The following is a 112,834-nucleotide window of genomic DNA, read 5'->3' on the forward strand; positions in this document are numbered from 1 at the left end:
TTTCTGGGTCAACTTCAGTTATGGAGCCGAGTATTGAGTACCGGCGCGCGCATCACCAACGCTTAATTACTGCGCTATTTGGTTCGGCCCATAGCCTGCATTCGAGCAATCTTCCGGTTCGCGGAATTCCGGATAGAGCGTTTGCCATATCGCTGCGGCATCGAGGACCGATGGGACCACCCCATGGCCGCCTTTTGGTCCCGGAGGTCCTCTTCGGGCTTTGCCGAATTTTCGTTGGCTTCGTTCCAGCGGTCGTTCCAGTCGTGCCGGAAAATGTGGGGGTGCAGTGGCGCTAGTTCGGGATACCGCTGCTCGAGCGTCGATATGATATCTCTCAGGCCACGGTCGGTCAGCTCTTCACCCTTGTAGTTCACGAACACGTACGGATGCTTTCGCGCGTGCGGGAACTTGCTGCGGTCTGAACGCTGATAGGTTATCCACTCGTCCAGCAGGTCCCGCAAATCATCGTCAAGCGACAGGATGCGCGCATTCGTTTTTGTCGTCGCCGGGTTCTCCCGGTAGTCGTCAGGGTCGTCGTGCCGGCGATGAATCGTGAAGTTGGCCGGCTGGACACTGAAGTCGAAGTCGGCGCATTTCAGACCCAGTAACTCACCTGCACGAGGGCCCAGTTCATAGGCCAGCTTGAGCAGCGCACAATTACGGACCTGAAGCTTGAGGCTGTAAGGATTGCCCGGGTCACCGGGCTGAATTACCCGTAGGAACAACTCCCTTTGTGCAGGGGTCATTCCGAGTCGCTCTTTCGGGCTCCCGTCATCGTTCGTCGAATGAGAATCCGATTTCGGAGCGAAGCGCTTGACGCGCCTTTTGAATCTCTCCAATGCGGCATTGGCAGCATCGTGCTGGACGGCGTCCGCGATACGCGCGATGACCGGTTCAGCGACGAACTCGATATAGTCCGCGCACGTGAGATAGCGGGTCTTGGCGTAGTGCGGGTCGACCAGGCGGGAACCGAACTCAGGTTCGGAAATGCGGCAACGCTCGGCGAGAGCAATAAGCTCGTCGCTCGACAAGAAGCGCCTCTGCGCCACGCGCTGAATGAGGTCAATTCCAAGGTCCGCAAACACGTCAAGGCCGAGCGCAACTGCGCTCAATGCCTTGCGCATCGTCGCGGGTGCGGCACTGCGTGCCCTCAACCGGAGAGCATAGGGCACTACGGGTATCACAGGGAGCCCTCGGGAACCGTGCACCAGTAGGGCCATCCGCTCACCCGAATTCATCCGGAAGGTCCGAACTCTCAAAGGCGACATGGCATCAGCCTCCATCAGTTGAAGTTGAGGCCAATTTACATGCTTTGGCTGCTTCCGTTTATCGAAACCAATCGTCCAAAGGAAAGGGCCGGCAAAACCCTACGTAACCGATTGATTACATGAGATTTTCCGGCCCAAATCTAACAAAACGGACTGTGGTTCCGCCTAGAACGGAATATCGTCATCCATCTCATCAAAACCGCCGCCAGCCGGCGCGCTCGGACGGCTCGAAGCACCACCGCCGCTGCCACCACGCGAACCGCCACCCGACATCGCGCGGCCACCGCCACCTCCACCGCTACGCTCCGACGGCTCACCGCGGCTATAACCGCCCTCATCACCACCGCCGCCGCCCATCGAACCACCACGCCCGCCCAGCATTTGCATCTGCTCGGCGACGATTTCCGTCGAGTAGCGATCGGTACCGTCCTGCGCCTGCCACTTGCGGGTGCGGATACGCCCTTCCAGGTACACCGACGAGCCCTTCTTCAGATATTCCGAAACGATTTCCGCGAGGCGGCCGAAGAACGACACGCGATGCCACTCGGTGGTTTCCTTCATCTCGCCGGACGCCTTGTCCTTATACCGGTCCGTCGTCGCAAGGCGGATGTTCGCCACTGCGTCGCCGCTCGGAAGATAGCGAACTTCCGGATCGGCGCCGAGATTGCCGACGAGAATGACCTTGTTCACGGATGCCATGAGTTTCTCCTGTTGATTCCGTTGCGGGCGGCGCGGCAATACGCGGTTCGCGTCTCATGGCCGGCAGGCCCGAGACCAGAACAGCGCCTCTGCCCGCCGCCGGATGAGTTCTGGGTGAGTTCGGGGTATGCCCCCGAGTGCACCGCGAGTGTTCCCTATTACGCTTTGCGCGGCGGCTGTTTCATCTTTGCGGCGATTATAAGCCAGCAAAAGACAAGCCCCGAACAAGCGAAGAATACGGCGCTCTGACCATCCACTTTGAGCAGCCAGCCACCGATCATCCCGCCCAGCGCAAGACCGATCGACTGGGTGGTGTTGTACACGCCGGCAGCCGCGCCCTTGCGGGTTCCCGGCGCCAGTTTCGACACCAGCGATGGCTGCGATGCCTCAAGAATATTGAAGCCGAGAAAGTACACGAAAAGGATCGCCGCCACACTCAGGATCGTATGCGCAGCGACGCCCAATAACAACTGTCCGATCAGGATAAGACCGATCGCGGACAGCAGCACGATTTTCATCTTGCCGCGCTTTTCGGCGGCGATGATCGCCGGCACCATCATCACGAAAGACAGGCCCATCACCGGCAGGTACACCTTCCAGTGCGACGCGACCGGCAAGCCGCCCGCTTCGAGAATGCGCGGCACGACGAGGAACAGCGCGGTTTGCGTCGCGTGCAGCACGAGCACACCGAAATTCAGGCGCAGCAGTTCGACGTTGTGCAGCACTTCGGCGAACGGCGCGCGCACATGCACCGGCTTTGGCGCATCGGGCACCACCCACAGTACGAGGCCGATCGCAAGGATCGAGAAAATGCCGACCAGCATGAACAGACCGCTCATGCCGACCCAGTGGAACACGATCGGCGCGCCGACGATCGCCACCGCAAACGACACGCCGATACTGCCGCCGACCATCGCCATCGCCTTGGTGCGATGTTCTTCGGCGGTAAGGTCGGCGATGAACGCGATCACCGCGGACGACACCGCGCCCATCCCCTGAACCACCCGTCCGACGATGATCCACGTCATGTCATGCGCGCCCGCCGCGATGAAGCTGCCGAGTGCGAAGATCAGCAGGCCCGTGGCAATGACCGGCTTGCGGCCGACCTTGTCGGAGATCCAGCCGTAAAAGATGTAGAGCATGGACTGCGTCACGCCGTACGCGCCGAGCGCGATGCCCACCAGCAGCACGTTGTCGCCGCCCGGAATGGTCTTCGCGTAGATCGAGAACACCGGCATGATCATGAAGAGACCGAGCATGCGCAACGCAAAGATAGCGGCAAGCGACACGGTCGCGCGCAGTTCAGGCGCGCTCATGCGTGTTGAAGTAGCGGACGGATTGGACATCGGGAGCGTTCTTTGAATGAGCTGGACGGCACACCGCAGACAGTCAGCCGGTTGATACGGCAACAACCCGGCCACAACCAGGCGGCTTAGCACGGAATGTCGGGGTGCCTGTCGCGCGGCGTTCGCGTCGGCGACCTTCGCACCTCCGCTAGCGCCTCGCGGTGCCTTGTACTTGCGGAAAACGGCCCCAGTTAGACCTTTTTCCCGCGGCGCTGAACCGCTGCCTTACAGCTTGCCTTGCGCCTTGTTCCAACTGTCAGGAAGCCGTAACGGCGGCCTTGAAAAGTCGTTATAGTAGCAGGTTTAGCCTCTTTCTCTTTCCGCCAGTTCATGGAATAAATCCGTGGAACAAATCCGTATTCGTGGGGCTCGCACCCACAACCTGAAGAACGTCAACCTCGACCTACCCCGTCACAAGCTCGTCGTCATCACGGGCCTTTCCGGCTCGGGCAAATCGTCGCTGGCGTTCGACACGCTCTATGCGGAAGGACAGCGGCGCTACGTCGAAAGTCTCTCCGCCTACGCGCGCCAGTTCCTCCAGTTGATGGAGAAACCGGACGTCGATCTGATCGAAGGCCTGTCGCCGGCGATCTCGATCGAACAGAAAGCGACCTCGCACAACCCGCGCTCCACGGTCGGCACCGTCACCGAAATTCACGACTATTTGCGGCTGCTGTTCGCGCGGGTCGGCACGCCCTATTGTCCCGATCACGAAATTCCGCTCGAAGCGCAAAGCGTGTCGCAGATGGTCGACGCGGCGCTCGCGTTGCCGGAAGAGACCAGGCTGATGATCCTCGCGCCCGTGGTGACGGACCGCAAAGGCGAGCACGTCGAGCTGTTCGAGGACATGCAGGCGCAAGGCTTCATCCGTTTCCGCGTGCGCTCGGGCGGCGGCACCGCCAATGAAGGCGCCGCGAAGATCCATGAAGTCGATGCACTACCCAAGCTGAAGAAGAACGACAAGCACACGATCGACGTCGTCGTCGACCGTCTGAAAGTGCGCCCGGACATGAAGCAGCGCCTCGCAGAGTCGTTCGAAACGGCGCTGCGGCTCGCCGACGGCCGCGCAATCGCGCTCGAAATGGACACGGACAACGAGCATCTGTTCAGCTCGAAGTTCGCCTGCCCGATCTGCTCGTATTCGCTGCAGGAACTTGAGCCGCGCCTGTTCTCGTTTAACAATCCGATGGGCGCCTGCCCGGAATGCGACGGCCTCGGCCAGATCACCTTCTTCGATCCGAAGCGGGTGGTCGCGCATCCGTCGCTGTCGCTCGCGGCGGGCGCAGTGAAGGGCTGGGACCGGCGCAACCAGTTCTACTTCCAGATGCTGCAAAGTCTCGCGGCGTTCTACGACTTCGACATCGATACAGCGGTCGAAGACCTGCCCGAGAAAGTCCGCAAGATCCTGCTGTTCGGTTCGGGCAAGCAGGAGATTCCGTTCTCGTACATCAACGAGCGCGGCCGCACTTCCGTGCGCGAGCACGTGTTCGAAGGGATCATTCCCAATCTCGAACGGCGTTACCGCGAGACCGATTCGGCCGCGGTGCGCGAAGAGCTCGCCAAGTATCAGAACAACCAGCCCTGCCCGGCCTGCGCCGGCACGCGGCTGCGGCGCGAAGCGCGCTTCGTGCGGGTCGGCGCGGACGGCGACGCGCGTGGCATCTTCGAAATCAGCGGCTGGCCGTTGCGCGATGCGCTCGGCTATTTCCAGACGCTGCGGCTGGAAGGCTCGAAGCGCGAAATCGCCGACAAGGTCGTGAAGGAAATCGTCGCGCGCCTGATGTTCCTGAATAACGTCGGGCTGGATTATCTGTCACTCGAACGCAGCGCGGAAACGCTGTCGGGCGGCGAGGCGCAACGGATCCGCCTCGCATCGCAAATCGGCTCGGGGCTGACCGGCGTGATGTACGTGCTCGACGAACCGTCGATCGGCCTGCACCAGCGCGACAACGACCGGCTGATCTCCACGCTCAAGCATCTGCGCGATCTGGGCAACTCGGTGATCGTCGTCGAGCACGACGAAGACATGATCCGCATGGCCGACTACGTGGTCGACATGGGCCCCGGCGCGGGCGAGCACGGCGGCATGGTGATCGCCGAGGGCACGCCCAAACAGGTGCAGGCGAACGCGGCGTCGATGACCGGCCAGTACATGTCCGGCGCGCGCACCATCGAATTCCCGGACCAGCGCAAGGACCCCGACGAGCGCCGGCTGCGCATCGTCGAGGCGTTCGGCAACAATCTGCGGCACGTGTCGCTGGATCTGCCGGTCGGTCTGCTCACGTGCGTGACCGGCGTGTCCGGTTCGGGCAAATCGACGCTGATCAACGACACGCTGTATCACGCGGTGGCGCGGCACCTGTACGGCTCGGCCACCGAGCCGGCGCCCTATGAATCGATCGAGGGCCTCGAGCATTTCGACAAGGTCATCAACGTCGACCAGTCGCCGATCGGCCGCACGCCGCGCTCGAACCCGGCCACCTACACGGGTCTGTTCACGCCGATCCGCGAACTGTTCGCGGGCGTGCCCGCGGCCAAGGAACGCGGCTATGACCCGGGCCGTTTCTCGTTCAACGTGAAGGGCGGCCGCTGCGAATCCTGCCAGGGCGACGGCGTGCTCAAGGTGGAAATGCACTTTTTGCCGGACGTGTACGTGCCGTGCGACGTCTGTCACGGCAAGCGCTACAACCGCGAAACGCTCGACGTTCAGTACAAGGGCAAGAACATCAGCGAAGTGCTCGACATGACGGTGGAGGCCGCGTATGAGTTCTTCAAGCCGGTTCCGGTCGTCGCGCGCAAGCTGAAAACCTTGCTGGACGTGGGTCTGGGCTATATCCGGCTGGGTCAGTCGGCCACCACGCTGTCGGGCGGCGAGGCGCAGCGCGTCAAGCTATCTCTGGAACTGAGCAAGCGCGACACCGGTCGCACGCTATACATTCTCGACGAGCCGACCACCGGCCTGCACTTCCACGACATCGCGCTGTTGCTGGAAGTGATCCATCGATTGCGCGACCAGGGTAATACCGTCGTGATCATCGAGCATAATCTCGATGTAATCAAAACAGCCGACTGGGTCATCGATCTCGGTCCTGAAGGCGGTGCGGGTGGCGGGCAGATCATCGCTCAAGGCACGCCCGAGCAGATTGCGAAGTCGAAAGCAAGTTTTACCGGCAAGTATCTGGCGCCGCTGCTCAAGCGCGCCGCCAGCAATAAGTAACGCTGCACAACACGGGTTGGAGACGGGATAAGCCATGGCCAAGCGGAATCAGGCGCGCGACGAAGGGCAGGGGCAGGTGCAGGACCTGCGCCCGCGCCCGGTCAGGCTGACTAGCGACATGAGCCTGCCGAAGCTGTCGGCAGTCGAAATCGGCAGTTACGTCCTGATGTTGTTCGGTATGTGGGCGGTCATCGAACTGAAGCTGCTCGGCGCATTGCTCGCCGGGCTGCTGGTGTTTCAGCTGGTCCACACCATCGCGCCGCGCATCGAACGCCATATGTCGAGCATGCGGGCGCGCTGGCTCGCGGTGGTGATCCTGTCCACGCTGATCGTCGGCGCGCTCACGGGGCTCACACTTGGCATCATCGAGCATTTCGAGAACGACGTGCCGAGCGTGCAAAAGCTGCTCGACCAGGCCATGCAACTGATCGATCAGGCGCGCGGCCGGATTCCGCAATTCATCGCCAACTATCTGCCAGTCGACACCGAACAGATGAAGGCCAAGGCGGAAGAGCTGATGCACACGCACGCCAACATGCTGCAACAAGGCGGCACGACCGCGGCGCGCGCCTTCACGCACATCCTGATCGGCATGATCATTGGCGCGATCATCGCGGTCGGCGCGCAGAAGCATATGCAGCGGCTGCCACTGTCCACGGCGTTCGTCACGCGCGTGACCCGTTTCGCCGACGCATTCCGCCGCATCGTGTTCGCCCAGGTGAAGATCTCAGCGATCAACGCTGCCTTCACCGCCATCTTCCTGCTGGTGATCCTGCCGATCTTTCACGACCAGTTGCCGCTGTCGAAAACACTGGTGCTGGTGACGTTCATCGTCGGCTTGCTTCCGGTGATCGGCAATCTGATCTCGAATACGATCATCGTCGCGGTGGCGCTCTCGGTGAGCTTTCCGGCGGCGGTCATGTCGCTGGTGTTTCTGATCCTGATTCACAAACTCGAGTACTTCCTGAATGCGCGAATCGTCGGTGGACAGATCGAGGCGCGCGCTTGGGAATTGCTGATCGCGATGCTCGTGATGGAAGCCGCGTTCGGCATGCCCGGCGTCATCGCGGCGCCAATCTTCTACGCGTATATCAAGCGGGAACTGATCTACCTGCGGCTGGTGTGAACCGGGCGCCTGAACGGGCAAAGCGGGGCGGCACTGCAGTGCCGCTTTTTTTTGCCCTTCGCTTGCGCCCAGGCAAAGCGCAAGCGACAGGTCGCATCGACGGGAAACTTGCGGTAGATCGCGTCAGCCCCTAAGATGCGAATAATTCCCATTTACAGAATACCTACCTCGTGACACCCCGTCAGAATTCCTGCTCGGCCCGGCCGGCTCGCGCATGAGAAGCCAACTCGTCCGTCTGCACCGCTGGTTTGGCGTCGCCACCGCGCTGTTTCTGTTCATTGCCGGCCTCACCGGCGCGATCATCGCGTGGGACCACGAGCTCGATGCGGCGCTGAACCCGTCGTTCTTCAAAGCGCGCACGGCCGGCCCAGCGCTGTCCGGCCTGGAACTGGCACGCCGTGTGGAAGCCGCCGATCCGCGTCTGCAGGTGACCTATCTGCCGCTCGCCACCGAACCCGGCCACACGCTGCAGATGATGGTGCTGCCGCGCACTGACCCCGCGACGAAACAGCCCTACCCGCTCGACTTCAATCAGATCGCCGTCGATCCGGCCACCGGCCGCATTCAGGGGCGCCGCGAATGGGGCGCCGTATCGCTCGCGCGGCTCAACCTGATTCCGTTCATTTATAAGCTGCACTACACGCTGCACCTGCCGTTCACCGGCGGCATCGATACCGGCACGTGGCTGATGGGGATCGTCGGCATCATGTGGCTGTTCGACAGCATGATCGCGCTCTGGCTGTCGTTTCCGAGCTTCAAGGCGTGGCGCAAGTCGTTCGCGTTCCGCCTCGGGCGCGGCGGCTATGCGCTCACCTTCGACCTGCATCGCTCCGGCGGCGTCTGGATCTGGGGCTTGCTGATGATCGTCGCGCTGACCTCGGTGTCGATGAATCTATCGGCACCGGTGGTGCGGCCAGTCGTCTCGACGCTGTCGACGCTCACGCCGGACCCGACCAACAACCCCGAGATCCTGCGCGCTCCGCAGCCCGGCGATCAGGTGTTGAGCCGCGAGCGGATCGCGCAATTGGCCGAGCAGGCCGGCCGCGCGATGAATCTCGCCGTGCCGCCGGGCGGCATCTATTACGCGCAATTGCTGCACGTGTATGGCGTGGGCTTCTACGCGCCCGGCAACGATCACGGCGACATCGGCCTCGGCAACCCGTGGATGTATTGGGACGCCATCACCGGCAAACCACTCGGCGCGCAGATTCCCGGCAAGGGCACAGCGGGCGACATCTTCATGCAGGTGCAATTCCCGCTGCACTCGGGACGCATCCTTGGTCTCGGCGGACGGATTCTGGTCAGCGCGGTCGGCCTCGCGGTCGCGGTGCTGAGCGCAACAGGACTGCTGATCTGGCTGAAGAAGCTGAACGCGCGCCGCCGTTCGGCACAAAACGCCGCTCTAGCGCGGCACACGGGCGGGTCGGCGGCACGGTCGTAGGGTGAGGTTGCACCGGCATCGTTCCAGGACCCCGCCTCTGGCGGACGGTATGGGGGGACGCCGCCGCTTGCTAAGCGCGCATCGAGCACATCGAGCACATCAGCCGCGCCTACCGGAACACGACCGTCTTGCTGCCGTTCAACACGACGCGATGCTCCACATGCCACCGCACCGCACGCGCGAGCGTCACGCATTCAACGTCGCGGCCGATCGCCGTCAATTGCTCCGGCGTCATGCTGTGATCGACGCGCTCCACTTCCTGCTCGATGATCGGACCTTCGTCGAGATCCGTCGTCACGTAATGGGCAGTCGCGCCGATCAGCTTCACACCGCGGTCGAACGCCTGGTAATACGGCTTCGCGCCCTTGAAGCTCGGCAGGAACGAGTGGTGAATGTTGATCGCGCGGCCGGCGAGCGCTTCGCACAGCTTCGGCGACAGAATCTGCATGTAGCGCGCAAGCACCACCAGATCCACCTGATGTTCGTCGATCACTTCCAGCACGCGCGCTTCCTGCGCGGCCTTCGCGTCGGGCGTGCCGCCCAGCAACGGAAAATGATGGAACGGAATGTCGTAGCTGGCGGCGAGCTGATAGAACTCCTTGTGGTTCGAGATGATCGCCGGAATCTCGATACCCAGTTGACCGGTGCGGTAGCGGAACAGCAGATCGTTCAGGCAGTGACCGATCTTCGACACCATAATCACCACGCGCGGCTTCACCGACGCATCATGCAGTTCCCAGCTCATGCCGAACTGTTCGGCGAGCGTCGCGAACGACTTGCGCAACGCCTCCAGGCCCGGATCGCCGCCCACCTGCTGAAAATGCACGCGCATGAAGAACTCGCCCGTGCGGATATCACCGAACTGCGCGGAGTCGAGAATATTGCTGCCACGCTCGAACAGAAAACCTGACACTGCGTGAACGATGCCGGGCCGGTCGGCGCACGACAGTTTGAGGATAAAGCTGTGATCGGTCGACATGACCTGGGTGACTCCCTTCTTCAATGCGTGGTTTGTTCAGTCTGTACTGCGTGAAGGCGATGAAGGCGAGCGCCTGAGCGAACACCTAAGCGAACGCCGGCGGCGCGAACAACGCTTCGATGCCCGCGCACGCATCTTCATCGATCCAGCGGCGGCGCAACAGGCAATCCAGCGTGGCGAGACTCGCATCCACCGTCAGCGCGCCCTCTTCGATCCAGCGCGCCACTTCATCGATTCGCGCAAGCTGGTGTTCGCCCACTTCGCCGTCCTGATTGCGCGGCGCGAAATCGGCCGGCAGCGTGAGGTCGTAGATGAAGATCTGTTCGGCCTGCGTGCCTTCCGGCAGCGATTGCAGCACGTGCGCGGTGCGGCCCGCCACGGCGCGCGCCGCAATGTGCTCGGGAATGCCGGCTTCTTCCCAGCACTCCTTGATGATCGTCGCCTCGATGCCGAAGCCCCAGCCGATCCCGCCCGCAACGACATTGTCGAGCATGCCCGGGTCGGTCGCCTTGGTGTCGCTGCGGCGCGCGATCCACAATTGCGGCGCTCGATCCGCGTATTCTACGACGCCGTTCAGATGCACCGCGTAGGTCTGCGTGCCGAAGAAGCGCGACGCCGCGCGTTCGATATACGCGAGCGGCGGCGCATCGAACGCATTGCGGATCGCGTAAGTCTCGTCGCGCCAGCCGGGAATGCGGCCTTCAGCAGCGAGCGCACCGATCACGGAGCCGAGCGCTGCGCTACGCAGATCGACGGTATCGAACGCACTGGCGAGCGTGACATGGCCGCCGTCGGTCTCGAACACATCGGGCCAGCGCGCGAGCAACGGCACATCGCTCGCGCGAATCCAGCCGACCTGTTCGGCGCCGATCCGGAACGGCCGATGCGCGTCGGCATCGAAGCGGCGCGCGGCGGTGATGCAAGGCAAAGTCATTCAAAGCTCCAGCTGGTTCAGGTACGCACCCCGCAGACGGCGATCGCCCGCTCGCCCAGGTCAGTCACGCAACGCGACGCGAACCCCGATCGCGATGAACGTCGCGCCGGCCAGACGATCGAGCCACATGCCCACGCGCGGCCGCCGCTTGAGCCAGCCGCCGATGATCCCCGCGCACACGCCGAACAGCGAAAACACCACCACCGTCTGCAACATGAACAGCACGCCGAGTTCGAGCATCTGCAGCGTGACGCTTTGCGTGCCGTGCGGCTGCACGAACTGCGGCAGGAACACGACGAAGAACAGCGTCACCTTCGGGTTGAGCAGATTGCCGAGCACGCTCTGGCGAAACACCGTGGTCAACGGCTGCGGCGCGCGCTGATGTGCGGTCGCGAGGCCCTGGCTGCGCAGCGCCTTGATGCCGATCCAGACCAGATATGCGGCGCCGGCCAGCTTGATCGCTTCGAACGCGAGCGGCGACGAGCGCAGCAGCGCGGCCACGCCGAGCGCGGCCAGCGTCGTGTGAACCGTGATGCCGGCCGCGAAGCCGAGCGCGGCAACCAGTCCCGCCGCGCGGCCCTGCGAGATGCCGCGCGCCAGTACTTGCAGATTGTCCGGACCGGGCGCCACGGTAATCGCGATCGACGTGGCGAGAAACAGCAGGAAGTTGGGCATCGTCGTTACCTTCTAGATGTGCAGCGGAACGCGCTTCGCGGCGCTCGCTCAATGACCGTCGAAACTGATCGCCGTATAGAGCGCGAGGCCGCCGTCGCGCAGCAGCTGCGAGCCGCCGAGCTCGGGCAGATCGATGATCGCCGCGCCTTCGACGACGACCGCGCCGAGCCGCTCGAGCAGCAGCTTGCCGGCCATCATCGTGCCGCCGGTCGCGATCAGGTCGTCGATGATAACGATCCGGTCGCCGGCCTTGCAGGCGTCCTCGTGAATCTCGACGGTCGCGGTGCCGTATTCGAGTTCGTACGATTGCGACAGCCGCTTGTACGGCAGTTTGCCGGCCTTGCGGATCGGAATGAAGCCGAGGTTCAACTCATGCGCGAGAATCGGCCCGATGATGAACCCGCGCGCATCCAGCCCGGCGATGTAGTCGAGCTTCGCGTCGATATAGCGCTGTACGAACAGGTCGACCAGCACGCGCAACGACTTCGGCTCCTGCAGCAGCGGTGTGATGTCGCGAAACTGCACGCCCGGCTGCGGCCAGTCGGGCACCGTGCGAATGTGGCTTCTGATGTATTCGGCCGCATCGAGCGGCGCGCTCTCGAGCGCGTTGGACATGATGTCTCCAGATGGACCTCGATGGGTCCGATGAAAAGCCAGTAGAGGGCCGCGGGGCGCGAGCCGCGCCACTTCGGGCGCCTGCGTCAGGCCGCGGCGGCGCCCGCGCGGCGGTGCTTCGAGAGCCGTTCCTCGGCTTGCGCCAGTTGTTCGGGCAGGCCGCGCAACACCACGATGTCGCTCGCGCGCAGCTTGGTGGACGGGTCCGGCTCGACGCCGCGAATGCCGTGCCGCCGGATCGCGGTCACTTCCACACCCAGCTCGAACAGGCCGAGATCCGCCAGTGTGCGGCCCACCGCGTCCGCGTTGGCGTCGATCGGCACCGATTGTAGCCGCACCTGTTCGTGACCGTCGTCGTCTTCCATGTCGTCGGCGCCGTGGAAGTAGCCGCGCAGCAGCGCATAGCGTTCGTCACGCATTTCCTCGACGCGCCGCACCACGCGCCGCATCGGCACGCCCATCACGACCAACGTGTGCGAGGCCAGCATCAGACTGCCCTCGACGATTTCCGGAATCACTTCGGTCGCGCCGGCGGCCAGCAGCTTTTCCAGGTCGGCGTCGTCCACCGTGCGCACGATCACCGGCAGGGTCGGCTCCAGCTCGTGGATGTTGTGCAGAACACGCAATGCGGACGGGGTGTTCGCGTAGGTGATGGCGATCGCGGCCGCACGATGGATACCGGCGGCGAGCAGCGACTCGCGCCGCCCCGCATCGCCGAACACGACCGATTCGCCGGCCGCGGCAGCCGCTGCGACGCGATCGGGGTCGAGGTCGAGCGCGACATACGACAAACCTTCGTGCTCGAGCATGCGCGCCAGATTCTGCCCGGCCCGGCCGTAGCCGCAAATGATGACGTGGCCGCTCTGCTTGAGGCTTTGCGTCGCGATGCGCGTCATCTGCAACGACTGCATCATCCATTCAGTCGACGACAGCCGCAGCACGATCCGGTCGGCGTTCTGGATCAGGAACGGCGCGGCCAGCATCGACAGCAGCATCGCCGCGAGAATCGCCTGCAGCAAAGTGGCGTCGACCAGATGCCGGTCGAGAATCAGATTGAGCAGCACGAAGCCGAATTCGCCCGCTTGCGCGAGGCCGATACCGGTGCGCATCGCGACGCCCGGCGTCGCGCCGAACACGCGCGACAGCCCCGTGATCATCACCGCCTTCAGCAGGGTCGGGCCGATCAGGAAGCCGAGCACGACCAGCGGATGCTCCCAGATCACGCGTGGATTCAGCAGCATGCCGGTGGTGACGAAGAAAAGGCCGAGCAGCACGTCGCGAAACGGCTTGATGTCCTCCTCCACCTGATGCCGATACGGCGTCTCGGCGATCAACATGCCGGCGATGAACGCGCCGAGCGCGAGCGACAGCCCGAACTTGTCCGTGATGAACGCCGCGCCGAGCGTCACCAGCAGCAGATTGAGAACGAACAGTTCCTGCGAGCGGCGCCGCGCGACCACGTTGAACCAGCGCGTCATGAAGCGCTGCCCGACGATCAGCAGCAGCGCCAACGCCACGACGATCTTGATGGCCGCGACCCCGAGCGCGCTGACCAGGTTTTCCGATCTGCCGCCCAGCGCCGCGATGATGATCAGGAGCGGCACCACCGCCAGATCCTGAAACAGCAGCACGCCGAAGATATTGCGGCCATGCTCGGTTTCGATCTCGAGCCGCTCGGCCAGCATCTTGCTGACGATCGCCGTCGACGACATGGCGAGCGCGCCGCCCAGCGCCACGCTCGCCTGCCACGTGATATGCACCCAGCGCTCCAGCACGAAGCCGAGCGACACCGCCACCCCGATCGTGCCGAGCACCTGCAACAGACCGAGACCGAACACGGCCCGGCGCATCGTGCGCAGCTTGGACAGCGAAAACTCCAGCCCGATCGAAAACATCAGGAACACCACGCCGAATTCGGCGAGGTTCTGCGCGCCTGCCGAGTCGGGAATCAGACCGAGTGCGTGCGGCCCGACGACGATGCCGACCGTCAGATAGCCGAGCATCGGCGGAAGATTCAGAAAGCGAAAAATCACCACGCCCGCTACCGATGCCAGCAGCAGGAAGAGCGTCATCTCGAGCGGGGAAATCATCGGCAAAAACGCATCGGTAAAGCGTCCTCGTTCGTCAGCGGAACCGCGTACGCGCAACACCGCGCGACAAGGTTGAGGGGCCGGTAAAGGCAGCGGCTTGGCACAGCAGGCCCGGCGCGGCGAACAAGCGCCTTTGCTATACTCCGCGCATGATAGCGAAAATCAATGGCGACCGGGCACTCATGCTCGCTCGTGACGTGCTCGACATCGAAGCGGACGCCGTACGCGCCCTTCGCGACCAACTCGACGATGATTTCGTAGGGGCGGTCGATTTCATCCTGGGTTGCCGTGGGCGCGTGGTCGTCTCCGGCATCGGCAAATCCGGTCATGTGGCCCGCAAGCTCGCGGCCACGCTGGCCAGCACCGGGACACCCGCGTTCTTCGTGCATCCCGCGGAAGCCAGTCACGGCGACCTCGGCATGGTCACCGAGGACGACGTGTTCCTCGCGCTGTCCAATTCCGGTGAAACCGAGGAACTGGTGGCCATCCTGCCGCTCATCAAGCGGATTGGCGCGAAGCTGATTGCGATGACGGGACGTCCGTCATCGAGTCTCGCACAACTGGCCGACGTGCACCTGAATTCCGGCGTGGCGAAAGAAGCCTGCCCGATGAATCTCGCGCCGACCGCCAGCACCACCGCCGCGCTCGCGCTCGGCGACGCGCTCGCGGTCGCGGTGCTCGACGCACGCGGCTTCGGCCGCGACGATTTCGCGCGCTCGCATCCGGGCGGCGCGCTCGGCCGGCGCCTGCTCACTTATGTACGCGACGTGATGCGCACCGGCGACCAGTTGCCACAGGTCGCGCCCGACGCCACCGTGCGCGACGCGCTGTTCCAGTTGACCGCCAAGCGCATGGGCATGACCGCGATCGTCGACCAGGACGGCCGTGTGACGGGCATCTTCACCGATGGAGACCTGCGCCGCGTGCTCGAACGCGACGGCGATTTCCGTCAATTGTCGATCGCTTCGGTGATGACCGCCGGCCCGCGCACCATCGGTCCGGACCATCTCGCGGTCGAAGCCGTGGAACTGATGGAGCGCTATCGCATCAATCAGATGTTGGTCGTCGACGAAGCAGGCAAGCTGATTGGCGCACTCAATATGCACGACCTGTTTTCGAAGAAGGTGATCTGATGGCCATCGCTCCTCCTACCGCTACTGAACGCGCCAGCCGCGTGAAGCTGATGATTTTTGACGTCGACGGCGTGCTGACCGACGGCGGTCTGCTGTTCACGGCGGAAGGCGACACGATGAAGGGCTTCAACTCGATGGACGGCCACGGCATGAAGCTGTTGCGCCAGGCCGGCATCGAGACCGCGCTCATCACGGGGCGCAAGTCGGGCATCGTGGCGGCACGCGCGAAGGAAATGAACATCACGCACGTCTATCAGGGCGTGCAGGACAAACTTCAGGCGTTCTCGGACCTTTTGCAGCAAACCGGCATGAGCGCGCAGGAATGCGGCTACATGGGCGACGATTGGGTCGATCTGGCCGTGATGCTGAAGGTCGGCTTCGCGGCGGCGCCGGCCAATTCGCATCCCGAAGTGATCGCGCGGGCTCATTGGGTCAGCGAGGCACGCGGCGGCTACGGCGCGGCGCGCGAAGTCTGCGACACGCTGCTGCGCGCGCAGCACAAATATGAAGCACTGCTCGCGGCAGCCTGTAGCGGCGAACAGCGAGGCCTCGTCGGATGAACCAGTTTCGCCTGACCTCGCTGATTCCGCTGGTCGCGATGGCCGCGCTCGCCGGTATCACATGGTGGTTGCTGCAAGCCACACAGCCGCGCCAGAACGAAGGCGCCGCGCGTCCGAAGGAGCACACCCCGGACTACTTCGCGGACAATTTCTCGGTTTCCGAACTCGATCAGTCGGGCGCCACGCAATACCGCCTGACCGCCCAGTCGCTGATCCATTACGAGGACGACGAACTGAGCGACCTCGTCAAACCGGCCATGCGCGCCTTCCAGCCCGGCAAGCCGATCGTCACCGCGACCGGCGACACCGGCACGGTGAATGCCGATGCATCGATCGTCGATCTGTACGGCAACGCGCGCATCCTGCGGGCGCCCGGCAGCGGCGATCCGCAGATGCAGGCGGATTCGGAGCATTTCAGGGTGTTGGTCAACGACGATGTGATCGAGACTGAAAAGCCGGTTAAACTTCAGCGCGGCATTTCGGTGATGACTGCCAGCGGCATGAACTACAACAATGTCACCCGGTTGATGCAGCTGTTCGGCAACGTCAGAGGCGCGATCGCCCCGTCCGACACCGGCGGTAATTCGCCCAAGCAACCCGGGTAATCCATTCCAGGCGTGACTGCATGAACGATTCGTTCCCCCGTTTTGATACCGGCCGCTCGCGCGCCGTGTCCGCGTGCCGCGCCGGACTCGCTGCGCTGCTCGTCGCGTTGCCGCTCGCCGGCTTCGCGCCGCTTGCGCACGCGGACCGCGCCGACAAGGACAAGCCGCTGAACATCGAAGCGGACAACATGACTTACGACGATCTCAAGCAGATCACCATCTTTACCGGCCACGTGGTCGCCACCAAAGGCACCATCGTGATCAAGGCCGATCGCGTCGAAGTGAGGCAGGACCCGCAGGGTTATCAGTACGCCACCGGTACCTCGAGCGGCGGCAATCTGTCGTATTTCCGCCAGAAACGTGAAGGTCTTGACGAATACATCGAAGGCACGGCCATCCGTATCGACTACGACGGCAGGCAGGATCTGACCACGCTCACGACGAACGCAACGGTCCGGCGCCTGCAGGGCCTGTCGACCTTGCTCGACCAGGTGCACGGCAGCGTGATCACGTATGACGGCCAGACCGACTTCTACACTGCGAAGGCGGGCAAGGACGTTGCCGGCCCGGGCAACCCGACCGGCCGCGTGCGGGCGATGCTGTCGCCGCGCAACGCCGGCGCCACCCCGCCGAGCGGCGGTGGGGCCACGCTCGCGCCGTCCACCACGATCCAGGGAGCGCCGAACCAGTGAGCACCGAATCTGTGAGCGCCGTCGCGTCGCTCCCCAATCGCAAGCCGGCCGGCACCAGCAGTTCGCTGGTCGTGCGCAATCTGAAGAAACGCTACGGCTCGCGCACGGTCGTCAAAGACGTTTCGCTCGACGTAAAAAGCGGCGAAGTAGTGGGTCTGCTCGGCCCCAACGGCGCCGGCAAGACGACCTCGTTCTATATGATCGTCGGCCTCGTGCCGCTCGATGCGGGCGAAATCGATCTGGACGGCAAGTCGATCAGCCTGCTGCCGATCCACAAGCGGGCTTCGCTGGGCCTGTCGTACCTGCCTCAGGAAGCCTCGGTGTTCCGCAAGCTCACCGTCGAAGAAAATATTCGCGCGGTGCTGGAGTTGCAGCACGAAGACAACGGCAAGCGGCTCAGCAAGGACTCCATCACGACCCGCACCGAAGCCTTGCTCGACGAGTTGCAAATCGCGCACCTGCGCGAGAATCCAGCGCTGTCGCTATCGGGCGGCGAGCGCCGCCGGGTCGAAATCGCCCGGGCACTGGCCACCAATCCGAGCTTCATCCTGCTCGACGAGCCGTTCGCGGGCGTCGATCCGATCGCGGTTCTGGAAATCCAGAAAATCGTCAAATTTTTGAAGCAGCGCAATATTGGCGTGCTGATCACCGACCATAACGTGCGTGAGACGCTCGGCATCTGCGACCACGCGTACATCATCAGCGACGGCAGCGTGCTGGCCGCCGGCGCGCCGAGCGAAATCATCGAAAACGAAAGCGTGCGGCGCGTGTACCTGGGCGAGCATTTCCGCATGTAAGCGCACACGGGATTGCCGGCGGCGCCAGCGCGCGTCCGTCGGCTCCCCTGCGGCGGGCGCACATCCGCATTTTTGACCGGGCCGTCTCGCGGCCGGCATCCGTCGAAAACGGGTGTATACGTCATTGCGAATGTCGCACGGTATATCGCGGTCGTGGCAAACTCTCTACAATGAATCTCAACTTGCCATGAAAGCCAGCCTCCAACTCCGCCTATCGCAGCATCTTGCGCTGACGCCACAACTGCAGCAGTCCATTCGGCTGCTTCAGCTGTCCACGCTCGAACTGCAGCAGGAAGTCGCAACGGCGATCTCGCAGAATCCGCTCCTCGAGAGTGAGGACGACTGGATCGCGAGCCCCTTGCGCGTGGCGGCTGACGGTTCGCTGATCGCCCAGGCACCCAATTCCGCCCCGCCGCCCGACCAGATGGGCGGCAACGGATCGTCATCCAGCACCAGCGGCAGCGAGCGCGCCGAAAGCGGCGAACCGCAGGGTGTCGACGAATATAACGGCTTGTCGGGCGACAGCAACGGCGACGCCTCGCAATGGAATCTCGACGACTACGGCCGCTCCGGCACCGCGTCGGACGACGACGATCTGCCGCCGCTGCAAATCCATGAATCGAGCACCTCGCTGCGCGACCACCTGATGGCGCAATTGCGCGTCACCCAGGCGGGTCAACGCGACCGGGCGCTGATCACGTTCCTGATCGAATCACTGGACGACGACGGCTACCTCGCCGCCACATTCGACGAAGTGCTTGCGGATCTGCCTGAAGAGCTCGAAGTCGACCTGGACGAATTGAATGCCGCGCTCGCGCTGCTGCATAGCTTCGATCCGGCGGGCGTCGGCGCACGCTCTGCGTCGGAATGTCTCAAGCTGCAACTGTTGCGGCTCGATCCATCTCCTACAAGAACACTGGCGCTCGACATCGTCGCCCACTACCTGGAACTGCTTGCGGCACGCGATTTCACGCGCCTGCGCAAACACTTGAAGGCGAACGACGACGATCTGCGCGACGCGCATATGCTGATCCGCTCGCTCGAGCCGTTTCCCGGCGCTGCTTATGGCAAGGCGGAAGCGGACTATGTGGTGCCGGACATCATGGTGCGCAAAACGGCCCAGGGCTGGCAGGCCGAACTGAATCCGGAGGTGGTGCCGAAGCTGCGCATCAATCACCTGTACGCGAACATTCTGCGCAATAACCGGGGGGACCCGGGCAGCGGTTCGTTGCGCCAGCAACTGCAAGAAGCCCGTTGGCTGATCAAGAATATACAGCAGCGTTTCGAGACGATCCTGAGGGTCGCGCAAGCGATTGTCGAGCGTCAGAAGAGCTTTTTCGTACACGGCGAAATTGCCATGCGCCCCTTGGTTTTGCGGGAGATTGCTGATACGCTGGGCCTACACGAGTCGACTGTCTCGCGTGTGACAACCGGTAAATACATGCTGACCCCATTCGGGACGCTGGAGTTCAAGTACTTCTTCGGATCGCACGTTTCGACCGACACAGGCGGCGCGGCCTCTTCCACGGCCATTCGCGCGCTGATCAAACAACTGATAGGAGCGGAAAACCCCAAAACGCCTCTCTCAGACAGTCGCATAGCCGAACTGCTGGCGGAACAGGGCTTTGTGGTCGCACGGCGTACCGTTGCGAAGTACCGCGAAGCGCTCAAGATCCCGGCAGTCAACCTGCGCAAGTCTCTGTAGCCCGTCGCCTTCCGTGATGGGCATTTACCGGCCGCCCCGCAGTTGGCGGACAGGCCGGCCGATGCGACCTGCCAGATGTCAGTCACCGGGGGGCGACTCAGGCAAGCCGAACGATCGACCGGGCTTTTGTCATCGTGCGGAACAAGCGGCCACTAGCTTGGAGAAGCACTATGAATCTCAAGATCAGTGGACACCACCTCGAAGTAACGCCTGCGTTGCGCGAATACGTGATCACCAAACTGGATAGGGTGCTAAGACATTTCGATCAGGTAATCGACGGCAGTGTGGTCCTCTCGGTCGACAACCACAAGGAAAAGGAGAAGCGTCAAAAGGTTGAAATCAACCTGCATCTCAAGGGCAAAGACATCTTTGTCGAGAGCTGCGACAGCGATCTCTACGCTGCAATCGATCTAATGATCGACAAGCTCGATCGGCAAGTGATACGCCACAAGAGTCGCCTGCAAGGCCATCAGCATGATGCGATCAAGTATCAACCGGCGCCGCACCTGGATGTGCCGCCGCAATAAGGGAAATTAGAGGGCTGCCTTCATTTCTCTTAGCCTGGCAAAACCGCCCAGAATCGGGCGGTTTTTTCGTTTTTGGACGCTCTTTTCGCAGGTCGGCGCAACTCGCGGACCGAGCCGATAAAAACCCATCGCGCATCGATGGCGCGCCGCACCATCTGCGGCTCCCCTGTTCTATAATGTTCCGGTTACCATCGGGGTCAAGCCAGCGCACGCGGAAAAAAAGTCGGCCGGCGGGAGTCTTGTGCTTTCAGACTCCAACGCATGTCTTCGCGAGCATCGAACGAATGGAACGCCACTCAAACGCCCTAGCGAGGAAAACCCAGGCCACGTTTTCGCCTGCCAACATGAATCGTTTAGCCAAATTTCTTCCCCTCGAGAACGTCGTCGTCGGACTATCGGTCACCAGCAAGAAGCGCGTGTTCGAGCAAGCGGGCCTGATCTTCGAGAACCAGAACGGTATCGCCCGCAGCACAGTCACTGACAATCTGTTTGCGCGCGAGCGCCTCGGATCAACGGGGCTCGGCGAAGGCGTCGCGATTCCGCATGGCCGGATCAAAGGCTTGAAGCAGCCGCTCGCCGCGTTCGTCCGCCTCGCCGACCCCATCCCCTTCGAGTCGCCCGACGGTCAGCCGGTTTCGCTGCTGATCTTTCTGCTCGTACCCGAACAGGCCACCCAGCAGCATCTCGAAATTCTTTCGGAAATCGCCCAGTTGCTGTCTGATCGCGAGGCCCGCGAGCGCCTGCATACGGAAGAAAACCGCGAATCGTTGCATCGCCTGCTCACTCAGTGGCAACCTTGATGCATCGGCGGTTATCCGCTCGCATGCGAGTACCGTCGAGGAATACGCGCGGCTCGCGATAGGGCGTCCGCCTGTTTGTCCGGCAAGCGACCCACACTGGAGTCACTGACTCATGGATACGTCCAGCATCAACGCCCAGAGCATTTTCGACGACAACGCCGCCATGCTGAAGCTCAGCTGGCTGACGGGGCATGAAGGCTGGGAACGCGGCTTTTCTTCCGAATCGGTTGCAAATGCCACGTCAAGTGCCGACCTCGTCGGCCACTTGAACCTGATCCACCCAAACCGGATCCAGGTGCTCGGCGACGCCGAAATCGACTACTACAAACGTCAGACCGACGAAGACCGCTCGCGCCACATGGCCGAGCTGATCGCGTTGGAACCGCCGTTCCTGGTGGTGGCGGGCGGCGTCGCCGCGCCGCCGGAACTGGTGCTGCGCTGCACGCGCTCGTCCACGCCGCTGTTTACCACGCCGATGTCCGCCGCCGCGGTGATCGACAGCCTGCGGCTGTACATGTCGCGCATTCTCGCGCCGCGGGCGACGCTGCACGGGGTGTTTCTGGACATCCTCGGCATGGGCGTGCTGCTCACGGGCGACTCGGGCCTCGGCAAGAGTGAACTCGGGCTGGAACTGATCAGCCGCGGCCACGGCCTCGTCGCCGACGACGCGGTCGATTTCGTGCGCCTCGGTCCGGACTTCGTCGAAGGGCGCTGCCCGCCGCTGCTGCAAAACCTGCTCGAAGTGCGCGGGCTCGGCCTGCTCGACATCAAGACGATCTTCGGTGAAACAGCGGTGCGCCGGAAAATGAAGCTGAAACTGATCGTGCAACTGGTACGCCGTCCCGATGGTGAATTCCAGCGGCTGCCGCTGGAAAGTCAAACCGTCGACGTGCTCGGCCTGCCGATCAGCAAGGTCACGATTCAGGTGGCCGCGGGCCGCAACCTTGCGGTGCTGGTCGAAGCGGCCGTGCGCAACACGATTCTGCAATTGCGCGGCATCGACACACTACGCGACTTCATGGATCGCCAGCGCCTCGCGATGCAAGACCCCGACAGCCAGTTTCCCGGCAAACTGATCTGAGCCGGTAGCGCGATGCAGCGCCCGCAGCCGGGGCTGGCCGCAGGCACACGCAGGAGACCAGATGCTATGATGAAATGTACGGTTTCGACGACGCCATGCGCATAATTCTGATCACTGGTATCTCCGGCTCCGGCAAGTCAGTTGCCCTGAACGCGCTCGAAGACGCAGGGTATTACTGCGTCGACAATTTGCCGCCGCGCTTTCTGCCGCAACTCGCCGCCTATCTCGCCGAGGACGGGCAAGACCACCTCGCGGTCGCGATCGACGCGCGCTCGGGCGGGTCCCTCGACGAAATGCCTGCGATGATCCGCGACCTGTCGCGCGCTCACGATGTACGCGTGCTATTCCTGAGCGCCAGCACGCAGTCGTTGATCCAGCGCTTCTCCGAAACGCGCCGCCGCCATCCGCTCTCAGGTTCCACCGCGCACGACGCCGACGTCGGCCTGCTCACCTCGCTCGCGGAAGCCATCGAACGCGAACGCGAGCTCGTGGCGGGTCTGGCCGAGTTCGGCCATCAGATCGACACCAGCAATCTGCGCGCGAATGTGCTGCGCGCGTGGGTCAAACGCTTCATCGAGCAGAAGGAAGCTGGGCTCGTGCTGATGTTCGAGTCGTTCGGCTTCAAACGCGGCGTGCCGCTCGACGCGGATTTCGTTTTTGACGTACGCACGCTGCCGAACCCGTACTACGATCATGAATTGAGACCGCTCACGGGCCTCGACAAACCGGTGATCGATTTTCTCGATGCACTGCCGGTCGTCCACGAAATGATCGACGACATCGAGAAGTTTCTGTCCAAATGGCTGCCGCATTTCCGCGACGACAATCGCAGCTATCTCACCGTCGCAATCGGTTGCACGGGTGGCCAGCACCGCTCGGTGTTCATTGCGGAGACGCTTGCCGCGCGTCTCGCAACGTCGGCGAATGTGATTGTGCGGCACCGCGATGCGCCGCTCGAAGTTGGCGAATCATCGAAGCTGGTGGCTTAACCGGCCGCATCGCGCGGCCTCAACCCGAAGCGTTGCGCCATGTCTTCTACTCCTACTGTGCTTGTCGATGTGCCGCTGTTTCCGCTGCACACGGTACTGTTTCCCGATGGACTGCTGCCGCTGAAGATTTTCGAAGCGCGCTACCTCGACATGGCGCGCGAGTGTTTGCGTGAAAAAACGCCGTTCGGCGTGTGCTTGCTGAAGAGCGGTGCGGAAGTGGCGCGCGAAGAAGAGCCTTCGGTACCGGAAGCAATTGGCTGTCTTGCCGAAATCGAAGAATGCGATGTCGAGGCGTTTGGCATGCTGCTGATTCGCGCCCGCGGCACGCGGCGCTTTCGGCTGCTGTCGCATCGCGTGGAGAGCGGCGGGCTGCTGGTCGGCATGGCGGAGCCGATAGCCGACGACGCGCCGCTCGAGGGCAACGAGTTGCTTGCCAAATTCGGCGCGTGCGCGGAGGTGCTGGAAAGGATCATCGCGACAATCCGCGAACGAGACCCGGACAGCTTGCCATTCGCGGAGCCATTCAGGCTCGACGATCCGTCGTGGGTATCGAACCGTCTCGCCGAAGTGCTGCCGATCGCGTTGCGTGCGCGTCAGAAGTTGATGGAACTACAGGACGCCGGCGCGCGGATCGACGTCGTTCATCACTATATGCAACAACATCAACTGCTCTAAGTGCGGCCACGCATCTGAGAACTCGACGCAATCCGATTCGTTAGATCAGCGAACCCTGCAAACCGTCCAGCAGTTTGCGCACCGGCGCGGGCACACCGAACGAATTGAGATCGCTGAGCGCAACCCATGCGGTATCCGCGTCACCCAGTGCGGCCAAGCCGCCGACGCGACGATCCAGTTGCGCGAGCCGCGGCTCGATATCCAGCTTGAAATGCGTGAACACGTGCGTGAGCGACGCGAGCGGCGAGACCACGCCGTCGCTGCCGAAGGCGCGCGCACGCTCGGCGAGCGCGGCTTCATCGGTGGCTTCGGGCAGGCTCCACAAGCCGCCCCAGATGCCCGACGGCGGCCGCTTCTCGAGCATCACCGCGTTGCCGTCGCGCAGCACCAGCATCCACGTGCGGCGTGTCGGCACAGCCTTCTTCGGACGCGCCGTCGGCAATTCGCGCTGACGTCCGGTCACATTGGCTACGCAGTCGACGGCGAACGGACAGCGCAGGCAGTCCGGTTTGCCACGCACGCACAGGGTTGCGCCGAGGTCCATCAAGCCTTGCGTGTACGAGCTGACGTCGTGGTCCGTTGCATGCGACGGAAGCAGCGACTCAGCCAGCGTCCACATGGCGTTCTCGACTTTCTTCTCGCCCGGGAAACCTTCGACGCCGAATACGCGCGCCAGCACCCGCTTCACATTGCCATCGAGAATCGTCGCGCGTGCGCCGAAGGCAAATGATGCGATCGCCGCGGCCGTCGAGCGGCCGATGCCCGGCAACGCCGCGAGCTCGTCGACCGATGCCGGAAACGCGCCACCGTGCTGCTCGACCACCACTTGCGCGCAGCGATGCAGATTGCGTGCGCGCGTGTAGTAGCCGAGGCCGGCCCATAATGCCATCACGTCGTCCACCGGCGCCGCGGCGAGCGCCGCGACATCCGGAAAACGCGCAACAAATCGGGCGTAGTACGGAATCACCGTCGATACCTGAGTCTGCTGCAACATGATTTCCGACAGCCAGATGCGATACGGGTCCCGCGTGTTCTGCCACGGCAGATCGTGACGGCCGTGCTGGCGCTGCCACGCGATCAACCGCGCGGAAAAATCGGCCATGACCGCAAACGCGGGTGCATCGGGAGCGGTAGGTGAAGTTGAACGCGACGTGGTACGCGGTGTTAAGCGGGAAGGCATTGACGATTTAGCGCTGACAAGTGGGACAGAAGTACGTGGAGCGCTGCCCCTGCACGATCTGTTTGATCGGCGTTCCACACACGCGGCATGGCAGCCCGGCGCGATCATAGACGAAATAGTCGAGCTGGAAGTAACCGCTTTCGCCGTCACTGCCGACAAAATCGCGCAGCGTGCTGCCGCCCTTCTCGATCGCGGCGGCGAGCGTCACGCGCACTGCGTCCGCGAGCAAATCGTAGCGAACCAGCGAGACGCGGCCGGCCGCGGTGGTCGGTCGGATGCCGGCGCGAAACAGGCTCTCCGACGCATAGATATTGCCCACGCCCACCACGATCTCGCCGGCCAGCAGCGCCTGCTTCACCGAGACCTTGCGCCCGCGCGTGAGCCGGTGCAGTAGCGCGCCGGAGAACGCCGGCGAGAACGGTTCGACACCGAGCCCCGCGAGCAGCGGATGATCCAGTATGTCGCCCGCTTCGCGCGGGTGCCACAGCACCGCGCCAAAGCGACGCGGATCGCGATAGCGCAAAATGAACTCGTCAAAGATCCAGTCGATGTGGTCGTGCTTCGCAGCGGCCGGCGGATGCGGCACATGACGCAGCACCCGCAGTGTCCCAGTCATGCCAAGATGCACAATGAACCAGCCGGCGTCGATTTCGAACAGCAGATATTTGCCGCGCCGCTCCACCTTGTGGACGATCTGGCCGCGCAAGGTTTTCGCGAGGTCTGCGGGAATCGGCCAGCGCAGCGTGGGCGAACGCACGTCGACGCGTTCAACCTTGCGCCCGGACACATAGGGTTCGATTCCACGTCGGGTAACCTCAACTTCTGGTAACTCTGGCATGTCTAACTGGTCTGCAACTTGCGGGAGTGGTTGTGCGCGTATTGTAGCGAGCGCGTTACAATCGTCCGAAACATTGAACGGATTTCCATGAACTTGTCCTTCGTGAAGCTGTTTTCGAAGCGCCCGGCTCGCGCATCGCGCGTGCCGCACGCCGTATCCGCCCGCCGGATGCTTGGCGCCGCCGCGCTCGCCGTCTGGGCGCTGGCCGCGGGGCCCGTGTACGCGCAGGGCCCGGGGCCGGATTCGGATGACAGCTCGGTCACGCTGCCCGACACGCTGGGCCCGACTTCGGCGGAAGATCAGAAGTCGCTGCCCGACGTGCCGTTGTCGAGCCAGATCGTCTTCCAGGTGCTGGCCGCCGAAGTCGCCCTGCAACGCGACCAGCCGGCGCCCGCCTATCAGACCTACCTCGCCCTCGCCCGCGACACGCACGACCCGCGCATGGCGCAGCGCGCCACTGAAATCGCGCTGGCTGCGCAAAGCCCGGCGGACGCGTTGGCTGCCGCGCAATTGTGGCAGCAGTATGCACCGAGTTCGGAGCGCGCCGCGCAAATCGACGCGTCGCTGCTCGTGCTGTCCGGCAAACCCGACGACGCCGCGCCGATTCTCGCCCGCGAACTGGCGAAGGTGCCCGCGGACAATCGCGGCAGCGCGATCCTCGCGCTGCAGTTGCTGCTCTCGCGCGGCCCAAACCGGGTCGGCGGGTTGCACGTGTTGCAGGATTTGCTGCAGAACGACATGAACCGGCCGGAAGCGCAGTTGGCCATCGCACGCCAGCAACTCGTGGCGGACGACGCGCCCGGCGCGCGCAAGTCGCTCGAACAGGCGCTGACGCTGAAGCCCGACTATTTGCCGGCGGCGCTGACGCTGTCGCAGATGGGCCCGGAAGAGCGCAAGGAAGGCATTGCGTCACTCGAGAAGTACGTGCAGCAGAATCCGAAGTCGCATGACGCGCGTCTTGCGCTCGCGCAGATGTATCTGGCGAGTGACCGGCTGGACGATGCACAGAAACAGTTCGAAATCATGCACAAGGCCAACGCGAACGACCTCACGCCGCTGATGGCGCTCGCGCTGATCAAGATCCAGCAGAAAAATTTCAACGACGCGCAGGCGTATTTGATCCAGTACGCGCAGCAGGCCGAAAAAACGCCGGGCGCCGATGCGGGCCAGGGGTACATCTACCTTGCGCAACTATCGCTCGAACAGAAGAACGAAGCGGCGGCGAGCGACTGGCTGAACAAGATCTCGCCGTCGAGCCAGCAATACGTGCCGGCGCAAATCACGCGCGCGCAATTGCTCGCCAAGCAGGGCAGGCCCGACGACGCGCGCAAGCTGCTGGCCAACCTGCAGGTATCCGATCCGCGCGACCTCGCGTTGATCGCGCGCACCGACGCCGCGGTCCTGTTCGACGCGAAGCGCTACCCGGAGGCGGAATCACGCCTGCAACAAGCCACCGCTGCCTTCCCCGACGACCCCGATCTCACCTACGACTACGCGATGGCCGCCGAAAAGAACGCCCATTACGACGTGATGGAGGCGCAGCTACGCAAGCTGATCCAGACGCAGCCGGACAATCCTCAGGCCTACAATGCGCTCGGCTATTCGCTGGCTGATCGCAATCAGCGCCTGCCGGAAGCGGACAAGCTGGTCGAGAAGGCGTCTTCACTGGCGCCGAACGACGCATTCATCATGGACAGCGTGGGCTGGGTCAAATACCGGATGGGCAATACGTCGGATGCGATCAAGCTGCTGCGCAAGGCATACAACCTCCAGCCGAACGCCGAGATCGGCGCGCATCTCGGCGAAGTGTTGTGGAAAAGCGGCGACCAGGAGCAGGCTCGTGCCGCCTTCCGCGACGCGCGCAAGCTCGAGCCGGACAACGACACGCTTGTCAAAACGCTGCAACGTCTCCAGGTAAACGATCTTTGATGCATCTTGCCCGTTTGATTTTCTCTCCCCGGGCGCCGCGCGGCGCGCTACTTGGATTCGCTGCGGCGGCGCTCGTCGTGTTGGCAGGCTGTGCATCGGTGAAACCGCAGGGGCCATCCACGTCGAATGCCGCAACCGCGGTCACCGCGCAAACGAGCCGCGCTTACCAGGGCCGTTTCGCAGTCCAATACAACGACCAGAACGGCCAGCAGCGTAACGCGTATGGCAACTTCTCGTGGCAGGAAACGGGCGACACGGTGACGCTGCAACTGCGCAATCCGCTCGGCCAGACGATGGCAATCGTCACGTCGTCGCCGGCTTCGGCTACGCTGGAGTTGCCCAACCGTCAGCCGCTCACCGCGGACAACGTGTCGACACTGATGCAGAATGCGCTCGGTTTCGCGCTGCCGGTGGAGGGGCTGCGTTACTGGCTGCAGCCTTCGCCGGCACCCACGTCACTCGCCAGAACCGAGAAGGATCCGGAGCAGCCGTCGCGTCTGAAGCAGATCACACAGGATGGCTGGACAATCGACTATCTCGCGTATGCCGATGCGCCGGCCACCGGCGTGAAGCGCCTCAACCTGAGCCGTGCGGAGCCGCCGCTCGACATCAAGCTCGTGCTGGATCAGTAACCCGCGTCTGTTCACGCAACCTTGCCGCCTGTTTTGCGCCACCTCGCGCATGGTGCCTCGACTCATGATTGAAACAACCGATTCGCTGCGCGATTGCCTCGCGCCAGCGAAACTCAACCTCTTCCTGCACATCACCGGCCGCCGGCCGGATGGCTATCACACGCTGCAAACCGTCTTCCAGCTGCTTGACTGGGGCGACACGCTGCACTTCACACGACGCGCCGACGGACTCATCACGCGCAGCACGGAGATCGCCGACGTGCCGCCGGAACACGATCTCACTGTGCGCGCTGCGACGCTGCTCAAGGCGCATTCCGGCTCGCCCGAGGGCGTCGATATCGAGATCGAGAAGCGCCTGCCGATGGGCGCCGGTCTCGGCGGTGGCAGCTCCGACGCGGCGACTACGCTGCTCGCGTTGAATCGCCTGTGGAAACTCGACTTGCCGCGTCTGGAATTGCAGGCGCTGGCATTGAAGCTCGGTGCGGACGTACCGTTTTTTGTTTTTGGAAAAAATGCGTTTGCCCAGGGTGTCGGAGAATCTTTAGACGTTGTACAATTGCCGCCGCGTCACTTCCTGGTAGTTACGCCGAGGGTTCAGGTTCCGACTGCAGCGATTTTTTCCGAAAAAGCGTTGACAAGAGATTCAAAGCCTCTCATAATTACGGACTTTCCTGCAGAACTTAGCTGCAACACTGAATGGCCGGAGAGTTTTGGCCGGAATGACATGCAGCAGGTTGTCGTAGGAAAGTACGCGGAAGTAGCGCAAGTGCTGCGATGGTTTGAAAACGTCGCGCCAGCGCGGATGTCCGGATCAGGTGCAAGTGTCTTTGCAGCGTTCCGTAGCAAAGCTGAAGCAGAAGCGGTGCAAGCCAAACTGCCAGGCGAATGGAACAGCGCAGTGGCCGCCGGTCTGGATCAACATCCACTCTTTACTTTCGCGTCATAAGTTTTGCATCGCCGAATGAAACTCCACGTTCGGCGGAGCTCGAAGTTAGTGTAGGGGAGTCGCCAAGCTGGTTAAGGCACCGGATTTTGATTCCGGCATGCAAAGGTTCGAATCCTTTCTCCCCTGCCAAAAATTCTCGCATTACCCCTCGCCCCCCAGCCTGAAGCAGGTGCATGATGAGCAGCCATGACGGCCTGATGGTTTTTACTGGCAACGCCAATCCCGCGCTTGCACAGGAAGTCGTCAATATTCTCGGTATTCCCCTCGGCAAGGCCATGGTCAGCCGTTTCTCGGATGGCGAAATCCAGGTCGAGATTCAGGAAAACGTGCGCGGCAAGGATGTCTTTGTCCTGCAATCCACGTGCGCACCGGCAAACGACAATCTGATGGAACTGATGATCATGGTCGATGCGCTCAAGCGCGCATCCGCTGGCCGGATCACCGCTGCCATCCCGTACTTCGGTTATGCCCGTCAAGATCGTCGCCCGCGTTCCGCGCGCGTCGCCATCTCGGCGAAGATCGTGGCGAACATGCTGGAAATCGCCGGCGTCGAGCGGATCATCACGATGGATCTGCACGCTGACCAGATTCAGGGCTTCTTCGATATCCCGGTCGACAACATCTATGCTACGCCTGTGCTGCTCGGCGATCTGCGCAAGCAGAACTACGAGAACCTGCTGGTCGTTTCGCCGGACGTCGGCGGCGTGGTGCGCGCCCGGGCATTGGCCAAGCAGCTCAATTGCGATCTCGCGATCATCGACAAGCGCCGCCCGAAGGCCAACGTTGCCGAAGTGATGAACATCATCGGTGAAGTCGAAGGCCGCACCTGCGTGATCATGGACGACATGGTCGACACCGCAGGCACGCTGTGCAAGGCGGCACAAGTTTTGAAGGAACGCGGCGCGAAGCAGGTGTTCGCTTACGCGACCCACCCGGTTCTGTCGGGCGGTGCCGGCGAGCGTATCGCCGCTTCCGCACTCGACGAACTCGTTGTCACGGACACGATCCCGCTCGGAGAAGAAGCCCGCTCGTGCGCAAAGATCCGTTCGTTGACCAGCGCCGGCCTGCTTGCCGAAACGTTCTCGCGGATCCGCCGCGGCGATTCGGTGATGTCGCTGTTTGCTGAAAGTTAAGTATTTGCGAAGGCGCGGTATATCGCACACGCGGTACGCTGCGCTTTTGCACAATCGGCATGAACGAACGAAGGTTCGTGCCGCAGCTCTGGGGCCTCAGCCATAACGGCTTGCAGGCCCCGTTTTTACTGCCTGGTCGCGGGCAGTGCATTGGAGATTCAACATGAAAGTAGTCGCTTTCGAGCGTTCTTTGCAAGGTACGGGTGCGAGCCGCCGCCTGCGTAACTCGGGCAAGACCCCGGGCATCGTATATGGCGCTGGTGCTGAAACGCAATTGGTCGAACTGGACCACAACGCGCTGTGGCACGCGCTGAAGAAAGAAGTTTTCCATTCGTCGATTCTCGACCTGGAAGTGGCAGGCAAGACGCAACAGGTTCTGCTGCGTGACGTGCAATACCACCCGTTCCGTCAGCTCGTGCTGCACGTGGACTTCCAGCGTGTCGACGCGACGAAGAAGCTGCACACCAAGGTGCCGCTGCACTTCATGAACCAGGAAACCAACCCGGCGGTGAAACTGTCGAGCGCGGTGATCTCGCACGTCGTCAATGACCTGGAAATCGAGTGCCTGCCGTCGGCGCTGCCGGAGTTCATCGAAGTCGACCTGGCGAAGATCGAAGCAGGTCAATCGGTTCACGCTAAAGACATCCCGCTGCCGGCAGGCGTGTCGCTGGTTGCTCACCTCGAAGCAGAAAACCCGGTGGTTGCATCTGCAACGATCCCGGCTGGCGCGATCGCTGAAGGCGAAGCCGCTGCTGAAGGCGAAACGCCGGCTGCTTAAGGGCCTGCCAGGTTTCGAGCAAGCAATCCTCTCGATCCGTTTTCAATGAAACGGTCGACGTGACCCGCCGAGGTTCTCCCCGGCGGGTTTTTTTTCGGTTTTTTTCGGCCCGGCTGCGTGCGCTGCGGGCTAGATGGACCTACTCAACATGATCAAGCTGATCGTCGGGCTCGGCAATCCGGGCGCCGAATACACCGCGACGCGCCACAATGCCGGCTTCTGGCTGGTCGATCAACTGGCGCGCGAAGCAGGTGCGACGCTGCGCGACGAGCGGCGCTTTCATGGCTTCTACGCGAAGGCCCGACTGCACGGCGAGGAAGTGCATCTGCTGGAACCGCAGACGTACATGAACCGCTCCGGGCAATCGGTCGTGGCGGTCGCGCAGTTCTTCAAGATTCTTCCCGACGAGATCCTGGCCGCGCACGATGAGCTCGACATGCCGCCAGGCAGCGTCAAGCTGAAACTCGGCGGCGGCAGCGGCGGCCACAATGGCCTGAAGGACATCACCGCGCATCTGTCGTCGCAGCAGTATTGGCGGCTGCGGATCGGCATTGGCCATCCGCGCGACCTGATCCCCGAAAGCGCACGCGCCGGCGCAAAGCCGGACGTCGCCAATTACGTGCTGAAGCCGCCGCGGCGGGAAGAGCAGGATGCGATCGACGCGTCCGTTGAACGCGCGCTTGCCGTGATGCCGCAAATCATCAAGGGCGAGCTCGAACGCGCGATGATGCAATTGCATCGCAATTCCTGATCCGCGCCGCCCGCAATAGCATCGCCGTATTGCCGCATCGCCATCACCATCGACAGGAGAGTCGCTTGAGCCGCTATTGGAGTGACATCGTTCACCGTCTGACGCCGTATGTGCCGGGCGAGCAGCCCGTGGCCGCGCATCCGGTGAAGCTGAACACCAACGAGAATCCCTATCCGCCGTCGCCGCGCGTGCTCGATGCGATCCGCCAGGAGCTGGGCGATGCGGGCGAGTCGCTGCGTCGCTATCCCGATCCCACGGCGCTCAAGCTGCGCGAAACGGTTGCTGCGTACCACGGCATTCGCGCCGATCAGGTGTTTGCAGGCAACGGCTCGGATGAAGTGCTGGCCCTCACGTTCCAGGCATTGCTGAAGCACGACGAACCCTTGCTGTTCCCGGACATCACGTACAGCTTTTATCCGACCTACGCGCGGCTCTTCGAAGTCGACTACCGGACCATCAGGCTCGACGAGAGCTTCGCCATCAACGTCGACGACTACGCGACGCCGAATGGCGGTGTGCTGTTTCCGAACCCGAACGCACCGACTGGCCGTCCTCTGCCGCTCGCCGACATCGAGCGGCTGGTGGCGCGCAACACCGGGTCGGTCGTCGTGATCGACGAGGCCTACGTGGATTTCGGCGCTGAATCGGCGATCGCGCTGATCGACCGCTATCCGAATCTGCTGGTGGTTCAAACGATGTCGAAGTCACGTTCGCTCGCCGGCATGCGCGTCGGCTTTGCGTTTGGCCATCCGCAACTGATCGACGCGCTGAACCGCGTGAAGGACAGCTTCAACTCCTATCCGCTCGACCGGCTGGCACAAGTCGCTGCCATCGCCGCCTATCAGGACGACGCGTGGTTTCGCGCCAGTTGCGCCAAGGTGATCGCGAGCCGCGAGCGGCTGGCTGCGGGATTGACCGCGCTTGGCTTCGAGGTGGTGCCGTCGGCGGCCAATCTGCTGTTCGCGCGCCATGAAGGCTACGACGCGGCGACGCTCGTGTTGCGGCTGCGGGAAAAGGAAATTTTCGTGCGCCATTTCAAGGCGCCGCGTATCGACCAGCATCTGCGGATCTCAGTCGGCACCGACGCCGAATGCGACATTCTGCTGGACGCGCTGCGCGACATCTTCAGCGCTTACGTCGGGTAATGCGGCGCGCGGCGCAACGCGTCGCGGCAAAATAAAACGGCGAGACCGCCATGGCCTCGCCGTTCATTCGCGCATCGAAGTTCACGCGCCTTTCGCGGCCTGCAGCGCGTGGTACTTCGCCATCAAACCTTCGGGCGTTTCGAGATGTTCCGGGTCGCGCGGGATGCATTCGACCGGGCACACCTGGATGCACTGCGGTTCGTCGAAATGGCCGACGCACTCGGTGCATTTCTTCGGGTCGATCACGTAGATTTCCGGGCCCATCGAAATCGCGTCGTTCGGGCACTCGGGCTCGCATACGTCGCAATTGATGCACTCGTCGGTAATCATCAAGGCCATACTTCTCTCACTTCACGCCGGCCGCAGCCGGCTTTGATCCGTCAAACCGACAGTTTACGCCTGTTACGGTTGCGCCGCCGAGGCGCCGTTGTTCGGATCCATCGCGGCCACCTTCTCGTGCAGCCATTTTTCGACCGACGGAAACACGAACTTGCTGACATCGCCGTGCAGCTGCGCGATTTCGCGCACGATCGTGCCCGAGATGAACTGGTACTGATCGGACGGCGTCATGAACATGGTTTCGACGTCGGGCAGCAAATAGCGGTTCATGCCCGCCATCTGGAACTCGTACTCGAAGTCCGACACGGCGCGCAGGCCACGCACGATGACCCGCGCGTTATTGCTGCGCACGAAGTCTTTCAGCAGCCCCTTGAAGCTCATCACGCGGACGTTCGGGTAGTGCCCTAGCACTTCGTGAGCAATGTCGAGGCGCTCTTCGAGCGTAAAGAACGGCTTCTTGTTGCGGCTGTCGGCGACGCCCACCACCAGCGTGTCGAAAATGCTCGACGCGCGCCGAACGAGGTCTTCGTGACCGCGCGTCAGCGGGTCGAACGTGCCCGGGTACACGGCGACTACCATGAGACTTCTCCTCTCTTCAGACAAAAGGGCACGTCAAAGCGTCCTGGCGACGCATTTGGCACCGACCGCGCACGTGACGGCCCACCGCCCGGCGCTTGTTTTAGAACGCGCATTATTCCTCATTTTCGCGCTGCAGCAAATGAAAGTGGACAGCGGCCGCTTTCCCTTGCCGGACGATTTCCCAGCCGGTCAGCGCTTCGTTGCCTTCCGGTTCGAGCGCCTCGCCAGTTTCCACATAAAGAAAACCACCAGTGCTGACGAGCGGCGCTGCAAGCGCAAGCGCCTTGGCGAGCAGGTCGTCGCCGAACGGTGGATCGAGGAACACGACGTCGAACGATCCTGGCGGCAGACTCGCGGCAAGCCGCAAACCGTCTGCTTCGGCGATTTCGATCATGCGCGCCGCCAGGCGCTCCTGATTCGCGCGCAACTGGGCGGCCGCGCGCGCGTTGCGCTCCACCATCAGCACCCGCGCCGCGCCGCGCGACGCCGCTTCGAAGCCCAGCCCGCCACTGCCGGCGAACAGGTCCAGACAGCGCTGGCCGTCCAGACGCTGACCGAGCCAGTTGAACAGGGTTTCGCGCACCCGATCGGGCGTAGGGCGCAAACCGTCGAGATCGAGCACGGGCAACGGCGTGCGCTTCCAGTCACCGCCGATGATCCGGATCGCGTGCGGCTTGCCGCCTTTGGATGAAGCGCGCTGAGCGCGTGAAGAGGCGGAATGAGGCATGCAGTTTCAATAACCAGATAAATGCGCCCGCCGTGTCGATGCATGCGGGCTGGAGCGCCAACGTTACCACAAGGGCGCCGTGCGTCTAGCCTGGCCGTTCGGCCGATACGACGGGCGGCGGCGCGCCTGATAAAATGTGCGGCTTCCAGCGCCTTGCATCCCGCATCGCAGCGCTGCGTGCCGCTCCCGCCGGTCCCGTACCGGATGCGCACAGCGGCGCGCCCTCACTACGCCAGATCATGTTCAGCTTTTTCAAACGATTCAAGGGTTCGAAAGAGTCCGATACCGCAGCCGATGAATCGCAGACCGCGCCGGAAGTCACGACGCCCGAACCGGCCGCTCGAGCACCGGCAGCGCCTGTCGCGCCTGCGGCCCCGAGTCCGGCGGCTCCAGTTCGCGCCGGCACGCCGCCAGCCGCGCCGTTGAAAATTCAGCCGGAGCCCGAGCCCGAACCGGAAGAATCCACACTCGAAACCGTCGAAATCGTCCCGCCGCCCATCCTCGATGCGAGCGCCAAGCGCTCGTGGCTGACGCGCCTGAAGACCGGTCTGTCGAAGACGAGTTCGAGCCTGACCGGCATTTTCGTCGGCACGAAGATCGACGAGGATCTGTACGAAGAGCTCGAAACCGCGCTGCTGATGTCGGACGCGGGCGTCGAGGCGACCGAGTTCCTGCTCGAATCGCTGCGCGAAAAAGTGCGCAACGACCGCCTCACCGACCCGCAGCAGGTCAAGGGCGCACTGCGCACGCTGCTGGTCGATCTGCTCAAGCCGCTGGAAAAGTCGCTGATGCTCGGTCGCGCGCAGCCGCTCGTGATGATGATCGCCGGCGTCAACGGCGCGGGCAAAACCACCAGCATCGGCAAGCTCGCCAAGCATCTGCAAAGTTTCGATCAATCGGTGCTGCTGGCCGCGGGCGACACGTTCCGCGCCGCCGCTCGCGAGCAGCTGGCCGTCTGGGGCCAGCGCAACAACGTGACCGTGGTGGCACAGGAGAGCGGCGACCCGGCGGCAGTGATCTTCGACGCGGTCGGCGCCGCGCGCGCGCGCAAGATCAACGTGATGATGGCGGACACGGCCGGCCGCCTGCCGACCCAGCTGCATCTGATGGAAGAGCTGCGCAAGGTGAAGCGCGTGATCGGCAAGGCGCAAGACGGCGCGCCGCACGAGGTGCTGCTGGTGATCGATGCGAACACTGGCCAGAACGCCCTCACGCAAGTGAAGGCGTTTGACGATGCGTTAGGCCTCACCGGCCTCGTCGTCACCAAGCTCGACGGCACCGCGAAGGGCGGCATTCTCGCCGCGATTGCGCGGCAGCGTCCGATTCCGGTGTACTTCATCGGCGTCGGCGAGAAGGTTGAGGACCTGCAGCCGTTCAGCGCGGAAGAATTTTCGGACGCGTTGCTGGGCGGCTGAACGCCGGCGCGACGTTTGTCGCGCGCACCACGCAAAAGGGGCACTCCGCGGAGTGCCCCTTTGCTATTCAACCCATCATTCAGCCCGTCATTCAGAGCGTCACTCAGAACGCCAGGCGAACCGCCGCGTCATTCCGCATCGGGCTGCACACCGGGCGCCGCATGGGCAAACGCGTCGAGCTGCATCGCGTGATCGTAGATGCGCTGGATCGTCGGAAACTTCGCCGTGTCGACCTTGAAGCGCTGCGCGTTGAACACCTGCGGGATCAGGCACGCGTCGGCAAACGTCGGCGTATCGCCGAAACACAGCTTGCCGGTACGGGCGGAACCGGCCAGATGGGCTTCGAGCGTCGTGAAGCCCGCTTCGACCCAATGCCGATACCAGCTGTCTTTCGCGTCGTCGTCGACACACAACGTGTGCTTCAGATACCTCAGCACGCGCAGGTTATTCAGCGGATGAATCTCGCACGCAACCTGCAATGCCACCGACCGTACATACGCGCGGTCGGCCGGCGCCTTGGGCAACAGCGGTGGCTCGGGATGCGTCTCCTCCAGATACTCGATGATCGCGAGCGACTGCGGTATCGCCTCGTTGCCGTCGACGAGAGTCGGCACGATGCCATCCACGTTGATCTTGCGGTACTCGGGTTTCAACTGCTCGCCGCCGCCGCGCACGAGGTGAACCGGCACGTAGTCATACGGCAGGTTCTTCAGGTTCAGCGCAATGCGCACGCGATATGACGCCGAACTGCGGAAATAGCTGTAGAGCTTCATGTTGTCCGTCGCCTCCCACTCACCGCCCATCAAACGACACGCACGGCCAACTCGCCGAGTCCATCCACGCCGCCCTTCATCAGGTCGCCCCGCACCACCGCGCCGACGCCTTCCGGCGTGCCGGTGAAAATCAGATCGCCGGGTTGCAGCTCGAACAGCGTCGACAGATAGGCCACTGTCTCGGCCACCGACCAGATCAGCTGCGACACGTCCGAGCTTTGCTTGCGCTCGCCATTCACCGACAACCAGATCGCGCCGTTGCCGACATGGCCCACCGTCGCCGCAGGATGAATCGGGCCGAGCGGAGCCGAATGATCGAAGCCTTTCGCGGTATCCCATGGACGCCCCATCTTCTTCGCTTCGGCCTGCAGGTCGCGGCGCGTCATGTCGAGACCGAGCGCGTAGCCGTAGACGTGGTCGAGCGCGCTCGCAGCGGGAATGTCCTTGCCGCCCTTGCCGATCGCGGCCACCAGTTCCATTTCGAAGTGAACGTTGCTGGACTGTGACGGATACGGAAATTCGCCAGTCGCGCCGGGCGCGACGTACAGTACAGCATCGGCCGGCTTGGTGAAGAAGAACGGCGGCTCGCGGTCGGGATCGTGGCCCATCTCGCGTGCGTGCGCCTCGTAGTTGCGCCCCACACAGTAGATGCGGCGCACCGCGAACTGCTCGCTGGACCCTGCGACCGGCACCGCCACTTGCGGTGCCGGTGCAAATACGTAGCTCATGCCGTTCTCCGTTTTCTTGATATGTGCCGCGTGCGCGGCGATAAAGCGTCGAGTGTAACGCGCGGCAAAGCGCGCTGCGCGCCAGTCTGGCAGACGCGCGCCACGCCGGCGCCGCAGGCGCGCCTCTGGGGTATCGTCTCGCGCGATCGCCATAGGTGCGATACTCACACTGAATAGCGTCCTTGAATAGCGTGGCGACCGCTGCATCGCGGCACGCCACCACGTCCCCTAGCTCCTGATGACCGACTCCGCCACCGACACCCCCTTCCCCTGCGCCCGCTTCATCAAGGAAATCGGCCGCGGCCCGAACGGCGCCCGCGCGCTGACCGCCGACGATACGCGCACGCTGTACACCGCCATGCTCGACGGCCGCGTAGGCGAGCTCGAACTCGGCGCGATACTGCTCGCCTATCGCGTGAAGGGCGAAACCGCCGACGAACTCGCCGCGATGCTGGCCAGCGCGCATGCGTCTTTCGAACCCGTCCAGTTGGCACACGGCGCCTTCCGGCCGGTGTCGATCCCCACCTACAACGGCGCGCGCAAACAGCCGAACCTGGTGCCGCTGCTGGCCCTGCTGCTGGCGCGCGAAGGCGTGCCGGTGCTGGTGCACGGCATCACCGAAGATCCCGGCCGCGTGACCAGCGCTGAAATCTTCACGCATCTGCGGATTGCACACGCGGGCTCGCACGCCGAGATCGAAGACAGTCTCGCCGAGCACCGTCTCGCCTTCGCACCGATCGACGTGCTCGCCCCGCAGCTCGCGCACCTGCTGGCGCTGCGCCGACGCATGGGCGTGCGCAATTCGACGCATACGCTCGTGAAGATCCTGCAGCCGTTCGCGCCCGCCGGATTGCGCCTCGTGAACTACACGCACCCACCTTATCGCGATAGCCTGACGCAGCTGTTCAATACGCATCCGGACGCAGCCGCGGGTGGCGCACTGCTCGCGCGTGGCACCGAAGGCGAACCGGTGGCGGACACGCGGCGCCAGGTGCAGATCGACTGGCTGCACGACGGCGTGTGCGAAACGCGCGTGCCGCATCAGCGCTCGTCGCCCGACGCGCCGGAAGTCGACTTGCCCGAAGCGCGCGACGCCGCGACCACGGCCGCGTGGATCGGCGCTGTGCTGCGCGGCGAAGCGCCGGTGCCAAGCGCGATCGAACGGCAGGTCGAACTGATCGTGGATGTCGCGAAAACGCCAGTGTGACGCGCGCCGCGCGAACTACCCTGGCGCTCCCGCAGCAGCGGCTGTCGCACGAAACGTGACGGCCGCGGGTTGACACGCCGCTTCGTGCCGTCATACATTAGCCGGATGCGTTCCCTTCCGAACACCCTCCGAATTATCTCCGGCCGCCTGGCGCGGCCCCTATCGCTACGCCTGGCGTAAGTCACGCTAGTCACGCGTAGCGCCGCGCGGGGCAGTTCAGCAGTTTCCGTTTCACCCCCAATCGTCGCTTTTCACAACCAGTAGTCGTTTGCATTCGTCCGCTTTACCGAGCGCACGATTCGCGAGGGTCAAATGCACGTTGCCTGGGCATCATTCACGTCTGCTTGCGTCGTCACCATGACGCTGTTCGTTCGTGCCCGCTCGTTGTTGCCGCTAGCCATCGGCTGGCGGACCGTGCACCCGTGGCAGTCCGCCACCCGCTTGACGCCACATCCCTTCGCATACGACATCACGAACGAGGCACCTCATGTTGCGCAATCCCGCCGAGAAATACCGTCCCTTCCCCGCTGTGCGCCTGACCGGCCGCAAATGGCCGAGTCGCACGATCAACCAGGCACCGGTCTGGATGAGCACCGATCTGCGTGACGGCAACCAGGCGTTGATCGAACCAATGAACGCCGCCCAGAAGCTCGAATTCTTCGAGATGCTGGTCCGCATCGGCTTCAAGGAGATCGAGGTCGGTTTTCCGTCGGCCTCGCAAACCGACTTCGATTTCGTCCGCAAGCTGATCGAAGAACAACGCATTCCCGATGACGTGACGATCGAGGTCTTCGTGCCGTCGCGCGCAGACCTGATCGCGCGCACGTTCGACGCGCTCGAAGGCGCGCCGCGCGCAATCGTGCACCTGTACAACGCGATCTGTCCGTCGTTTCGCCGGATCGTCTTCAATCAGTCGAAGGCCGGGGTCAAGGCGCTGGCGGTGGACGGCACGCGCATCATCAAGGAGCACGCGCAAGCACGGCCCGGCACGCACTGGACCTTCCAGTACTCGCCCGAGACCTTCAACACGACCGGGCTGCCGTTCGCCCGCGAAGTGTGCGACGCCGTCGCGCAGACATGGCGGCCCACGCGCGAGCACAAGATGATCGTCAATCTGCCGGCGAGCGTCGAGGCGGCGACGCCGAACGTGTTCGCCGACCAGATCGAATGGATGGACCGCAATCTCAGCTATCGCGACAGTATCGTGCTGTCGGTGCATCCGCATAACGATCGCGGCACCGCGCTGGCCGCGGCTGAACTGGCGCTGCTGGCGGGCGCGGACCGCGTCGAAGGATGTCTGTTCGGCAATGGAGAGCGCACCGGCAATGTGGATCTCGTCGCGCTCGCGATGAATCTCGACGCGCAAGGCGTCGACAGCGGGCTCGATTTCGCCGATATCGCGGCGATCCGGCGCGTTGTGGAGCGCTGCAATCAGATCCAGGTGCATCCGAGGCATCCGTACGCGGGCGATGCAGCGATGCGAATGGCCGGCGCGGCTCGCCGGGCAGACGTCGCCGCCGATGCCGATCAGAACGGCGTGGTGACCGCCATCGACGCGGCGCAACGTCCCGGGTGCAGCGAAGAGGAGCGGCAGCACGTGGCCGCCTGAGATTTCAGCGAGAGTGCGTACCCCACACTCTCATGCCGCCGCCGCGCTCACGAGGCGCGACCGGCCCGATAACGTGAGCTCACGAGGCTCACTCGATCGCACAACGGGTCGCCTGCCAGGCAATCAGACGCCATTGCCCGTCTTCTTCCTGCGTGTGAATCGCCGTGTAGGCGATCGGGAACAGCAGCGCGCCGTTATTCGCTTCCATCTCGATCAGCGCTCGGCCGGTGACGACGCACGTCTCCCGCCCGACCGGCAGCACATGCTGCGACTGCACCTCGATCTGCCGATAGCGGCGGCGCCCTCCGGTAATCCCGTCGATGAACTGCCGCTTCGTTTCACGCTTGCCGTTCGTATGAACATAGCTCACGTTGTCGGCCAGCAGCGTGTCAAGCGATTGCCCGTCGCCGTCGACCATCGCACGAAAGCGCTCCCGTTCGAGCCCGCGAATCGCTTCGATCATCTTTGCCGCCATTGCTCAGCCCCCCGCACCGGTGAGCCGCACGCGGCCACTCGGTCTTCAGAAGTTATATTGCAAATATAGCTGGCTGAAATTTATACCAGGATTGGGCTCTTTGATACCGCCGTTGGAAATATGCTGGAAGCGGTAGCCCGCGAGATACTGCTGGCGGCTGCCGAACTGCAGGCCCACGCCCGCCAGATTGGCGAACTGGAACGCAGTGCCGAGCGTGAAGGTCGAAGAAATCCGCGGGCTCGACAGCAGCCGGATGCCTGCCCCAACCTCGACGAACGGACGGATCGATCCCGATCCCTTGATGAAACGTATGACCGGTGTCACGCCCACTTCACCGATGTCATTGTGCACATCCCCCTCATTAGTGTGCCACCAGGCTGCATGCGCCTCGCCGATCAGCGAGAAATGCCAGTCGCCGATCTGCCACCAGGTCAGACCCGGGTCCCAGGCCACGCCGAGATCGAACTTTTTGACGTGCTCGTCGCCCGCCCCGGCGGCCACCTGCACGCCGAACTGGTCGGCCGAAGCCAATCCACAAGCACCTGATAGCACCGCAGCCAAGGCGCCTTTGCAAGCTCGACCAGGTAATCCATTCTTTTTCCTGTTCATCCCACATACCTGACGAGGTCGCCGGCCGGTCGTTACTGTGTCGTCTATTCTATATACAAATCAAGTCGGTGAATTACGCAAAAAATTACAAATTTCAGCAATTAATCACTTCAAATTATCTAAACGCCGGTTATTTGTTATGAGGAAAAGGCGATAGCAGGTAAATTCTACGGCCTCTTCGCGACGCTCAGCAGGTGTGTCAGATAGCTATTGAAACCAGAATCTCAATAGTAATTAGGGAACTTGGATGACCTTACGTCCTCTAAGTGTTAGCACTCAGGAATTCAGAGTGCTAACATCGACCGCTGGAGTCGTTTACTGAGTACGCTTTTGTCTGATTCCAAAGGAGTTTCCTACGTGAGCCATGCAATGATCCTTCCGAGTACTTTGAGCCTGTCGCCGGCTAAGGCCGCTCCGGCAGGTGCACTGGCGCTCTCGCATTCCTCATTGCTGCCCGGTCAGCTGGGCAATATCGACGCCTACATCCAGGCCGTCAATCGGATTCCGATGCTGACGCCGGCAGAAGAACGCCAGTTCGCCACCGAGTTTCGCGAGCAGGACAACCTCGAGTCCGCGCGTCGTCTGGTCCTGTCGCACCTGCGGCTGGTCGTGTCGATTGCGCGCAACTATCTGGGTTATGGACTGCCGCACGCCGATCTGATCCAGGAAGGCAATATCGGCCTGATGAAGGCTGTGAAGCGCTTCGACCCGGAGCAGAATGTGCGCCTCGTGTCGTACGCGATGCACTGGATCAAGGCTGAGATTCACGAATACATTCTGCGCAACTGGCGGATGGTGAAGGTCGCCACCACCAAGGCGCAGCGCAAGCTGTTTTTCAACCTGCGCAGCCACAAGCAGGGTCTGGGCGCGTTCACGCCGGACGAGATCGACGGTCTTGCGCAAGAACTGAACGTGAAGCGCGAAGAAGTCGCGGAAATGGAAACGCGGCTGTCCGGCGGTGACATTGCGCTGGAAGGCCAGGTGGAAGACGGCGAGGAGTCGTACGCGCCGATTGCCTATCTGGCCGACTCGCACAGCGAGCCGACTGCGGTGCTGGCTTCGCGTCAGCGCGACAGGCTGCACAGCGACGGCATCGCAAATGCGCTGAATGCACTGGACGCCCGCAGCCGCCGCATCATCGAGGCACGCTGGCTGAAGGTGGAAGACGACGGTTCGGGCGGCTCGACACTGCACGAACTGGCAGACGAATTCGGCGTGTCGGCCGAGCGTATCCGGCAGATCGAAGCGAGCGCAATGAAGAAGATGCGCGGCGCGTTGACCGAATATGCGTAAGGCCTGAAGGTCGTCAGCCCGCCGGTTCGCCCGGCGCGCTCCTCCGTCTGTACCCATCCCCGCCCTCGTAAGACGGCGGGGATTTTTTTGTCCACGTTTTGCCCATGCGGCGGCGCATTCGCGCTCGCCCACCCCATGCGACACCCACTCAGTCAGCTCCCCCGGCCACTATGCGTTTCTTGACGTATCACAAATCAGACAGCAATACTGACTGAGAGCGGCAAGTTTCGCGACCCAATGCCGCACTGCCGAATCAGTGCGTATCGGGTTCCGCTCCTAAAATCGGGTGCACTCGCTGGACCGCGTGAGCGGCCTGGACCTAGCCGGATTCGCCGGTGTGAAGTCGCCTTCGACCGATCATGACCATAGCCCTCAATCGCAACATCACCCTCCGGTCGCGCTGGCACAAGCGGTTCACTGGCTGGGTGCGCGGTCCAACGATGGCGCGTGATATCGCCATCGTCCTCGCCATCAAATTCGTACTGCTGATGGTGCTCAAATACACGTTCTTCAATCATCCGCAGGCGCAGCACATGTCGCTGCCGCCTGAACAGGTCGCGCAGGCGCTGTTGTCCACGCCTGCCTCGCATTCGTCTCAAGGTGATCAACATGCCCGTTAGCGAAGTCGTAGAACTGTCGCGCCTCCAGTTCGCCATCACGGCGCTTTATCACTTCCTGTTCGTGCCGCTCACGCTCGGCCTCGCCTGGTTGCTCGTCATCATGGAGTCCGTCTACGTGATGACCGGCAAGCAGATCTACAAGGACATGACCCAGTTCTGGGGCAAGCTGTTCGGCATTAATTTTGCAATGGGCGTCGCCACGGGGCTCACGCTCGAATTCCAGTTCGGTACCAACTGGGCGTACTACTCGCATTACGTCGGCGATATCTTCGGCGTGCCGCTCGCCGTCGAAGGGCTGATGGCATTCTTCCTCGAGTCGACCTTCGTCGGCCTGTTCTTCTTCGGCTGGAACCGGCTCTCGAAACTGCAGCATCTGATCGTCACGTTCTGCGTGGCGCTCGGCTCGAACCTGTCGGCGCTGTGGATTCTGGTGGCCAACGGCTGGATGAACAATCCAGTCGGCGCCCGGTTCAACTACCAGACCATGCGCATGGAACTCGACAGCATCTTTTCCGTGCTGTTCAATCCGGTCGCGCAGGTCAAGTTCGTCCATACGGTGTCGGCCGGCTACGTGACCGCGGCGATGTTCGTGCTCGGCGTGTCGTCGTGGTATCTGTTGAAGCGCCGCGATACCGAGTTCGCCCTGCGCTCGTTCGCGATTGCCGCTGGTTTTGGTCTGGCGTCGGCGCTGTGCGTGATCGTACTCGGCGACGAATCCGGTTATCGCACTGGCGAGGTTCAGCAGGTGAAGCTCGCCGCAATCGAATCCGAATGGGAAACCGCCCCTGCACCGGCACCGTTTACTATCTTCGGCATTCCGAATCAACAGGAACAGCGCACCGACTACGCGATCCGGGTGCCGTACGCGCTCGGCATCATCGCTACTCGCTCGCTCGACGAACCCGTGGTCGGTCTGCGCGAGCTGATTGCGCAAAACGAAGTGCGCGTCAAGAGCGGCATGCTGGCCTACAGCGCGCTGCAAAAGCTCAAGGAAGGCGACGCCACCGACGAAGCGCACGCCGCCTTCGAGGCCCACAAGGACGATCTCGGCTACGCCCTGTTGCTCAAGCAGTTCACCGCGAGCGTCACCGACGCCACGCCGGACCAGATTGCCCAGGCGGCCAGGCGGACGATCCCGCCGGTCGCGCCGCTGTTCTTCTCGTTCCGTCTCATGGTCGGCCTCGGCCTGCTGTTTCTTGGCACGTTCGTACTGGCGTTCTGGTTCTGCGCGCAACGCTCGCTGCTGCTGGAACGCCGCCGCTGGTTCCTGCGTTGGGCCGTATGGGCGATTCCGTTGCCGTGGCTCGCGGCTGAACTCGGCTGGATCGTCGCTGAAATGGGCCGCCAACCGTGGAGCATCGCCGGCATTCTGCCGACCAGCCTGGCCGCTTCGAATCTGACGCCCCGCGACCTGTATCTGAGTATCGGCGGCTTCGTGCTGTTCTACACGGTGCTGTTCATCATCGAGATCATGCTGATGTTCAAGTACGCGCGGCTTGGCCCATCGTCGCTGCACACGGGCCGCTATCACCACGAACTACAGCCGCCGCTGACCCAGCCGCTGTCGCCCAACACGGCAGCATGACGCGCCGCCATTTTGTTCAGGGGAAAAAACTATCATGGACTATGCAGCCCTCAAACTGATCTGGTGGCTTTTGATCGGCGTACTGTTGATCGGCTTCGCGCTCACCGACGGCTTCGACATGGGCGCGGCGATTCTGCTGCCGTTCATTGCCAAGACCGATGGCGAACGCCGCATCGTCGTGAACACGGTCGGCGCGACGTGGGAAGGCAATCAGGTATGGCTCGTCACGGCTGGCGGCGCGATGTTCGCCGCGTGGCCGCTGGCCTACGCGGCATCGTTCTCCGGTTTCTACTTCGCGATGCTGCTGGTGTTGTTCGCGCTGTTCTTCCGACCGGTCGGCTTCGACTATCGCGGCAAACGTGATGACCCGCGCTGGCGCAGCGCCTGGGACTGGGGACTGTTCGTCGGCGGTTTCGTGCCGGCGCTGGTGTTCGGCGTCGCGTTCGGCAACCTGCTGCAAGGCGTACCGTTCTCGTTCGACACCGACCTGCGTGTCACGTATCACGGCGGCTTCTTCGGTCTGCTCAATCCGTTCGCGTTGCTGTGCGGCCTCGTCAGCGTAGCGATGCTGACCGCGCACGGCGCAGCCTTCGTGAAGATGAAATCGGACGGCGTAGTGGCCGAGCGCGCGTCGCTGGCGCTGCGGATCGCATCGGCAACCGGCGTGGTGCTGTTCCTCATGGCCGGCGCACTGATCGCCACGATGATCGGCGGCTTTCAGGTCGTCGACGCGCCGCCGCTCGACGCGGTCGCCAATCCGCTGATGAAGACCGTCATCGGCGCGCCTGGCTTGTGGCTCGCCAACTACGCGCTCTATCCGTGGATGATTCTCGCGCCGGTGGCCGGCCTCGTCGGCGGCGTGCTGGCCGCGCTGCTCGCACGCTCACGCTTCGAGACAGGCGCGTTTCTATCGACCTCGTTGATGATCATCGGCGTGATTCTCACCGCGGGCTTCTCGATGTTTCCATTCATCATGCCCTCGTCGCTCGACGGACGCAGCAGCCTGACCATGTGGGACGCGACCTCGAGCCGTCTGACGCTGCAGATCATGCTGGTCGCAGTGATCGTGTTCCTGCCGCTGATCCTGCTCTACACGGGCTGGGTCTATCGCGTGATGCGCGGCAAGGTGACCGCCGCGGCAATCACGGAACATCACCATTCGATGTATTGATCGGCACTACGCTTAACAGGAGTTTGTGATGTGGTATTTCAGTTGGCTGCTCGGTATCGGCGTCGCGTTGGCGTTCGGGATCATCAACGTGATGTGGCTCGAATCGCGCGGGCCGTCGCAAACGGCAAAGCCGAAGACGCGCTAACGCGGCAGATGCCGGCCGCGCGCCGGTAAACGCAAAAGCAACGCAAAAGCGGCACCTTGAACATTCAAGGTGCCGCTTTCTTATTGCAGCGTGATGGGTGCTGCGTCATGGGTGCCGCGTCATGGGTGCCGCATTACCGATACGGTGTACCGAATGCCGCGTCACTGAATGCCAGGCTGCGCGCGCCGGTTGCCCGACAGCGCACGTGTCATGCCGGCACAGGCGTCGCGCCGCCGCCTTGCTCCGACATGCGCGACGCCAGCCTCGCTGCATAGCGCTGCGCGGCCTCGCCGACGACGATATGGAACGTGTCGGCGGAAACCCATACCGTGTCGAGCGTAGCCAGACGCTGGCGATCTACCGCCGACGGATCGCGCACGACGATCCGCAAACGCGTCGCCGCCACTGCATCCAGCGACACCACGTTGCCCGCGCCGCCGAACACGGCGAGCCAGCGCAACGGGTCCGGGTCGAGCGGGCCGCCTTGCGTATTCGCGGCAATCGGCGCAGATGCAGCAGCTGCAGTCGCAGCCGCGACCGGCACCGGCTTCGCCGTAGCGCCGCCCTGCGCGATCACCGTGCGGATTTCGTCCGCAATGATGTCCGCTTCCGGTCCGATGATCACCTGCACGTTGCCCGTGCCGCGCTTGAGTACGCCACGTGCGCCGAGCGTCTTCAGTTCGCTCTCGGAGACCTTGTCCGAATCGACCACCGACAGGCGCAAACGCGTCGTGCATGCATCCACCACCGACAGATTCGACGCGCCGCCCAGCGCCGCGATATAGCGCTGCGCGCGGGGCACCGCTACACCGGCTGCCGGCGAAACGAAACCGCCGGCCACAAACGAATCGGCCTGCTCTTCAGCGGCCGCGGGTTCACGGCCCGGCGTCGCCATGTTGAATTTGCGGATGAAGAAACGGAACAGCCCGTAATACACCACCGAGTACACGAGACCGAGCGGAATCGCCCACCAACCCTTGGTGGACAAACCGAAGTTCAGCACGTAGTCGATGAAACCCGCGGAGAACGTGAAGCCAAGGTGAATGCCGAGTGCCGAGCAGATGGCGAGCGACAGCCCCGTCAGCAGCGCGTGGATCGCGTACAGCACCGGCGCGAGGAACATGAAGCTGAATTCGATCGGCTCGGTCACGCCGGTCAGGAACGACGTCAGCGCCATCGAGAACAGCAGCCCGAACACCACCGCGCGGCGCTCTTTCGGTGCCTCGTGAAACATCGCGAGACATGCCGCCGGCAGGCCGAACATCATGACCGGGAAGAAGCCCGTCATGAACGTGCCCGCGGTCGGATCGCCGGCGAAGAAGCGATGCAGGTCGCCCGTCACGGCGGCGCCGCCCGCTGGCGTGAAGGTGCCGAACACGAACCACGTCAGCGAATTGAGGATGTGGTGCAAACCCGTGACGAGCAGCAGGCGGTTCAGCACGCCGAACACGAATGCGCCGAATGCGCCCGCCGTGGTCAACCAGTGCCCGGCCGTATCGATCACGGCCTGCACCGGCTGCCACACGTAGCCGAATGCGATGCCGAGTCCGAGACAGACCACCCCCGTGACGATCGGCACGAAGCGTTTGCCGCCGAAGAACGCGAGGTAGTCGGGCAGCTTGATGTCCTTGTACCGGTTGTATAGCAAGCCCGCGACGATACCCGCCACGATCCCGGACAACACGCCCATGTTGAGCTTGTCGTTGATGTCCTTCATCACCGCGACCTGGACCAGATAACCGATCGCACCCGCGAGCCCCGACACGCCATTGTTGTCTTTCGCGAAGCCGACCGCCACGCCGATCGCGAACAGCAGCGGCAGGTTGTCGAAGATCGCACCGCCGGCATCGGCAATCATCTTGATGTTGAACACATCGGGCTGGCCGAGTCGCAGCAGCAGTCCAGCCACCGGCAGCACCGCGATCGGCAGCATCAGCGCGCGTCCCAGGCGCTGAATCTTCAGAAACGGATTCCCATCCATTGATATCTCCAATCCATGTCTCGTTGTCGACGGTCGTCGTCGGGTTGTGCCGCCAGACGTATTGACCGCATTGATTGAGCGAAGCTGGTTGCGGACCGTGTGAGGTTCAGTCCAGAGGCCAGGCTTCGCGGCTTGCTGCTCTTACCGCCTGCGCCGATTCGAGCGCCAGCGCATGCTGGGCACGTTGATGGCACAGTTGATAATCGAGGTTGCGCACAAGCGCCTTGATGCCCGGCACCGACACCGGGTCCACCGACAGCTCGGTCACGCCGAGGCCGACGAGCAGCGGCATCGCGAGCGGATCGCCCGCCAGTGCGCCGCACACGCCGACCCACTTGCCATGCTTTTCGGCGCCTTGCACGGTGGCCGCGATCAGGCGCAACACCGCCGGGTGCAAGCCGTCGGCTTGCGCGGCGAGGTCGGCCTGGCAGCGGTCCATCGCCAGCGTGTACTGCGTCAGGTCGTTGGTGCCGATCGACAGGAAGTCCGCGTGCTGCGCCAGTTGATCGGCCAGTAGCGCCGCTGACGGCACTTCGATCATCACGCCGACTTCGATCGGTTCGGTGCGGCCCAACTCGCGGGCGAATTCGTCGATACGCTTGCGGATGCGGATCAGCTCACCGACGTCGGTGACCATCGGCAGCAGGATGCGCACGGCGCCGAACGGCTGCACCGCCAGCAGGCCGCGCAACTGATCGTCGAGCAGATCCGGTCGCACCTGGGCGAGGCGAATGCCGCGCAGGCCAAGCGCCGGATTCGGTTCGGGCGGCAAGGTCAGATAGTCGACTTCCTTGTCGGCGCCGACATCCAGCGTGCGAATGATCGCGGTGCGGCCGCTCAACGCATCGACGATGGCCTGGTAGCTCTGACGGTGTTCGTCCGTCGTCGGTGCCGCCGCGCGATGAATGAACAACAGTTCGGTGCGCAGCAAGCCGACCGCGTCGGCGCCGTTGTCGACGGCGGCTTTTGCATCGTCGAGCGTGGCAATGTTGGCGGCCACTTCGATCGCGCGGCCATCGGCGGTCACGGCCGCCTGTTGCGAGGTACGGCGATTCGCTTCGCGCACACCGGCGAGGCGGCTGCGCTCCGAACGCGCACGCTCGACGTCGAGTTCGCTCGGGGCGAATTCGAGGCGGCCGCTCGTGGCATTCACCACCACTTGCGTGCCTTGCGCAATCGCGAGCAACGCGTCGCCCATTGCGACCAGTGCCGGAATGCCCGCCTGGCGCGCGAGAATCGCCGCGTGCGAAGTCGCGCCGCCGCGCGCCATCACCAACGCGGTGACTCGCGAGCGATCCAGCGACGACAGATCGGACGGCGTGAACTCCTCGGCCGCGAGCACGGCTTCTTCCGGCAGCGTGCGTGCCGCCGCGTTCGTATAGCCGAGCGAGCGCAGCACACGCTTCTCGATGTCGCGCAGATCGGCGGCACGTTCGGCCAGCAACGCGTCTTCCATATTGCTAAGGATTCCGATCTGTGTGCGGATCGCCGCGCGCCACGCGAAGCCGGCGCTCTTGCCGAGACTGATCAGATCGCGGGCGGCATCGAGCAGCGTCGGATCTTCGAGCAGCACGCGATGCACCGCGAAAATCCCCGCTTCGCCGTGCGCACCGCGTTGCGACGCGTCACGCACAGTCGTGTTGAGGTCGGCGTCAACGCTGGCAATTGCCTTGTCGAGCAGACGGCTCTCTGCGGCCGACGTGCCGCTCGCCTGCTCAGGCGGATCGATGTCCGCATCGTCCCACCGCACCAGCTTGCCGACCGCGACGCCAGGCGCCGCACACACGCCCGCGAGCGTATTCGGCGCGAGCGGTTCGCCCACCGGGCGTGATACCACTTGTGGCGCCAGCGAGCTTTGACGCGCCGGCGTCTCTTCGACTTCGCCATGCGCTTCGCGCGTCAGTTCGTGAGCGATCGCCTCGATCGCGGCCTGGGCTTGCGGGCCGACGCCGAGCAACTCGACCGTCGCACCTTCGCCCGCGCCAAGGCCAAGCAAACCGACCACGCTTTCGATTGCCGCTTTGCGCCCTTCATAACGCACTTCGACGCGCGCATCGAAACCGCGCGCCGCTTGCCGCGCCCGCGCCGCGGGGCGCGCATGCAGACCGCCCGCGTGGACCAGCGTAACCTGCTGGCGGGCTTCCTCCATCACGTTGGTCGCGCTGGCCTCGCGCGCCGCGTCGGCTACCACGCCGTCGCGGGCACGCAGCACGAGCAGCGGCGTCTCACCCGCCCTCAACACACCGCGCGGCGCACGCTCGACGATCTCGAACGCATCCGAGTTGGCAATCGCGATCACCGACACGAGGCTCGGCGCACTCAACGCGACCCGATCCTGATCGAACTCGATCAGCACGTCGCCGGCACGCACATGCGCGCCTTGCTCGACCATCGGCGCAAAGCCTTTGCCGTTCAGCTCGACCGTATCGATACCGACGTGCAGCAGAATCTCCACGCCTTCGGCCGTCGCCAGCGTGAGCGCGTGATGGGTGCGCGCGAGATGGGTGACGATGCCGTCGCAGGGCGCGACGAGCCGCCCCTCGAGCGGATCGACACCGATGCCGTCGCCGAACATGCCACCCGCAAACACCGGGTCGGGCACGTTCGCGAGCGGCACGACCGGCCCGGTCAGCGGCGCGAGCAAAACAATGTGGCCCTCAGAATGGCTCTTCAAACGGGATTCCTCGACACGTCGCATCTCATTCCTCGTCAGTGAGTTTCGGTGACTTTGTTGAGTCAGTGAGTTTCGGTGACTTTGTTGAGATGGCGCGGCGCATCGGGATTGCGCCCGCGTGCGGCGGCAAGGCCGGCAGCCATCACGTAAAAGGACAGGATTGCGGCGATCGGGTCGAGCGCCGCGTGAGCGGTGTTGGCGAGCGGCAAGGTGGCATGCGGCACGTCGTCCGGCGCGGCGAGCAGCACGCGCGCACCGCGCGCCTGCATGTCGCGGGCGAGTTGAAGCAGGCCGGCCTGCTCCGGTCCACGCGGTGCGAAGACCAACAGCGGATAGTCGCGATCGATCAGTTCCATCGGACCGTGGCGCACTTCCGCGCTCGAAAACGCTTCTGCCTGAATCCCGGAGGTTTCCTTTAGCTTCAGCGCGGCTTCCTGCGCAATGGCCAGACCCAGACCACGGCCGATCACGATCATGCGCTCGATGCCGCGCAGCTCATCCACGGCATTCGACCAGTCGAGCCTGCCCGCGCTGTGCAACGCATCGGGCAGCGTATTCAGCGCGGCGAGCAGATCGGCATCCCGCTGCCAATGCGCGACCAGTTGCGCGGACATCGACAGCATCGCGATATAGCTCTTGGTGGCCGCGACGCTCAGCTCCGGACCGGCGACGAGCGGCAGTTGCCACTCGCATGCATCGGCCAAAGGCGAGTTCGGCGCGTTCACGGCGGCAACGGTCAGCGCGCCCGCGTTGCGCAGCGCTTGCATCGTGCCGACCAGATCCGGGCTCTTGCCCGACTGCGAGAACGCCAGCGCGAGCTGGTCGCGCACCTGCAGCGGCGCCTGTTGCAGCGTCGCGACCGACATCGGCAGCGACGCGACCGGCACGCCGAGGCGGCTCATCGTCAGGGATGCGAAATAACTGGCCGCGTGATCCGAGCTGCCACGCGCGACCGTCAGCGCGACATGGCGCGGCTGTGCGGCCAGCGTTGCCGCGAGGGCCTCGACGCGCGAGGTATCCGTGAGTTGCGCGGCGACCGTTTCAGCGGACGCCAGCGCCTCCTTAAGCATATTCGACAATTGCTTCTCCTTCGACGTAAGTCGCGGTCAACGCCAGATCACGATCGAACACGACCACATCGGCCCACGCACCGCGTGCGATACGGCCGCGGTCCTCGATGCCGAGATAGTCGGCGGCGTAGCGCGACAGACGGTTCGATACATCGTCGATCGGCAGGCCGATCGACACGAGATTGCGCAGCGCCTGGTCCATCGTCAGGGTGCTGCCGGCGAGCGTGCCGTCGGCGAGTCGCACGCCGCCCAGGCACTTCGTCACATGCTGGCTGCCCAGGCGGTATTCGCCGTCGGGCATGCCGGTGGCCGAGGTGCTGTCGGTCACCACGTACAGACGCGGAATCGCGCGCAGCGCGGCGCGGATCGCACCCGGATGAACGTGTAGCAGGTCGGGAATGATTTCGGCGAACTCGGCATGCGCGAGCGCCGCTCCGACCAGGCCGGGATTGCGGTGATGCATCGGCGACATCGCGTTGAACAGATGCGTGAAGCCGCACGCGCCGTGCTTGAGCGCGGCGACGGCGTCGTCGTAGGTGCCGAGCGAATGGCCGAGCTGCACGCGCACGCCGCGCGCCGCCATCTCGGAGATGATCTCCATATGACCGGCGATTTCCGGGGCCAGCGTGACCACGCGGATCGGTGCGATCGACAGGTACTTCAGCACTTCGTCCATCACCGCCGAGACGGCGGCGTCCGGTTGCGCACCAAGCTTGCCGGGATTGATGTACGGCCCTTCGAGGTGCACGCCGAGCACGCGCGAGCAGCCCGGTGTGCGCACCCGCGCGACGCCACCGAGACCGGCAACGACGCTCATCAGTTCGTCGCGCGGCGCGGTCATGGTGGTGGCGAGCAGGCTCGTCGTGCCGTAGCGCGCATGGGTGCGCGTGATGGTTTCGATGGCGTCGCCGGCTTCCATCACGTCGGCGCCGCCGCCGCCATGCACGTGCAGATCGATGAAGCCGGGCAGGATGTACGGCGCGTCGTTGGTCGACGGATCGACGCGGGCACCGGTGAGCGCCGTAATGCGGCCGTTTTCGTATTCGAGCGTGCCGTGAATCCACCCATCGGTGGTGAGTATGTTTCCGGTCAGCATGAGTCTCTCTGGTGAGGCGTGATACGGGTGTGACTGATTTGCGCTCGCCGGAGCAGCAGCTGGCGGCTGGTCATGCGACCAGCCCGGCTGCTCGATCCGGTTGCGCAACGCGAGTCCAACTCAGGTGCGCAGTTCAGCGACGAAGTCGTAGTGATCGTCGCGGCAATAGGTATCGGTCAGTTCGATCGCGCGCTGGTCGGCGCTGTAACCGATACGGGTAATGACCAGCAGAGCCGTGCGCGGTTCGATATCCATCAACGAAGCGATCTCGCTCGACGCGTTGACCGCCCGAAAGTGCTGCAAGGCGCGCACGACGGCCGCGCCACGTTGCTCCAGATAGCTGTACAGCGACACGCCGATCGCGTGCGGGTCGGGCACGATCGCCGCGGGCAGCGCCGAATGCTCGACCGCCATCACAATGCCGTCCGCGCGCCGCAGCCGCCGCAGGCTCGCGACCGCCGCGCCGGGCGACAGCCCGAGTTGAACCAGCTCGTCACGGTTGGCGGCGCGGATCGCGCGCTCGAGCCACACCGAATCCGGCCGGAAGCCGCGCTGTTGCATCCTCTTCGTGAAACCGGTGAGGCGCGACAGCGGATCCTCGACCCGCGGCGTGATGAAGCTGCCCGCGCCGCGCGCACGCCGGATCAAGCCCTGCTCGACCAGCAACTCGATGGCCTTGCGCGCAGTGATGCGCGACACGCCAATCGCGTCGGAAAGCGTGCGCTCGGATGGCAGCGCCTCGCCGGCCGACCATACGCCGCAGTGGATCGCGGTCGCCAGATTGCGCGCGAGCTGCAGATAGACCGGCGTGACGTTGCGAGCGTCAGGCATCAGGGCAGACCAGCGAGTTTCCATGGGGCTCCGGCGGCCGCAGCGAAGAGTGCGGCCTGCGAAAATTGAGAGCCCATTATATAACCAACATAATACCAGTCAACAGATTGGTTCCATGCTGGTATAGATGGCGCAAAGCCTTGCTGGACAAGGCTCGCAGAGGTTTGGTGAGGCATTCCAGAGCGCGATTCGGCGCTAAGGATTTACCCGCATGCGAATTCGGAGCATACCAGTGCGCTTCCTCCCGATTCGTTCGGCATATAGCCAGACGTCCGAAGCGATACCTTTTTGATACCAGTTTGATACACACGGAGCCGGAGTGGCTTTATGAACGCCATCCGTTCCCATATAGTGCGATGTACCAAACCATAACAATTCCCCGAGAGAGCCCGCACTTGACAGATTCCGAAGCGCTGCGGCGCGCGCAGGCCGTCCGCCATTTCAATCGGTTCTATACGCAGCACATTGGCGCGCTGCATGAGCACCTCGCGAGGAGCAACTTCTCGCTCACGGAGGTGCGCGTACTGTACGAGCTCTCTCGCGCACGCGCGCTGACGGCCTCGGTACTGGGCCGTGCTCTGGGTCTCGACAGTGGTTATCTGAGCCGCCTGCTGACCAGCTTCGAACGACGCGACCTGATCACGCGCCGCCCGTCCGACTCTGACGCGCGCCAGTCGTTGATCGCCCTCACCGAGCGCGGCCATGCGGCCTACGCGCCGCTCGACACGACCGCCATCGACGAAGTGCTCGCCGTGCTCGGCGGCCTCACCGTACTCGCGCAGGAACAGTTGATCGGCGCGATGAAGCTGATCGAGCGGCTGCTCGACGACCAGTCGAAGCATCGACTCGTGACGCTGCGGCAGCCGCACGCGGGCGAGTGCGGCTGGCTAGTGCATCGGCAAGCGCAGTGGTTCGCGGCGCAATACGGCTGGGATCGATCGTTCGAGGGCTTGCTCGCGCGGATCGTCGCCGATTACACGCAGCGCGACGATCCGCTGCGCGAGATGTGCTGGGTCGCCGAACAGGAAGAGATGGTGGTCGGGTCGGTGTGCATCATCGGCATATCGACGACGGTTGCGGGCGTGCGCCTGCTGTGGGTCGAACCGGACGTGCAGCGGCTGGGCATCGGCACGCAAATGCTCAGCGAATGCGTGCGGTTCGCGCGACGCGCGGGCTACACGAAGCTCACGCTGACCACGGCCAGCATGCTGCTGGAGACGCGGCGTTTATGCGAGCGGGCCGGCTTCAAACTTGCCGGCGCGACCGCCAAGCGCCGCTTCGGCCAGGATCTGACGATCGAAAGATGGGAACTGGAGCTGTAGAAGCCGACGCGGCGCGCACATCGGCGGCGCGCACCGGCTCGCGGCATTCGCCGCTTAGAACGACGGCACCATCGAACCCTTGAACTGGCTCTTGATGAACTGGCGCACGTCTTCCGACTGGTAAGCCGCGACCAGCTTCTTGACCCACGGCTTGTCCTTGTCCTGCGCGCGCACCGCGATCAGGTTCGCGTACGGGCTGTGAAGGTCTTCCAGCGCGATCGCGTCTTTGGTCGGCTGCAGGCCGGCGGCCAGCGCGAAGTTGGTGTTGATCACGGCGGCGTCCACATCCGCCAGCGAACGCGGCAATTGAGCGGCGTCGAGCTCGACGAACTTGATCTTCTTCGGATTCTCGGCGATGTCGAGCGGCGTGGCGTTATTGCCACCCGTGCCCGCGCCGGCCTTCAGCTTGATCAGGCCTTGCGCCTGCAGCAACAGCAGCGCACGGTTCTCGTTCGACGGATCGTTCGGCACCGCGACCTTCGCGCCCGGCTGCAGGTCCTTCAGCGACTTCAGCTTCTTCGAGTAAGCGCCGAGCGGCGAGATATACGTGAGACCGGCATTGACCAGCTTGTAGCCGCGCTGCTTGATCTGGCTGTCGAGGTAAGGCTGGTGCTGGAAGCTGTTCGCGTCGAGGTCGCCCGCGTCGAGTGCGGCGTTCGGCTGCACGTAGTCGTTGAATTCGACGACCTTCACGTTCAGGCCGTCGCGCCTGGCCACTTTCGTGACGACTTCCCAGATTTGCGCATCGGGGCCGCCGATGGTGCCGACCTTGATGACTTTGTCGTCGGCGTGCGCACCGAAGCTGGTCAGGATTGCCGCAGCGGCGATGACTGTGGAGAGGGCTTTGAGGATGTTTCTGCGCTGCATGTAATTCTCGCTGTTACTAATCGACTCTCTGATCGGTGTCAGAGTCGGGTGAAAGCCGGCGGTCTCGCTCGCGCGAGTGCGCCGCCAACTGAACCCGGGATGGTCTCATATGCCAGGCAAGATGGGAAATATCACGATCGCATATGGTTATGCGCGGGTTGTGTGTGCGGGACGGCACGGGATGGCGTGTGCGATCAGAACCCGCACGGCAGCCCACCTTCGCGCGATGCCGCAGGATGTACCGCTGACGGATCGGATCCTCGCCAGCGCCCCCTTCGCCCAGCAAAAGCTCGCGCGTTACGAGGTGACCGAGTTCAAGACGACGCGTCTCGCGCCAGGATTGAATTTGCCGCTACCGGCTTGAGGGTTACAACGGGGGAAGTTGAAACGGGCGCGGTCGAGTGACGCCGGGTCACCGAGCGTTGCGCGCCCATCTACGTTCTGCTGCGCTCGTGCCGTGTATCAGTCGAGCAGCAACTTGATATCGTGCACCCACGGCGTCGCGCCCTGACCATCGCGTGCGAACAGACGCAGCTTGCCTTGCGTATCGAATACATAGCTCGCGGCCGTGTGATCCATCGTGTAGCTGTCTGGCGTCTTGCCGGGCACCTTCGCGTAGTAGACGCGGAAATCCTTCGCGACTTTGGCGAGTTGCGCGTCGTCGGCGGGACGCAAACCGATGAAGGTCGGATTGAACGCCGGCACGTATTGCGCCAGCAACGCGGCCGTGTCGCGCTCGGGATCGACCGTAACGAACAGCACCTGCACGCGCTTCGCGTCGTCCGGGCCGAGTTGCTGCAACGCTTGCGACAGCTCCGCCATGGTGGTCGGGCAGACATCCGGGCAATGCGTGTAGCCGAAGAACAGCACCACCACCTTGCCCTTGAAATCCGCCATCGTGCGAATCTTGCCGGACGTGTCGGGCAGCGAGAAGTTGCTCGCGAATTGGGTGTTGCCGGTGATGTCGAGATTCTGGAACGCCGGCGGCTGCTTGCCGCAGCCGGCCGCCAGCAACGCGCCGCCGAGCGCGCAAGCCATCACAGCAGCACGCGTCACGCGCGCAAAGCGGTTTCTGAGCATGGGATTACGCGCCGATCACGACGCGCGCATAGTGGTCGATCAGCAGCGCGGCGAACAGCAGCGACAGATAGACGATCGAGTAACGGAAGGTTCTGCGCGCCAGATCGTCCGAATACTCCCGATAGATCTTCCACGCATACGCGAGAAACACGGCGCCCAGCAGCACCGCCGCGCCGAGGTACACCACGCCGCTCATGCCGGAGATGAACGGCATCAGCGCGACCGCGAACAGGATGATCGTGTACAGCAGAATATGCAGCCGCGTGTATTGCTCGCCGTGCGTGTTCGGCAGCATCGGCAGGCCGGCGTTTTCGTAGTCTTTGCGACGATACAGTGCGAGCGCCCAGAAATGCGGCGGCGTCCACACGAAGATGATCAACACCAGAATCCATGCGTCGCCCGGCACGTGCCCGGTGACCGCAGCCCAGCCGAGCGCCGGCGGCATTGCGCCCGACGCGCCGCCGATCACGATGTTCTGCGGCGTGGCTGGCTTGAGCAGCAGCGTATAGATGACCGCATAGCCGACGAAGGTGGCCAGCGTGAGCCACATGGTCAGCGGGTTGGCGAACGTGTAGAGCGTCCACATGCCGAGGCCGCCGAGCACGCCCGAAAAGATCAGGATCTGCGCGGTGGTGATCTCGCCGCGCGCAGAGGGTCGCCACGACGTGCGCCGCATCTTCGCGTCGATTTTCTGTTCGACGAGGCAATTGATCGCGAAGGCCGCGCCGGCCAGCAACCAGATGCCGACCGTGCCGCCGATCAGCACCGTCCATGGCACCATGCCCGGTGTCGAGAGAAACATGCCGATCACGGCGCAGAACACGGCGAGTTGCGTGACGCGCGGCTTCGTCAGGGCGATGTATTGGGAAACCCGGCTGCCGGGCGTTTGGGAGAGTGTTGTGCTGTCCATGTGGAGTCACGCTGGCGCGGCGTCGCGTGCAGGGAGCACGGCGCGGCCGGGACGGCTATAAGCGATTCGAAAGTTTAACATAACGAGCAAAAGCAGCAGGATCGCGGCCCCACCGTTGTGCGCGACCGCAATCGGCAACGGCCATTGCAGGACGATGTTCGACAGCCCAGTGACGAACTGGATCAGGACCACCAGCAGCACGCCGTTCGCCGGCCGCCGCAGCGACTCGAAGCGGCGCAGTTTCAGCGCGAACCACAGCAGATAGGCAATCACCACGATCGCAAACGTGCGATGCGTCCAGTGAATCGCCACCAGCGCATCCTGGGTGATCACGTCGCCGGCGCCGGTCATGCCGAGCGCGCGCCACAGGTGGAAACCGTGCGCGAAGTCCATCGGCGGAATCCATTGGCCGTTGCAGGTCGGGAAGTCGGTGCACGCGAGCACCGCATAGTTCGTACTGACCCAGCCGCCCAATGCGATTTGCGCGACCAGCAGCGCCAGACCCGCCAGCGCCGCCACGCGCCAGCGCGCGGCTTCGGGTTCGTCGGCGGGTAACGGCGTCAGCCGCGCCGCCAGCCAGCCGAGCGTGCCGAGCAGCGCGAGGCCGAGCAGCAGGTGCGTCGTCACGATGATCGGCTGCAGCTTCATGGTCACGGTCCACGCGCCAAATGCGCCTTGCACCAGAATCAGCAGCAGCAGCGACGTCGGCCACCACGGCGACACGTGCAACGGACGGCGCCTGATGCGCGCCGTCCACGCGATGATCGTCTGCGCGATGATCAGCACGCCGATCGCCATCGCGAAGTAACGGTGGATCATTTCGATCCAGGCCTTGGCCATGCTGACCGGTCCGGTGGGCATCGCCTGATACGCAGCTGAAATGGCCGCGTGCGCGATGAACGGCGACGAGGTGCCGTAGCAGCCCGGCCAGTCCGGGCAGCCTAGCCCGGAATCGGTGAGACGCGTGAAGCCGCCGAACATCACCAGATCGAGCGTCAGGAAGGTCGTCAGCCAGACCAGCTTGCGGAATTTGTTGTCGTCGGCCTTGACCCACACGTAAGACAGCGGCAACAACGCGATACACAGCCCGATCAAGGCCAGTTGCAGTACGAACATCGTTTCTTACCCTGGTTGCGGCATCAGCCGATGTTCGACCATTTGAGCAGCTTGGTCACGTCGCCCTTGATCTTGCTCGGGTTCGGATCTTTCGGGAAACGCATCATCAGATTGCCGTTCGGATCGACCATGTAGATATGGTCGGTGATCTGGGTGCCGGTGTCGGCGGGCAGCCAGGCAGACACCTGCGCCGGATCGGCGATCAACATGTTGGTGTCGGGATAGGCCGTTTGTATCATGTCGGCGACCTTGCCTGCGTCGGTGCGCAGCCACACCTCCACGACGCGCTCGCGTTCCGGTCCCTGGGCTGCGCGGATTTGTCGCATGAAGTAGAGCTTGGTGACACACGCCTTGTCGCACGCGCTGCGGTCGACCGAGATCAGCAGCCAGCGCCCGCGCAACGTGGCCAGCTTGAGCGGCTTGCCGTCCTCGCCCGTGACCACGAGCGAGTCGGGAATCGGCCGTTGCGGTTCGACCAGCGTGCCGTAGCTCGTGCTGCCGCCGGTCGGCTTGACCACGTAGTACATGAAATACGACACGGCGATCGGCGCCGCGCAGATGATCGCCAGCAATAGCAGAACCCAGCGGCCGCGTCGCCACGAGCCCTTGCCGTTGGATTGGCCGGGCAGCGCTTGTGCCGCGGCGGATTTGCCGGCTCGCGGTGAACGGGGAGATTGCATCGACACTACAGGACCTCTTTCAAATGATTGTGCGGTGCCGGCCCTTCGGCGGGCGGCAAGCCGCATGTACTGCGTATAGATCGCGCGTTTGCGACGGCGGTTGCCACTGCAATTGCTACTGCATTTGCCTCGCTACTCGCGCGTGGCCACGTTACGCGCCTCGCGCGTGCTCTTTTCGGGCGGCACGGCGCGCGGCATACAGGCCGAATGCGAGAGCCGCGGCCGCCATGCCCCACCACTGGAACATGTAGCCATAGTTACGCTCGACGCCGCTGGTCGGCGCGGGCCAATCGCGCACCAGTGTGTCGCCGTCGTCGCTCAGTTGCTGTATCACGAACGATTGCAGCGGCAGCCCGGTTTCCGCCGCATAGGCGGCGACGTCCAGATTCTGGCGGATCAGCTGATGCGCGGCCGAGCCGCCCTGCCCCAGTTCGAAAGCGCGCGATGCGTCGGCGCGCGCAATCCCTTCAATTTCGATTTCGCCTTGCGGCGTGCCGTAAGGCGCGATGGTCTCGCGACTGCTCATGTTGCGCGGCAGCCAGCCGCGATTGACCAGTACGTAGCCGCCGTCGGTCAACCTGAAAGGCATCACGACGTAGAAGCCCGGCTGGTCGTTATACGGACGATTGTCCAGGTACACGACCTTGTCCGTGACAAAACTGCCGCGCGCCTTTACGCGATGAAATTCGATGTCCTTCAATTCGACCGGTGCGGCGCTCACAGGCCGCGCCGGTGCGTTTTCGAACTGCGTGATGTGTGCTTCGAGCGCTTCCTTCTGATGCGCACGATCGAGCTGCCAGAAACCGAGCCGCACCGTCACGGCGACCACGAGCACAATCAGCAGCGCGGGAATCAGACGGATCTTCATTGAACGCGCTCCAGCCACGCTTGCGGTGCCGCCTGGAACTTGCGGCAAACGCCCGCACGCGGTGCGATAATAAACGCCTTGCCTTTGCGCTTTCCGGTTTCAGCGGGTTCCATGCACATTATCGTTCCCATCGCCTTTGTCCTGATCATCGCCAGCATGGTGTCGGCGCTGTATTTCATGATGCATGACAAGGGCAAAACCAAGCGGATGGTCTGGTCGCTCGCCACGCGGGTGGGCCTGTCGATCTCGCTGTTTCTGTTCATCCTGTTTGCACACTGGATGGGCTGGATTCAGGCGACCGGTATTCCTTACGGGCGTTGAGTCCGGCGCAGCAATCCTCACACCGCCAAACAAAACGCCGCCCTGACACGGTCGAGGGCGGCGCTGCATAAGTCCTTGCAAGCTGTTCGCGCGCCCCGCCCCGCAGGACGTTGCGCGCAGCCCGCACTCATTCCGGCAGCCGGCCGGTGCGGGCCAGACTGCGTTACAGCCAGTACACGACGACGTACAGCCCGAGCCACACCACGTCGACAAAGTGCCAATACCAGGCGGCGCCTTCGAACGCGAAGTGATGCTCCGGCGTGAAGTGGCCGCGGATCAAGCGCACCAGCACCACCGCGAGCATCGTGCCGCCGAGGAACACGTGGAAACCGTGGAAGCCGGTCAACAGGAAGAACGTCGAACCATACACACCCGACGCCAGCGTCAGATTCAATTCGTTGTACGCGTGGAAGTATTCGAAGGCTTGCAGGAACAGGAAGCAGACGCCCAGCACGAGCGTAGCCGCCAGCCAGGCGATCGCCTTGTTGCGATGATTTTCACGCAGCGCGTGGTGCGAAACCGTCAGCGTGGCGCCCGAGGACAACAGAAGCGCCGTGTTGATGGTCGGCACCGGCCACGGCTGCATCGACTTGTACGTCGACACCAGCGCTGCCGGGCCGTTGTTCGGCCACACCGCCGAGAAATCCGGCCAGATCAGCTTGTAATCGAGACTGCCCAGCTGATGCATTGCGATTGCACGCGCATAGAACAGCGCGCCGAAAAACGCGGCGAAGAACATCACTTCGGAGAAGATGAACCAGCTCATGCTCCAGCGGTACGACTTGTCGACATTCTTGCCGTACATGCCGCCTTCGGACTCGGCGATCGCGTCGCCGAACCAGTGCCATAGCGTAAAGAGCAGCCACAACAAACCAGCGAAGACGCCGAGCGGCGCCCACGTATGGTCGTTGATCCAGGCCGCAAGCGATCCGAGCATGACCAGCAATCCGGCAGCGGCGCTGATCGGATGCCGCGACGGATGCGGTACGAAATAGTACGGGCTCTCGTTTTGACCGCTCATTCTTGATTCTCCACTTCAGTCCAGTTGTTCCGGAATCTCCGGCTGTATCTTCGGCGGCGCGTCGATACCGCACCGCTTCACTCTAATTCGTGGGCCCTGCTGCCTCGCCCGGTCCTGCCTCGCCCTTGCCCTGGCGATGCACCGACGCTCAACCCACCACGGCGCGCACGATCAGGATCAGCACCACGATCAGGATAGCCGCACTGATCAGCGCCGCCAGGATCACATGCAGCGGGTTCAACTGCGTGGCGTCCGCTTCCAGATCGCGGCGCTTGCGCACGCCGAAAAACGACCAGAACACAGCACGCATCGACTGACCAAAACTGCTCTTGCGCGGGCTGCCGCCGTTATTGCTCATCTTCTCCCGTCTCCCTTCGGTCGCGGCACGAGTCGTCAGGCCGGATTGGCGGTGCTTGCCGCCGTGTTGGCCGTGGGCGCCGCGCCGCCGGCCGTCGCCGCTGCCGGCGTGTTCAATTCAAAGAACGTGTACGACAACGTGATCGTTTTCACATCCTTCGGCAACTTCGGGTCGACCACGAATACCACCGGCAACCGCTTGCTCTGATTCGCCGTCAACGTCTGCTGCGTAAAGCAAAAACACTCGATCTTCCTGAAGTACTCGGTGGCCTGCTTCGGCGCGTAGCTCGGAATGGCTTGCGCGTGAATCGTGCGCGCCTGTTCGTTGCTGACCTCGTACATGACCGTTGTCACTTCGCCCGGATGCACGTCGAGGCTGCGCTGCTCCGGCTTGAAACCCAACGGGCCGCGTGCGTTCGCATCGAGTTCGATCGAAATCGTGCGGCTCATGTCGACCTGCGTATTCTTCGCCTCGCGCGCCGTCGTATCACGCTGCACGAGGTTGTTGACGCCGCTGATCTCGCAGATCGCGCGATACATCGGCACCAGCGCGAAACCGAAACCGAACATCATCAAAGCGACGATGAACAGCTTGATCAGCATCGAACGGTTGAAAGAGCGGTCGGCCTGAGCCGGCGGTTGCGTCGACATCTCAATCCTCAACAAACCTGCCAACAGACTTCCACGCCTGCCTCAGGTAAACCACCACTGCTTGATGATGACGCTCGCGAAAAAGACCGCCGCGATAGCGAACATCACCCAACCTATCCGCCTGTTGCGCGCGCGGATCTGCTCCCGTGTACGTCGTTGCTGTGAATTGCGCGTCATGCTGACTTCTGAATACTTTTCGTGACTGGCGGGGTGCAGTCTGCGTCTCGTGGCTGCCGGTTCCCGCTGCGACCTACCGCGCCGCGGGAGCCGGGCACCTCACCGAACGCCGCTTACTCGACGATCGGCGGATGTTCGAACGTGTGGAACGGAGCCGGGCTCGGCACGGTCCATTCGAGGCCAGCTGCACCATCCCACGGCTTGTCGCCAGCTTCTTCGTGCTCGCCGCCGCCACGGTAGGCCGGCAACGCAACCGCGAACAGGAAGTAGACCTGCGCCAGACCGAAGCCGAACGCGCCAATCGAGATGACCTGGTTCCAGTCGGTGAACTGTGCCGGATAGTCAGCGTAGCGACGCGGCATACCTGCGAGACCGACGAAGTGCATCGGCAGGAACGCGAGGTTGAAGAAGAACATCGACGCCCAGAAGTGAATCTTGCCGCGCGTTTCGTTGTACATCCAGCCAGTCCACTTCGGCGACCAGTAGTACCAGCCGGAGAACAGCGCGAACAGCGAGCCGGCCACCAGCACGTAGTGGAAGTGCGCCACCACGAAATAGGTACCGTGATACTGGATATCGAGCGGCGCCATCGCGAGCATCAGACCCGACAGGCCGCCGAACGTGAAGACCAGCAGGAAGCCGACTGCGAACAGCATCGGCGTTTCGAAGGAGAGCGAACCGCGCCACATCGTCGCGACCCAGTTGAACACCTTCACGCCGGTGGGCACCGCGATCAGCATCGTCGCGTACATGAAGAACAGTTGGCCCGTGACCGGCATGCCGGTCACGAACATGTGGTGCGCCCAGACCATGAACGACAGAATCGCGATCGACGACGTTGCATACACCATCGAGCTATAGCCGAACAGCGGCTTGCGCGAGAACGCCGGGATCACCTCCGACACGATCCCGAACGCCGGCAAGATCATGATGTACACCTCGGGGTGCCCGAAGAACCAGAAGATATGCTGGTACATCACGGGGTCGCCGCCGCCGGCCGCGTTGAAGAACGACGTGCCGAAGTGACGATCGAACAGCACCATGGTGATTGCGCCTGCCAGAACCGGCATCACGGCGATCAGCAGGTACGCGGTGATCAGCCACGTCCAGACGAACATCGGCATCTTCATCAGCGTGAGGCCGGGCGCGCGCATGTTCAGGATGGTCACGACGATGTTGATGCCGCCCATGATCGACGACGCACCCATCAGGTGGACCGCGAAAATCGCGAAGTCCATGCCCGGGCCCATCTGCGTGGACAACGGCGCGTACAGCGTCCAGCCCGCGGCGGTCGCGCCGCCCGGCGAGAAGAACGAACCCACCAGCAACACCGCCGCCACCGGCAGCAGCCAGAAACTGAAGTTGTTCATCCGCGCGAAAGCCATGTCCGATGCGCCGATCTGCAGCGGCACCATCCAGTTCGCGAAACCGACGAACGCCGGCATGATCGCGCCGAACACCATGATCAGGCCGTGCATGGTGGTCAACTGGTTGAAGAACTCGGGACGCATGATCTGCAGACCCGGTTCGAACAGCTCGGCACGGATCATCAGCGCCATCACGCCTCCGGAGAGGAACATGGTGAACGAGAAGATCAGGTACAGCGTCCCGATGTCCTTGTGGTTGGTCGCGAACAGCCACCGACGCCAGCCATGCGGCGTCTCGTGGGTATGGTCGCCGTGCACGTGCTCGTGGCCCGCGACTACATCGTGTCCGATGCTAGACATGACAATCTCCTAAAGCGAATAGTGCGGTGCTGACCATGAACACGTCAGGCAGCCGGGCTGATCTGAACACGCCGGGCTTCTTTGGCGTCGGTGCCGCCCGTGATCGTTTCCGGCTTCTTCAAAATAATATGGTCTTCGGCAATGCCGGCTGCTTTCAACGCGTCGCGCACGGCTTCGGCACGACTCTTCGCGAGCTTCGCGTTGAGGTCGGCGGAGCCAGTGGCGTCGGTGAAGCCCGACAGTGTGAATTTCGCATCCGGATGTGCCTTCGCGTAGGCCGCGGCCGCGTCGACCGCCGCTTGCGCGTCGGCCGGCAGCGTGCTCTTGCCGGTATCGAAGTAGATGCTGGCCGGCAGGGTTGCCGCCGCCGCGCTTTCCGAACCGGCCGCCGCAGCTTCAGCACCGGAAGCGGTCGCTGCGCCGCTCGCTGCTGCGCCCGCTTCGGCCAGATGGTTGCCACCTTCCGGCAGCTTGCCGTTACGGGCGTCCGTAACCTGCTTCGGCTGGAGAATGTCGCCGGTGTGGTTGCCCCACGAGTTACGTTCGTACGTGATCACCGACGCGATTTCGACGTCGTTCAACGTCGGCGCCCATGAAGGCATCGCGTTCTTGCCCTTCAGCACCAGGCTCACGTGCTCGGCGATCGGACCGTTGGCGATCTTGCTGCCGTCGAGCGCCGGAAATGCACCCGCGCCCTTGCCGGTCGGCTGGTGGCAGACCGCGCAGTTCGCTGCGTACACTTTGCCGCCGCGCTCCATCAGCTCGGCCAGCGTGTAGTTCTTGTTCGGATCGTCCTGGCCGGCGGCCATTTTCTTCTTCTGCGCGTCGACCCACTTCGCGTAGTCGTCGGCGGACAGCACCTCGACCACCACCGGCATGAACGCGTGTTCCTTGCCGCACAGTTCCGTACAGAAGCCGCGGAACGTGCCGACCCGGGTCGCCTTGAACCACGTGTCGCGCACGAAGCCGGGAATCGCGTCCTGCTTCACGCCGAACGCGGGCACGTACCAGGAGTGGACCACGTCGTTCGCGGTGGTGATGATGCGGATTTTCTTGTCGACCGGGACGACCAGCGGATTGTCGACTTCCTGCAGATACAGCGTGGAAATCGGCTTGCGGCCTTCGGTTTCGGCACGTGGCGTAGCCAGCGTGGACAGGAAGCTGATGCCCTCGCCCGGGCCCTTCACGTAGTCGTAGCCCCATTTCCACTGGTAGCCGGTGACCTTGACGGTGAGGTCGGCGTTCGTGGTGTCCTTCATCGCGACGACGGTCCTGGTGGCGGGCAGCGCCATCAGCACGACGATGATGAACGGCACGATCGTCCAGATGATTTCGACCGTGGTGCTTTCGTGGAAATTTGCAGCTTTGTGGCCTTTCGATTTGCGGTGAGCAAAGATCGAATAGAACATGACGCCGAACACGCCGATGAAGATCACCGTGCAGAGCGCCAGCATCAACATGTGGAGGCTGAAGAGCTCCTCAGCGATTTTTGTCGCAGGCGGCTGGAGATTGATGGCGTTGACGGCAGGGCCGCCCGGAGCATCGCCCACTGCCAGGGCGGCACCGGCGAAAAGCAGTCCGCTCATCGCCAGCGCGCCCATGAGCGCTCGCTTGATTGTTTTCATAGCTTCCTTACCCAAATTTTCCATTCAAACCCTCGACCCCGCTGTCAGCCTATCCCGCGCTCCCCCTGAACGCCGCGTGCCTGCCAGATCTAACAACGTGCAAGCCACATGCGCAATTCGCCTGCGAACTGCGCGCGCTGATACTGCGCGAGATGTTGCCCGATCATGATCGTCTGGCCGCGCGAGACCAGTTTGATCTGGTCACGCGGCGTTGCGCCCGGCTCTATCCGCACCCAGCGCGGATTGAATTCAAACTGCGTGTGCTGCTCGGCACTGACCTGCTCGATCACCAACCGGTTTGGAAACAGCCGGATGCGCTCGTAATCGACAGCATGACGCGCGTAGACGGCGAACGCGATGCCCACCGCGAGCAATTCGATACCGGTGAACGGCAACACCAGCCATGCGCCGATCAGACCCAGCATGAAAGCAATTGCCAACGGGAACAACGCAAGCGAAACGTAGAGACAGACGAACTGCCGGGGCGATAACGAACAGTTGCGCTTCATCGTCCAGTCTTTGAGAACCGGATCTGAATCCGCCAGCAGATCTGACGCGCCCACCGCTGCCTCCTGCGAACCACCGCTTTCGGCCAATCCTTGCGGCCGCCGATGCCGGCCGCGCGGACCCTACCGCATCACTTCGTGTTGCAACCCTGCGCCTCGGGCCTGCCGCCCCAAATGTGGGAACTGCGGGCGACAAACTGACGCATTATAGGCGCGATCCATAGCATCCACAAGCAAGCCCCGATTGGCCCACAAGCCACGTGCGACAAGCCTCCGCGCCATTTTGACGCAGCCTTTGGGGAGCTTCCGAAGCGCAAATTCCGGAGATAACAGACGTCCCCTTTACCGCTTCAGCGATTCCTCGACGGGCCTCGTCCGATGTCCTCGATCCGCACGATGCCGTGCCCTTCGGCCGTGGTGCGCGGCACCGCTTTCCATGCGTGTCCGTAGATCACCTCGAAGGTCAGCGCGATGGTGCCGTCGGCGCGCCGGCGGGCTTCGAGGGCGGCCAGCAAGGCCTTGTACAGTCTGCGCGAGGCAAGGTTCGACGACGCGTCGCGCTCGAACGGATACGCGCCCCAGCGGCGCACGTCGCCGAGCAGCGACGCAGGCGACTTGTAGGTGATCGTGAGCGTTTCCTGGTCCATCACGGGGATTTCAAAGCCGCTTTCGACCAGCATGTCGCCGAGGTCATGCATATCGACGAAGTCGATCACATGCTTGCGCGATGCAACGCCATGCGCGGCTTCGACTTCGGCGTAGACGCCGCGCAACTCCTTGAGGGTGTCGGGACCGAGCGTGCTGAACATCAGCAGGCCGTTCACTTTCAGCACGCGCTGCCACTCGGGGAACACGAGATCGGGCCGCGAATGCCAGTGCAGCGCGAGATTGGACCAGATGAATTCGAAGGCGCCGGCCGCGAATGGGAGCGCCGAGAAATCGGCTTGCGCGAAGCGCGGGCCGCGGGCGCCCAGCGCCTTGCCGAGCGACGCCGGCAGAAAACGCCGCCAGCTGGTGTCGCCCGCATCGTGATGCAACGCGCGCATCAGCATGCCGTGCGACAGATCGGAGCCGAACACCGGCGCCTCGGGAAAGCGCTCGCGCAGTGCGGGGATGTCGTCGCCCATGCCACAGCCTGCGTCGAGCACGCTCGACGGCGTGACCTTGATGTAGTCGAGACGCTCGCGCATGCGCTGCGCGATCTCGCGCGGCAGGAACGCCACCTCGCCGAAGGTTCCGGCACGGCGGTCGAAAATACGCCGGAGGCGCCGGGAATCATAGGCCGGACGGCCTGATTGAGCGGGAGTCTGGGGCATGAGTGTCGTGCTGGCGTGGAGCACGAAGTATACTCGTTCGCTTCCCGGCAATCAGCGTGCAAGGCCCTCGCGGGCGTCCATTCGTGTCATTCCGACCACTTTCTTCGTCTTCAGGCGGCAGATTCGCGCGTTTCGCACGTGGCTTGCATTCGGCGTGGCCGCACGTGATGCATGCGGTATTGCCGAACCTCTGCGCACTCTGCGGCAATTTGTCGCATAAGACGTTGTGCGCTGGCTGCGACGAAGCTTATTGGAACCAGAGCCGGTTGCGCTGCACCGTGTGCGCCGTCCCTTTAGCAGCCACGCGTCGCGCGGCTCATGCGTGCTATCGCTGCGCGGACTGCATCGCCGAGCCGCCGCCGTTCGACGCCACGTTCGCGCTCGCTGACTATCGCGCCCCGCTCGACACGCTGGCGGTCGGCCTGAAATTTCGCGCCCGGCTGATGCTTGCGAGCGAGTTCGCGCAACGCCTCGCGCGGCTCGCGCAGGACGCCTGGCGAGATGAATCCGACTGGCCCGACGTGATCGCACCGGTGCCACTCGCTGGCCAACGCCTGAAAGAGCGCGGCTACAACCAGGCATGGCAGATCGCCAGGCCGCTCGCTCGCGCGCTGCAGGTGCGCAGCGACGCCACCTTGCTGCGCAGAGTGATCCACACCGTCCCGCAGTCGCGGCTCGATCTCGACGCGCGTCGGCTGAACGTCGGCCGCGCATTCGTGGTCGCGCAAGCGGTGCGTGGCCTGCATGTCGGCGTGGTCGACGATGTGATGACGACCGGCGCGACGCTCGAAGCGCTGGCGCGCACGCTCAAAGCTGCCGGTGCGCGGCGTGTGACGAACTTCGTCGCGCTGCGCACACCAAAAAACTAGTCTCCACCTGGTCTCACTATGTTCAACGTCGTTCTCGTCGAACCGGAAATTCCGCCGAACACCGGCAACGTGATTCGCCTGTGCGCCAATACCGGCGCCCGGCTGCATCTGATCGAACCGCTCGGCTTTCCGCTCGACGACGCCAAGCTGCGGCGCGCCGGCCTCGACTATCACGAGTATGCGCAGATGAACGTGCACGCCGATTGGGCCGCGTTCGTCGCGAAAGAAACGCCGGACCCGGCGCGCATGTTCGCCTTCACCACGCGCGGCTCGGGCCGCTTTCACGAGCATGCGTTCCAGACCGGCGACTGGTTCGTGTTCGGCGCCGAAACGCGCGGCCTGCCCGACGCGGTGCTCGACCAGTTCCCGAACGAGCAGCGCGTGCGCCTGCCGATGCGTCCCGGCAACCGCAGCCTGAATCTGTCGAATACCGTCGCGGTGGTGGTGTTTGAAGCCTGGCGTCAGACCGGCTTCGACGGTGGCGCCTGACGGCGCGTCAACTCCGCCTCGTAGCGCACGAACATGGCGTCGTCGAAACAGGCGAACAGCACCTGTTCGATTTGCGGCACACGCGGCAACGTGTCGAGCACGGTGGCGACTGCAATGCGCACCGCGTCGTCGGCGGGGAAATGGTAGATGCCGCAACTGATCGCGGGAAACGCAATGCTCTTGCATTGCGCGTCGCGCGCCACCTCCAGTGAGCGCCGGTAGCAGGACGCGAGCAGGTCGGCTTCGCCATGCGCGCCGCCCCGCCATACCGGGCCGACCGCATGAATCACGTGGCTGGCCGGCAAGCGGTAGCCGCCGGTCAGCTTGGCATCGCCGGTCGCGCAGCCGCCCAGCGTTTCGCATTCGCGCAGCAAGTCCTTGCCCGCCGCGCGATGAATCGCACCATCCACGCCACCTCCGCCCAACAGCGACGTATTCGCGGCATTGACGATCGCATCCACCGCGAGCGTCGTGATGTCGACTACGCGCGCCTCCAGCGTGCAACGATTGAGAATGAGCATGAGAACCTCGCTATCCCGAAGCGCCGATAGCAACGTGGACAGCGATGGGAGGCAGCCGTTCAACGCCAAAGCGCGCCAAACGGCTGAAAGACAAGCTTTATTCGGCTTTGGAGTCGCGCCGCAGCAGGGCGCTGACGGCATCGCGAGGCGCTACGCCATCGAACAGCACGGCGCATACCGCTTGCGTGATCGGCATCTCGATTGCGTGAGCGCGGGCAATCGCGAGTACCGCTTGCGCGCAACGCACGCCTTCGGCCACGTGGCCGAGCGCGCCGAGGATGTCGTCGAGCGTACGGCCCGCGGCGAGTTGCACACCGACCGTGCGATTGCGCGACAGGTCGCCCGTCGCGGTCAGAATCAGATCGCCGAGGCCGGTCAGGCCAGTGAACGTTTCGGCCCGTCCGCCGAGCGTCACGCCAAGGCGCGACATCTCGGCCAGCCCGCGTGTAATCAGCGCCGCGCGCGCGTTCAGACCGAGTCCCAGACCGTCGGCAATACCGGTCGCAATGGCCAGCACGTTCTTCACCGCGCCGCCCACCTCCACGCCGACGATGTCGTCGCCGGTGTAGATGCGCATCGCGCCATGATGGAACGCGGCGACCGTGTGCTCGCGGCACGCCGCCGACTGGCTCGCAATGGTCAGCGCGACCGGCAGACCCTGCCCGACTTCGCGCGCGAAGCTCGGACCGGACAGCACGCCGTTACTGCGATGCGCCGGCAATTCAGCCGCGACCACCTGATGCGGCAACAACTGCGACTCGGCTTCGAAACCCTTGCACAACCACACCACAATCGCCGGCACCTTGCCCGCGTCGCGCATCGTCCGCAACAAGCCGCGCAGGCCGACCACGGGCGTCGCCACGACGCACAAGGCGTCGTCGGCGAGCGCATGGTCGAGCGCGGCGCTCAGGTCCGCTTCGTAACGAAGCGCCGGCGGCAACGCAACACCCGCCAGATAGCGGGCGTTTTCGTGCGCAGAGGAAAGCTCGGCAATGAGCGCGGACTCGCGCGCCCACAACACCGTGTCGTGCCGTAAGGCCAGATGGCCGGCGAGGGCCGTGCCCCATGCGCCAGCACCGAGGACAGCAACCTTCATGGCCGGCACTGCCTGCGACATGTTAGTGCGTGACGCCGTCGTGTTGCGCCGCGCCGTCCTGGCTGCCCATCTGCGCGAGACGTTGCTCGTACAGCGCCTGGAAGTTGATCTCGGCGAGGTGGATCGGCGGGAAACCGGCGCGCGTGATCGCATCGGCGATGTTCGAGCGCAGGTACGGGAACAGGATCGTCGGGCATGCAATGCCGACCAGCGGATCGATCTGCTCGGTCGGGATGTTGCGGATGTCGAAAATGCCGGCTTGCTTGGCTTCGATCAGGAACGCGACCTTGTCCGACACCTTGGCCGTGACGGTGCCGGTGACGAGGATCTCGAACACCGTGTCGGCGAGGCGTTCGGCCTTCACGTCGACTTCGACTTCGACCGACGGCATTTCCTGCTCGAGGAAGATAGCCGGCGAATTCGGCTGCTCGAGCGACATGTCCTTTAGGTAGATGCGCTGGATATTGAAGAACGGCTGGTTGTTCTCGTCGGACATGATTGAGTAATTCCCTGATAGGTATGCATGGCGGCGGTCCATGATTGCATGGGTCGCCAGATCGTTGCGGCGCATGGCCCGCCCATCGTGGCAGGCATACGCCGGCTTGTATTACACCCAGCCGCCCGCTTGCGCGCCGGCCGGCGGGCGAATTCAGGCGGCTTCGAGCAGCGGCATCAAACCGCCCGCGCGGTCGAGCGCGGACAGGTCATCGTACCCGCCAACATGCGTCTCGCCGATGAACACCTGCGGCACCGTGCGACGACCGGTCCGGGTCATCATCTCGTCGCGACGGGACGGGTCCTTGTCGATCAGTACCTTCTCGACGTGCGCAACGCCGCGCGACTTTAAAAGACGTTCGGCCATCTGGCAATACGGGCACACCTGGGTGCTGTACATGATCACTTTGTTCACTTCGCTGCTCCTTGTTTCACAACCGGCATACCGGCTTTCTGCCAGGCGTCGACGCCGCCTTCGAGAACATGGACTTCCGCGTATCCTGCATCCTGCACGATACGCGCTGCCTTGTTCGATTGCTGGCCGGTCTGGCACACCAGCAGCACCGGGTTGCTCTTGTTCTTCACGAGCTGCGCCACCTTCGCCTGCAAGTCCGCGAATTCAAGGTGCCGTGCCGCGGGCAAATGCCCTTTGGCGAAATCGGCGGACGGCCGCAGATCGATGACCGCCGCGTTGCGCCGGTTGATCAGTTGGGTCGCTTCCGCGGCCGACAGGCCGCCACGGCCACGCCGGCTGATCGTCGGCCACAGCAGCAACCCACCGGAGATGAGGACGATCGCGATCAGTACAAGGTTTGTGTAGTCAGTGAAAAACTTCACGGAAAATCCGCCGAAAAAGAGGGAAATCGAAAAGGACAATCCACCCATTATAAAATAACCGTCTGACGCGATGGCGGCGCTCCTCTAGAGGAACCTCGCAGCGCTTTACCGCTTCCTCACTACCGACCGGCAATCTCATGTACAAACTCGTTCTCATCCGCCACGGCGAATCGACGTGGAACAAGGAAAACCGCTTCACCGGCTGGATCGACGTCGACCTCACCGAGCAGGGCAACCGTGAAGCGCAGCAGTCGGGTGTGCTGCTCAAGGAATCCGGCTACACGTTCGACATCGCCTACACGTCCGTGCTCAAGCGCGCGATCCGCACGCTGTGGCACGTGCAGGACCAGATGGATCTGATGTATCTGCCAGTCGTCCATTCGTGGCGCCTGAACGAGCGCCACTACGGCGCGCTGTCGGGGCTGAACAAGGCGGAAACCGCCGCCAAATTCGGCGACGACCAGGTGCTGGTCTGGCGCCGCAGCTACGACACGCCGCCGCCGGCGCTGGAGCCGACGGACGAACGCGCGCCGTACGACGATCCGCGCTACGCGAAGGTGCCGCGCGAACAGCTGCCGCTCACCGAATGCCTGAAAGACACGGTCGCGCGTGTTCTGCCGCTGTGGAACGAATCGATCGCGCCGGCCATCAAGTCGGGCCGCAAGGTCTTGATCGCCGCGCACGGCAATTCGATCCGCGCGCTGGTCAAGTACCTCGATAACATCTCGGACAGCGACATCGTCGGCCTGAATATCCCGAACGGCGTGCCGCTCGTCTATGAACTCGACGAGAACCTAAAGCCGATCCAGCATTACTATCTGGGCGACCCGGAAGCGATCGCACAGGCGCAAGCCGCGGTCGCCAAGCAAGGCAAGGCGGGCTGATTCCGCCCTCGTGCCGCGGCTTTGCGCTGAAGAAACCCAGCGCAGCCGCGGCGCAGAACCCGCGCCGACCAACAACGAGCACCGGTGGGCGCGGCCGGCCTCGCGCGAGTGGGGTGCTCCAGATGTCAGCGGCGTATTACCGCAGATTACTTCGCCATCGAGGGCGCGATCGCACGAACCCGGTCGGGTCCCTGTTGTCGAATCACGATTGCCTGCGCCTTCCCCTGTCAAGGCGAGTGTGCAGTTATACTTGTCCGTCCAATTTCCTCTACGCTGCCACGCGCTTCCGACCGCAACAGACTCTATGCGAAAGAACCTGAAAAATATCGGCCTGATCGCCGCGGGCCTTGCTACCGGTGCATTTGCCACCCTGCAACTTTCCGCCTCGGCCCAGCAACCCGCTAGCGCGGCCGCACCGCTGCCGCTAGACCAACTCAGGCTCTTTGCCGAAGTCTTCGGGCAAATCAAACACGAATACGTCGAACCGGTCGACGACAAAAAGCTCCTCACCTCTGCGATCAAGGGCATGGTGTCGAGCCTCGACCCGCATTCGTCGTACCTCGACAAGACCGACTACGAAGAACTGCAGGAGCAGACCAAGGGTCGCTTCGCCGGTCTGGGCATCGAAATTTCGTCGGAAGACGGTCTGATCAAGGTCATTTCGCCGATTGAAGACACACCTGCGTTCCGCGCCGGCATCCGTCCGGGCGACCTGATCACACGCATCAACGACAAGCCCGTGCGCGGCATGACGCTCGACCAGGCGGTCAAGCAGATGCGCGGCGAGCCGGGCACCAAGGTCACACTGACCATCTTCCGCAAGACCGACGACCGCACGTTCCCGCTCACCGTGACGCGTGCGATCATCAAGGTGCAGTCGGTCAAGGCGAAGATTCTGGCGCCTGGCTTCGCGTATGTGCGTATCACCAGCTTCCAGGAACGCACCACGCCTGATCTGGCCGCCAAGCTGCAAGACATTGCGCGCCAGGAGCCGAACCTGAAGGGTCTCATCCTCGATCTGCGCAACAACGGCGGCGGTCTGCTGCAAAGCGCGGTCGGCGTGGCCGGCGCGTTCCTGCCGCCGAACTCGGTGGTGGTGTCCACCAATGGACAGATCCCGGATTCGAAGCAGGTCTATCGCGACACTTACGACAACTACCGCCTGCAATCCTTCGAGAACGATCCGCTGAAGGACATCCCGCCGATCTTCAAGACCGTGCCGATGGTCGTGCTGACCAACGCGTACTCGGCGTCGGCGTCGGAAATCGTCGCGGGTGCGTTGCAGGATCAGCATCGTGCGCTGATCCTCGGCAAGACCACCTTCGGCAAGGGTTCGGTGCAAACCGTCCGACCCATGACCGCGGAAACCGCGCTGCGCCTGACCACCGCGTACTACTACACGCCGAGCGGCCGTTCGATCCAGAACAAGGGCATCCGCCCCGACATCCCGGTCGATCAGTACGCCGAAGGCGACCCGGACGACGCGCTCGTGACCCGCGAAGTCGACTACTCGAATCACCTTGCGAACACGCAGGACCCGAACGAGAAGAAGGAAGCGGAACAGCGCGAACAGGAACGCATGGACCAGCTGCGCCAGCTCGAAGAACAGAACGACAAGAAGACGCCGGAACAGCGCCAGAAGGATCGTGAGCGCAAGCCGGTCGAATTCGGTTCGACCGACGACTTCATGCTGCAACAGGGGCTGGGCAAGCTCGAAGGCAAGCCGGTTCAGGAATCGAAGTCGCTGACCGAGCGCCGTCTCGCGCAGAACAAGCCGGCCACGTCGGCGTCCGCGCCGGTCGCGGTGAAGCCAACGCAACCGGTGCCGGGCGCATCGGTCCCGGCTTCGGCGCCGGCTGCGCAAGGCAAGTAAGCAGCCCGCCCTGGTGTGTGTCTTCGCAGCGCATCGAGCTGCGAAGACACACGGCAACACCCGCAACGCCCCCCCACCCTTCGCGCGATTAAAATAACAGCCACACCACGCGCGCGGCGGACCGCAGGTCTGCGTCCCGATGCGCGGCACACTGACGCGCCCCGCCATGAATGACGATCAACTCCTTCGCTACTCCCGCCACATCCTCGTCGACGAAATCGGCATCGAGGCGCAGCAGCGCTTCATCGACGCGCACGCGATCATCGTCGGCGCGGGCGGCCTGGGTTCGCCTGCTGCGATGTATCTCGCGGCAGCCGGCGTCGGCCGTTTGACGCTGGTCGATGCCGATACGGTCGATCTGACCAATCTGCAGCGGCAGATCCTGCACGTCAGCGCATCGATCGGGCGCAAGAAGGTGGAGTCCGGGCGCGATGCGATCGCACAGCTCAATCCCGAGGTGGCGGTGAACGCGGTGGCCGAGCGCGTCGACGATGCATGGCTCGATCGCGAGGTCCCGCACGCCACCGTCGTGCTCGATTGCACCGACAATTTCGCGACGCGCCACGCGATCAATCGCGCGTGCGTGAAGCACGGCGTGCCACTGGTGTCGGGCGCGGCGTTGCGCTTCGACGGCCAGATCAGCACCTTCGATTTCCGCGACGCCGCGTCGCCGTGCTATGCGTGCGTATTTCCGGAAGACCAGCCATTCGAGGAAGTCGCATGCTCGACGATGGGTGTGTTCGCGCCGACGGTCGGCATCATCGGCTCGATGCAGGCCGCTGAAGCGCTCAAGGTGATTGGCGAGATCGGCACGCCGCTGGTGGGCCGCCTGATGATGCTCGATTCGCTGCGGATGGAATGGAACACGATGCGTGTCGCGCGCCAGCCGGATTGCCCGGTGTGCGGGCAAACGCATCACGCTTGATGCCTGCGAAACGCTGAACGCCACATGAAAAAACGCCGCACGACGGGACGTGCGGCGTTTTCCGTTTGAAGCCACCAGGCTGGCGTTTCACGCCTGCGCGACGCGTCTGAGCGCCGCCTGCACTTCTTCCGGTTCGAACGAAGCCAGTACATCGGCGACCGGCTTTTCAAGCGTCTTCAGATGCGAGCGCAGCACTTCCTGCTTGACCACCAGCAACTGGCTCGGATGCATCGAGAACTCGGTGAGACCCATGCCGAGCAACAGACGCGTCAACGCCGGATCCCCCGCCATCTCGCCGCACACCGACACGGGTACGCCCGCGCGCTTCGCCTCGCGCAACGTGAACGCGATCAGATGCAGCACCGCCGGATGCAGCGGGTCGTAAAGGTGCGCAACCGAGTTGTCCGCACGATCGATTGCCAGCGTGTACTGGATCAGATCGTTGGTGCCGATCGACAGAAAGTCGAGCCGCTTCAGGAACAGCGGCAACGCAATCGCGGCGGCCGGAATTTCGATCATCGCGCCGACCTGCACATTCGGATCGTAGGCGATGCCCGCGTCGTCCAGTTGACGCTTGGCTTCGTGAATCAGATCGAGCGTCTGGTCGATTTCCTGCGCGTGCGCGAGCATCGGAATCAGAATCTTCACCTTGCCGAACGCCGACGCGCGCAGAATCGCGCGCAACTGCGTGAGGAACATTTGCGGCTCCGAGAGACTCCAGCGAATCGCTCTGAGTCCCAGCGCCGGATTCGCGGCGGGCTCATAGTCATCGCCTGCGCTCATCGAGTCGAGCGGCTTGTCGGCGCCGACGTCGATGGTGCGAATCGTGACCGGCAAGCCGTTCATCAACTCGACCGCCCGACGGTACGCGGCAAACTGCTCCTCCTCTTCCGGCATGCGGTCCTTGTGATTCATGAACAGGAACTCGGTGCGGAACAGGCCCACGCCAGTTGCCCCCGAGTTGACCGCCGCGTGTGCGTCTTCCGGCAGCTCGATGTTCGCCCACAGGTCGATGCGCGTGCCGCACAGCGTTTGCGTCGGCGAGAACTTCAGCCGCTGCAGCTTGCGCTGCTCGAGCTCCTTCTCGCTTTGACGGTATGAGTATTCCTCCAGCACGATCGGCGCGGGATCGACGATCACGATGCCATGATCGCCATCGACAATGATCAGGTCGTCCTGACGGATCAGCGAGCTCGCGTGCTGCACGCCGACCGCGGCCGGGATGCCCAGGCTGCGCGCGACGATCGCCGTATGCGACGTGCGACCGCCGAGGTCCGTGACGAAGCCCTGAAACGTCTGCGTCTTGAACTGCAGCATGTCGGCCGGCGCGATGTCGTGCGCGACCACGATCATCTCGCTGCACGCACCGTGCACGCCATCGGCCAGCGTCGCCGATGCGCCCGCAAGCGCCTTCAGCACGCGCTCGACGACCTGTTCGATGTCGGCTTTGCGCTCGCGCAGGTACTCGTCTTCGATATCGTCGAAATGGCGTGACAGGCGCTCGAGTTGTTCGGTTAGCGCCCACTCCACGTTGTAGCGGCGCGTGCGGATCAGGTCGATGGTTTCCTGCACGAGCATCGCATCGTTCAGGATCATTGAATGAACATTGATGAATGCGCCCATTTCGCTCGGCGCATCCGCGGCGAGATCGGCGCGCAACGCGTCGAGCTCGTGATGAACGTGTTGCTGGGCCGCGCGAAAGCGCCCGACTTCCCCGTCGATCTGCGTGGGTTCGATCAGATAGTGGTCCACGTCAAGTGCTGCCGGGGCGATCAGATAGGCCCGCCCAATGGCGATACCGCGTGACACGGGAATTCCATGCAGCGTGAAGGACACGCGCACCTCCTCTAGTTGTGTGATGCCGCGGCAAACCGCTGCAATGCGCTCAGACTCGTGTCGTCATTATAAATTCCGCACCCTCGGCAGATAGCCCGGGGCTGTGTGCAGCGCAGCACGAATTGTCGTAATCAACACGACCCTATGCCTTCAGCGCGCTTGCGTTCCGCCGACACGCATCCGGCATGCATACACGCTAACGGGCAGGTCGATTCACGCGCCGTCTCGCGAATCAATGGACCGCCGAAGTGCACTCAATCATGCGCTAAAAAAAACGCCGCGGACAGCCGCGGCGTTGGCGCTCATCGCAAACGTGCACGCGTTGCTTATTGTCCCTCGCCGAATTTATCCGCGATCAGTTTCAGCAATGCGTCCATCGCCTCTTTTTCGTCAGCGCCTTCCGTTTCGATCAGCACGGTGCTGCCGATGCCTGCAGCCAGCATCATCACACCCATGATGCTCTTCGCATTGATACGGCGGCCATTGCGGCTCATCCAGATTTCCGCCTGGTAGTTGCCCGCGAGTTGCGTCAACTTGGCCGACGCGCGTGCGTGCAGCCCCAGCTTGTTCACAATAGTCGTTTCGTGTTGCAGCATGTGGTGGTCCGAAGCGCGGGTAAGTGTGGTTGTGAAGAGTGAAACTGCAAACCTGTGGCAATGCGATTGAAGCCTTGACAAGCCGGTCGCGTGGCTTTTCCGTGCTGCCTCGCTGTGCTGCCTCGCGTGCTACCTATAAACCGGCCGAGTCGGCCTTCTGGGTCAGATCCGCATCGGCCGGCAACGCGGGCAGACAATCGCCGGGCGCCGCATCGGGCGGCAGAGCCGCCACGCATTCGCCCGCAGCCGTGGCAGGCTCGGCGCACGCGGGTACCGCTGGTCCGATCGCATGCACGCCCTTGGTCGCGCCGGCGAGCGCCTTGTCGACCAGCGTGTCGAGCGGGGTAGCGCGATAACAGACCGCGCGCACCAGCATCGGCAAGTTGACGCCGCACAGTACGCGCACATTCGGCACCGTGGCAAGCCGACCCGCGATATTCGCTGGCGTTGCACCGAACATATCGGTGAGCACGAGGGCGCCGTTCTCTTCCTTGAGACGCTCGATCTCCGTGCTCGCGACCACAACCATTTGGGCGGGATCGCAATCGGGCGATACATCGATCACACCGATCCGCGCCGGCAAGCCACCATAGATATGCGAAATACAATCGCGCAACGCAGTGGCGAACGGAGCGTGCGCAATGATCAGAATGCCTGCCATGTCAGCCTTGCTGCAAAAGAACGGCCCCGAACCAACGGCCGGGACCAAGCCCGGCTCGTCAGCGCCCTCGATCGGCCGTGGACCATGAGAGCTGGAACGCACCATTTAACGAGCGGCTCGCAGCGCTTGACGCCATGCGGGCGCCGCCAGGAAAACTGCCCGTCCACAGTCCGCACTCCGTACCGGCGACACCCATCAGAAGCCATCGTCCGGCTTGGCGCGGAGGAGCGGGCATTGTAGCAGGCTCATTTTCGCGCCAAAGCCGGCGCTGCGCTCGATGCGGATTTACTACACAGCTTGGGTGTCACGGCGGCCATTCAAGGGGCGGGCTCGCACCTTAGCCCGCTGCGCGCTCCAGTGCGTCGATGAACATCGCGGCCACGTCGAAGCCAGTCTGGTCCATGATCTCGCGGAAACAGGTCGGGCTCGTCACGTTGACTTCGGTCAGCCAGTCGCCGATCGCATCCAGCCCGACCAGCAGTAGGCCACGTGCCGCGAGAATCGGCGCGAGCGTGTCGGCGATCTTGCGATCTTGTCCGGTGAGCGGTCGCGCCACGCCGAGACCACCGGCCGCGAGATTGCCGCGCACTTCATTACCCTGAGGAATTCGCGCAAGCGAATACGGCACCGCTTCGCCGCCGATCAGCAGTATGCGCTTGTCGCCGTCCTTGATCTCGGGGATGAATTTTTGCGCCATCACCGAGCGCGCGCCGTCGTGGCTCAACAATTCGATGATCGAACCGAGGTTCATGCCGTCGGCCTTGACGCGAAACACACCCATACCGCCCATGCCGTCGAGCGGCTTGAGGATCACGTCGCCGTGCTGTTCGTGGAACGCCCGCAGACGGGTGGGGTCGCGCGTGACCAGCGTGGGCGCGACGAACTGTGCGAACTCGGCGATCGCGAGCTTTTCCGAATGGTCGCGGATCGCCTGCGGCTTGTTGAAAATGCGTGCGCCGCCGCGTTCGGCCATTTCGAGCAGCCACGTCGACGTGACGTATTCCATGTCGAACGGCGGGTCCTTGCGCATCACCACCGCGCTGAAACTCTTCAGCGTGCGCGGCGCGGCCGGTTCAGCGGCGTACCAGAAGTCGCGATGCAAATCCGTGACGTCGCCGACGATCGCCACACGCTGCACGTTCGCCTCGACGTCGCCGCCCGTCCACGCCAGGTGCTTCGGCTCGCAGGTGTAGAGCACGTGACCGCGGCGCGCCGCTTCGGCCATCATCGCGTAGGTCGAGTCTTTGTAGATCTTGAATTGCGCGAGCGGATCGGCGATGAAAAGAATATCCATGAAGGTTCCGGTGCGCCCAGACGGGCTTGGCATTGAACGTAATAGTGTGGTCGAAAATGGCGCTGGCGGCACGCGTGCCGCCAGCGCCCACGGTCAGACCTGGATGGCTTCCGGATCGGTCTTTTCCAGTTCGACCGATGCAGCGAGCAGCCCGAGCCGCGCCACCACCCCGTACATGTAGAAACGGTTCGGCGGCGCCGCGCCAGGCTTCGCATGCGCGTCCGGCAGCGCCGTATGCTCGAAGCCGAGCGGCACGAAGTGCATGCCGGGTGCGTTCAGGTTCTGGTCGCGCTCGCGGCTGCCGTGCACGCGATAGAAACCGCCCACCACATAGCGGTCGATCATGTAGACGACCGGCTCGGCGACTTCCTCGCCGATGCGCTCGAACGTGTACACGCCTTCCTGCACGATCACGTCATGCACTTCGAGGCCGTCTTTGGTAGCCGCCATCTTGGCGCGTTCACGCTTGGTGAGCGCGGCCACTTCCGACGCGTCGTGCAGGGTCATGACACCCATGCCATAGGTGCCCGCGTCCGACTTGATGACGACATACGGTTTCTCGGAGATGCCGTACTCGCGATACTTCTTGGCGATCTTTTTGAGGACGCCGTCGATTGCGTCGGCGAGCGCTTCCTCGCCGGTGCGCTGCTGGAAATCGACGCCTTCGACGTGCGCGAAGTACGGATTGATCATCCACGGATCGATCTCGACCATCTTCGCGAACTTCTTCGCGACGTCGTCATAGCAGGAGAAATGCGTCGATTTGCGGCGCACGGCCCAGCCCGCATGCAGCGGCGGCAGCAAATACTGCTCGTGCAGGTTTTCCAGCACGGGCGGAATGCCGCCCGACAAGTCGTTATTCAACAGAATCGAGCACGGATCGAAATTCTTCAGCCCGAGGCGCCGCGGCGAGCGCTCGAGCGGTTCGAGCACGAGCTTCTGGCCGTCCGACAGCGCGATCGTGACCGGTCCGTTGATGCTTTCGTCGAGCGTGCCGAAACGCACGTTCAAGCCCGCCTGGCGCATGATCGCGGCCAGCCGGGCGACGTTTTCGAGGTAAAACGCGTTGCGCGTGTGGCGCTCGGGAATCACCAGCAGATTCTTGGCGTCCGGGCAGATCTTCTCGATCGACGCCATCGCGGCCTGCACGGCGAGCGGCAGCACTTCCTGCGGCAGATTGTTGAATGCACCGGGGAACAGGTTGGTGTCGACCGGCGCGAGCTTGAAACCCGCGTTACGCAGATCGACGGAGCAATAGAACGGCGGCGTGTGCTCCTGCCATTCGAGCCGGAACCAGCGTTCGATGGCCGGCGTGGCGTCGAGGATCTTCCGCTCGAGGTCGAGCAGCGGGCCGTTTAACGCCGTAACTAGGTGCGGAACCATTGATCACTCGCAGACTGGAGAAAAAAGATTGTAGAGCAAATGCTTTGTCCATTTGGGGACGGTTTCTCCATTCGCAAGCAGACACGAATGCATTCTCCCTATTGTGATGATAGGCGCGGAAAAATAGCGTTTCCAAGCCAGCGCGCAAGAAAAAAGCCCGCCATGAAGGCGGGCCAAAGTCGCTGTGCTCGTTCGTCATCCTTCGAGCCCGGGAGCGCGGGCTCGCGGAGCATTCCTTATTCGACGCGTTCGCCGTGCAGGCTCACGTCGAGGCCTTCGCGTTCCTGCTCTTCCTTCACGCGGATGCCCATCACCATGTCGATGACCTTCAGCAGGATGAAGCTCACCACGCCGCTGTAGATCAACGTCGTCAGCACGCCCTTGGCTTGCAGGACGAGGCTACCGTCGAAGCCGCCGATGTCCTTCACTGCGAACACACCCGTCAGCAACGCACCCACGATACCGCCGATGCAGTGCACGCCGAACGCGTCGAGCGAGTCGTCGTAACCGAGCTTGTGCTTGAGCCACGTTGCCGACCAGAAGCAGACCACGCCGGCCACGATACCGATCACCAGCGCGCCGAGCGTACCGACGAAGCCCGAAGCCGGCGTGATCGCCACCAGACCCGCCACCGCGCCCGACACGATACCGAGCACCGACGGCTTACCCTTGGCCGCCCATTCGGCGAACATCCATGCGAGTGCTGCCGCTGCGGTTGCCACCTGGGTGGCGAACATCGCGAAACCGGCACGGCCGTCAGCCGCCACTGCCGAACCCGCGTTGAAGCCGAACCAGCCCACCCACAGCATGGCGCCACCGATCAGCGTGAGCGTCAGGTTGTGCGGCGCCATCGGTTCCTTGTTGAAACCGATGCGCTTGCCGAGCACGAGGCAGCAGACCAGACCGGCGATACCGGCGTTGATGTGCACCACCGTGCCGCCCGCGAAGTCGAGGATGCCCGCGGTAGCCAGCCAGCCGGTCGGTTCCCAGACCATGTGCGCGATCGGCGAGTAGACGATGATCGACCACAGCGTCATGAACACCAGCATCGCCGAGAACTTCATGCGGTCGGCAAACGCGCCCGTGATCAGCGCCGGGGTGATGATCGCGAACGTCATCTGATAGACGAAGTAGACCGTTTCCGGGATCGTCGGGGCCAGGTGGCTGACGGTCAGCGTGGTCGCCTTGTCGCCCTTGATGTAGTTCATGCCCGCCATGAAGACGCGCGAGAAGCCGCCGATGAACGAGCCGCCCGGCGTGAAGGCGATGCTGTAGCCCACCACCGTCCAGACGATCGTCACGAGGCAGGTGATCGCGAAGCTTTGCATCAGCGTCGCGAGCACGTTCTTCTTGCGGACCATGCCGCCGTAGAACAGCGCCAGACCGGGGATCGTCATGAACAGCACGAGCGCGGTGGAGGTCAGCATCCAGGCGGTGTCGCCCGAATTGATCTTCGACGAATCGACCGAGAACGGCGCGGTCGGCGCAGCCGGTGCGGCGGCGGATGCTGCCTCCGGTGCGCTGGCAGCCGCTGCGGCGGATGCCTCAGCGGCCGGTGCCGAAGCTGCCGCGGCAGCCGGTGCGGCCGACGCCGGCGCGCTGGCCGTCGCCTCGGGAGCAGCTGCCGAAGCGGCTGCGGGAGCGGAAGCGTCGTCCGCGAGGGCGGCGCCGATACCGCCCGCGAGCAGCGAACCGGCCATCAGCAGGGACATCAATAATTTGCGCATCTTTCGTTTCCTCTTGTCGCTATCTGTGTCGCTATCTTTTGGTATTACAGGGCGTCCGCCCCGGTCTCCCCGGTACGAATCCGCACCACCTGCTCGATCGGCGTGACGAAGATCTTGCCGTCGCCGATCTTGCCGGTGCGTGCCGCGCGCTCGAGCGCCTCGATCGCCTGATCGACGATGTCGTCCGAGACGGCCGCCTCGATCTTCACCTTCGGCAGGAAATCGACCACATATTCGGCACCCCGATACAGCTCCGTGTGCCCCTTCTGCCGGCCAAAGCCCTTGACTTCGGTCACCGTGATGCCCGAGACGCCGATGGCCGACAAGGCTTCGCGCGCCTCATCGAGCTTGAACGGCTTGATGATTGCGGTGATGAGTTTCATGAAATCCCTCGCTAAGTTGCGTAAACCCGTTGCGTAACCCGTTTTGCGTACCGGTAACCCGTGTCGCGTGGTCTCATTTGCGTTGTCGGTAAAAAGCTTCCGACAGGGCGCGCGGGGCAGTAACAGCAACTCGCATGCCATGTTGTGTAAGACTGCGCCTCGCCCATGCTGCCCAAGACGCTCAGGCCGCCCTGGCCGGACGGCCAACGATGGCTGGGCACGGTGGCGCGGCGTATGGATCGTTGCTAGAGTGTTCGAAGGTTCCGGACGCGCGGCCGCGCACCAAAGGCGCTCATACAGCGACGGCACGCAACGAAGCACGCACCAAGACGGCCCATTCGCCGAAACCGGGCACGGACGTAATGAAACATGCACATTTTTTGTGCATCAAGGGGAACACCATGAAACAACCGAACGACGTTTTTAACGACTTCCAGGCGCGCATGAGCGAGCTGTTCAAGAACTCACCGGCCAAAGATATCGAGCGCAACGTCAAGGCCATGCTGTCGCAGGGTTTTTCGAAACTCGACCTGGTCACGCGCGAGGAATTCGATACCCAGACTCAAGTGCTGGTGCGCACCCGCGCTCGCCTGGAGGAACTGGAGCGGCGGGTCGCCGAACTCGAGCAGAAGCTGCCGGTCACGACGCCAACATCGTAAGCCCTCGCTCGCAGCGCATTCGCTGCGCAGCGCTGCACATCACAGGCAAGCGAGCCGTGACGTCATCAGCGTTTTAGGGGACCTGCGCGCGCCTCGCGGCGCGCCGTCCGACGGGAGAAAACATGTCGCTTGCCGTGGTGCGCAGCCGCGCGCCGGCCTCTGGCCGCGCGCCCGAAGTAACCGTCGAGGTACACCTCGCGAACGGATTGCCCTCGTTCTCGATCGTCGGCCTTCCTGATCTGGAAGTGCGCGAAAGCCGCGAGCGCGTGCGCGCGGCGCTGCAAAACTGCGGCTTCGATTTCCCCGTCCGGCGCATCACCGTCAATCTGGCTCCCGCCGATCTGCCGAAGGAATCTGGCCGCTTCGATCTGCCAATCGCGCTGGGCATACTCGCGGCGAGCGGCCAGATACCCGCGGATTCCCTGCTGCATCGGGAGTTTGCCGGCGAACTGTCGTTGACGGGCGCGCTGCGGCCCATGCGCGGCGCTTTCGCGATGGCATGCGGAACGGCGCGCAGCAGTGCCGCGCATACCAACGGCGGCAACGGAGCCGCCGCCACGCTGGGCGCACCTGGCTCAGAGTTGGCAGCGAGCCCGACGTCGCACCACACCCCGCCACAGCTCTATCTTCCCGCGGCAAGCGCCGCGGAAGCGGCACTCGTACCCGGCGTCGACGTCTATGGCGCGACCGATCTGCCGTCGCTGTGCGCCCATCTCGCGGGAACGCCCGACGCGCGGCTCGGGCCCGTCGCCGCCCCGGACCTCGCGCAGATCGCATCCGCCGTCGTTCCCGACATGGCCGACGTGATCGGCCAGCGCGCCGCACGCCGCGCCCTCGAAGTCGCCGCGGCCGGCGGACATCATGTGTTGCTGATCGGGCCGCCCGGCGCCGGCAAGTCGATGCTCGCCGCCCGCCTGCCCGGCCTGCTGCCGCCGATGACCGACGACGAAGCGCTCAGCTCCGCGGCGCTGCTATCCGCCAGCCAGGTGGGCTTCAACCCGTCGCAATGGCGACAACGGCCGTTTCGCGCGCCACATCACTCGTCGAGCGCGGCGGCGCTGGTCGGTGGACGCAATCCGCCGCAGCCCGGCGAGATCACGCTGGCCCATCTGGGCGTGCTATTCCTTGATGAGTTGCCCGAATTCGATCGCGTGGTACTCGAAACGCTGCGCGAGCCACTCGAAGCCGGCCGCATCACCATCTCGCGCGCCGCTTTACAGGCCGATTTCCCCGCGGCCTGCCAATTGATCGCCGCGATGAACCCCTGCCCATGCGGATGGCGCGGCGATCCTGGCGGCCGCTGCCGCTGCACGCCGGAGATCGCGGCGCGGTATCTGCGCAAACTGTCCGGGCCGTTGCTCGACCGCATCGACATCCAGCTCGAGGTTCCGGCGCTCACACCGGCGGAGCTGTCGGCCCGCTCGAGCGCGCCAGGCGAAGCGAGCGCACCGATCGCGCGACGGGTGCACGCCGCACGCGAGCGGCAACTGATCCGGCAGGGCAAAACCAATCGCGAACTGGGAGGACGGGAGGTCGACGAGGTCTGTCGTCCCGACGGGGCAGGTGAGGCGCTGCTGCGTGAGGCCGGCGCGCGCTTCGGCTGGTCGGCACGTACCTATTACCGGGTGCTGAAGGTGGCCAGGACCATCGCCGATCTTGCCGGCGCCGCCATGCCGAGTGCCCAGCAGATCGCTGAAGCGATCCAGTATCGCCGGGCTGTTGGTTTGTTCTGAGGAGAAAAAATATGCTGTCAAGACTTGACTTATGCACATGTGGGCATGCCCGTTACCTTTTGATACATCTGCAAGAGGCATCGAAAGGCAGGCTACAAAATCATTGATTTGATTGACTTTTTTAAAACATGCCAAGTTCGCGAAAACCGATGGGATGCCCATGGGATGGGCATTTGCGGAAAATGGTGCGAAGTTCTCAACAGAGTTATCCACAGCATCTGTGCGCAAGAGAAAAACTTCAACGTAAACCGGCAATTAGCGCGTAATCTTACGAAGAAACTTTCACTATGTGCGATAATCTCCGGTGCGCCGGACTGGCCAAAAATACCGGTCTCAATAGAGTTGGAACGACGAAAAAAACTGCTCGACCTGTTCCTGCGGCAACGGCCCCGAAGCGATGATCGCCGCCTGATAGACGTGCCGCCCGCGTGCCACCAGCCGCGCGTAGACGGTGCGCTTTTCGTGTTGCGAACCCGCTTCGCCGCTGACGTTCATCTCCAGGCCGAGCACCTGGCCGCCCGCTGCGAGCGGGATTTGCACGGCATGCGCGTCAGGCGCGGCGCCTACGTTGCGGGCGAGACCCGCGCGCAGGAATTCGAGCGCCGCGCGCTGCGTGGCTTCGGCATCGTCCGGCAGCATCACGGTGCCGACCGCGAATACGGCATTGCCGGCTTCGGCCGTTTGCATCGCCATCTGCATCGGTGTGCCGCCCACCTGCACCGCCCGCTGATCGTTGCCGGGCTTGGCCGGAAAATCGACGGTATAGCCGCGGTCGTTGTTCATGACGATGCGCCAGTCGAAGGTCGGCGAACAGGCGCCGAGCGCGACGCCGAGCGCCAGCGCGCAGGCCGCCGTGCCCGCTGCCGCGCGCACCCGCGTGAAGCGCGCAGGAGCATCGAAGGAAACGGCTGGCCTATTGCCAGCCAACCGGGCAGTGCGGAAACGGCTACGACGGGATAAGCAACCAGGCAGGCAGGCGAGAAAGCGGCTGAGGCGACAAGCAGTTCGGAACATGGAGACGGAAGATCGCGCTGACGAGGACGTAAAGCCGTATTATCCGCTCCCGCCCCGCCTCCTGCCGCGCCGCCGGAACCGGCTAATGGAGCTACAATAGCGACGCTGTCCAGCACCGGGCCCAACGCCCCAGACCGACCCAATGTCCCGCGCGCTCCGCGCGACTCCCGAGGTTCCGTTCATGAGCTCCAATCCATCCACCGCCGCCCGACGCGCAAGCCCGCTTCGCTACCTCATCGCAGGCGCCGTGGTCCTCGCGCTGGTCATCGCCGGTTACTTCGCGTTTGCTGGCCAGCAGCGCGTGCCAGATGCGACGTTCACGCTGCTATCGGGCCAGAAAGTCACCACCGCCGATCTGAAGGGCAAGGTCTATCTGGTCAACTTCTGGGCGACGAGCTGCGATACCTGCATGAAGGAAATGCCGCAGATGGTCGAGACCTATAACCGCTTCAAGGGTCGCGGACTCGAATTCGTCGCGGTCGCGATGAACTACGATGCGCCGATGTACGTCGCCAATTACACGCAAACGCGCCAGTTGCCGTTCAAGGTGGCGATGGACGACGGCTCGGCCGCCAAGCAGTTCGGCAACGTCCAGCTCACGCCGACCACCTTCCTGATCGACAAGGACGGCAAGATCCTGAAACGCTATGTCGGCGAGCCGCAGTTCGCGGAACTCGACCAGCTGCTGGAAAAGGCGCTGAAAACGTAACGCCTGCCTGTTTGAACCAATCTGGTTCAAATGCGCCGGCGCCGCATCGTGCCGCCGGCGCCGTCCATCCTCACCGCTCCGCTTCGCCTTTGGCCGCAAGGCCATAGCGCTTGATCTTCTCGTAGAGCGTGGCTTTACCGAGTTGCAGCCGGTCGGCCGCCACTGCGACCGCTCCGCCCGCCTGCTCCAACGCTTGCGCGATCATCGCCCGCTCGAATTGCTCGACGCGTTCCTTCAACGGCTGCGTGGCCGTTTCATCGTCGGCGAAAGTCATGACAGGCTCGTCGGCGATGCCGAGTACGAAGCGGTCGGCCGCATTGCGCAATTCCCGCACGTTGCCCGGCCAGTCGCGCTGCATCAGGCTCGCGCGCTGACGATCAGTGAGCATCGGCGCTGGGCGTTGATAGCGCACCGCCGCATCCAGCAGAAAGTGCTCGAAAAGCGGCACGATGTCCTCACGTCGCTCGGAGAGCGGCGGCAGCGCGATCGTCACCACGTTCAGCCGGTACAGCAGATCGCGCCGGAACGAACCGTCCGCCACATGGTCGGCCATATCGCCCTTCGCGGCGGCGACCACGCGGCAATTCACGCGAATCGGCTGATTCGAGCCGAGCCGCTCCAGCACGCCGTCCTGCAACACGCGCAGCAGCTTGACCTGCAACGCGAGCGGCATGCTCTCGATCTCGTCGAGAAACAGCGTGCCGCCTGACGCGTGCTCGAGTTTGCCGATCCGACGCTTGGCCGCGCCGGTGAATGCGCCCGGTTCGTAGCCGAACATCTCCGACTCGAACATCGGCTCGGGCAGCGCCCCGCAGTTGACCGCGATGAACGGCTTGTCACGCCGCGGCGACAACTCATGCAGGCTGCGCGCGATCAACTCCTTGCCCGCGCCGGTGTCGCCGTTGATCAGCACGGACGCATCGGTCGGCGCGACGTTGGCGATCAGCCGCCGCACCTGTTCGATTGCGGGACTGCGGCCGATGATCCGCGGCGCGACCGTGTTCTGCTCCGCCAGCTCGCGGCGCAACGCGAGGTTTTCGAGCACCAGCTTGCGACGCTCCAGCGCGCGCCGCACGGTTTCGATCAGACGCTCGGAGGCGAACGGCTTTTCGATGAAGTCATACGCGCCGTCGCGCATCGCCTGCACGGCCATCGAAATATCGCCGTGACCCGTGACCAGGATCACCGGCACGTCGGGTGCGCGCTCGTGGCACTGCGCAAGCAGATCGAGTCCGCTCGCGCCGGGCAGGCGGATGTCGCTGACGATCACGCCGGAGAAATCCGCGCTGATCGTCTTCGCGGCGGACTCCACCGACGCGTGGCCGATCACGTCGAAGCCCGCCAGTTGCAAGCTCTGGACGCTCGCGCGCCGCACCAGTTCGTCGTCTTCGATATACAGCACTTGCAGGCCGTTGTTCTGCATCGCGTTTTCCATCTGGTTCAGGAACCGGTTGTCAGCGGGTTCGCTGGCGGGTTCGCTGGCGGGTTCGCTGGCGGGTTCGCTGGCGGGTTCGCTGGCGGGTTCGTCTGAGCGCGCGCACGGCGCAGCGTCAATACGAATAATGCACCGCCGTCCGGCGCGTTGCGCGCCACCAGCGTGCCGCCGCAATCGCGTGCGATCGACGACGATATCGCCAGGCCGAGACCGAGCCCGTGGCCCATTTCCTTGGTCGTGAAGAACGGCTCGAACAGATGCGGCAGCACGTCATCGGGAATGCCGGGGCCGTTGTCGCTGACCGCGATCGACAGGTTCGCCTCGGCGACTTCGATCACGATCGAAATGCGCGGCGGGCTCATCCCGGCCGTCGCGTCGAGCGCATTACCGAGCAGGTTGATCAGCACCTGTTCGAGCCGCAGGTCGTCGCAATGCGCGACCGGTTCGGGATGGTCGTCGGCGAGACTGAGCGGCGTGCGCGTGCCGCTTTGCGCATCGAGCAACGCGTACTCGACTTCGACGCCCTGCAAGCGCTTCTGCAGCAACGCGACGACGTTGCGCAACGCCCGCACGATCGGCGCCCGCGCACTGCGCGGCCGCGCCCGCCCGACGAACAGCTTCAGCTGATTGGTGATCTTGCCCATGCGCTCGGTGAGCGCCGCGATCGCCTCGAGATTCTCGCGCGCCGACGCCTGGTCGCCGCGTTCGAGCAGCACGCGCGTGTTGTCGGAGAAACCGCGCAATGCGGCGAGCGGCTGATTGAGTTCATGCGTGATGCCGGCCGCCATCTGACCGAGCGCGGCGAGCTTGCTCGCCTGGATCAGTTCATCGTGCGCGGCGCGCAACTCCTGCTCGGCGCGCGTGCGTTCGGCCACTTCCTTCTGTAATTGTTCGTTCGCCTGAGAAAGATCGACGGTGCGCTCGGCGACCCGCTGGTTCAGCTCCGCGTAGGCCTTTTGCAGCAACCCGCGGCTACGCATCACTTCGCGCACGCGCGCACGGCGCATTCTCCAGTAGAACGCGAGCAGCACCAGCGAGACGTAGCCGAAGCCCGTGACGATGGTCGCGTTGCGCGCGTCGGCGTCGACCGGAGCGACCGGCGACATCGTGATCAGATGCCAGTCCGGTTCGCCCATGCTGCGCCGCGACGCGAGATAACGCGGCGCACGGCGTCCGCCGCCGATGCGCACGATCTGCGCATTGCCTTCGAGCACGCGCTCGATGGTCAGCGGCAGCGGCGCGATCGGCTGCTGCGCGTATTGCCGCGCCTGGTAGATCGAATCGGCGACCTGCCCCGACAGCGGCCGTATCGTGTGATATTTCCACGCCGGCACCGAGGACAGAAAGATCACGCCGTGATCGTCGGTGACGACCAGCGGCTCGGACGCATCCGCGCCCTGAAACCATTCGAGATCGAGTTTGACGACCGCCACGCCGACGATCTTGCCGTCGCGCCGCACCGGCTGCGAGATGTAATAGCCCGGCGCCTGCGAAATCGTGCCGATGCCGAAGAAGCGGCCCACGCCGCCATTGATCGCGTCGAGAAAATACGGCCGGAACTGATAGTTGCCGCCGATGAAGCTGCCCGGGCCGCGCCAGTTGCTGGCGGCGACGCAATAACCGTCGAGCGGAATGATGTAGGTGACCGTGGCCCGCGCGTGGCGGTTCAGGTCCTCGAGATACAGGTTGGCGCGCTTGACGTTGGCCGGACTGGGATCGACCAGCACGTCCTGCACGATGGGATGCTCCGCAAGCAGATAGGGCAGCGACTCGTAGCGCTCCAGCGTGCTTTTCAGCGTGCTGGCGGTGCGCTCGACACGCGCCGCAGCGTTCTGTCGCAAGTTGTCGATTCCGCTTTGCCACGCGACGCTGTAGGTCAGCCAGCACGCCGCCACGAGCCCGGCGACGAGCGCGAAGAGGATCAGCAGGCGGCGCGTCACGTTGGCAAGGTCCGATTGGTAGGCATCGGACATTGTGGCATAAGGCGACGCGTCGTCGGCGAGGGCAAGGCCTGCCGACGACGCCGACGGTCGGCGCGCGGTCACCGGGGTCATACGCGGGTGTCCGCGGCCATCATGAAGAGTGTCTTGCCGGTGCGCGGCTCAAACGCCGGCGGGTTCTTTGACCGCCACGTCGCCGCGCAACGCCGCGTTCAGCTTGCTGCGGTCCAGTTCCTTTTCCCATGCCGACACCACCACCGTCGCCACGCCGTTGCCGACGATGTTGGTCAGCGCGCGGCATTCGCTCATGAAGCGGTCGATGCCGAGAATCAGCACCATGCCCGACAGCGGAATGGTCGGCACCACGGCGAGCGTCGCGGCCAGCGTGATGAAGCCTGCGCCGGTCACACCGCTCGCGCCCTTCGAGGTCAGCATCGTCACCGCCAGCAAAGTGAGCTGCTGCGTCCACGTGAGGTCGGTGTTGGTCGCCTGGGCGATGAACAGCACGGCCATCGTCATGTAGATGTTGGTGCCGTCGAGGTTGAACGAATAGCCGGTCGGCACCACGAGGCCCACCACCGAGCGCGAGCAGCCGAGCTTTTCGAGCTTCAGCATCAGTTGCGGCAGCGCGGCTTCGGACGAGCTCGTGCCGAGCACGATCAGCATCTCTTCCTTGATGTACGCGACGAAGCGCAGGATGTTGAAACCCACCACGCGGGCGATGATGCCGAGCACGACCACCACGAACACGATCGAGGTCAGATAGAACGTGCCGATCAGCTTGAGCATCGGCAGCAGCGAGCCGATGCCGTACTTGCCGATGGTGAACGCCATCGCGCCGAACGCACCGATCGGCGCCAGCTTGGTGATGATGCGCACGATGCCGAACAGCACGTGCGAGAGGCCTTCGATGAAATTCGTCACCGGCTTGCTCTTCTCACCGGCCGTCGCCAGCACCGCGCCGAACAGCAGCGCGATCAGCAGGATCTGCAGGATTTCGCCTTGCGCGAAAGCCGACGACAACGTGTCCGGAATCAGATGCATCAGGAAGTCGACGGTCGTCTGGCCGTGCGCTTTCGCGGCATACGACGCAACCGCCTTGCCGTCCAGCGTAGCCGGGTCGATGTTGAAGCCGGCGCCGGGCCTGAGCAGGTGCGTGGCGACGAGGCCGAGCACCAGCGCGAAGGTCGAGACGATCTCGAAGTACAGCAGCGCCTTGCCGCCGACGCGCCCGACCTTCTTCATGTCTTCCATGCCGGCGATACCCGTCACCACCGTGCAGAAGATGATCGGCCCGATCACCATCTTGATCAGCTTGATGAAGCCGTCGCCAAGCGGCTTCATATCGACGGCGAGGTTCGGGTAAAAATGCCCGAGCGCGATACCGATGATGATCGCCACGATCACCTGGACGTACAGCACTTTGTGGATAGGTTTCTTCACGATGGTTCCTGCTAGGGGGATGAGCTCATGGCCTGCGACGCTGCGCATCATGCGAACGAATGGTCGTCGCGCTGTGCACGGCGTCAGGCCGCGACAAGACGACGAATTCAGAAATACCGGGAAGGGAAGTCAGACATCGTTGTCTCCTTGCTTTAGTTGTCGGTCCGTTGCGGCCGCGTGCTCTATTTTGCAAGGTCGATGCCAGCTTGGCGCTGACGCTATGTATTTGATTTTTATGGCCGTTCTATCCCATTGACGACGCGCGCCGTCCGGGATTCCGGAAATCCGGACAAGGGCTGTCGGGGAATCCGGAATTCATTGAGGCGACGTTTACGGGAAAACCCGAGCGCTGTCTGGATGCGCGGCGTGCGCGGCGTCAAGACGTGGGTGCCGGTGTCGGTCGGCCCTGGTCGGTCCATTCAATCGGCCAGCCCGGCCAGTGCTCAAACCCCGCCTTCTTCGAGCACCAGCAGATTTTCGTGCGAGAAACCCAGCGACACCGGCTGCCCCCGTTCCGGCAGACCGCGATTCGGATCGTTGAACACGTCGAGAGAAATCACCGCGTCGCTCACGCGCGTTCGGATACGCACCACCGCGCCGAGGAAGTTCACCTCTTCGACGACCGCGTTCAGCGTGTTGCGGCCAGCCGCGGCCGGCTCCAGCACGATCGCCTCGGGACGCAGCGCAAGCAGCCGCCGCTTGCCCGCGTCGTCCGGCGGCAAGGGCTGGGTGGTGGTCAGCTCCTGACCGTCCACCGCCATCCTGCCGGTCGCCGGATCGACCACGTGCCCGGCCAGAATGTTCAGCGTGCCGACGAACGACGCGACGAAGCGGGTGCGCGGATAGTTGTAGATCTCGGACGGCGAGCCGATCTGTTCGATACGGCCTTCGTTCATCACGACGATGCGGTCAGAAATCGACAGCGCTTCTTCCTGGTCGTGCGTGACGAAAATCGACGTGATGCCGAGCTCGCGCTGCAACGCGCGAATGTCCTGCCGCAAGGCAATGCGGATCTTCGCGTCGAGCGCCGACAGCGGTTCGTCGAGCAGCAGCACTTCCGGCTTGCCGGCCAGTGCGCGCGCCAACGCCACGCGCTGCTGCTGGCCGCCCGACAATTGCCACGGATAACGCTCGCCAAGCTGCGGCAGTTTGATCAGCTCCAGCATCTCCTGCACGCGCTGGCCGATCTCGGCCTGTGGCCGATGCGCAACCTTCAGTCCGAAGCCGATGTTCTCGGCGACCGTCATGTTGGGAAACAGCGCGTACGACTGAAACACCATGCCGACTTTGCGTTGCCGCGTGCGAAGCTGCGTGACGTCCTTGTCGCCGATCCGGATGGCGCCGCGCGTCGGCGTTTCGAAGCCGGCGATCATTCGCAGCACCGTGGTCTTGCCGCAACCGGACGGTCCGAGAAACGTGATGAACTCGCCGCGTTCGATCTGCATGTCGAAGTGATGCAGCGCCGTGTTCGCCCCAAAGGACTTGTGCAGACTTTCGATCTCGAGGAATGCCATGATTCGCTGCCTCAGTCCATCAAACTCAGTGCGTCAAAATTTTCGGCCGCTGATCGCGCGGGCCGAGCCGAATACCTGAATCAAACCCATCGACGCCCACGTGACCGCGAACGCGATGATCGCGAGCGCCGACGGTTCATACGCGCGGTTCGCGCCGATCAATTGCAGATACGGCCCGAACGCGGGCCGGTCGAGCAGACTCGCGATGGTGAACTCGCCGATCACCACGGCAAAGGTGAGAAACGCGCCGGACAGAATGCCCGAGCGGATATTCGGGAAGATCACCTTGAAAAGAATGGTCGGCCAGTTTGCACCGAGACATTCGGCCGCTTCGGTGAGCGAGCGCACGTCGACGGCGCGCAGGCCGGCATCGACCGCGCGGTACATGTACGGCAGCGACAGCGTCACGTAGCCGAACACCAGCAGCAGGTCGGTCGCGCGTTCGTGACTGGTGAGCGGCAGAATCGAACTGCTGTTGTAGATGCGCAGATAGCCGAACACGATCACGATAGCCGGCACCACCAGCGGCAGCAGCGTGATGAATTCGACCGCCGGCCGCAGCTTCGGCAAACGCAGTTGCACCCAGTACGCGGTCGGCACCACCAGCAGCACGCCGACGACGATCGTCAGGACTGCCATCAGAATCGAATAGCCGAACGAGGCCTGAAAATGCGGATCGGCCAGCACGACGCGATACGCTTCGAAGCTGTACGTGCCGCGCTTCATTCGCAGGCTGAACTCGAAGGTCGCGATCAGCGGAATCAGAAAGTACAGCGAGCCGACCACCACCGCGGTCCACGCGCCCACCCGCGACTGGCTTTTCATCGACGCCCCCTTTCGGCACGCGAGCGCAACCAGATGTAGCCGCCGTTCGACAGGCCGGTTACGACCACCATGCCGAGCGCGAGCGCATAGCCGAGGTTCTCGTTGTGCATCACGTCGCCGCGAATCTGCGCGAACAGCAGGATCGTGACGATGTTCAGCGAGCTGCCGGTCAGCGCGTAAGCGGTCGCGACCGCGCCGAACGAATTGGCGAACAGCAGCAGCGTCGCGCCGAGCACGCTCGGCCACAATACCGGCAGCGCGACGTAGCGCCAGTATTGATAGGCGGTGCCGCCGAGGCAATCGCACGCTTCGCGCCATTCGCGCTTCAGGCCGTCGAGCGCGGGCGTGACGATCAGCACCATCAACGGAATCTGGAAGTACAGATAGGTCAGCGTCAAGCCGGAGAAGCTCAGAATGCTGAATCCCGTTGCGTACAGATTGAAGCCGAGGTACTTCTTCAGCAACACGGTGACCAGCCCGACGCGCCCCAGCGTGGCGATGAACGCGAAGGCGAGCGGCACGCCGGCGAAGTTCGACGCGACGCCGGAAAACGTCATCAAGGTCGGACGAATCCAGCCAGGCAGTTTGCCCTGCACCGCCGCCCACGCGAGCAGCGAGCCGAGCGCTGCGCCGCCGAGCGAGGACGCGGCGCTCACCTTGAAGCTGATCCAGTACGCGTCGAGCACGGTCGGCTGCAACAGCGCGCGGAAATTGGCGAGCGTGAAGTGGCCTTGCGCATCCTGGAACGCGCCGACCATCAGGAAGCCGGTCGGCAGAATCAGAAACATCAGCGCAAACGTGAAGAACGGCACCATGCCGATCCAGGCAAGCAGTGGCGACGCACGGCCCGGCCCGTTCACGCGCGGCGTTGGCGTGGGCACCGGCGGAACCAGCAGTTCCGGCTGCACCGATCCGGCATCCGATGAAGCGCTCATAACTCACCCTTGGGGCTTTCTGGCTGACGCGGCACGCCGCCCGTGACGAGCGGCGCGCAACGGCAGCACTTCACGCTACAGTGCAATGTCGCGGCACAGGCGCTCCATCGCCGCGACTGATCACTCGGTCAGGCCGCTTACTTGACGTTCGCGCCGACCGCTTCATCCCAATGCTTCGTGACGGTTTCCTTGTACGCGTCCTGTTGCGACAGCGTCGGGAACACCACGTTCTTGTACGACGACGGCGGCGGCAACTTGTCGAGCAGCGCTTGCGGCACCTTCTTCGCGCTCACCAGTTCGTTGTAGCGCATCGGGTGGCAGTAGCCCGTCAGCCAGCCGATCTGCCCTTCGTCCGAATACAGGTATTCCATCCACAGCTTGGCTGCGTTCGGGTGCGGTGCGTACGCGCTGATTGCCTGAACGTACACACCGGCGAGCACTCCGGACTTCGGAATCACCACCTGCACTTTCGGATTGCCCTTTAGCGTATCGCGGTCGGCGAGCGCGTTATAGTCCCAGCGCACGATGATCGGCGTGGTGCCTTGCGCGAGCGATGCAGCCTTGCCGATCACCGGCACGAAGTTGCCGCTCTTGTTCAGGTCGGCGAAGAACTTGAGGCCGGCCTGGTCGGCCTTGCTCGCGTCGCCCTTGCTTTGTGCCAGACCGGCTGCGTACACCGCCTGGATCGCCTGATTGGCCGAGCGCGGGTCGCCTGCCAGCGAGACGGCGTTCTTGTAGTCGGACTTGAGCAGATCGCTCCAGTCCGACGGCGTCTTGTCGATCATGTCGGCGTTCACTTCAAACGCCAGCACGCCGTAGTAGTCGCCGTACCAGTAGCCATCGGCATCTTTCGACTCCTTGGGAATCGAGTTCCACGTCGCGACCTTGTACGGCTGCAGCAACCCCGCGGCCTTCGCGGACGGACCGAACGACAGACCCACGTCGATCACGTCCGGCGCCTGCGGACCTTTGTTGCCCTTGTTCGCCTTGATGGCTTCGATTTCATCGCCCGAACCCGCATCCGGATTCAACTCGTTGATCTTGATGCCGTACTTCTTCTGGAATCCCGCCACCAGTTGCCCATAGTTGCACCAGTCGTGCGGCAGCGCGATCACGGTGAGCTGGCCTTCCTGCTTCGCGGCGGCGATCAGTGCGTCGAGCGGCGCGGCCGAAGCGCTGCCGACAGCGGCCGCGGCGACACCCGCAACGGCCGACATCGAAAATAAACGGGCTAACGCGGTGCGGTTCATGGTCTTCCCCATCCTTTGCCGAAATTGCTGCGTTTGGAAAATTTCTGATTCGACTTCAGGGGGCGCGCCAGTGCCGAGTCGTCTGCGCGCCCGCGCCATGCTCAAGCCGGGTTCGCCGGCGTGGACAACATATCATGTGGCAAGCGGTCGATGCGATCGGTGCAAATCATATCGACTCCCCATTGCGCGAGCCGCCGCGCACGCGCCGGGTCGTTCACCGTGTAAGCCAGCACGCGCAGCCCGGCCGCGCGGATCTGCGCGACCAGCGGCTCACTCAAATGGCGGTGGCTCGCGTGCAACGACACGCAGTCGAGTTCACGCACGATGCGCAGCCAGTCGGCCGGCACCTCTTCGAACAGCATGCCGCGTTGCAGCGACGGCGCGGCATCGCGCGCCGCAGCCAGCGCCTCGAACGAAAACGACGACAGCAGCGGCGGCGTCTGCCCTTGCCACAACGTCAGCGCGGCGCTCGCCACCCGCGCCCCGGTGAGCGCGTCGCGGCCCGGACACGGTTTGATTTCGATGTTGGCGGCAATCCCATCGAGCGCGCATCGCTGCGCCGCATCGGCGAGTGTGGGCAGGCGCGTGCCGGCGAATTGCGGCCCGCGCCACGCGCCGGCGTCGAGCGCGGCCAGTTGCTGCCATGTGTGTTCGGCGGCGGCGCCGTGGCCGTTGGTGGTGCGATCGAGCGTGTCGTCATGCAGCAGAAAGAGCTCGTTGTCCGCGGACAGCTTGGCGTCGAATTCGACCATCCGGTAGCCATAGCGCACGCAGGCGTCGAAACCGGCCAACGTGTTCTCCGGCGCCAGCGTGCCGCCACAGCGATGCGCGACCAGTCGCGGATAAGGCCACTGTGCGGATGAATCGCGATCAATCCCATTTGCCACGTCGCGTTACCTTCCAGATAGAGCGGTTCAGTTTGCTCTCGACACGTTTTCAGGCTGCCGTCGCCAGCACGACGACATGGTTCGGCTGCGCCAGCCACCGCAGAATCATCGTCGGGATGACGAAGCATGCCGCATGCGCACATTCGCTCTTCCAGACACGCGCAGCGCCTTGATTTGCAAAGGCTAAGTTGAAATACCCAAACTTGCAAGCCACCAAAAAAATACAACACAATCCGCGTAAAGTAGTACGCTTGACATCGTGCGGACACACATCCATGCCCACGATGTCGCACCGATCATCAGCAATCACCGGGCGCTTTGATCCCCAGGAAACCATGCATGTGGCAGGAAGATCGTCACCAGAGAATTCGCGCGCTGCTATCCACGCTGCAACGCGTGTCGACCGAACGGATCATGGCGGACCTCGGGGTATCGCGCGAAACCGTGCGGCGCGATCTGCTCGACCTCGAAGCGCTCGGTGAACTGCGGCGCGTGCATGGCGGCGCGATCAAGCCCGCCGACGAAGCGCCGATCGCCGAGCGCGCTCACATGCGCGTCAAATCCAAAACGGCAATCGCGAAGGCAGCCACCGGTTTGATCGCGAGCGGCCAGACGCTTTTCATCGACGCGGGCACCACCACCGCAACGCTGGCCGAAGAGCTGGCGAAACTGGCGAACCTGACCATCGTCACCAATTCGATCGACGTCGCGCTGAAAATGCGCGGCGCGACGGAACAAACTGAAGCCGCGAACGAAGTCATTCTGCTCGGCGGCTCGATCAGCGACCGCGCGATGGCGACCACCGGCGCCACCACCGTGCTCGACATCCAGCGCTATCGCGCGGACCTGGCGCTGCTGTCGCCGGTCGGGATCGATCACCGGCATGGCGCGACCAATTACGATCACGCGGAAACCGAAGTGGCGCGTGCGATGGTCGCCAACGCGGACCGCGTGGCGATCCTCGCCGACTACAGCAAGATCGGCCAGCGCAGCCGCATTTCATACTGCCCAGCCGAGCGGATCGACGTGCTCGTCACCAACAAAAAGGCGGCCGAAGCTGCTGGCTTTGCCGCGCTGAAAAAGAAGCTCGCACAGATCATTCTGGCTTAGGCGCGCGGCTTATTCCTTCACGTGCATCGTGTCGAGTGTGAGAATTCGCGCCATCAGCGCGGTGCCGACGTCCGCGCCGAGCATGATGGCGAGACCGCTGGTGAGCGGCAGCAGCCCCTGCGCCGCGAACGACGTGACGATCATCGCGGTGGCGTTACTGCTCTGCACCAGGCTCGTCACACCGACGCCGGACAGAAACGCGCGCCAGCGGCTATTGGTGCTGCGTCCCAGCACGTCGCGCAGATCGGCGCCGAGTACCCGCAGAATGCCGGTGCGCACAATGTGCGAACCCCACACGAGAAGCGCGACGCCGGCCAGAAGGTTTAGGAGAATTAACATAAAGCACTGCGCCTTCGATACTGCTGCCATAACCCCAACCGCATGCCACGCGAATCGGCACCCGGCGTGTAGGAGCGTAGTGTTGCACAATTTTGCCTTATTGTAATTTTGTGCTTTTAACTATACGCTCGTGTCGACTGGAGATGACTGCGCGCCGGCTCTCACGGCCAACCCTCTGCCCCGAGTGACGCGCGCCGTTCGACCCTCTGCTCACGAGGACGCTGGATGCGCCGCAATCTTGCGCTGTTCGACCTGGACCACACGCTGCTGCCGCTCGATAGCGATCAGGCATGGGCTCACTTCATTGCGGGTCTGGGTATCGAAGGCGCTGCGCGGCACGCCGAGGACATCGACGGTTACTACCGGCAGTACGTGGCCGGCACGCTCGATATGACCGCGTATCTGAACTACACGCTGGCGCCGCTCGCGCGCCACTCCCGTGAACAGCTCGACGCGTGGCATGCGCGATTCATGCGGGACGTGATCACGCCGGCCATCCTGCCGGCAGCGCGCGAACTCGTGCAAGGTCATATCGCAGCGGGCGACCTATGCTGCATCGTCACGGCGACCAACGTGTTCATCACCGCGCCGATCGGCAAGGCGCTCGGCTTCGAGCATCTGCTTGGCATCGAACTCGGCACTGAAGGCGATGATCCATTGGCGCGTTTTACGGGAGCGTCGGTGGGTGTGCCGACCTTTCGTGAAGGCAAGATCGCGCGCACCGAGAGCTGGCTCGCCTCGCTCGGTTATCGGTTGCAGGACTTTGCGCAGAGCCGGTTCTATAGCGATTCGATCAACGACCTGCCGTTGCTCGAACGTGTCACGCACCCGGTCGCGACCAATCCCGATCCGCGCCTGCACGCGATTGCCACCGAGCGCGGCTGGCCGGTGCTCGAACTGTTCACCTGAAGCGCGACGTGACGCGACTTGACGCGACGTGGCATGACCTGACGCGACGTGGCATGAAGTGAGGTGACGCGCCTGGCCTTTTTGATCAGCGAAGAAAGGCTTGGCAATACGCGAAGGCAATAGGCGAAAAAAAGCCCGCACGTGCGGGCTTTCTCAATGCCGAAGACTCCGAACCCGGTCTCTCAGACCACGCCGGCTCCGTGCGCCTGCAAGTCGGCGTGATAGCTCGAACGAACCATCGCCCCCACTGCCGCGTGCGTGAAGCCCATCTTGTACGCTTCTTCCTCGTACATCTTGAAGGTGTCCGGATGCACATACGAGCGCACCGGCAGGTGGTGTTCCGACGGCTGCAGATACTGGCCGATCGTCAGCATGTCCACGTCGTGTTCGCGCAGATCGCGCATCACCTGCAGAATTTCTTCTTCGGTTTCACCCAGCCCGACCATCAGGCCGGACTTGGTGGCGACGTCCGGATGCAGCGCCTTGAAATCCTTCAGCAGCTTCAGCGAATGCGCGTAGTCGGAACCCGGACGCGCTTCCTTGTACAGGCGCGGCACCGTTTCGAGATTGTGGTTCATCACATCGGGCGGTGCGGCGTTCAGAATGCCGAGCGCGCGATCCAGACGGCCGCGGAAATCCGGCGTCAGGATTTCAATGCGCGTTTGCGGCGACAACTCGCGCGTCTGCCGGATGCATTCGACGAAGTGGGCCGCGCCGCCATCGCGCAGATCGTCACGGTCGACGCTGGTGATCACCACGTACTTCAGCTTCAACGCGGCGATGGTGCGTGCGAGGTTGGCCGGCTCGTTCGCATCGAGCGGATCCGGGCGGCCGTGACCGACGTCGCAGAACGGGCAGCGGCGCGTGCACTTGTCGCCCATGATCATGAAGGTTGCGGTGCCCTTGCCGAAGCATTCGCCGATGTTCGGGCAGCTCGCCTCTTCACACACCGTGTGCAGATTGTGCTCGCGCAGGATCTGCTTGATTTCGTAGAAGCGCGAATTGCCGGTGGCCGCCTTGACGCGGATCCAGTCCGGTTTCTTCAGCTTTTCGAGCGGGACGATCTTGATCGGGATACGAGCAGTTTTGGCTTGCGCTTTCTGCTTCGCGGTGGCGTCGTAGGCAGCGGCGGAAGCCGGCACGCCTTCGGGCGCAGGAGAGGTTGAGAGGTTCGCGGTAACGTCAGTCATTCGTTCGGTCCAGTCAGGCGGTGAGCGCACCGGCCTGCGGTTGGGCGACGGCCGCGGGACTGCCGTCGAGGTTGGCGGTGAGGCATGCTGCAAAGGTACGGGCCACGTCGTCCCAGCCGGCCGCAACGCCCAGCGTTGCCATGTCGACCGTTTCGAGCCCCGCGTAGCCGCATGGATTGATGGCCAGAAACGGCCGCAAATCCATCTTCACGTTCAGGCTCACGCCGTGATAGCTGCAGCCGTTGCGGATTTTCAGACCCAGCGCCGCAATCTTGGCGCCGGCATGGAGCCCGGCGTGCGGCCCGGGCGCCACGTAGATTCCAGGGGCGCCCGCCTTGCGTTCTCCGGCGAGATTATACGCCGCCAGGGTGTCGATCACGGCCTGCTCGATCCGCGTGACCATCTCGCGCACCATCAGCTTGCGGCGCCGCAAATCGAGCAGCAGATACGCCACCACCTGTCCGGGCCCGTGATACGTGATCTGGCCGCCCCGGTCGACCTTGACGAGCGGGATGCCGCTGTCGGCGGCCAGCAGATGGGCCGGATCGCCGGCCTGGCCGAGCGTGAAGACGGGCGGGTGTTCGACCAGCCAGATTTCGTCGGAGGTATCGGCGGTGCGCTCGTCGGTGAACGCGCGCATCGCTGCGAAACTGGCTTCGTAGGGCTCGCGGCCCCGCCAGCGCAGCGTGAGCGGCGCCGCGACGGGCAATTGAGACGGGAAAACCGGGGTGGCGCACATAGTCCCGGCAGTTTACCGAAATCTCGGAATCCGCGCCGGACGTGACTGCATCGGCGGTGCCAGGCCGCGGTAGTGGGAGGTGTTGAGGCGAAGATTTGTCGCGCGATTGCCGCCTGTGCGCGCCGTTCATGACCACGGCGGCGCGTCGCCCCTCGCGCGCCGCCGGCTTGCCGTCAAACCGTGCACCAGCCTCCGCGCATGCGCGTCACCAGCCGTTCGCCGACCCGCGCGAGCCAGTTCAGCGCGCGCTCGTCGCAGCGCGTCGGCACCGAGAACGCCACCTTCGCGTGCGTGGTGCCCTCGGCGCTCAGCCAGAGCCGCTCACCGCGCCGCAACCGCAGCGTGTGACCTGGCTGCAGCCAGTAATCTTCCGTGTCGTCGCTGCGCGTGACCCAGATCGCACCGCCGTGCACCACCAGCTTGGTGCTGCGCACGACCTTCATCGACAGCGTCTCGCCGTTACGGATTTCAAACGCGATGCTAGAGGAAATTTCCCGCATAATGCCCTCGCCAAAAATCGGTTCATGGCTACAATCGTAGACACAGCAAGGGTTAACGCAAAACGATCAATTTTCACCTCTATGTGAGAAATATTGCGATGGACCTCCGGCAACTACCGGCGCTGAACGCGATCAAGGCGTTCGAAGCCGCCGCCCGCCACGAAAGCTTCTCGCGCGCCGCCGACGAACTGTTCGTCACCCACGGCGCGGTCAGCCACCAGATTCGCGCGCTCGAGGCCGATCTCGGCGTCTCACTGTTCGCCCGCGACGGCAAGCGCGTACGCCTCACCGAAACCGGCCGGCGCTACGCCACGCACGTGCGCACCGCGCTGGTGGCGCTCGCCGACGCCACCCGCCAGATCCGCGCCGGCGATCGCGAGCGGCGCCTCGTGGTGTCGATGCTGTCGTCGTTTGCGGCGCGCTGGGTGACGCCGCGCATCGGCAGCTTTATCGAAGCGCATCCGCAATGGGACCTCGAGCTGCTGTCCACCAATGCGCTGACCGACTTCGCTCGCGACGATGTCGACGTGGCGATCCGCTTCGGTTTCGGCAAATATTCAGGGCTGCACGCGGAGCTGTTGCTGGAGGAGATTTTCTTTCCGGCCTGCTCGCCGGATTTCAACGGCGGCGAGCTGCCGCAAACCCCGGCCGATCTGGCCAAAGTCCCGCTGCTGCGCTCCGACGACGAACTGTGGCGTCCGTGGTTCGATGCCGCGGGCCTCACCGACTGGCCGGAGCCGAAGCGCGGCGTGCTGTATCAGGATTCGTCGAATCTGTTGCAGGCGGCCATCGATGGCCAGGGGGTCGCGCTCACGCGCCGCTCGCTGGCCATGCACGAGATCGCCGCGGGCCGCCTCGTGCGGCTATTCGACGTGGCCGCGCCGAGCCCGTGGCAGTACTACTTCATCTGCCCGCCGCAAATGCTCGAAACCGCCCGGGTCAAGGCGTTCCGCGAATGGGTGTTCGACGAGGTGGGACGGTTCAAACAGCTGTTCGACCGGGCTTGCGAAGCGGGACCCGCCGCAAGCGCCAGTCGGGCGGCGCACGCATTGCGCGTCACGCCGTAACGGTGCCGTAACGGTGCGGCAAGCGACGCGTTAAAGCACCACTTTGACCATCGGATGGCCGGTCAGCGCGCGATAGATATCGTCGAGATGCTCGCGGCTCGTGGCGCGCACCGTGACGGTCAAGCCCGTATAGTTGCCGCCGCTGGACGGCCGCGTTTCGACGCGCGACGCGTCGACTTCGTTGTCGAACTGGCGGACCACCGCGACGATCGTCTCGGCAAACTCCGGATGCGATTTGCCCATCACCTTGATCGGGAAATCGCACGGAAAATCAAACAGTGAGTCGTTCGCGGGATTCATTTTCCACTCCTTGCTGCGCTTGTTGCGCGGTTTGCGCTTCTTGCGCCTGCTTTGCCTTGGCTCGCTGATACGCTGCATACAGCGCCGCAAAGACCGCGCCCGGCTTGCCTGCGCCGACCGGCTGGCCGTCGAGCCGCGTGACCGGCAACACTTCCTTGGTGGCCGAGCTGACGATGATCTCGTCGGCCGCGCGCAATTCGGCTTCGGTGATCTCGCGCGCTTCGAAGCGGATGCCGCATTCGGCTGTCAGCTCTTCGATCAGACCGTAGCGTATGCCTTCGAGAATCTTGTGGCTGCGCGGCGGCGCGTACAACACACCGCCCTTCACCATCCAGACATTCGACGACGACCCTTCGGTCAGCACGCCGTCGCGAAACTGGATCGTCTCGAACGCATCGTTTTCTGCGGCGTATTGCGCCATCAGCACGTTACCCAGCAGCGACACCGACTTGATGTCGCAATTGAGCCAGCGACGATCCTCGGCGCTCACGCAATGCACGCCCTGCGCGGCGTCCGGCAGATGCAGCGGCGTGACCATCACGAACACGGTCGGCTGGATGCCAGCGGGAAACGCGTGGCCGCGCTTCGCGACGCCGCGCGTCACCTGAATATAGGCAAGCGCGTCCTGATCGGCGCGCAAGCCGCCGTGCGTCTGGTTGGCCGCGACCACGCGGTCGATCAGGTCACGCCAGCCGGCGTCGTCGAACGGATTGGCGATGCCGATCTTGCCGACCGAGCGGGCAAGGCGAGCCAGATGCTGCGCGAGGCGAAACGCGCTGCGGCCGCCGGCATGCGCGTAAAGCGGTGCGACTTCGTAAATGCCGTCGCCGAAAATAAAGCCACGGTCGAGCACCGGCACGCGCGCTTCGGACAACGGCACCAGCTCGCCGTTCAGATAAACGATCGGCTCGGGCGATACATCGGAAACAGCGGTCATCGCGGTCGGGCTCTTACTTTTTCTTGTTGAACATCAGCATCAGCGAATCCCACACGCGGCCGACCACACCCGCTTGCGGCACGGCCTGCAAGGCGACCACCGGGAATTGCGCGAGCACCTTGCCGTCGGCGACCAGCTTCGCGGTGCCGACCTGCTGACCGTTCGCGATCGGCGCAACCAGCGGATCGATCTGCTCGATCTGCGGCTTCGCCTTGTCGCCCATGCCCTTCGGCAAGGTGATGTACTGGTCGCTCTTCACGCCGATCTGCACGCTGTCCAGCGTACCCTTGTAGACGCGCGGCGTGCCCACCACCTGGTTCGCCTTGTACAGACGCACGGTGTCGTACGCGGTGTAGCCGTAGTTCAGCATCTTCAGGCTGTCCTGCACGCGGTCGTGTTCCTTGGTCTCGCCCATCATCACCGAGACCAGACGGCGCGACGCGTCGGTCGTGCCCGGCAGCGAACGCCTGGCGCTCGCAATCAGGCAGTAGCCCGCGCCTTGCGTGTGACCGGTCTTCAGGCCATCCACGGTCGGGTCGATCCACAGCAGGCGATTGCGGTTCGGCTGCTTGATCTTGTTGTACGTGAACTCCTTGACCGAGAAGATGTTGTAGTAGTCGGGGTAGTCGCGAATCAGACGCGCCGACAGCACCGCGAGGTCGCCCGCCGTCGTGTAGTGCTGCGGATCGGGCATGCCGTTCACGTCGGCGAAATGCGTGTTCTTCATGCCGAGGCGCTGCGCTTCGGTGTTCATCATGTTGACGAACTGCGCCTCGCTGCCGCCGACCAGTTCGGCCAGCGCAATCGCCGCGTCGTTACCCGACTGGATGATCATGCCGTACACCAGATCGTGCACGGTCACCGGCTTGTTCGCTTCGATGAACATGCGCGATTCGTCGTTGCGCACGCGGCGTACCGCTTCGCCCGGCATCACCGTCTGGTCCATCGTGATCTTCTTCGTCTGCAGTGCTTCGAAGACGAGATACGCGGTCATCAGCTTGGTCAGCGACGCCGGTTCGACGCGCTCGTCGGCATTGCCGGAAGCGAGCACCTGGTTGCTGGTGGCGTCGACGAGCACCCACGAGCGCGCGTTCACGCCGGGCGGTGGCACCTGCGCGAACGCGGTGCTGGCGACGAGGGTCGCCGGCAACACGATGCCGAGGGCGACAGCGCGGCTAAGCTTGACGGGAACGAAGGAAGCAACTGACGGGAATGACGTGCGGCCGGTGGTGGAGAAACGCATAGGGTCGATTCGTGCGGAAAATAAATCGCGCAGGGCGCATTGTTTGGAAGAGCCGGTCGGCGGGCAGCTGGCCGTAAAACGGCGCGGCGCCCATTGGACTTCCGGCGACGCGATCGGTTCGCGCAGCACGCCCCGCACCCGGCACCGCTGCGCGCGAAACGACGCCACGCGACGCGCGAACTGCCGGATGGGCGGCACTGCGCCCAAAAAAGAGCGCTCATTATACGCGCGCAATTTCAGCAATCTTGTGCAAGGGACGGCGATTAATTTGCGTTTGCGCGCACCTGTACCCCGGAAAACGCGCACAACGCCCGCACCGCCAGGCTCAGCGCCACGCGTCGAGGATGATCCGCTTCAGAACGTGCAGCTTGCGATGCAGGAAATGTTCCGCGCCCGGAATCACGACGACCGGCAATTCCTGCGGACGCGCCCAGTCGTAAACGGATTGAATGGGAACCGTCTCGTCGGTCTCGCCGTGGATCACGAGCGTGTTCTGCGGCACGGGCGCCACCTCCCAACGGCTCGCGGCGGTGCCGACCAGCACCATCCGCTCGATCTCCTGACCTTCTTCGCGCAGTTGCGCGGCCACATGCGACAGCACGAAGGTGCCGAACGAAAAGCCCGCCAGCACGAGCGGCAAATCGCCCTGCCCGGCTTCGGCGCGCATGTGATCCAGCACGGCGCGCAGATCGTCGCGCTCGCCGATGCCCGCGTCGTGCTCACCTTGTGTCTGGCCGACACCGCGAAAATTCGAGCGATACGTCACGTAGTTCAACTGCACCAGCGTGCGGGCGAGTGTCTGCGCGACCTTGTTGTCCATCGTGCCGCCGAACAGCGGATGCGGATGCGCCACCAGCGCGATGCCGCGCGGCGGAGTGCCGTTCTCGCGCAGCTCGTCTGGCAGATCCAGCGCGACCTCGATCTTGCCGACCGGGCCGTCGATCAGATACTTCTTCGTGTGTACGTTCATGGCGACGCTTATTGATCGATTTTCAGACGCTCGACGATCTTGCCGTTGGCGAGATGGGAGTCGACGATCTCGTCGATGTCGGTTTCGTCGATGTACGTGTACCAGACGCCTTCCGGATACACGACGAGCGTCGGGCCGAGCTCGCAGCGATCGAGGCAACCGGCCTTGTTGATGCGCACCTGGCCGGGGCCGGCGAGGCCAAGTGTCTTCACGCGTTTTTTCGCGTACTCCTGCATCTGCTGCGCATTGCAGTTTGCGCAGCTCGGGCGATCGGCGCCGGGCTCGCGTTGATTGACGCAGAAAAACACGTGGTACTTGTAGAAGGAATCCATGATGTCCGGTGGGAGACTGTAAGGATGGGCCCGTGGCCCTGTGGGCGCGGCGGCGCGCCTGTCGTGCGACGATTATAACGAGCGGTGCCAGCAGTCGCCGGCATCGGCTGCGGCGAATGGCGCACTTCATGCGCACTTCAAGTGCAGGTCAAGCCTGCTCCAGGTGTGCTTCAGGTGTGCTTCAGATGCGCCTAAGGTGCGCTTCAGGCCTGCGTCGGACGCCGCTTCAGCCACACCTGTTCGACCGCGAACGCGAGCCATACCAGCGCCGCGTACGGCCAGATCCACGCGAGCCATTGCGCGAGCCCGTTGAAGTGCAGATAGCGCCCTTGCCGCCAGTCCGCCAGCACCACGTCGAAATACGGATTCACCGGCAGCAGATTGACGAACACCAGCGCGACCACCAGCGCCATGCCCGCGAGCGCCGCACGCGAGCGGCGCCGCCAGCGCAACGCAACGAGTGCCATGACGGTACCGCACACGAGTCCCGTGAGCGCGCCGGGGGTCGCCCAGTCAAAGGCGAGACCCGATTGCGACTGCAAAAACGTGGCGCCCGCCTTCACGCACAAAGCCGTCACGATAAACATGAGCAACAGACGCACGCGCGGCGCATGGCGGCGCACCGTCAGCGACGCGAGCGCGAGCGCGGCGAACAGGTTGAGCGTGGTGATGACTGCTTCCCACGCGCCGTCGGGCAGCCACGCGGCGACCCATGCCGGCCACGCGCCGACATGCCAGGTTGGCGGCGTCCATGCGAGCAGTGCGTCCTGGGTCGTCGAATCGAAACGCAGCCAGAGCGCGTGCGGCCAGTTGCCGAGACCGAACATGCGCGGCGCCGGATACATCGTCGCAAACGGCCACGCGGCAACCAGGCACGCGAGCGCCGCGCGATCGCGCTCGAACCACAGCAGCCGCAAGCGCCTCAGCAAGCCGCGATCGAGCAGCGCGCCGGTCGCGGGCGACATGATCGCCGCGCCGAGCAAAGCGCCGAGCGCATTGGCAGCGAGATCGAGATTGGACGCGACGCGCGTCGGCAGATAGGTTTGCACGGCCTCCATCACGCCCGACAGCAGCCCGCCGAGCACGAACGCCAACCCGACCGCCAGCGGGCCGCGCCAGCGCGGATAGACGGCGAGCACCACCAGCGCGCCGAACGGCATATAGCCGAGCACGTTGGTCACGACGTCGAACGCCGTCAGGTACTGCGGCATCGGATCGAACAGATAGGCAAACGGCGCGAGGCCAAGCGACCGCCAGCCCGAAAACGGATACCAGGAACCGTAGACGATCAGCGCCGCATACAGCAGCAGCGCTTGCCGCGCCAGCACCGACGGACGGCGCAGCCAGGCTCGTTCGCTCATGCAGCGCTCCGTCGCGTGCGCTGCGAGCCCGTCATTGCGCGGCGACCTGGGCCTGCGCGCCGAGCCACGCGACGATCTGCGCGACGAGGTCGTCGCTGGCCGTGGCGAGCGCCTGCGCGCCGCCGGCGGCGTCCGCCGAACTGGCCGGCGCGCGCTCGCTGAAGGTGCGCTGGCCGATCACCTTGCCGCCCTGCGTGAGCGTGGCACGCGCGGTGATCGCCGCGTGGCTTTCCGACTGGCTGTCGAAAACCTGCTCGAACTCGGTCAGATCGACTCTCAGCACCGGCGCGGCCACCCCGTCCGCACCCGTCAGCACGGTGCCGCGCGAACTGAGCGCGCCACGCAGACGCTGGGTCAGCAACTGCGACGGCATCATGGTCCAGTGGCTATTCGCGTAGGCCGCGGTCTGCTGCGCGTGGGCATAGCTGAGCCGGTAGATCAACCGGTCCGATTCCAGCATGCCGGGGGCGCTCACGTCGAGCACCTTCACCGCCGGCAACGTACCTGCCGACGCCACCGGGACCGGCGGCCCGAAGTCGTAGCGGATGTCAGAGAGCGCCGCGGACGTGCCCGCGCAGCCCGCGGCCAGCACGCCGAACGCGAGCAGCACCGCCAGCGCGGCACGCGAGCACAACAGCCGGTGAATCGAGCGTGACATGTGAGCGTTCCTTTCTTCAAACCATCAGGTTCATCGGGCGGCGCCGGCAGCGGGCCACGTAAAGCCGGACTCGCCGGGGCCGGGCGCCTCGCGCGGCGCGCCGAACAGCACACTGCGCGGACTGGTGCTGAACGTGTCGGCGGCGCGGTCGACCGAGCGGGCCGCGGAGCGCGCGTCTTCGGCGAGCGAATTGACACGCGGCAGCGTGTCGTAGCCGAGTCGTGTCGTCAGGTCCTGCAACGAGCCGTTCATCGCCGTCAGCGCGTTGCCCGCCTGTTGCGCGGCGGCGCCGACCTTGTTCAGGTTGGTCTCGAGCGGGCCGTTCGGGCGGCTCAGGCTGGTGACCAGCTGGTTGGTCGACGCCAGCGTGCGATCCAGCTGGTCGATCGTGCCGGGCAGCTTGCCGGCGGCCGGCGTCATCTGCTGGGTCAGCCTGGCAATGCCGTCGGCGGCTTCATGCATGCTGGCGAGCGTGCCGTGCAGCTCGGCGACCATCTCCGGCGACAACACATTGTTCACATCGTCGGTGACTCGTTCGAGCTTGCGCAGCAGAATGTCGCCGCGCAGCTGCAGTTGATCGAGCAGGCCGGGACGCATCGGCAGCTGCGCCACCTGATGAATCGACGACGCCAGCGGCCGCGGATCGCGCCCCGTGTCATCGAGTTGAATGAAGGCGATCCCCGTCACCCCCTGGAGTCCGAGGCTGCCGAAGGTCGAATGAGTGATCGGCGCGTGCATATCGACGAGGATGCGCACCAGAATCTGCCCCGGATGGCTCGGGTCGAATTTGATCGACTGCACCTTGCCGACGTCGAGCCCGCGAAAGCGTACTGCGGCATCGGCAAACAGTCCGGTCACGTTGGTGCGCGCGATCAGATCGTACGGCACCCGCACGGCCCGGTCGACATTGAACAAAAACGCCGTCACGGCGATGGCCGCCAGCAGGACGATCGTGAAGAGTCCGGCCCAGAAGGCGTGGGATTTGTTTTCCATGGTCAGGTTCCCTGGTTCACAGCGGCAGTCCGGAAGGCGCCGACTCGAGCGCCGCACGCGGCAGCCTTGCGCGGCGCTCCGGCGGCAACGCCTGCAATGCGCGGCGTCCGCGCAGGCCGAGGAAATATTCGCGGATGAACGGGTGGTCGACTCCCGCCGCCTCTTCGACCGGCGCGGCGACCAGCACCTTGCGATCGGCCAGCACCGCCACGCGCGTGGATAGCGCGACCATCGTGTCGAGGTCGTGCGTGACCATCACCACAGTCAAACCCAACGCGCGATGCAGCCCGGAGATCAGTTCGACGAATTCTTCGGACGCCTCAGGGTCGAGCCCGGCGGTCGGTTCGTCGAGGAACAGCAGCTCGGGTTCGAGCGCGATCGCGCGAGCAATGCCGACCCGCTTGATCATCCCGCCCGAGAGCGCCGCCGGCATCTTCGACGCATGCTTGCACGGCAGGCCGACCATCTCGAGCTTGAGCATCACGATGTCGCGCAGCAGGTCCTCGGGCACCTTGCCGAGTTCGCGCACCGGCTGCGCGATGTTGTCGAACACCGACAGCGACGAGAACAGCGCGCCACGCTGGAACAGCATGCCGGAGCGGCTGCGCATCAGCAGCGCGGTTTCCGGCGAAATGGTCGCGAGGTCCTCGCCGAACAGCTTGATGGTGCCGGACGAGGGCCGCTCCAGACCGAGCATCTGCCGCACCAGCGTGGTCTTGCCGGAGCCCGAGCCGCCGACGATCGACACGATCTCGCCGCGCCGCACGTCCAGACTCAGATGCTGATGCACGATGGTGCGGCCATAGCGCTTGGTGATGTCGATCACTTCGATCACCGGCTCGGCGATCGAGGGCATCGGGTGGCCGCGAACGGCCTCGGTGAGTGGCGCGGTCATCCGAGCCCCACTTTCTGGAAGAGGATCGCGAACACCGCGTCCGCGAGAATCACGATGGTGATCGAGGTCACCACCGAACTGGTCGTGCCTTCGCCGAGACTCTGCGAATTGGCCTTGATACGGAAACCAAAATGACAGCCTACGATCGCGATCAGCATGCCGAACGCGACACCCTTGCCGAGGCCGATCCACAGATTGGCGATCGGCACGACGTTGGGCAGTTGTCGCGCGAAGAAGCTCATGTCGATGCCGAGCACGACCTGGGCGGCGAGCGCGCCGCCCGTCAGCGCGATGACGTTGGTCCACATGACCAGCAAGGGC

112 protein-coding genes, 1 tRNA gene and 3 pseudogenes (1 of these 116 cut by a window edge) are annotated in these 112,834 nt (G+C 63.7%); 44 read left to right on the top strand and 72 right to left on the bottom strand.

Annotated elements, in window-relative coordinates; genetic code table 11:
• Positions 1-74: 74 nt before the first annotated feature.
• The 3 genes from BN2475_RS04695 to BN2475_RS04705 form a co-directional block, all read right to left on the bottom strand.
• Entirely contained in the window at positions 75-1,124 is a 1,050-nt protein-coding gene (locus BN2475_RS04695; protein WP_159444522.1) for a site-specific integrase, read from the bottom strand.
• 309 nt (positions 1,125-1,433) lie between these two features.
• The gene (locus BN2475_RS04700; RefSeq protein WP_094778410.1) at positions 1,434-1,967 is read right to left on the bottom strand and encodes a single-stranded DNA-binding protein; all 534 of its coding nucleotides are present in this window, start codon (positions 1,965-1,967) and stop codon (positions 1,434-1,436) included.
• A 158-nt stretch (positions 1,968-2,125) separates the two neighbouring features.
• Positions 2,126-3,313 (bottom strand): MFS transporter, encoded by a 1,188-nt coding sequence (locus BN2475_RS04705; RefSeq protein WP_094778411.1) that lies wholly within the window; start codon positions 3,311-3,313, stop codon positions 2,126-2,128.
• Positions 3,314-3,656: 343 nt separating this feature from the next.
• On the opposite strand from BN2475_RS04705, the gene uvrA reads away from it, so the two are divergent.
• The 3 genes from uvrA (at position 3,657) to BN2475_RS04720 (ending at position 9,097) form a co-directional block, all read left to right on the top strand.
• Positions 3,657-6,530, top strand: a complete 2,874-nt coding sequence (uvrA, locus tag BN2475_RS04710) for an excinuclease ABC subunit UvrA (RefSeq protein WP_094778412.1) — start codon at positions 3,657-3,659, stop codon at positions 6,528-6,530.
• A 34-nt stretch (positions 6,531-6,564) separates the two neighbouring features.
• Positions 6,565-7,656, top strand: coding sequence for an AI-2E family transporter (locus BN2475_RS04715; protein ID WP_094778413.1), 1,092 nt, complete (start codon positions 6,565-6,567; stop codon positions 7,654-7,656).
• Between the two features lie 214 nt (positions 7,657-7,870).
• Positions 7,871-9,097, top strand: coding sequence for a PepSY-associated TM helix domain-containing protein (locus BN2475_RS04720; RefSeq protein ID WP_094778414.1), 1,227 nt, complete (start codon positions 7,871-7,873; stop codon positions 9,095-9,097).
• A 109-nt stretch (positions 9,098-9,206) separates the two neighbouring features.
• Here BN2475_RS04720 and purU read toward each other — a convergent pair whose 3' ends face one another.
• The 5 genes from purU to BN2475_RS04745 form a co-directional block, all read right to left on the bottom strand.
• Positions 9,207-10,076: a formyltetrahydrofolate deformylase gene (gene purU, locus BN2475_RS04725; RefSeq protein ID WP_094778546.1), complete on the bottom strand. Its 870-nt coding sequence runs from the start codon at positions 10,074-10,076 to the stop codon at positions 9,207-9,209.
• Between the two features lie 85 nt (positions 10,077-10,161).
• Positions 10,162-11,010 carry an NUDIX hydrolase gene (locus tag BN2475_RS04730; protein WP_094778415.1) on the bottom strand — a complete coding sequence of 283 codons (849 nt, stop codon included), beginning with the start codon at positions 11,008-11,010 and terminating at the stop codon, positions 10,162-10,164.
• A 60-nt stretch (positions 11,011-11,070) separates the two neighbouring features.
• A complete protein-coding gene (locus tag BN2475_RS04735; RefSeq protein WP_094778416.1) occupies positions 11,071-11,685 on the bottom strand; it encodes a LysE family translocator in 615 nt (204 codons plus the stop codon).
• Positions 11,686-11,733: 48 nt separating this feature from the next.
• Positions 11,734-12,300 (bottom strand): adenine phosphoribosyltransferase, encoded by a 567-nt coding sequence (locus tag BN2475_RS04740; protein WP_094778417.1) that lies wholly within the window; start codon positions 12,298-12,300, stop codon positions 11,734-11,736.
• Between the two features lie 86 nt (positions 12,301-12,386).
• Positions 12,387-14,390: a monovalent cation:proton antiporter family protein gene (locus BN2475_RS04745; RefSeq protein WP_094778418.1), complete on the bottom strand. Its 2,004-nt coding sequence runs from the start codon at positions 14,388-14,390 to the stop codon at positions 12,387-12,389.
• 149 nt (positions 14,391-14,539) lie between these two features.
• Between BN2475_RS04745 and kdsD the strand changes: the two genes are divergently transcribed.
• The 11 genes from kdsD (at position 14,540) to BN2475_RS04800 (ending at position 23,954) form a co-directional block, all read left to right on the top strand.
• Entirely contained in the window at positions 14,540-15,523 is a 984-nt protein-coding gene (gene kdsD, locus BN2475_RS04750; protein WP_094778419.1) for an arabinose 5-phosphate isomerase KdsD, read from the top strand.
• Positions 15,523-16,083: a KdsC family phosphatase gene (locus BN2475_RS04755; RefSeq protein ID WP_094778420.1), complete on the top strand. Its 561-nt coding sequence runs from the start codon at positions 15,523-15,525 to the stop codon at positions 16,081-16,083. The genes kdsD and BN2475_RS04755 overlap by 1 nt, the downstream gene beginning before the upstream one ends.
• Positions 16,080-16,688: an LPS export ABC transporter periplasmic protein LptC gene (gene lptC, locus BN2475_RS04760; RefSeq protein ID WP_094778421.1), complete on the top strand. Its 609-nt coding sequence runs from the start codon at positions 16,080-16,082 to the stop codon at positions 16,686-16,688. The genes BN2475_RS04755 and lptC overlap by 4 nt, the downstream gene beginning before the upstream one ends.
• Before the next feature lie 20 nt (positions 16,689-16,708).
• The gene (gene lptA / locus BN2475_RS04765) at positions 16,709-17,380 is read left to right on the top strand and encodes a lipopolysaccharide transport periplasmic protein LptA (protein WP_094778422.1); all 672 of its coding nucleotides are present in this window, start codon (positions 16,709-16,711) and stop codon (positions 17,378-17,380) included.
• Between the two features lie 11 nt (positions 17,381-17,391).
• Positions 17,392-18,177, top strand: a complete 786-nt coding sequence (gene lptB, locus BN2475_RS04770) for an LPS export ABC transporter ATP-binding protein (protein ID WP_094778547.1) — start codon at positions 17,392-17,394, stop codon at positions 18,175-18,177.
• 187 nt (positions 18,178-18,364) lie between these two features.
• Positions 18,365-19,882, top strand: a complete 1,518-nt coding sequence (locus BN2475_RS04775) for an RNA polymerase factor sigma-54 (RefSeq protein ID WP_094778423.1) — start codon at positions 18,365-18,367, stop codon at positions 19,880-19,882.
• A gap of 170 nt (positions 19,883-20,052) precedes the next feature.
• Positions 20,053-20,409, top strand: coding sequence for a ribosome hibernation-promoting factor, HPF/YfiA family (gene hpf, locus BN2475_RS04780; protein ID WP_094778424.1), 357 nt, complete (start codon positions 20,053-20,055; stop codon positions 20,407-20,409).
• 284 nt (positions 20,410-20,693) lie between these two features.
• On the top strand, positions 20,694-21,209 hold the full coding sequence (locus BN2475_RS04785; protein WP_094778425.1) for a PTS sugar transporter subunit IIA: 516 nt from the start codon (positions 20,694-20,696) through the stop codon (positions 21,207-21,209).
• A gap of 112 nt (positions 21,210-21,321) precedes the next feature.
• Entirely contained in the window at positions 21,322-22,290 is a 969-nt protein-coding gene (gene hprK, locus BN2475_RS04790; protein WP_012431656.1) for an HPr(Ser) kinase/phosphatase, read from the top strand.
• A gap of 95 nt (positions 22,291-22,385) precedes the next feature.
• Positions 22,386-23,279 carry an RNase adapter RapZ gene (gene rapZ / locus BN2475_RS04795; RefSeq protein WP_094778548.1) on the top strand — a complete coding sequence of 298 codons (894 nt, stop codon included), beginning with the start codon at positions 22,386-22,388 and terminating at the stop codon, positions 23,277-23,279.
• Between the two features lie 39 nt (positions 23,280-23,318).
• On the top strand, positions 23,319-23,954 hold the full coding sequence (locus tag BN2475_RS04800) for an LON peptidase substrate-binding domain-containing protein (RefSeq protein ID WP_094778426.1): 636 nt from the start codon (positions 23,319-23,321) through the stop codon (positions 23,952-23,954).
• A gap of 40 nt (positions 23,955-23,994) precedes the next feature.
• Here BN2475_RS04800 and mutY read toward each other — a convergent pair whose 3' ends face one another.
• On the bottom strand, positions 23,995-25,134 hold the full coding sequence (gene mutY / locus BN2475_RS04805) for an A/G-specific adenine glycosylase (protein WP_174641871.1): 1,140 nt from the start codon (positions 25,132-25,134) through the stop codon (positions 23,995-23,997).
• Positions 25,135-25,141: 7 nt separating this feature from the next.
• A complete protein-coding gene (mutM, locus tag BN2475_RS04810; protein ID WP_094778428.1) occupies positions 25,142-25,972 on the bottom strand; it encodes a bifunctional DNA-formamidopyrimidine glycosylase/DNA-(apurinic or apyrimidinic site) lyase in 831 nt (276 codons plus the stop codon).
• 87 nt (positions 25,973-26,059) lie between these two features.
• Here mutM and BN2475_RS04815 point away from each other — a divergent pair, with 87 nt between their 5' ends.
• From BN2475_RS04815 to hisC, 8 genes are all read left to right on the top strand, one after another.
• Positions 26,060-27,901, top strand: a complete 1,842-nt coding sequence (locus BN2475_RS04815; RefSeq protein ID WP_094778429.1) for a tetratricopeptide repeat protein — start codon at positions 26,060-26,062, stop codon at positions 27,899-27,901.
• Positions 27,901-28,533 carry a lipoprotein insertase outer membrane protein LolB gene (gene lolB / locus BN2475_RS04820; RefSeq protein ID WP_094778430.1) on the top strand — a complete coding sequence of 211 codons (633 nt, stop codon included), beginning with the start codon at positions 27,901-27,903 and terminating at the stop codon, positions 28,531-28,533. Before BN2475_RS04815 ends, lolB begins: the two co-directional genes overlap by 1 nt.
• Positions 28,534-28,597: 64 nt before the next feature.
• Positions 28,598-29,479: a 4-(cytidine 5'-diphospho)-2-C-methyl-D-erythritol kinase gene (ispE, locus tag BN2475_RS04825; protein ID WP_094778431.1), complete on the top strand. Its 882-nt coding sequence runs from the start codon at positions 28,598-28,600 to the stop codon at positions 29,477-29,479.
• 52 nt (positions 29,480-29,531) lie between these two features.
• Positions 29,532-29,608: transfer RNA gene (locus tag BN2475_RS04830), tRNA-Gln, on the top strand.
• A gap of 47 nt (positions 29,609-29,655) precedes the next feature.
• Positions 29,656-30,612 (top strand): ribose-phosphate pyrophosphokinase, encoded by a 957-nt coding sequence (locus BN2475_RS04835; protein WP_074285517.1) that lies wholly within the window; start codon positions 29,656-29,658, stop codon positions 30,610-30,612.
• Between the two features lie 163 nt (positions 30,613-30,775).
• A complete protein-coding gene (locus tag BN2475_RS04840) occupies positions 30,776-31,390 on the top strand; it encodes a 50S ribosomal protein L25/general stress protein Ctc (RefSeq protein WP_094778432.1) in 615 nt (204 codons plus the stop codon).
• A 148-nt stretch (positions 31,391-31,538) separates the two neighbouring features.
• Entirely contained in the window at positions 31,539-32,141 is a 603-nt protein-coding gene (gene pth / locus BN2475_RS04845) for an aminoacyl-tRNA hydrolase (RefSeq protein WP_094778549.1), read from the top strand.
• A gap of 65 nt (positions 32,142-32,206) precedes the next feature.
• Positions 32,207-33,286 (top strand): histidinol-phosphate transaminase, encoded by a 1,080-nt coding sequence (hisC, locus tag BN2475_RS04850; protein WP_094778433.1) that lies wholly within the window; start codon positions 32,207-32,209, stop codon positions 33,284-33,286.
• An 81-nt stretch (positions 33,287-33,367) separates the two neighbouring features.
• Here the strand turns inward: hisC and BN2475_RS04855 are convergent, their stop codons facing one another.
• From BN2475_RS04855 to rsmD, 3 genes are all read right to left on the bottom strand, one after another.
• Positions 33,368-33,625, bottom strand: a complete 258-nt coding sequence (locus BN2475_RS04855; RefSeq protein ID WP_064266587.1) for a YfhL family 4Fe-4S dicluster ferredoxin — start codon at positions 33,623-33,625, stop codon at positions 33,368-33,370.
• A 63-nt stretch (positions 33,626-33,688) separates the two neighbouring features.
• Positions 33,689-34,204: a pantetheine-phosphate adenylyltransferase gene (gene coaD / locus BN2475_RS04860; protein WP_094778434.1), complete on the bottom strand. Its 516-nt coding sequence runs from the start codon at positions 34,202-34,204 to the stop codon at positions 33,689-33,691.
• Positions 34,205-34,316: 112 nt separating this feature from the next.
• Positions 34,317-34,931 carry a 16S rRNA (guanine(966)-N(2))-methyltransferase RsmD gene (rsmD, locus tag BN2475_RS04865; protein WP_094778435.1) on the bottom strand — a complete coding sequence of 205 codons (615 nt, stop codon included), beginning with the start codon at positions 34,929-34,931 and terminating at the stop codon, positions 34,317-34,319.
• A gap of 239 nt (positions 34,932-35,170) precedes the next feature.
• Between rsmD and ftsY the strand changes: the two genes are divergently transcribed.
• Positions 35,171-36,346, top strand: a complete 1,176-nt coding sequence (gene ftsY, locus BN2475_RS04870) for a signal recognition particle-docking protein FtsY (protein ID WP_094778550.1) — start codon at positions 35,171-35,173, stop codon at positions 36,344-36,346.
• 128 nt (positions 36,347-36,474) lie between these two features.
• Here the strand turns inward: ftsY and maiA are convergent, their stop codons facing one another.
• Both maiA and BN2475_RS04880 read right to left on the bottom strand, forming a co-directional pair.
• On the bottom strand, positions 36,475-37,119 hold the full coding sequence (gene maiA / locus BN2475_RS04875) for a maleylacetoacetate isomerase (RefSeq protein WP_094778551.1): 645 nt from the start codon (positions 37,117-37,119) through the stop codon (positions 36,475-36,477).
• Between the two features lie 29 nt (positions 37,120-37,148).
• The gene (locus BN2475_RS04880; protein ID WP_094778552.1) at positions 37,149-37,847 is read right to left on the bottom strand and encodes a fumarylacetoacetate hydrolase family protein; all 699 of its coding nucleotides are present in this window, start codon (positions 37,845-37,847) and stop codon (positions 37,149-37,151) included.
• Between the two features lie 238 nt (positions 37,848-38,085).
• On the opposite strand from BN2475_RS04880, the gene ybiB reads away from it, so the two are divergent.
• Positions 38,086-39,054 carry a DNA-binding protein YbiB gene (gene ybiB / locus BN2475_RS04885; RefSeq protein ID WP_094778436.1) on the top strand — a complete coding sequence of 323 codons (969 nt, stop codon included), beginning with the start codon at positions 38,086-38,088 and terminating at the stop codon, positions 39,052-39,054.
• Between the two features lie 487 nt (positions 39,055-39,541).
• Positions 39,542-40,525 (top strand): annotated as a pseudogene (locus BN2475_RS04890) (2-isopropylmalate synthase); the annotation flags it as partial.
• Positions 40,526-40,751: 226 nt separating this feature from the next.
• Here BN2475_RS04890 and BN2475_RS04895 read toward each other — a convergent pair.
• A complete protein-coding gene (locus tag BN2475_RS04895) occupies positions 40,752-41,138 on the bottom strand; it encodes a nuclear transport factor 2 family protein (protein WP_094778437.1) in 387 nt (128 codons plus the stop codon).
• A 45-nt stretch (positions 41,139-41,183) separates the two neighbouring features.
• Positions 41,184-41,747: an acyloxyacyl hydrolase gene (locus BN2475_RS04900; protein WP_094778438.1), complete on the bottom strand. Its 564-nt coding sequence runs from the start codon at positions 41,745-41,747 to the stop codon at positions 41,184-41,186.
• A gap of 357 nt (positions 41,748-42,104) precedes the next feature.
• On the opposite strand from BN2475_RS04900, the gene rpoH reads away from it, so the two are divergent.
• The 5 genes from rpoH (at position 42,105) to cydX (ending at position 46,561) form a co-directional block, all read left to right on the top strand.
• Positions 42,105-43,040: an RNA polymerase sigma factor RpoH gene (gene rpoH / locus BN2475_RS04905; RefSeq protein ID WP_094778439.1), complete on the top strand. Its 936-nt coding sequence runs from the start codon at positions 42,105-42,107 to the stop codon at positions 43,038-43,040.
• A 359-nt stretch (positions 43,041-43,399) separates the two neighbouring features.
• The gene (gene cydP / locus BN2475_RS04910) at positions 43,400-43,660 is read left to right on the top strand and encodes a cytochrome oxidase putative small subunit CydP (protein WP_094778440.1); all 261 of its coding nucleotides are present in this window, start codon (positions 43,400-43,402) and stop codon (positions 43,658-43,660) included.
• A complete protein-coding gene (locus BN2475_RS04915; protein ID WP_094778441.1) occupies positions 43,650-45,245 on the top strand; it encodes a cytochrome ubiquinol oxidase subunit I in 1,596 nt (531 codons plus the stop codon). The genes cydP and BN2475_RS04915 overlap by 11 nt, the downstream gene beginning before the upstream one ends.
• A 34-nt stretch (positions 45,246-45,279) precedes the next feature.
• Positions 45,280-46,416, top strand: a complete 1,137-nt coding sequence (gene cydB / locus BN2475_RS04920; protein WP_094778442.1) for a cytochrome d ubiquinol oxidase subunit II — start codon at positions 45,280-45,282, stop codon at positions 46,414-46,416.
• Between the two features lie 28 nt (positions 46,417-46,444).
• Entirely contained in the window at positions 46,445-46,561 is a 117-nt protein-coding gene (cydX, locus tag BN2475_RS04925) for a cytochrome bd-I oxidase subunit CydX (RefSeq protein ID WP_094778443.1), read from the top strand.
• A 208-nt stretch (positions 46,562-46,769) separates the two neighbouring features.
• Here the strand turns inward: cydX and nagE are convergent, their stop codons facing one another.
• The 5 genes from nagE to BN2475_RS04950 all read right to left on the bottom strand — a co-directional run bounded on the left by nagE (position 46,770) and on the right by BN2475_RS04950 (position 54,237).
• Positions 46,770-48,542 (bottom strand): N-acetylglucosamine-specific PTS transporter subunit IIBC, encoded by a 1,773-nt coding sequence (gene nagE / locus BN2475_RS04930; protein ID WP_094778444.1) that lies wholly within the window; start codon positions 48,540-48,542, stop codon positions 46,770-46,772.
• A 106-nt stretch (positions 48,543-48,648) separates the two neighbouring features.
• Positions 48,649-51,240, bottom strand: coding sequence for a phosphoenolpyruvate--protein phosphotransferase (gene ptsP, locus BN2475_RS04935; RefSeq protein WP_094778445.1), 2,592 nt, complete (start codon positions 51,238-51,240; stop codon positions 48,649-48,651).
• 38 nt (positions 51,241-51,278) lie between these two features.
• Positions 51,279-52,286, bottom strand: coding sequence for an SIS domain-containing protein (locus tag BN2475_RS04940; RefSeq protein ID WP_094778446.1), 1,008 nt, complete (start codon positions 52,284-52,286; stop codon positions 51,279-51,281).
• Positions 52,279-53,382, bottom strand: coding sequence for an N-acetylglucosamine-6-phosphate deacetylase (nagA, locus tag BN2475_RS04945; protein ID WP_094778447.1), 1,104 nt, complete (start codon positions 53,380-53,382; stop codon positions 52,279-52,281). Before nagA ends, BN2475_RS04940 begins: the two co-directional genes overlap by 8 nt.
• A 120-nt stretch (positions 53,383-53,502) precedes the next feature.
• On the bottom strand, positions 53,503-54,237 hold the full coding sequence (locus BN2475_RS04950) for a GntR family transcriptional regulator (protein WP_094778448.1): 735 nt from the start codon (positions 54,235-54,237) through the stop codon (positions 53,503-53,505).
• Positions 54,238-54,608: 371 nt separating this feature from the next.
• Here BN2475_RS04950 and BN2475_RS04955 point away from each other — a divergent pair, with 371 nt between their 5' ends.
• A complete protein-coding gene (locus tag BN2475_RS04955) occupies positions 54,609-55,535 on the top strand; it encodes a bifunctional helix-turn-helix transcriptional regulator/GNAT family N-acetyltransferase (RefSeq protein WP_094778449.1) in 927 nt (308 codons plus the stop codon).
• A 54-nt stretch (positions 55,536-55,589) separates the two neighbouring features.
• On the opposite strand, the gene BN2475_RS04960 is transcribed toward BN2475_RS04955, so the two are convergent.
• The gene (locus tag BN2475_RS04960) at positions 55,590-56,402 is read right to left on the bottom strand and encodes a MetQ/NlpA family ABC transporter substrate-binding protein (RefSeq protein WP_094778450.1); all 813 of its coding nucleotides are present in this window, start codon (positions 56,400-56,402) and stop codon (positions 55,590-55,592) included.
• Between the two features lie 250 nt (positions 56,403-56,652).
• On the opposite strand from BN2475_RS04960, the pseudogene BN2475_RS36450 reads away from it, so the two are divergent.
• Positions 56,653-56,766: pseudogene (locus BN2475_RS36450) on the top strand (YciI family protein); the annotation flags it as partial.
• 98 nt (positions 56,767-56,864) lie between these two features.
• Here BN2475_RS36450 and BN2475_RS04970 read toward each other — a convergent pair.
• The 5 genes from BN2475_RS04970 to BN2475_RS04990 form a co-directional block, all read right to left on the bottom strand.
• Positions 56,865-57,482 (bottom strand): SCO family protein, encoded by a 618-nt coding sequence (locus BN2475_RS04970; protein WP_094778451.1) that lies wholly within the window; start codon positions 57,480-57,482, stop codon positions 56,865-56,867.
• Between the two features lie 4 nt (positions 57,483-57,486).
• Positions 57,487-58,392, bottom strand: coding sequence for a heme o synthase (gene cyoE, locus BN2475_RS04975; RefSeq protein ID WP_094778452.1), 906 nt, complete (start codon positions 58,390-58,392; stop codon positions 57,487-57,489).
• 6 nt (positions 58,393-58,398) lie between these two features.
• Positions 58,399-59,508, bottom strand: a complete 1,110-nt coding sequence (locus BN2475_RS04980) for a COX15/CtaA family protein (protein ID WP_094778453.1) — start codon at positions 59,506-59,508, stop codon at positions 58,399-58,401.
• 23 nt (positions 59,509-59,531) lie between these two features.
• Positions 59,532-60,194 (bottom strand): SCO family protein, encoded by a 663-nt coding sequence (locus tag BN2475_RS04985; RefSeq protein WP_094778454.1) that lies wholly within the window; start codon positions 60,192-60,194, stop codon positions 59,532-59,534.
• A gap of 145 nt (positions 60,195-60,339) precedes the next feature.
• Positions 60,340-61,056 (bottom strand): SURF1 family protein, encoded by a 717-nt coding sequence (locus BN2475_RS04990; RefSeq protein ID WP_094778455.1) that lies wholly within the window; start codon positions 61,054-61,056, stop codon positions 60,340-60,342.
• 111 nt (positions 61,057-61,167) lie between these two features.
• On the opposite strand from BN2475_RS04990, the gene BN2475_RS04995 reads away from it, so the two are divergent.
• Positions 61,168-61,377 (top strand): twin transmembrane helix small protein, encoded by a 210-nt coding sequence (locus BN2475_RS04995; RefSeq protein ID WP_094778456.1) that lies wholly within the window; start codon positions 61,168-61,170, stop codon positions 61,375-61,377.
• A 163-nt stretch (positions 61,378-61,540) separates the two neighbouring features.
• On the opposite strand, the gene BN2475_RS05000 is transcribed toward BN2475_RS04995, so the two are convergent.
• The 8 genes from BN2475_RS05000 to BN2475_RS05035 all read right to left on the bottom strand — a co-directional run bounded on the left by BN2475_RS05000 (position 61,541) and on the right by BN2475_RS05035 (position 68,757).
• The gene (locus tag BN2475_RS05000) at positions 61,541-62,398 is read right to left on the bottom strand and encodes a cytochrome c oxidase subunit 3 (RefSeq protein ID WP_094778457.1); all 858 of its coding nucleotides are present in this window, start codon (positions 62,396-62,398) and stop codon (positions 61,541-61,543) included.
• Positions 62,399-62,546: 148 nt separating this feature from the next.
• Entirely contained in the window at positions 62,547-62,756 is a 210-nt protein-coding gene (locus BN2475_RS05005) for a DUF2970 domain-containing protein (protein ID WP_094778458.1), read from the bottom strand.
• 35 nt (positions 62,757-62,791) lie between these two features.
• Positions 62,792-63,406 (bottom strand): cytochrome c oxidase assembly protein, encoded by a 615-nt coding sequence (locus BN2475_RS05010; protein ID WP_094778459.1) that lies wholly within the window; start codon positions 63,404-63,406, stop codon positions 62,792-62,794.
• Positions 63,407-63,448: 42 nt separating this feature from the next.
• Positions 63,449-63,583 carry a cytochrome oxidase small assembly protein gene (locus tag BN2475_RS34975; protein ID WP_094778460.1) on the bottom strand — a complete coding sequence of 45 codons (135 nt, stop codon included), beginning with the start codon at positions 63,581-63,583 and terminating at the stop codon, positions 63,449-63,451.
• A 113-nt stretch (positions 63,584-63,696) separates the two neighbouring features.
• Positions 63,697-65,310 carry a cytochrome c oxidase subunit I gene (ctaD, locus tag BN2475_RS05020; RefSeq protein WP_094778461.1) on the bottom strand — a complete coding sequence of 538 codons (1,614 nt, stop codon included), beginning with the start codon at positions 65,308-65,310 and terminating at the stop codon, positions 63,697-63,699.
• 44 nt (positions 65,311-65,354) lie between these two features.
• Positions 65,355-66,959, bottom strand: coding sequence for a cytochrome c oxidase subunit II (gene coxB, locus BN2475_RS05025; RefSeq protein WP_094778462.1), 1,605 nt, complete (start codon positions 66,957-66,959; stop codon positions 65,355-65,357).
• 65 nt (positions 66,960-67,024) lie between these two features.
• On the bottom strand, positions 67,025-67,498 hold the full coding sequence (locus BN2475_RS05030) for a DUF2244 domain-containing protein (protein WP_094778553.1): 474 nt from the start codon (positions 67,496-67,498) through the stop codon (positions 67,025-67,027).
• A 293-nt stretch (positions 67,499-67,791) separates the two neighbouring features.
• Positions 67,792-68,757, bottom strand: a complete 966-nt coding sequence (locus BN2475_RS05035) for a methyltransferase domain-containing protein (RefSeq protein ID WP_094778463.1) — start codon at positions 68,755-68,757, stop codon at positions 67,792-67,794.
• Positions 68,758-68,840: 83 nt separating this feature from the next.
• Between BN2475_RS05035 and BN2475_RS05040 the strand changes: the two genes are divergently transcribed.
• Together BN2475_RS05040 and trmL are read left to right on the top strand one after the other, a co-directional pair.
• Complete coding sequence (locus BN2475_RS05040) at positions 68,841-69,626, top strand: double zinc ribbon domain-containing protein (RefSeq protein WP_094778464.1); 786 nt, start codon at positions 68,841-68,843, stop codon at positions 69,624-69,626.
• 18 nt (positions 69,627-69,644) lie between these two features.
• On the top strand, positions 69,645-70,115 hold the full coding sequence (trmL, locus tag BN2475_RS05045; RefSeq protein ID WP_094778465.1) for a tRNA (uridine(34)/cytosine(34)/5-carboxymethylaminomethyluridine(34)-2'-O)-methyltransferase TrmL: 471 nt from the start codon (positions 69,645-69,647) through the stop codon (positions 70,113-70,115).
• Here the strand turns inward: trmL and BN2475_RS05050 are convergent.
• The 5 genes from BN2475_RS05050 to BN2475_RS05070 form a co-directional block, all read right to left on the bottom strand.
• Positions 70,088-70,636, bottom strand: a complete 549-nt coding sequence (locus BN2475_RS05050) for an O-acetyl-ADP-ribose deacetylase (protein WP_094778466.1) — start codon at positions 70,634-70,636, stop codon at positions 70,088-70,090. The genes trmL and BN2475_RS05050 overlap by 28 nt on opposite strands.
• A 97-nt stretch (positions 70,637-70,733) precedes the next feature.
• A complete protein-coding gene (locus BN2475_RS05055) occupies positions 70,734-71,732 on the bottom strand; it encodes an NAD(P)H-dependent glycerol-3-phosphate dehydrogenase (RefSeq protein ID WP_094778554.1) in 999 nt (332 codons plus the stop codon).
• A 22-nt stretch (positions 71,733-71,754) separates the two neighbouring features.
• Entirely contained in the window at positions 71,755-72,228 is a 474-nt protein-coding gene (gene secB / locus BN2475_RS05060; protein ID WP_094778467.1) for a protein-export chaperone SecB, read from the bottom strand.
• Positions 72,229-72,381: 153 nt separating this feature from the next.
• On the bottom strand, positions 72,382-72,642 hold the full coding sequence (gene grxC, locus BN2475_RS05065) for a glutaredoxin 3 (protein ID WP_094778468.1): 261 nt from the start codon (positions 72,640-72,642) through the stop codon (positions 72,382-72,384).
• Entirely contained in the window at positions 72,639-73,064 is a 426-nt protein-coding gene (locus BN2475_RS05070; RefSeq protein ID WP_094778555.1) for a rhodanese-like domain-containing protein, read from the bottom strand. The genes grxC and BN2475_RS05070 overlap by 4 nt, the downstream gene beginning before the upstream one ends.
• Positions 73,065-73,201: 137 nt before the next feature.
• Between BN2475_RS05070 and gpmA the strand changes: the two genes are divergently transcribed.
• The 3 genes from gpmA to BN2475_RS05085 all read left to right on the top strand — a co-directional run bounded on the left by gpmA (position 73,202) and on the right by BN2475_RS05085 (position 76,746).
• Entirely contained in the window at positions 73,202-73,948 is a 747-nt protein-coding gene (gene gpmA, locus BN2475_RS05075) for a 2,3-diphosphoglycerate-dependent phosphoglycerate mutase (RefSeq protein ID WP_094778469.1), read from the top strand.
• 304 nt (positions 73,949-74,252) lie between these two features.
• The gene (locus BN2475_RS05080) at positions 74,253-75,821 is read left to right on the top strand and encodes a S41 family peptidase (protein WP_094778470.1); all 1,569 of its coding nucleotides are present in this window, start codon (positions 74,253-74,255) and stop codon (positions 75,819-75,821) included.
• A gap of 166 nt (positions 75,822-75,987) precedes the next feature.
• On the top strand, positions 75,988-76,746 hold the full coding sequence (locus tag BN2475_RS05085; protein WP_094778556.1) for a HesA/MoeB/ThiF family protein: 759 nt from the start codon (positions 75,988-75,990) through the stop codon (positions 76,744-76,746).
• Between the two features lie 87 nt (positions 76,747-76,833).
• On the opposite strand, the gene ptsP (BN2475_RS05090) is transcribed toward BN2475_RS05085, so the two are convergent.
• The 7 genes from ptsP (BN2475_RS05090) to BN2475_RS05120 form a co-directional block, all read right to left on the bottom strand.
• Positions 76,834-78,582 carry a phosphoenolpyruvate--protein phosphotransferase gene (gene ptsP, locus BN2475_RS05090; protein ID WP_094778557.1) on the bottom strand — a complete coding sequence of 583 codons (1,749 nt, stop codon included), beginning with the start codon at positions 78,580-78,582 and terminating at the stop codon, positions 76,834-76,836.
• 326 nt (positions 78,583-78,908) lie between these two features.
• Positions 78,909-79,178 carry an HPr family phosphocarrier protein gene (locus BN2475_RS05095; protein ID WP_094778471.1) on the bottom strand — a complete coding sequence of 90 codons (270 nt, stop codon included), beginning with the start codon at positions 79,176-79,178 and terminating at the stop codon, positions 78,909-78,911.
• A 133-nt stretch (positions 79,179-79,311) separates the two neighbouring features.
• Positions 79,312-79,839, bottom strand: coding sequence for a PTS sugar transporter subunit IIA (locus BN2475_RS05100; protein WP_094778472.1), 528 nt, complete (start codon positions 79,837-79,839; stop codon positions 79,312-79,314).
• A gap of 337 nt (positions 79,840-80,176) precedes the next feature.
• Positions 80,177-81,133, bottom strand: a complete 957-nt coding sequence (gene gshB, locus BN2475_RS05105; protein ID WP_094778473.1) for a glutathione synthase — start codon at positions 81,131-81,133, stop codon at positions 80,177-80,179.
• A gap of 93 nt (positions 81,134-81,226) precedes the next feature.
• The gene (gene gshA / locus BN2475_RS05110; protein WP_094778474.1) at positions 81,227-82,516 is read right to left on the bottom strand and encodes a glutamate--cysteine ligase; all 1,290 of its coding nucleotides are present in this window, start codon (positions 82,514-82,516) and stop codon (positions 81,227-81,229) included.
• A 236-nt stretch (positions 82,517-82,752) separates the two neighbouring features.
• Positions 82,753-84,243, bottom strand: coding sequence for an ammonium transporter (locus tag BN2475_RS05115; RefSeq protein ID WP_094778475.1), 1,491 nt, complete (start codon positions 84,241-84,243; stop codon positions 82,753-82,755).
• A 44-nt stretch (positions 84,244-84,287) separates the two neighbouring features.
• On the bottom strand, positions 84,288-84,626 hold the full coding sequence (locus BN2475_RS05120) for a P-II family nitrogen regulator (RefSeq protein WP_013088261.1): 339 nt from the start codon (positions 84,624-84,626) through the stop codon (positions 84,288-84,290).
• 401 nt (positions 84,627-85,027) lie between these two features.
• Here BN2475_RS05120 and BN2475_RS05125 point away from each other — a divergent pair, with 401 nt between their 5' ends.
• Positions 85,028-85,285, top strand: coding sequence for an accessory factor UbiK family protein (locus BN2475_RS05125; protein WP_094778558.1), 258 nt, complete (start codon positions 85,028-85,030; stop codon positions 85,283-85,285).
• Between the two features lie 122 nt (positions 85,286-85,407).
• A complete protein-coding gene (locus BN2475_RS05130; RefSeq protein ID WP_094778476.1) occupies positions 85,408-87,018 on the top strand; it encodes a YifB family Mg chelatase-like AAA ATPase in 1,611 nt (536 codons plus the stop codon).
• Between the two features lie 333 nt (positions 87,019-87,351).
• Here BN2475_RS05130 and BN2475_RS05135 read toward each other — a convergent pair whose 3' ends face one another.
• Positions 87,352-88,032: a hypothetical protein gene (locus BN2475_RS05135; protein WP_342744586.1), complete on the bottom strand. Its 681-nt coding sequence runs from the start codon at positions 88,030-88,032 to the stop codon at positions 87,352-87,354.
• A 181-nt stretch (positions 88,033-88,213) separates the two neighbouring features.
• Between BN2475_RS05135 and BN2475_RS05140 the strand changes: the two genes are divergently transcribed.
• Positions 88,214-88,741, top strand: coding sequence for a TlpA disulfide reductase family protein (locus BN2475_RS05140; protein ID WP_094778560.1), 528 nt, complete (start codon positions 88,214-88,216; stop codon positions 88,739-88,741).
• A 70-nt stretch (positions 88,742-88,811) separates the two neighbouring features.
• Here BN2475_RS05140 and BN2475_RS05145 read toward each other — a convergent pair whose 3' ends face one another.
• From BN2475_RS05145 to BN2475_RS33410, 9 genes are all read right to left on the bottom strand, one after another.
• Positions 88,812-90,164 (bottom strand): sigma-54-dependent transcriptional regulator, encoded by a 1,353-nt coding sequence (locus BN2475_RS05145; RefSeq protein WP_094778561.1) that lies wholly within the window; start codon positions 90,162-90,164, stop codon positions 88,812-88,814.
• A 17-nt stretch (positions 90,165-90,181) separates the two neighbouring features.
• Positions 90,182-92,230, bottom strand: a complete 2,049-nt coding sequence (locus BN2475_RS05150) for a sensor histidine kinase (protein WP_245841146.1) — start codon at positions 92,228-92,230, stop codon at positions 90,182-90,184.
• Between the two features lie 48 nt (positions 92,231-92,278).
• Positions 92,279-93,559, bottom strand: coding sequence for a dicarboxylate/amino acid:cation symporter (locus BN2475_RS05155; RefSeq protein ID WP_094778562.1), 1,281 nt, complete (start codon positions 93,557-93,559; stop codon positions 92,279-92,281).
• A 443-nt stretch (positions 93,560-94,002) separates the two neighbouring features.
• Complete coding sequence (locus BN2475_RS05160; RefSeq protein ID WP_094778477.1) at positions 94,003-95,073, bottom strand: ABC transporter ATP-binding protein; 1,071 nt, start codon at positions 95,071-95,073, stop codon at positions 94,003-94,005.
• Positions 95,074-95,106: 33 nt separating this feature from the next.
• A complete protein-coding gene (locus BN2475_RS05165; protein ID WP_094778478.1) occupies positions 95,107-95,898 on the bottom strand; it encodes an ABC transporter permease in 792 nt (263 codons plus the stop codon).
• Positions 95,895-96,833, bottom strand: a complete 939-nt coding sequence (locus BN2475_RS05170; RefSeq protein ID WP_094778479.1) for an ABC transporter permease — start codon at positions 96,831-96,833, stop codon at positions 95,895-95,897. Before BN2475_RS05170 ends, BN2475_RS05165 begins: the two co-directional genes overlap by 4 nt.
• A 137-nt stretch (positions 96,834-96,970) precedes the next feature.
• On the bottom strand, positions 96,971-98,083 hold the full coding sequence (locus tag BN2475_RS05175) for an ABC transporter substrate-binding protein (RefSeq protein ID WP_094778480.1): 1,113 nt from the start codon (positions 98,081-98,083) through the stop codon (positions 96,971-96,973).
• 101 nt (positions 98,084-98,184) lie between these two features.
• Positions 98,185-98,970, bottom strand: a complete 786-nt coding sequence (ugpQ, locus tag BN2475_RS05180; RefSeq protein ID WP_094778481.1) for a glycerophosphodiester phosphodiesterase — start codon at positions 98,968-98,970, stop codon at positions 98,185-98,187.
• A 49-nt stretch (positions 98,971-99,019) separates the two neighbouring features.
• On the bottom strand, positions 99,020-99,307 hold the full coding sequence (locus tag BN2475_RS33410) for a hypothetical protein (RefSeq protein WP_143325733.1): 288 nt from the start codon (positions 99,305-99,307) through the stop codon (positions 99,020-99,022).
• A 2-nt stretch (positions 99,308-99,309) separates the two neighbouring features.
• Between BN2475_RS33410 and BN2475_RS05185 the strand changes: the two genes are divergently transcribed.
• Complete coding sequence (locus BN2475_RS05185) at positions 99,310-100,080, top strand: DeoR/GlpR family DNA-binding transcription regulator (protein WP_094778482.1); 771 nt, start codon at positions 99,310-99,312, stop codon at positions 100,078-100,080.
• 30 nt (positions 100,081-100,110) lie between these two features.
• On the opposite strand, the pseudogene BN2475_RS05190 reads toward BN2475_RS05185, so the two are convergent.
• Positions 100,111-100,419, bottom strand: a pseudogene (locus BN2475_RS05190) (Na/Pi symporter); the annotation flags it as partial.
• A 225-nt stretch (positions 100,420-100,644) separates the two neighbouring features.
• On the opposite strand from BN2475_RS05190, the gene BN2475_RS05195 reads away from it, so the two are divergent.
• Entirely contained in the window at positions 100,645-101,328 is a 684-nt protein-coding gene (locus tag BN2475_RS05195) for an HAD family hydrolase (protein ID WP_094778483.1), read from the top strand.
• Positions 101,329-101,510: 182 nt separating this feature from the next.
• Here BN2475_RS05195 and lipA read toward each other — a convergent pair whose 3' ends face one another.
• The 3 genes from lipA to BN2475_RS05210 all read right to left on the bottom strand — a co-directional run bounded on the left by lipA (position 101,511) and on the right by BN2475_RS05210 (position 103,757).
• Positions 101,511-102,518: a lipoyl synthase gene (gene lipA, locus BN2475_RS05200; protein WP_094778484.1), complete on the bottom strand. Its 1,008-nt coding sequence runs from the start codon at positions 102,516-102,518 to the stop codon at positions 101,511-101,513.
• 13 nt (positions 102,519-102,531) lie between these two features.
• Positions 102,532-103,257 (bottom strand): lipoyl(octanoyl) transferase LipB, encoded by a 726-nt coding sequence (gene lipB, locus BN2475_RS05205; protein WP_094778485.1) that lies wholly within the window; start codon positions 103,255-103,257, stop codon positions 102,532-102,534.
• Between the two features lie 173 nt (positions 103,258-103,430).
• Positions 103,431-103,757: a DUF2917 domain-containing protein gene (locus BN2475_RS05210; protein WP_094778486.1), complete on the bottom strand. Its 327-nt coding sequence runs from the start codon at positions 103,755-103,757 to the stop codon at positions 103,431-103,433.
• 98 nt (positions 103,758-103,855) lie between these two features.
• Here BN2475_RS05210 and BN2475_RS05215 point away from each other — a divergent pair, with 98 nt between their 5' ends.
• Entirely contained in the window at positions 103,856-104,824 is a 969-nt protein-coding gene (locus BN2475_RS05215; RefSeq protein ID WP_094778487.1) for a transcriptional regulator GcvA, read from the top strand.
• A gap of 30 nt (positions 104,825-104,854) precedes the next feature.
• On the opposite strand, the gene BN2475_RS05220 is transcribed toward BN2475_RS05215, so the two are convergent.
• The 10 genes from BN2475_RS05220 to BN2475_RS05265 all read right to left on the bottom strand — a co-directional run.
• Positions 104,855-105,124 carry a DUF493 family protein gene (locus BN2475_RS05220; protein WP_094778488.1) on the bottom strand — a complete coding sequence of 90 codons (270 nt, stop codon included), beginning with the start codon at positions 105,122-105,124 and terminating at the stop codon, positions 104,855-104,857.
• On the bottom strand, positions 105,096-106,061 hold the full coding sequence (locus tag BN2475_RS05225) for a D-amino acid aminotransferase (RefSeq protein ID WP_094778489.1): 966 nt from the start codon (positions 106,059-106,061) through the stop codon (positions 105,096-105,098). Before BN2475_RS05225 ends, BN2475_RS05220 begins: the two co-directional genes overlap by 29 nt.
• A 13-nt stretch (positions 106,062-106,074) precedes the next feature.
• Complete coding sequence (locus BN2475_RS05230) at positions 106,075-107,304, bottom strand: D-alanyl-D-alanine carboxypeptidase family protein (protein ID WP_094778563.1); 1,230 nt, start codon at positions 107,302-107,304, stop codon at positions 106,075-106,077.
• A 325-nt stretch (positions 107,305-107,629) separates the two neighbouring features.
• Positions 107,630-108,274, bottom strand: coding sequence for an alpha/beta hydrolase (locus BN2475_RS05235; protein WP_094778490.1), 645 nt, complete (start codon positions 108,272-108,274; stop codon positions 107,630-107,632).
• Positions 108,275-108,282: 8 nt separating this feature from the next.
• On the bottom strand, positions 108,283-108,606 hold the full coding sequence (locus tag BN2475_RS05240; RefSeq protein WP_094778491.1) for a (2Fe-2S) ferredoxin domain-containing protein: 324 nt from the start codon (positions 108,604-108,606) through the stop codon (positions 108,283-108,285).
• Positions 108,607-108,809: 203 nt separating this feature from the next.
• Positions 108,810-109,967 (bottom strand): VanZ family protein, encoded by a 1,158-nt coding sequence (locus BN2475_RS05245; RefSeq protein ID WP_094778492.1) that lies wholly within the window; start codon positions 109,965-109,967, stop codon positions 108,810-108,812.
• A 31-nt stretch (positions 109,968-109,998) separates the two neighbouring features.
• Entirely contained in the window at positions 109,999-110,625 is a 627-nt protein-coding gene (locus BN2475_RS05250) for an ABC-type transport auxiliary lipoprotein family protein (protein WP_094778493.1), read from the bottom strand.
• 30 nt (positions 110,626-110,655) lie between these two features.
• Complete coding sequence (locus BN2475_RS05255) at positions 110,656-111,618, bottom strand: MlaD family protein (protein ID WP_094778494.1); 963 nt, start codon at positions 111,616-111,618, stop codon at positions 110,656-110,658.
• Positions 111,619-111,634: 16 nt separating this feature from the next.
• Positions 111,635-112,513, bottom strand: a complete 879-nt coding sequence (locus tag BN2475_RS05260; RefSeq protein WP_094778495.1) for an ABC transporter ATP-binding protein — start codon at positions 112,511-112,513, stop codon at positions 111,635-111,637.
• Positions 112,510-112,834, bottom strand: the end of a protein-coding gene (locus tag BN2475_RS05265; protein WP_094778496.1) for an MlaE family ABC transporter permease. The gene runs 809 nt beyond the window's last position; the window shows 325 of its 1,134 coding nt (coding positions 810-1,134); the start codon falls outside the window, past its right edge; the stop codon is at positions 112,510-112,512. The genes BN2475_RS05260 and BN2475_RS05265 overlap by 4 nt, the downstream gene beginning before the upstream one ends.

It is taken from the genome of Paraburkholderia ribeironis (assembly GCF_900019265.1).
GTDB lineage: Bacteria > Pseudomonadota > Gammaproteobacteria > Burkholderiales > Burkholderiaceae > Paraburkholderia > Paraburkholderia ribeironis.

Excerpts from the sequence above, each read along its gene's own strand:
- BN2475_RS04695 (WP_159444522.1), bottom strand. The coding sequence starts at position 1,124 with ATGCGCAAGGCATTGAGCGCAGTTGCGCTCGGCCTTGACGTGTTTGCG.
- BN2475_RS04700 (WP_094778410.1), bottom strand. The coding sequence starts at position 1,967 with ATGGCATCCGTGAACAAGGTCATTCTCGTCGGCAATCTCGGCGCCGAT.
- BN2475_RS04705 (WP_094778411.1), bottom strand. The coding sequence starts at position 3,313 with ATGTCCAATCCGTCCGCTACTTCAACACGCATGAGCGCGCCTGAACTG.
- BN2475_RS04715 (WP_094778413.1), top strand. The coding sequence starts at position 6,565 with ATGGCCAAGCGGAATCAGGCGCGCGACGAAGGGCAGGGGCAGGTGCAG.
- BN2475_RS04720 (WP_094778414.1), top strand. The coding sequence starts at position 7,871 with ATGAGAAGCCAACTCGTCCGTCTGCACCGCTGGTTTGGCGTCGCCACC.
- purU (WP_094778546.1), bottom strand. The coding sequence starts at position 10,076 with ATGTCGACCGATCACAGCTTTATCCTCAAACTGTCGTGCGCCGACCGG.
- BN2475_RS04730 (WP_094778415.1), bottom strand. The coding sequence starts at position 11,010 with ATGACTTTGCCTTGCATCACCGCCGCGCGCCGCTTCGATGCCGACGCG.
- BN2475_RS04735 (WP_094778416.1), bottom strand. The coding sequence starts at position 11,685 with ATGCCCAACTTCCTGCTGTTTCTCGCCACGTCGATCGCGATTACCGTG.
- BN2475_RS04740 (WP_094778417.1), bottom strand. The coding sequence starts at position 12,300 with ATGTCCAACGCGCTCGAGAGCGCGCCGCTCGATGCGGCCGAATACATC.
- BN2475_RS04745 (WP_094778418.1), bottom strand. The coding sequence starts at position 14,390 with ATGATTTCCCCGCTCGAGATGACGCTCTTCCTGCTGCTGGCATCGGTA.
- kdsD (WP_094778419.1), top strand. The coding sequence starts at position 14,540 with ATGATAGCGAAAATCAATGGCGACCGGGCACTCATGCTCGCTCGTGAC.
- BN2475_RS04755 (WP_094778420.1), top strand. The coding sequence starts at position 15,523 with ATGGCCATCGCTCCTCCTACCGCTACTGAACGCGCCAGCCGCGTGAAG.
- lptC (WP_094778421.1), top strand. The coding sequence starts at position 16,080 with ATGAACCAGTTTCGCCTGACCTCGCTGATTCCGCTGGTCGCGATGGCC.
- lptA (WP_094778422.1), top strand. The coding sequence starts at position 16,709 with ATGAACGATTCGTTCCCCCGTTTTGATACCGGCCGCTCGCGCGCCGTG.
- BN2475_RS04775 (WP_094778423.1), top strand. The coding sequence starts at position 18,365 with ATGAAAGCCAGCCTCCAACTCCGCCTATCGCAGCATCTTGCGCTGACG.
- hpf (WP_094778424.1), top strand. The coding sequence starts at position 20,053 with ATGAATCTCAAGATCAGTGGACACCACCTCGAAGTAACGCCTGCGTTG.
- BN2475_RS04785 (WP_094778425.1), top strand. The coding sequence starts at position 20,694 with ATGGAACGCCACTCAAACGCCCTAGCGAGGAAAACCCAGGCCACGTTT.
- hprK (WP_012431656.1), top strand. The coding sequence starts at position 21,322 with ATGGATACGTCCAGCATCAACGCCCAGAGCATTTTCGACGACAACGCC.
- rapZ (WP_094778548.1), top strand. The coding sequence starts at position 22,386 with ATGCGCATAATTCTGATCACTGGTATCTCCGGCTCCGGCAAGTCAGTT.
- BN2475_RS04800 (WP_094778426.1), top strand. The coding sequence starts at position 23,319 with ATGTCTTCTACTCCTACTGTGCTTGTCGATGTGCCGCTGTTTCCGCTG.
- mutY (WP_174641871.1), bottom strand. The coding sequence starts at position 25,134 with ATGCCTTCCCGCTTAACACCGCGTACCACGTCGCGTTCAACTTCACCT.
- mutM (WP_094778428.1), bottom strand. The coding sequence starts at position 25,972 with ATGCCAGAGTTACCAGAAGTTGAGGTTACCCGACGTGGAATCGAACCC.
- BN2475_RS04815 (WP_094778429.1), top strand. The coding sequence starts at position 26,060 with ATGAACTTGTCCTTCGTGAAGCTGTTTTCGAAGCGCCCGGCTCGCGCA.
- lolB (WP_094778430.1), top strand. The coding sequence starts at position 27,901 with ATGCATCTTGCCCGTTTGATTTTCTCTCCCCGGGCGCCGCGCGGCGCG.
- ispE (WP_094778431.1), top strand. The coding sequence starts at position 28,598 with ATGATTGAAACAACCGATTCGCTGCGCGATTGCCTCGCGCCAGCGAAA.
- BN2475_RS04835 (WP_074285517.1), top strand. The coding sequence starts at position 29,656 with ATGAGCAGCCATGACGGCCTGATGGTTTTTACTGGCAACGCCAATCCC.
- BN2475_RS04840 (WP_094778432.1), top strand. The coding sequence starts at position 30,776 with ATGAAAGTAGTCGCTTTCGAGCGTTCTTTGCAAGGTACGGGTGCGAGC.
- pth (WP_094778549.1), top strand. The coding sequence starts at position 31,539 with ATGATCAAGCTGATCGTCGGGCTCGGCAATCCGGGCGCCGAATACACC.
- BN2475_RS04855 (WP_064266587.1), bottom strand. The coding sequence starts at position 33,625 with ATGGCCTTGATGATTACCGACGAGTGCATCAATTGCGACGTATGCGAG.
- coaD (WP_094778434.1), bottom strand. The coding sequence starts at position 34,204 with ATGGTAGTCGCCGTGTACCCGGGCACGTTCGACCCGCTGACGCGCGGT.
- rsmD (WP_094778435.1), bottom strand. The coding sequence starts at position 34,931 with ATGCCTCATTCCGCCTCTTCACGCGCTCAGCGCGCTTCATCCAAAGGC.
- ftsY (WP_094778550.1), top strand. The coding sequence starts at position 35,171 with ATGTTCAGCTTTTTCAAACGATTCAAGGGTTCGAAAGAGTCCGATACC.
- maiA (WP_094778551.1), bottom strand. The coding sequence starts at position 37,119 with ATGAAGCTCTACAGCTATTTCCGCAGTTCGGCGTCATATCGCGTGCGC.
- BN2475_RS04880 (WP_094778552.1), bottom strand. The coding sequence starts at position 37,847 with ATGAGCTACGTATTTGCACCGGCACCGCAAGTGGCGGTGCCGGTCGCA.
- ybiB (WP_094778436.1), top strand. The coding sequence starts at position 38,086 with ATGACCGACTCCGCCACCGACACCCCCTTCCCCTGCGCCCGCTTCATC.
- BN2475_RS04895 (WP_094778437.1), bottom strand. The coding sequence starts at position 41,138 with ATGGCGGCAAAGATGATCGAAGCGATTCGCGGGCTCGAACGGGAGCGC.
- BN2475_RS04900 (WP_094778438.1), bottom strand. The coding sequence starts at position 41,747 with ATGAACAGGAAAAAGAATGGATTACCTGGTCGAGCTTGCAAAGGCGCC.
- cydP (WP_094778440.1), top strand. The coding sequence starts at position 43,400 with ATGACCATAGCCCTCAATCGCAACATCACCCTCCGGTCGCGCTGGCAC.
- BN2475_RS04915 (WP_094778441.1), top strand. The coding sequence starts at position 43,650 with ATGCCCGTTAGCGAAGTCGTAGAACTGTCGCGCCTCCAGTTCGCCATC.
- cydB (WP_094778442.1), top strand. The coding sequence starts at position 45,280 with ATGGACTATGCAGCCCTCAAACTGATCTGGTGGCTTTTGATCGGCGTA.
- cydX (WP_094778443.1), top strand. The coding sequence starts at position 46,445 with ATGTGGTATTTCAGTTGGCTGCTCGGTATCGGCGTCGCGTTGGCGTTC.
- nagE (WP_094778444.1), bottom strand. The coding sequence starts at position 48,542 with ATGGATGGGAATCCGTTTCTGAAGATTCAGCGCCTGGGACGCGCGCTG.
- ptsP (WP_094778445.1), bottom strand. The coding sequence starts at position 51,240 with ATGCGACGTGTCGAGGAATCCCGTTTGAAGAGCCATTCTGAGGGCCAC.
- BN2475_RS04940 (WP_094778446.1), bottom strand. The coding sequence starts at position 52,286 with ATGCTTAAGGAGGCGCTGGCGTCCGCTGAAACGGTCGCCGCGCAACTC.
- nagA (WP_094778447.1), bottom strand. The coding sequence starts at position 53,382 with ATGCTGACCGGAAACATACTCACCACCGATGGGTGGATTCACGGCACG.
- BN2475_RS04950 (WP_094778448.1), bottom strand. The coding sequence starts at position 54,237 with ATGGAAACTCGCTGGTCTGCCCTGATGCCTGACGCTCGCAACGTCACG.
- BN2475_RS04960 (WP_094778450.1), bottom strand. The coding sequence starts at position 56,402 with ATGCAGCGCAGAAACATCCTCAAAGCCCTCTCCACAGTCATCGCCGCT.
- BN2475_RS04970 (WP_094778451.1), bottom strand. The coding sequence starts at position 57,482 with ATGCTCAGAAACCGCTTTGCGCGCGTGACGCGTGCTGCTGTGATGGCT.
- cyoE (WP_094778452.1), bottom strand. The coding sequence starts at position 58,392 with ATGGACAGCACAACACTCTCCCAAACGCCCGGCAGCCGGGTTTCCCAA.
- BN2475_RS04980 (WP_094778453.1), bottom strand. The coding sequence starts at position 59,508 with ATGTTCGTACTGCAACTGGCCTTGATCGGGCTGTGTATCGCGTTGTTG.
- BN2475_RS04990 (WP_094778455.1), bottom strand. The coding sequence starts at position 61,056 with ATGAAGATCCGTCTGATTCCCGCGCTGCTGATTGTGCTCGTGGTCGCC.
- BN2475_RS04995 (WP_094778456.1), top strand. The coding sequence starts at position 61,168 with ATGCACATTATCGTTCCCATCGCCTTTGTCCTGATCATCGCCAGCATG.
- BN2475_RS05000 (WP_094778457.1), bottom strand. The coding sequence starts at position 62,398 with ATGAGCGGTCAAAACGAGAGCCCGTACTATTTCGTACCGCATCCGTCG.
- BN2475_RS05005 (WP_094778458.1), bottom strand. The coding sequence starts at position 62,756 with ATGAGCAATAACGGCGGCAGCCCGCGCAAGAGCAGTTTTGGTCAGTCG.
- BN2475_RS05010 (WP_094778459.1), bottom strand. The coding sequence starts at position 63,406 with ATGTCGACGCAACCGCCGGCTCAGGCCGACCGCTCTTTCAACCGTTCG.
- BN2475_RS34975 (WP_094778460.1), bottom strand. The coding sequence starts at position 63,583 with ATGACGCGCAATTCACAGCAACGACGTACACGGGAGCAGATCCGCGCG.
- ctaD (WP_094778461.1), bottom strand. The coding sequence starts at position 65,310 with ATGTCTAGCATCGGACACGATGTAGTCGCGGGCCACGAGCACGTGCAC.
- coxB (WP_094778462.1), bottom strand. The coding sequence starts at position 66,959 with ATGGAAAATTTGGGTAAGGAAGCTATGAAAACAATCAAGCGAGCGCTC.
- BN2475_RS05035 (WP_094778463.1), bottom strand. The coding sequence starts at position 68,757 with ATGCCCCAGACTCCCGCTCAATCAGGCCGTCCGGCCTATGATTCCCGG.
- trmL (WP_094778465.1), top strand. The coding sequence starts at position 69,645 with ATGTTCAACGTCGTTCTCGTCGAACCGGAAATTCCGCCGAACACCGGC.
- BN2475_RS05050 (WP_094778466.1), bottom strand. The coding sequence starts at position 70,636 with ATGCTCATTCTCAATCGTTGCACGCTGGAGGCGCGCGTAGTCGACATC.
- BN2475_RS05055 (WP_094778554.1), bottom strand. The coding sequence starts at position 71,732 with ATGAAGGTTGCTGTCCTCGGTGCTGGCGCATGGGGCACGGCCCTCGCC.
- secB (WP_094778467.1), bottom strand. The coding sequence starts at position 72,228 with ATGTCCGACGAGAACAACCAGCCGTTCTTCAATATCCAGCGCATCTAC.
- gpmA (WP_094778469.1), top strand. The coding sequence starts at position 73,202 with ATGTACAAACTCGTTCTCATCCGCCACGGCGAATCGACGTGGAACAAG.
- BN2475_RS05080 (WP_094778470.1), top strand. The coding sequence starts at position 74,253 with ATGCGAAAGAACCTGAAAAATATCGGCCTGATCGCCGCGGGCCTTGCT.
- BN2475_RS05085 (WP_094778556.1), top strand. The coding sequence starts at position 75,988 with ATGAATGACGATCAACTCCTTCGCTACTCCCGCCACATCCTCGTCGAC.
- BN2475_RS05095 (WP_094778471.1), bottom strand. The coding sequence starts at position 79,178 with ATGCTGCAACACGAAACGACTATTGTGAACAAGCTGGGGCTGCACGCA.
- BN2475_RS05100 (WP_094778472.1), bottom strand. The coding sequence starts at position 79,839 with ATGGCAGGCATTCTGATCATTGCGCACGCTCCGTTCGCCACTGCGTTG.
- gshB (WP_094778473.1), bottom strand. The coding sequence starts at position 81,133 with ATGGATATTCTTTTCATCGCCGATCCGCTCGCGCAATTCAAGATCTAC.
- gshA (WP_094778474.1), bottom strand. The coding sequence starts at position 82,516 with ATGGTTCCGCACCTAGTTACGGCGTTAAACGGCCCGCTGCTCGACCTC.
- BN2475_RS05115 (WP_094778475.1), bottom strand. The coding sequence starts at position 84,243 with ATGCGCAAATTATTGATGTCCCTGCTGATGGCCGGTTCGCTGCTCGCG.
- BN2475_RS05120 (WP_013088261.1), bottom strand. The coding sequence starts at position 84,626 with ATGAAACTCATCACCGCAATCATCAAGCCGTTCAAGCTCGATGAGGCG.
- BN2475_RS05125 (WP_094778558.1), top strand. The coding sequence starts at position 85,028 with ATGAAACAACCGAACGACGTTTTTAACGACTTCCAGGCGCGCATGAGC.
- BN2475_RS05130 (WP_094778476.1), top strand. The coding sequence starts at position 85,408 with ATGTCGCTTGCCGTGGTGCGCAGCCGCGCGCCGGCCTCTGGCCGCGCG.
- BN2475_RS05135 (WP_342744586.1), bottom strand. The coding sequence starts at position 88,032 with ATGTTCCGAACTGCTTGTCGCCTCAGCCGCTTTCTCGCCTGCCTGCCT.
- BN2475_RS05140 (WP_094778560.1), top strand. The coding sequence starts at position 88,214 with ATGAGCTCCAATCCATCCACCGCCGCCCGACGCGCAAGCCCGCTTCGC.
- BN2475_RS05145 (WP_094778561.1), bottom strand. The coding sequence starts at position 90,164 with ATGCAGAACAACGGCCTGCAAGTGCTGTATATCGAAGACGACGAACTG.
- BN2475_RS05150 (WP_245841146.1), bottom strand. The coding sequence starts at position 92,230 with ATGACCCCGGTGACCGCGCGCCGACCGTCGGCGTCGTCGGCAGGCCTT.
- BN2475_RS05160 (WP_094778477.1), bottom strand. The coding sequence starts at position 95,073 with ATGGCATTCCTCGAGATCGAAAGTCTGCACAAGTCCTTTGGGGCGAAC.
- BN2475_RS05165 (WP_094778478.1), bottom strand. The coding sequence starts at position 95,898 with ATGAAAAGCCAGTCGCGGGTGGGCGCGTGGACCGCGGTGGTGGTCGGC.
- BN2475_RS05170 (WP_094778479.1), bottom strand. The coding sequence starts at position 96,833 with ATGAGCGCTTCATCGGATGCCGGATCGGTGCAGCCGGAACTGCTGGTT.
- BN2475_RS05175 (WP_094778480.1), bottom strand. The coding sequence starts at position 98,083 with ATGAACCGCACCGCGTTAGCCCGTTTATTTTCGATGTCGGCCGTTGCG.
- BN2475_RS33410 (WP_143325733.1), bottom strand. The coding sequence starts at position 99,307 with ATGGTTTCCTGGGGATCAAAGCGCCCGGTGATTGCTGATGATCGGTGC.
- BN2475_RS05185 (WP_094778482.1), top strand. The coding sequence starts at position 99,310 with ATGTGGCAGGAAGATCGTCACCAGAGAATTCGCGCGCTGCTATCCACG.
- BN2475_RS05195 (WP_094778483.1), top strand. The coding sequence starts at position 100,645 with ATGCGCCGCAATCTTGCGCTGTTCGACCTGGACCACACGCTGCTGCCG.
- lipA (WP_094778484.1), bottom strand. The coding sequence starts at position 102,518 with ATGACTGACGTTACCGCGAACCTCTCAACCTCTCCTGCGCCCGAAGGC.
- lipB (WP_094778485.1), bottom strand. The coding sequence starts at position 103,257 with ATGTGCGCCACCCCGGTTTTCCCGTCTCAATTGCCCGTCGCGGCGCCG.
- BN2475_RS05210 (WP_094778486.1), bottom strand. The coding sequence starts at position 103,757 with ATGCGGGAAATTTCCTCTAGCATCGCGTTTGAAATCCGTAACGGCGAG.
- BN2475_RS05215 (WP_094778487.1), top strand. The coding sequence starts at position 103,856 with ATGGACCTCCGGCAACTACCGGCGCTGAACGCGATCAAGGCGTTCGAA.
- BN2475_RS05220 (WP_094778488.1), bottom strand. The coding sequence starts at position 105,124 with ATGAATCCCGCGAACGACTCACTGTTTGATTTTCCGTGCGATTTCCCG.
- BN2475_RS05225 (WP_094778489.1), bottom strand. The coding sequence starts at position 106,061 with ATGACCGCTGTTTCCGATGTATCGCCCGAGCCGATCGTTTATCTGAAC.
- BN2475_RS05230 (WP_094778563.1), bottom strand. The coding sequence starts at position 107,304 with ATGCGTTTCTCCACCACCGGCCGCACGTCATTCCCGTCAGTTGCTTCC.
- BN2475_RS05235 (WP_094778490.1), bottom strand. The coding sequence starts at position 108,274 with ATGAACGTACACACGAAGAAGTATCTGATCGACGGCCCGGTCGGCAAG.
- BN2475_RS05240 (WP_094778491.1), bottom strand. The coding sequence starts at position 108,606 with ATGGATTCCTTCTACAAGTACCACGTGTTTTTCTGCGTCAATCAACGC.
- BN2475_RS05245 (WP_094778492.1), bottom strand. The coding sequence starts at position 109,967 with ATGAGCGAACGAGCCTGGCTGCGCCGTCCGTCGGTGCTGGCGCGGCAA.
- BN2475_RS05250 (WP_094778493.1), bottom strand. The coding sequence starts at position 110,625 with ATGTCACGCTCGATTCACCGGCTGTTGTGCTCGCGTGCCGCGCTGGCG.
- BN2475_RS05255 (WP_094778494.1), bottom strand. The coding sequence starts at position 111,618 with ATGGAAAACAAATCCCACGCCTTCTGGGCCGGACTCTTCACGATCGTC.
- BN2475_RS05260 (WP_094778495.1), bottom strand. The coding sequence starts at position 112,513 with ATGACCGCGCCACTCACCGAGGCCGTTCGCGGCCACCCGATGCCCTCG.